Annotated in this window: 117 protein-coding genes, 1 tRNA gene and 1 pseudogene (2 of these 119 cut by a window edge); 71 read left to right on the plus strand and 48 right to left on the minus strand. The window is 62.6% G+C overall.

Annotation, left to right across the window (positions count from 1 at the left end; genetic code table 11):
* Nucleotides 1–39 carry the 3' end of a TolC family outer membrane protein gene (locus tag GV027_RS06935; RefSeq protein ID WP_159511394.1) on the plus strand. The gene continues 1,212 nt to the left of window position 1, outside the view, so 39 of the gene's 1,251 nt are visible here — the last part of the coding sequence; its start codon lies beyond the left edge, outside the window; it ends in the stop codon at nt 37–39.
* Nucleotides 40–245: 206 nt separating this feature from the next.
* Here GV027_RS06935 and GV027_RS06940 read toward each other — a convergent pair whose 3' ends face one another.
* On the minus strand, nt 246–1,676 hold the full coding sequence (locus GV027_RS06940; RefSeq protein ID WP_159511395.1) for an IS1182 family transposase: 1,431 nt from the start codon (nt 1,674–1,676) through the stop codon (nt 246–248).
* Nucleotides 1,677–1,772: 96 nt separating this feature from the next.
* Entirely contained in the window at nt 1,773–2,348 is a 576-nt protein-coding gene (locus tag GV027_RS06945) for a DUF7010 family protein (protein ID WP_159511396.1), read from the minus strand.
* Nucleotides 2,349–2,654: 306 nt separating this feature from the next.
* Between GV027_RS06945 and GV027_RS06950 the strand changes: the two genes are divergently transcribed.
* Nucleotides 2,655–2,837, plus strand: a complete 183-nt coding sequence (locus GV027_RS06950; protein ID WP_159511397.1) for a hypothetical protein — start codon at nt 2,655–2,657, stop codon at nt 2,835–2,837.
* A 56-nt stretch (nt 2,838–2,893) separates the two neighbouring features.
* Entirely contained in the window at nt 2,894–3,094 is a 201-nt protein-coding gene (locus GV027_RS06955; RefSeq protein ID WP_159511398.1) for a hypothetical protein, read from the plus strand.
* A gap of 70 nt (nt 3,095–3,164) precedes the next feature.
* Here the strand turns inward: GV027_RS06955 and GV027_RS06960 are convergent, their stop codons facing one another.
* The 4 genes from GV027_RS06960 to GV027_RS06975 all read right to left on the minus strand — a co-directional run bounded on the left by GV027_RS06960 (nt 3,165) and on the right by GV027_RS06975 (nt 11,771).
* Nucleotides 3,165–6,518 (minus strand): TonB-dependent receptor, encoded by a 3,354-nt coding sequence (locus GV027_RS06960; RefSeq protein WP_159511399.1) that lies wholly within the window; start codon nt 6,516–6,518, stop codon nt 3,165–3,167.
* Nucleotides 6,519–6,734: 216 nt separating this feature from the next.
* Nucleotides 6,735–8,879 carry an NAD-dependent DNA ligase LigA gene (gene ligA / locus GV027_RS06965; RefSeq protein WP_159511400.1) on the minus strand — a complete coding sequence of 715 codons (2,145 nt, stop codon included), beginning with the start codon at nt 8,877–8,879 and terminating at the stop codon, nt 6,735–6,737.
* Between the two features lie 41 nt (nt 8,880–8,920).
* Nucleotides 8,921–10,585, minus strand: a complete 1,665-nt coding sequence (recN, locus tag GV027_RS06970; RefSeq protein WP_159511401.1) for a DNA repair protein RecN — start codon at nt 10,583–10,585, stop codon at nt 8,921–8,923.
* A 217-nt stretch (nt 10,586–10,802) separates the two neighbouring features.
* Nucleotides 10,803–11,771, minus strand: a complete 969-nt coding sequence (locus GV027_RS06975; protein WP_107045237.1) for an outer membrane protein assembly factor BamD — start codon at nt 11,769–11,771, stop codon at nt 10,803–10,805.
* A 236-nt stretch (nt 11,772–12,007) separates the two neighbouring features.
* Here GV027_RS06975 and GV027_RS06980 point away from each other — a divergent pair, with 236 nt between their 5' ends.
* Nucleotides 12,008–12,832 carry a phosphoheptose isomerase gene (locus GV027_RS06980; protein WP_031395027.1) on the plus strand — a complete coding sequence of 275 codons (825 nt, stop codon included), beginning with the start codon at nt 12,008–12,010 and terminating at the stop codon, nt 12,830–12,832.
* Here GV027_RS06980 and GV027_RS06985 read toward each other — a convergent pair.
* The gene (locus GV027_RS06985; RefSeq protein ID WP_236559089.1) at nt 12,808–14,388 is read right to left on the minus strand and encodes a glycerol-3-phosphate dehydrogenase; all 1,581 of its coding nucleotides are present in this window, start codon (nt 14,386–14,388) and stop codon (nt 12,808–12,810) included. The genes GV027_RS06980 and GV027_RS06985 overlap by 25 nt on opposite strands.
* Before the next feature lie 92 nt (nt 14,389–14,480).
* Between GV027_RS06985 and glpK the strand changes: the two genes are divergently transcribed.
* Nucleotides 14,481–15,974 (plus strand): glycerol kinase GlpK, encoded by a 1,494-nt coding sequence (gene glpK, locus GV027_RS06990; protein ID WP_159511403.1) that lies wholly within the window; start codon nt 14,481–14,483, stop codon nt 15,972–15,974.
* A gap of 17 nt (nt 15,975–15,991) precedes the next feature.
* Here the strand turns inward: glpK and GV027_RS06995 are convergent, their stop codons facing one another.
* Complete coding sequence (locus GV027_RS06995) at nt 15,992–16,372, minus strand: hypothetical protein (RefSeq protein ID WP_159511404.1); 381 nt, start codon at nt 16,370–16,372, stop codon at nt 15,992–15,994.
* A gap of 317 nt (nt 16,373–16,689) precedes the next feature.
* The gene (locus GV027_RS07000) at nt 16,690–18,018 is read right to left on the minus strand and encodes an MFS transporter (protein ID WP_031395864.1); all 1,329 of its coding nucleotides are present in this window, start codon (nt 18,016–18,018) and stop codon (nt 16,690–16,692) included.
* 319 nt (nt 18,019–18,337) lie between these two features.
* Between GV027_RS07000 and GV027_RS07005 the strand changes: the two genes are divergently transcribed.
* The 10 genes from GV027_RS07005 to GV027_RS07050 all read left to right on the plus strand — a co-directional run bounded on the left by GV027_RS07005 (nt 18,338) and on the right by GV027_RS07050 (nt 27,815).
* Nucleotides 18,338–19,450: a ubiquinol oxidase subunit II gene (locus GV027_RS07005; protein WP_420894097.1), complete on the plus strand. Its 1,113-nt coding sequence runs from the start codon at nt 18,338–18,340 to the stop codon at nt 19,448–19,450.
* A gap of 10 nt (nt 19,451–19,460) precedes the next feature.
* Nucleotides 19,461–21,461, plus strand: a complete 2,001-nt coding sequence (gene cyoB, locus GV027_RS07010) for a cytochrome o ubiquinol oxidase subunit I (RefSeq protein WP_159511405.1) — start codon at nt 19,461–19,463, stop codon at nt 21,459–21,461.
* 4 nt (nt 21,462–21,465) lie between these two features.
* A complete protein-coding gene (gene cyoC / locus GV027_RS07015) occupies nt 21,466–22,110 on the plus strand; it encodes a cytochrome o ubiquinol oxidase subunit III (RefSeq protein ID WP_042467557.1) in 645 nt (214 codons plus the stop codon).
* Nucleotides 22,107–22,508 (plus strand): cytochrome o ubiquinol oxidase subunit IV, encoded by a 402-nt coding sequence (gene cyoD / locus GV027_RS07020; RefSeq protein WP_031395868.1) that lies wholly within the window; start codon nt 22,107–22,109, stop codon nt 22,506–22,508. The genes cyoC and cyoD overlap by 4 nt, the downstream gene beginning before the upstream one ends.
* On the plus strand, nt 22,508–23,224 hold the full coding sequence (locus GV027_RS07025) for an SURF1 family protein (RefSeq protein ID WP_159511406.1): 717 nt from the start codon (nt 22,508–22,510) through the stop codon (nt 23,222–23,224). Before cyoD ends, GV027_RS07025 begins: the two co-directional genes overlap by 1 nt.
* Nucleotides 23,225–23,299: 75 nt before the next feature.
* Nucleotides 23,300–24,610 carry an ATP-binding protein gene (locus tag GV027_RS07030; RefSeq protein ID WP_042467562.1) on the plus strand — a complete coding sequence of 437 codons (1,311 nt, stop codon included), beginning with the start codon at nt 23,300–23,302 and terminating at the stop codon, nt 24,608–24,610.
* Entirely contained in the window at nt 24,607–25,155 is a 549-nt protein-coding gene (locus GV027_RS07035) for a response regulator transcription factor (protein ID WP_197975339.1), read from the plus strand. The genes GV027_RS07030 and GV027_RS07035 overlap by 4 nt, the downstream gene beginning before the upstream one ends.
* A 66-nt stretch (nt 25,156–25,221) precedes the next feature.
* Nucleotides 25,222–26,259, plus strand: coding sequence for a radical SAM protein (locus GV027_RS07040; RefSeq protein WP_236559090.1), 1,038 nt, complete (start codon nt 25,222–25,224; stop codon nt 26,257–26,259).
* Between the two features lie 133 nt (nt 26,260–26,392).
* Nucleotides 26,393–26,959 (plus strand): NADPH-dependent FMN reductase, encoded by a 567-nt coding sequence (locus GV027_RS07045; protein ID WP_056675292.1) that lies wholly within the window; start codon nt 26,393–26,395, stop codon nt 26,957–26,959.
* Nucleotide 26,960: 1 nt separating this feature from the next.
* A complete protein-coding gene (locus tag GV027_RS07050; protein WP_056674127.1) occupies nt 26,961–27,815 on the plus strand; it encodes a pirin family protein in 855 nt (284 codons plus the stop codon).
* A 122-nt stretch (nt 27,816–27,937) separates the two neighbouring features.
* Here the strand turns inward: GV027_RS07050 and GV027_RS07055 are convergent, their stop codons facing one another.
* Nucleotides 27,938–29,881 (minus strand): CocE/NonD family hydrolase, encoded by a 1,944-nt coding sequence (locus tag GV027_RS07055; RefSeq protein WP_159511408.1) that lies wholly within the window; start codon nt 29,879–29,881, stop codon nt 27,938–27,940.
* A 143-nt stretch (nt 29,882–30,024) separates the two neighbouring features.
* Between GV027_RS07055 and GV027_RS07060 the strand changes: the two genes are divergently transcribed.
* Nucleotides 30,025–30,411 carry a potassium channel family protein gene (locus tag GV027_RS07060; RefSeq protein WP_042466673.1) on the plus strand — a complete coding sequence of 129 codons (387 nt, stop codon included), beginning with the start codon at nt 30,025–30,027 and terminating at the stop codon, nt 30,409–30,411.
* On the opposite strand, the gene GV027_RS07065 is transcribed toward GV027_RS07060, so the two are convergent.
* Nucleotides 30,408–31,292 (minus strand): LysR family transcriptional regulator, encoded by an 885-nt coding sequence (locus tag GV027_RS07065; protein ID WP_159511409.1) that lies wholly within the window; start codon nt 31,290–31,292, stop codon nt 30,408–30,410. The genes GV027_RS07060 and GV027_RS07065 overlap by 4 nt on opposite strands.
* Nucleotides 31,293–31,386: 94 nt before the next feature.
* On the opposite strand from GV027_RS07065, the gene GV027_RS07070 reads away from it, so the two are divergent.
* Complete coding sequence (locus GV027_RS07070) at nt 31,387–32,904, plus strand: CoA-acylating methylmalonate-semialdehyde dehydrogenase (RefSeq protein WP_159511410.1); 1,518 nt, start codon at nt 31,387–31,389, stop codon at nt 32,902–32,904.
* Nucleotides 32,905–32,992: 88 nt separating this feature from the next.
* Here the strand turns inward: GV027_RS07070 and GV027_RS07075 are convergent, their stop codons facing one another.
* The gene (locus GV027_RS07075) at nt 32,993–33,316 is read right to left on the minus strand and encodes a GIY-YIG nuclease family protein (protein ID WP_236559091.1); all 324 of its coding nucleotides are present in this window, start codon (nt 33,314–33,316) and stop codon (nt 32,993–32,995) included.
* A gap of 113 nt (nt 33,317–33,429) precedes the next feature.
* Between GV027_RS07075 and GV027_RS07080 the strand changes: the two genes are divergently transcribed.
* The 4 genes from GV027_RS07080 to mmsB all read left to right on the plus strand — a co-directional run bounded on the left by GV027_RS07080 (nt 33,430) and on the right by mmsB (nt 37,692).
* On the plus strand, nt 33,430–34,587 hold the full coding sequence (locus GV027_RS07080) for an acyl-CoA dehydrogenase family protein (RefSeq protein ID WP_159511412.1): 1,158 nt from the start codon (nt 33,430–33,432) through the stop codon (nt 34,585–34,587).
* A 141-nt stretch (nt 34,588–34,728) separates the two neighbouring features.
* Nucleotides 34,729–35,769: an enoyl-CoA hydratase/isomerase family protein gene (locus GV027_RS07085; RefSeq protein WP_159511413.1), complete on the plus strand. Its 1,041-nt coding sequence runs from the start codon at nt 34,729–34,731 to the stop codon at nt 35,767–35,769.
* Between the two features lie 56 nt (nt 35,770–35,825).
* Nucleotides 35,826–36,602, plus strand: a complete 777-nt coding sequence (locus tag GV027_RS07090) for an enoyl-CoA hydratase (RefSeq protein WP_159511414.1) — start codon at nt 35,826–35,828, stop codon at nt 36,600–36,602.
* Between the two features lie 208 nt (nt 36,603–36,810).
* The gene (gene mmsB / locus GV027_RS07095; RefSeq protein ID WP_159511415.1) at nt 36,811–37,692 is read left to right on the plus strand and encodes a 3-hydroxyisobutyrate dehydrogenase; all 882 of its coding nucleotides are present in this window, start codon (nt 36,811–36,813) and stop codon (nt 37,690–37,692) included.
* On the opposite strand, the gene GV027_RS07100 is transcribed toward mmsB, so the two are convergent.
* A complete protein-coding gene (locus GV027_RS07100; protein ID WP_159511416.1) occupies nt 37,689–38,549 on the minus strand; it encodes a peptidylprolyl isomerase in 861 nt (286 codons plus the stop codon). The genes mmsB and GV027_RS07100 overlap by 4 nt on opposite strands.
* Nucleotides 38,550–38,637: 88 nt before the next feature.
* Here GV027_RS07100 and GV027_RS07105 point away from each other — a divergent pair.
* The 4 genes from GV027_RS07105 (at nt 38,638) to GV027_RS07120 (ending at nt 41,581) form a co-directional block, all read left to right on the plus strand.
* Nucleotides 38,638–38,728, plus strand: a tRNA-Ser gene (locus GV027_RS07105).
* Nucleotides 38,729–38,893: 165 nt separating this feature from the next.
* Nucleotides 38,894–40,279: a tyrosine-type recombinase/integrase gene (locus GV027_RS07110; RefSeq protein ID WP_159511417.1), complete on the plus strand. Its 1,386-nt coding sequence runs from the start codon at nt 38,894–38,896 to the stop codon at nt 40,277–40,279.
* Nucleotides 40,280–40,771: 492 nt separating this feature from the next.
* Nucleotides 40,772–40,954 carry a hypothetical protein gene (locus tag GV027_RS07115; RefSeq protein WP_159511418.1) on the plus strand — a complete coding sequence of 61 codons (183 nt, stop codon included), beginning with the start codon at nt 40,772–40,774 and terminating at the stop codon, nt 40,952–40,954.
* A gap of 45 nt (nt 40,955–40,999) precedes the next feature.
* Complete coding sequence (locus GV027_RS07120) at nt 41,000–41,581, plus strand: hypothetical protein (RefSeq protein WP_159511419.1); 582 nt, start codon at nt 41,000–41,002, stop codon at nt 41,579–41,581.
* A 124-nt stretch (nt 41,582–41,705) separates the two neighbouring features.
* Here GV027_RS07120 and GV027_RS07125 read toward each other — a convergent pair whose 3' ends face one another.
* From GV027_RS07125 to GV027_RS07185, 14 genes are all read right to left on the minus strand, one after another.
* The gene (locus tag GV027_RS07125) at nt 41,706–41,921 is read right to left on the minus strand and encodes a helix-turn-helix transcriptional regulator (protein ID WP_159511420.1); all 216 of its coding nucleotides are present in this window, start codon (nt 41,919–41,921) and stop codon (nt 41,706–41,708) included.
* On the minus strand, nt 41,918–42,220 hold the full coding sequence (locus tag GV027_RS07130) for a hypothetical protein (RefSeq protein WP_159511421.1): 303 nt from the start codon (nt 42,218–42,220) through the stop codon (nt 41,918–41,920). Before GV027_RS07130 ends, GV027_RS07125 begins: the two co-directional genes overlap by 4 nt.
* Complete coding sequence (locus tag GV027_RS07135) at nt 42,217–42,399, minus strand: hypothetical protein (protein ID WP_159511422.1); 183 nt, start codon at nt 42,397–42,399, stop codon at nt 42,217–42,219. Before GV027_RS07135 ends, GV027_RS07130 begins: the two co-directional genes overlap by 4 nt.
* Nucleotides 42,396–42,836, minus strand: coding sequence for a hypothetical protein (locus GV027_RS07140; protein WP_159511423.1), 441 nt, complete (start codon nt 42,834–42,836; stop codon nt 42,396–42,398). Before GV027_RS07140 ends, GV027_RS07135 begins: the two co-directional genes overlap by 4 nt.
* Nucleotides 42,836–43,138: a hypothetical protein gene (locus GV027_RS07145; protein WP_159511424.1), complete on the minus strand. Its 303-nt coding sequence runs from the start codon at nt 43,136–43,138 to the stop codon at nt 42,836–42,838. The genes GV027_RS07140 and GV027_RS07145 overlap by 1 nt, the downstream gene beginning before the upstream one ends.
* Nucleotides 43,138–43,317, minus strand: coding sequence for a hypothetical protein (locus GV027_RS07150; RefSeq protein ID WP_159511425.1), 180 nt, complete (start codon nt 43,315–43,317; stop codon nt 43,138–43,140). Before GV027_RS07150 ends, GV027_RS07145 begins: the two co-directional genes overlap by 1 nt.
* Nucleotides 43,314–43,637: a hypothetical protein gene (locus tag GV027_RS07155; RefSeq protein WP_159511426.1), complete on the minus strand. Its 324-nt coding sequence runs from the start codon at nt 43,635–43,637 to the stop codon at nt 43,314–43,316. Before GV027_RS07155 ends, GV027_RS07150 begins: the two co-directional genes overlap by 4 nt.
* Nucleotides 43,634–43,924, minus strand: coding sequence for a LexA family protein (locus GV027_RS07160; protein WP_159511427.1), 291 nt, complete (start codon nt 43,922–43,924; stop codon nt 43,634–43,636). The genes GV027_RS07155 and GV027_RS07160 overlap by 4 nt, the downstream gene beginning before the upstream one ends.
* Nucleotides 43,921–44,139, minus strand: coding sequence for a hypothetical protein (locus GV027_RS07165; protein ID WP_159511428.1), 219 nt, complete (start codon nt 44,137–44,139; stop codon nt 43,921–43,923). Before GV027_RS07165 ends, GV027_RS07160 begins: the two co-directional genes overlap by 4 nt.
* A complete protein-coding gene (locus GV027_RS21695; RefSeq protein ID WP_268893558.1) occupies nt 44,136–44,261 on the minus strand; it encodes a hypothetical protein in 126 nt (41 codons plus the stop codon). Before GV027_RS21695 ends, GV027_RS07165 begins: the two co-directional genes overlap by 4 nt.
* A complete protein-coding gene (locus GV027_RS07170) occupies nt 44,258–45,226 on the minus strand; it encodes a hypothetical protein (protein WP_159511429.1) in 969 nt (322 codons plus the stop codon). The genes GV027_RS21695 and GV027_RS07170 overlap by 4 nt, the downstream gene beginning before the upstream one ends.
* Nucleotides 45,226–45,921, minus strand: coding sequence for a hypothetical protein (locus GV027_RS07175; RefSeq protein WP_159511430.1), 696 nt, complete (start codon nt 45,919–45,921; stop codon nt 45,226–45,228). Before GV027_RS07175 ends, GV027_RS07170 begins: the two co-directional genes overlap by 1 nt.
* Entirely contained in the window at nt 45,918–46,229 is a 312-nt protein-coding gene (locus GV027_RS07180) for a hypothetical protein (protein WP_159511431.1), read from the minus strand. Before GV027_RS07180 ends, GV027_RS07175 begins: the two co-directional genes overlap by 4 nt.
* Before the next feature lie 189 nt (nt 46,230–46,418).
* Nucleotides 46,419–47,150, minus strand: coding sequence for a hypothetical protein (locus GV027_RS07185; protein WP_159511432.1), 732 nt, complete (start codon nt 47,148–47,150; stop codon nt 46,419–46,421).
* Nucleotides 47,151–47,222: 72 nt separating this feature from the next.
* Between GV027_RS07185 and GV027_RS21885 the strand changes: the two genes are divergently transcribed.
* The 6 genes from GV027_RS21885 to GV027_RS07210 all read left to right on the plus strand — a co-directional run bounded on the left by GV027_RS21885 (nt 47,223) and on the right by GV027_RS07210 (nt 51,381).
* Nucleotides 47,223–47,453 (plus strand): carph-isopro domain-containing protein, encoded by a 231-nt coding sequence (locus GV027_RS21885; RefSeq protein WP_443029523.1) that lies wholly within the window; start codon nt 47,223–47,225, stop codon nt 47,451–47,453.
* Entirely contained in the window at nt 47,454–48,911 is a 1,458-nt protein-coding gene (locus GV027_RS07190; RefSeq protein ID WP_159511433.1) for a DnaB-like helicase C-terminal domain-containing protein, read from the plus strand. It begins immediately after the preceding gene.
* Complete coding sequence (locus GV027_RS07195; RefSeq protein WP_159511434.1) at nt 48,908–49,834, plus strand: hypothetical protein; 927 nt, start codon at nt 48,908–48,910, stop codon at nt 49,832–49,834. The genes GV027_RS07190 and GV027_RS07195 overlap by 4 nt, the downstream gene beginning before the upstream one ends.
* Entirely contained in the window at nt 49,749–50,321 is a 573-nt protein-coding gene (locus GV027_RS07200) for a hypothetical protein (RefSeq protein WP_236559092.1), read from the plus strand. Before GV027_RS07195 ends, GV027_RS07200 begins: the two co-directional genes overlap by 86 nt.
* Nucleotides 50,322–50,506: 185 nt before the next feature.
* Entirely contained in the window at nt 50,507–51,004 is a 498-nt protein-coding gene (locus tag GV027_RS07205; protein ID WP_159511436.1) for a hypothetical protein, read from the plus strand.
* Nucleotides 51,005–51,201: 197 nt separating this feature from the next.
* Complete coding sequence (locus GV027_RS07210; RefSeq protein WP_159511437.1) at nt 51,202–51,381, plus strand: hypothetical protein; 180 nt, start codon at nt 51,202–51,204, stop codon at nt 51,379–51,381.
* Nucleotides 51,382–51,407: 26 nt separating this feature from the next.
* Here the strand turns inward: GV027_RS07210 and GV027_RS07215 are convergent, their stop codons facing one another.
* Complete coding sequence (locus GV027_RS07215) at nt 51,408–51,581, minus strand: hypothetical protein (RefSeq protein WP_159511438.1); 174 nt, start codon at nt 51,579–51,581, stop codon at nt 51,408–51,410.
* A gap of 261 nt (nt 51,582–51,842) precedes the next feature.
* Between GV027_RS07215 and GV027_RS07220 the strand changes: the two genes are divergently transcribed.
* The 30 genes from GV027_RS07220 (at nt 51,843) to GV027_RS07360 (ending at nt 81,889) form a co-directional block, all read left to right on the plus strand.
* Complete coding sequence (locus GV027_RS07220; protein ID WP_159511439.1) at nt 51,843–52,268, plus strand: hypothetical protein; 426 nt, start codon at nt 51,843–51,845, stop codon at nt 52,266–52,268.
* 140 nt (nt 52,269–52,408) lie between these two features.
* The gene (locus tag GV027_RS21420; RefSeq protein ID WP_268893577.1) at nt 52,409–52,615 is read left to right on the plus strand and encodes an HNH endonuclease; all 207 of its coding nucleotides are present in this window, start codon (nt 52,409–52,411) and stop codon (nt 52,613–52,615) included.
* Nucleotides 52,616–52,737: 122 nt separating this feature from the next.
* On the plus strand, nt 52,738–53,292 hold the full coding sequence (locus GV027_RS21425) for a hypothetical protein (RefSeq protein WP_236559093.1): 555 nt from the start codon (nt 52,738–52,740) through the stop codon (nt 53,290–53,292).
* Nucleotides 53,293–53,398: 106 nt separating this feature from the next.
* Nucleotides 53,399–54,979 (plus strand): terminase large subunit, encoded by a 1,581-nt coding sequence (locus tag GV027_RS07235; RefSeq protein WP_236559094.1) that lies wholly within the window; start codon nt 53,399–53,401, stop codon nt 54,977–54,979.
* Between the two features lie 11 nt (nt 54,980–54,990).
* A complete protein-coding gene (locus GV027_RS21220) occupies nt 54,991–55,608 on the plus strand; it encodes an HK97 family phage prohead protease (RefSeq protein ID WP_201302591.1) in 618 nt (205 codons plus the stop codon).
* A gap of 1 nt (nt 55,609) precedes the next feature.
* Complete coding sequence (locus GV027_RS07240) at nt 55,610–57,004, plus strand: phage major capsid protein (protein WP_201302592.1); 1,395 nt, start codon at nt 55,610–55,612, stop codon at nt 57,002–57,004.
* A 66-nt stretch (nt 57,005–57,070) separates the two neighbouring features.
* Complete coding sequence (locus GV027_RS07245; RefSeq protein ID WP_031441169.1) at nt 57,071–57,337, plus strand: hypothetical protein; 267 nt, start codon at nt 57,071–57,073, stop codon at nt 57,335–57,337.
* Complete coding sequence (locus GV027_RS07250; protein ID WP_159511442.1) at nt 57,337–58,752, plus strand: phage portal protein; 1,416 nt, start codon at nt 57,337–57,339, stop codon at nt 58,750–58,752. Before GV027_RS07245 ends, GV027_RS07250 begins: the two co-directional genes overlap by 1 nt.
* Before the next feature lie 133 nt (nt 58,753–58,885).
* The gene (locus tag GV027_RS07255; RefSeq protein ID WP_159511443.1) at nt 58,886–59,734 is read left to right on the plus strand and encodes a phage portal protein; all 849 of its coding nucleotides are present in this window, start codon (nt 58,886–58,888) and stop codon (nt 59,732–59,734) included.
* Entirely contained in the window at nt 59,727–60,032 is a 306-nt protein-coding gene (locus GV027_RS07260; protein ID WP_159511444.1) for a head-tail connector protein, read from the plus strand. The genes GV027_RS07255 and GV027_RS07260 overlap by 8 nt, the downstream gene beginning before the upstream one ends.
* The gene (locus GV027_RS07265) at nt 60,029–60,382 is read left to right on the plus strand and encodes a head-tail adaptor protein (protein WP_159511445.1); all 354 of its coding nucleotides are present in this window, start codon (nt 60,029–60,031) and stop codon (nt 60,380–60,382) included. Before GV027_RS07260 ends, GV027_RS07265 begins: the two co-directional genes overlap by 4 nt.
* Nucleotides 60,382–60,936 carry an HK97 gp10 family phage protein gene (locus tag GV027_RS07270; protein ID WP_159511446.1) on the plus strand — a complete coding sequence of 185 codons (555 nt, stop codon included), beginning with the start codon at nt 60,382–60,384 and terminating at the stop codon, nt 60,934–60,936. Before GV027_RS07265 ends, GV027_RS07270 begins: the two co-directional genes overlap by 1 nt.
* Nucleotides 60,933–61,340 carry a hypothetical protein gene (locus GV027_RS07275; RefSeq protein ID WP_159511447.1) on the plus strand — a complete coding sequence of 136 codons (408 nt, stop codon included), beginning with the start codon at nt 60,933–60,935 and terminating at the stop codon, nt 61,338–61,340. Before GV027_RS07270 ends, GV027_RS07275 begins: the two co-directional genes overlap by 4 nt.
* Nucleotides 61,341–61,352: 12 nt before the next feature.
* Nucleotides 61,353–61,592 carry a hypothetical protein gene (locus GV027_RS07280; RefSeq protein ID WP_159511448.1) on the plus strand — a complete coding sequence of 80 codons (240 nt, stop codon included), beginning with the start codon at nt 61,353–61,355 and terminating at the stop codon, nt 61,590–61,592.
* Nucleotides 61,593–61,659: 67 nt separating this feature from the next.
* The gene (locus tag GV027_RS07285) at nt 61,660–62,109 is read left to right on the plus strand and encodes a hypothetical protein (protein WP_159511449.1); all 450 of its coding nucleotides are present in this window, start codon (nt 61,660–61,662) and stop codon (nt 62,107–62,109) included.
* Nucleotides 62,110–62,212: 103 nt separating this feature from the next.
* Nucleotides 62,213–62,626, plus strand: coding sequence for a hypothetical protein (locus tag GV027_RS07290; protein ID WP_159511450.1), 414 nt, complete (start codon nt 62,213–62,215; stop codon nt 62,624–62,626).
* 17 nt (nt 62,627–62,643) lie between these two features.
* Nucleotides 62,644–63,057: a hypothetical protein gene (locus tag GV027_RS07295; RefSeq protein ID WP_159511451.1), complete on the plus strand. Its 414-nt coding sequence runs from the start codon at nt 62,644–62,646 to the stop codon at nt 63,055–63,057.
* Between the two features lie 39 nt (nt 63,058–63,096).
* A complete protein-coding gene (locus tag GV027_RS07300; protein ID WP_159511452.1) occupies nt 63,097–68,634 on the plus strand; it encodes a phage tail length tape measure family protein in 5,538 nt (1,845 codons plus the stop codon).
* Nucleotides 68,631–73,061 (plus strand): hypothetical protein, encoded by a 4,431-nt coding sequence (locus GV027_RS07305; RefSeq protein ID WP_236559095.1) that lies wholly within the window; start codon nt 68,631–68,633, stop codon nt 73,059–73,061. Before GV027_RS07300 ends, GV027_RS07305 begins: the two co-directional genes overlap by 4 nt.
* A gap of 15 nt (nt 73,062–73,076) precedes the next feature.
* A complete protein-coding gene (locus GV027_RS07310) occupies nt 73,077–73,589 on the plus strand; it encodes a hypothetical protein (RefSeq protein WP_159511454.1) in 513 nt (170 codons plus the stop codon).
* A complete protein-coding gene (locus tag GV027_RS07315) occupies nt 73,582–73,866 on the plus strand; it encodes a hypothetical protein (protein ID WP_159511455.1) in 285 nt (94 codons plus the stop codon). The genes GV027_RS07310 and GV027_RS07315 overlap by 8 nt, the downstream gene beginning before the upstream one ends.
* 217 nt (nt 73,867–74,083) lie before the next feature.
* Nucleotides 74,084–74,365 (plus strand): hypothetical protein, encoded by a 282-nt coding sequence (locus GV027_RS07320; RefSeq protein WP_159511456.1) that lies wholly within the window; start codon nt 74,084–74,086, stop codon nt 74,363–74,365.
* Nucleotides 74,343–74,831: a hypothetical protein gene (locus GV027_RS07325; protein ID WP_159511457.1), complete on the plus strand. Its 489-nt coding sequence runs from the start codon at nt 74,343–74,345 to the stop codon at nt 74,829–74,831. The genes GV027_RS07320 and GV027_RS07325 overlap by 23 nt, the downstream gene beginning before the upstream one ends.
* Complete coding sequence (locus GV027_RS07330) at nt 74,828–75,112, plus strand: hypothetical protein (protein WP_107933537.1); 285 nt, start codon at nt 74,828–74,830, stop codon at nt 75,110–75,112. Before GV027_RS07325 ends, GV027_RS07330 begins: the two co-directional genes overlap by 4 nt.
* A 114-nt stretch (nt 75,113–75,226) precedes the next feature.
* On the plus strand, nt 75,227–75,739 hold the full coding sequence (locus tag GV027_RS07335) for a TIGR02594 family protein (RefSeq protein WP_159511458.1): 513 nt from the start codon (nt 75,227–75,229) through the stop codon (nt 75,737–75,739).
* Nucleotides 75,736–76,185 carry a hypothetical protein gene (locus tag GV027_RS07340; RefSeq protein WP_159511459.1) on the plus strand — a complete coding sequence of 150 codons (450 nt, stop codon included), beginning with the start codon at nt 75,736–75,738 and terminating at the stop codon, nt 76,183–76,185. Before GV027_RS07335 ends, GV027_RS07340 begins: the two co-directional genes overlap by 4 nt.
* A 159-nt stretch (nt 76,186–76,344) precedes the next feature.
* Nucleotides 76,345–79,734, plus strand: coding sequence for an SGNH/GDSL hydrolase family protein (locus GV027_RS07345; protein ID WP_159511460.1), 3,390 nt, complete (start codon nt 76,345–76,347; stop codon nt 79,732–79,734).
* A gap of 452 nt (nt 79,735–80,186) precedes the next feature.
* Nucleotides 80,187–81,386 (plus strand): cellulase family glycosylhydrolase, encoded by a 1,200-nt coding sequence (locus GV027_RS07350; RefSeq protein WP_159511461.1) that lies wholly within the window; start codon nt 80,187–80,189, stop codon nt 81,384–81,386.
* 28 nt (nt 81,387–81,414) lie between these two features.
* Nucleotides 81,415–81,744: a hypothetical protein gene (locus GV027_RS07355; RefSeq protein ID WP_159511462.1), complete on the plus strand. Its 330-nt coding sequence runs from the start codon at nt 81,415–81,417 to the stop codon at nt 81,742–81,744.
* Complete coding sequence (locus tag GV027_RS07360) at nt 81,737–81,889, plus strand: hypothetical protein (protein ID WP_159511463.1); 153 nt, start codon at nt 81,737–81,739, stop codon at nt 81,887–81,889. Before GV027_RS07355 ends, GV027_RS07360 begins: the two co-directional genes overlap by 8 nt.
* A gap of 217 nt (nt 81,890–82,106) precedes the next feature.
* Here GV027_RS07360 and GV027_RS07365 read toward each other — a convergent pair whose 3' ends face one another.
* Both GV027_RS07365 and GV027_RS07370 read right to left on the minus strand, forming a co-directional pair.
* Entirely contained in the window at nt 82,107–82,865 is a 759-nt protein-coding gene (locus GV027_RS07365) for a hypothetical protein (RefSeq protein ID WP_159511464.1), read from the minus strand.
* Nucleotides 82,866–83,222: 357 nt separating this feature from the next.
* Nucleotides 83,223–83,402 carry a hypothetical protein gene (locus GV027_RS07370; RefSeq protein ID WP_159511465.1) on the minus strand — a complete coding sequence of 60 codons (180 nt, stop codon included), beginning with the start codon at nt 83,400–83,402 and terminating at the stop codon, nt 83,223–83,225.
* A gap of 45 nt (nt 83,403–83,447) precedes the next feature.
* Between GV027_RS07370 and GV027_RS07375 the strand changes: the two genes are divergently transcribed.
* Both GV027_RS07375 and GV027_RS07380 read left to right on the plus strand, forming a co-directional pair.
* Entirely contained in the window at nt 83,448–83,864 is a 417-nt protein-coding gene (locus GV027_RS07375) for an HIRAN domain-containing protein (protein WP_159511466.1), read from the plus strand.
* A gap of 33 nt (nt 83,865–83,897) precedes the next feature.
* Complete coding sequence (locus GV027_RS07380) at nt 83,898–84,338, plus strand: hypothetical protein (protein ID WP_031394204.1); 441 nt, start codon at nt 83,898–83,900, stop codon at nt 84,336–84,338.
* 42 nt (nt 84,339–84,380) lie between these two features.
* On the opposite strand, the gene GV027_RS07385 is transcribed toward GV027_RS07380, so the two are convergent.
* The 4 genes from GV027_RS07385 to GV027_RS07400 form a co-directional block, all read right to left on the minus strand.
* Nucleotides 84,381–84,635, minus strand: coding sequence for a hypothetical protein (locus GV027_RS07385; protein WP_328799393.1), 255 nt, complete (start codon nt 84,633–84,635; stop codon nt 84,381–84,383).
* Between the two features lie 842 nt (nt 84,636–85,477).
* Entirely contained in the window at nt 85,478–85,624 is a 147-nt protein-coding gene (locus GV027_RS07390) for a hypothetical protein (protein ID WP_159511468.1), read from the minus strand.
* A gap of 82 nt (nt 85,625–85,706) precedes the next feature.
* The gene (locus GV027_RS07395) at nt 85,707–85,952 is read right to left on the minus strand and encodes a hypothetical protein (RefSeq protein WP_234387549.1); all 246 of its coding nucleotides are present in this window, start codon (nt 85,950–85,952) and stop codon (nt 85,707–85,709) included.
* Nucleotides 85,953–86,340: 388 nt separating this feature from the next.
* Nucleotides 86,341–86,655, minus strand: a complete 315-nt coding sequence (locus GV027_RS07400; RefSeq protein WP_159511469.1) for a hypothetical protein — start codon at nt 86,653–86,655, stop codon at nt 86,341–86,343.
* A gap of 1,001 nt (nt 86,656–87,656) precedes the next feature.
* Here GV027_RS07400 and GV027_RS07405 point away from each other — a divergent pair.
* Complete coding sequence (locus GV027_RS07405; RefSeq protein ID WP_159511470.1) at nt 87,657–88,589, plus strand: hypothetical protein; 933 nt, start codon at nt 87,657–87,659, stop codon at nt 88,587–88,589.
* A gap of 671 nt (nt 88,590–89,260) precedes the next feature.
* On the opposite strand, the gene GV027_RS07410 is transcribed toward GV027_RS07405, so the two are convergent.
* The gene (locus GV027_RS07410; RefSeq protein WP_159511471.1) at nt 89,261–89,932 is read right to left on the minus strand and encodes a recombinase family protein; all 672 of its coding nucleotides are present in this window, start codon (nt 89,930–89,932) and stop codon (nt 89,261–89,263) included.
* Between the two features lie 338 nt (nt 89,933–90,270).
* Between GV027_RS07410 and GV027_RS07415 the strand changes: the two genes are divergently transcribed.
* Nucleotides 90,271–91,347 carry a type I restriction endonuclease gene (locus GV027_RS07415; protein ID WP_159511472.1) on the plus strand — a complete coding sequence of 359 codons (1,077 nt, stop codon included), beginning with the start codon at nt 90,271–90,273 and terminating at the stop codon, nt 91,345–91,347.
* Nucleotides 91,348–91,790: 443 nt separating this feature from the next.
* Here the strand turns inward: GV027_RS07415 and GV027_RS07420 are convergent, their stop codons facing one another.
* The 9 genes and pseudogenes from GV027_RS07420 to GV027_RS07450 form a co-directional block, all read right to left on the minus strand.
* Entirely contained in the window at nt 91,791–92,612 is an 822-nt protein-coding gene (locus GV027_RS07420; protein ID WP_236559096.1) for a putative phage abortive infection protein, read from the minus strand.
* Between the two features lie 1,169 nt (nt 92,613–93,781).
* Nucleotides 93,782–93,994 carry a hypothetical protein gene (locus GV027_RS07425; RefSeq protein ID WP_159511474.1) on the minus strand — a complete coding sequence of 71 codons (213 nt, stop codon included), beginning with the start codon at nt 93,992–93,994 and terminating at the stop codon, nt 93,782–93,784.
* Nucleotides 93,994–94,203: a helix-turn-helix transcriptional regulator gene (locus GV027_RS21890; RefSeq protein WP_201302593.1), complete on the minus strand. Its 210-nt coding sequence runs from the start codon at nt 94,201–94,203 to the stop codon at nt 93,994–93,996. Before GV027_RS21890 ends, GV027_RS07425 begins: the two co-directional genes overlap by 1 nt.
* A 161-nt stretch (nt 94,204–94,364) precedes the next feature.
* Nucleotides 94,365–94,856: a tyrosine-type recombinase/integrase gene (locus GV027_RS21895; protein WP_443029551.1), complete on the minus strand. Its 492-nt coding sequence runs from the start codon at nt 94,854–94,856 to the stop codon at nt 94,365–94,367.
* A gap of 117 nt (nt 94,857–94,973) precedes the next feature.
* Nucleotides 94,974–95,180, minus strand: a pseudogene (locus tag GV027_RS21900) (phage integrase central domain-containing protein); the annotation flags it as partial.
* A gap of 15 nt (nt 95,181–95,195) precedes the next feature.
* Complete coding sequence (locus GV027_RS21905; protein WP_443029524.1) at nt 95,196–95,573, minus strand: Arm DNA-binding domain-containing protein; 378 nt, start codon at nt 95,571–95,573, stop codon at nt 95,196–95,198.
* A gap of 422 nt (nt 95,574–95,995) precedes the next feature.
* Nucleotides 95,996–98,809 carry a TrlF family AAA-like ATPase gene (locus GV027_RS07440; protein WP_236559097.1) on the minus strand — a complete coding sequence of 938 codons (2,814 nt, stop codon included), beginning with the start codon at nt 98,807–98,809 and terminating at the stop codon, nt 95,996–95,998.
* 118 nt (nt 98,810–98,927) lie between these two features.
* Nucleotides 98,928–99,158 (minus strand): hypothetical protein, encoded by a 231-nt coding sequence (locus tag GV027_RS07445; RefSeq protein WP_159511475.1) that lies wholly within the window; start codon nt 99,156–99,158, stop codon nt 98,928–98,930.
* Nucleotides 99,159–99,207: 49 nt separating this feature from the next.
* Nucleotides 99,208–99,855 (minus strand): toll/interleukin-1 receptor domain-containing protein, encoded by a 648-nt coding sequence (locus GV027_RS07450; protein WP_159511476.1) that lies wholly within the window; start codon nt 99,853–99,855, stop codon nt 99,208–99,210.
* Between the two features lie 128 nt (nt 99,856–99,983).
* Between GV027_RS07450 and GV027_RS07455 the strand changes: the two genes are divergently transcribed.
* Nucleotides 99,984–100,211 (plus strand): hypothetical protein, encoded by a 228-nt coding sequence (locus GV027_RS07455; protein WP_159511477.1) that lies wholly within the window; start codon nt 99,984–99,986, stop codon nt 100,209–100,211.
* 443 nt (nt 100,212–100,654) lie between these two features.
* Here the strand turns inward: GV027_RS07455 and GV027_RS21430 are convergent, their stop codons facing one another.
* Both GV027_RS21430 and GV027_RS07465 read right to left on the minus strand, forming a co-directional pair.
* A complete protein-coding gene (locus GV027_RS21430) occupies nt 100,655–101,131 on the minus strand; it encodes a hypothetical protein (protein ID WP_236559098.1) in 477 nt (158 codons plus the stop codon).
* A 320-nt stretch (nt 101,132–101,451) separates the two neighbouring features.
* Nucleotides 101,452–101,934, minus strand: coding sequence for a DUF4142 domain-containing protein (locus GV027_RS07465; RefSeq protein ID WP_159511478.1), 483 nt, complete (start codon nt 101,932–101,934; stop codon nt 101,452–101,454).
* A gap of 330 nt (nt 101,935–102,264) precedes the next feature.
* On the opposite strand from GV027_RS07465, the gene GV027_RS07470 reads away from it, so the two are divergent.
* Together GV027_RS07470 and GV027_RS21910 are read left to right on the plus strand one after the other, a co-directional pair.
* On the plus strand, nt 102,265–102,768 hold the full coding sequence (locus GV027_RS07470) for a GAF domain-containing protein (protein WP_159511479.1): 504 nt from the start codon (nt 102,265–102,267) through the stop codon (nt 102,766–102,768).
* A 146-nt stretch (nt 102,769–102,914) separates the two neighbouring features.
* Nucleotides 102,915–103,163 carry a DUF6894 family protein gene (locus tag GV027_RS21910; RefSeq protein WP_159511480.1) on the plus strand — a complete coding sequence of 83 codons (249 nt, stop codon included), beginning with the start codon at nt 102,915–102,917 and terminating at the stop codon, nt 103,161–103,163.
* Between the two features lie 973 nt (nt 103,164–104,136).
* On the opposite strand, the gene GV027_RS07480 is transcribed toward GV027_RS21910, so the two are convergent.
* Nucleotides 104,137–104,463: a DUF4113 domain-containing protein gene (locus GV027_RS07480; protein ID WP_236559099.1), complete on the minus strand. Its 327-nt coding sequence runs from the start codon at nt 104,461–104,463 to the stop codon at nt 104,137–104,139.
* A gap of 254 nt (nt 104,464–104,717) precedes the next feature.
* Nucleotides 104,718–105,386 carry a TetR/AcrR family transcriptional regulator gene (locus tag GV027_RS07485; RefSeq protein ID WP_159511481.1) on the minus strand — a complete coding sequence of 223 codons (669 nt, stop codon included), beginning with the start codon at nt 105,384–105,386 and terminating at the stop codon, nt 104,718–104,720.
* 142 nt (nt 105,387–105,528) lie between these two features.
* Here GV027_RS07485 and GV027_RS07490 point away from each other — a divergent pair, with 142 nt between their 5' ends.
* The 3 genes from GV027_RS07490 to GV027_RS07500 form a co-directional block, all read left to right on the plus strand.
* A complete protein-coding gene (locus GV027_RS07490) occupies nt 105,529–107,877 on the plus strand; it encodes a TonB-dependent receptor (RefSeq protein ID WP_159511482.1) in 2,349 nt (782 codons plus the stop codon).
* Nucleotides 107,878–107,928: 51 nt separating this feature from the next.
* Complete coding sequence (locus GV027_RS07495; protein WP_159511483.1) at nt 107,929–109,200, plus strand: spinster family MFS transporter; 1,272 nt, start codon at nt 107,929–107,931, stop codon at nt 109,198–109,200.
* A 703-nt stretch (nt 109,201–109,903) separates the two neighbouring features.
* A protein-coding gene (locus GV027_RS07500) for a putative bifunctional diguanylate cyclase/phosphodiesterase (protein WP_236559100.1) crosses the window boundary here: on the plus strand, nt 109,904–110,899 show its 5' portion. It continues 270 nt past the right edge of the window; only the first 996 of its 1,266 coding nucleotides appear in the window; its start codon is at nt 109,904–109,906; the stop codon falls past the right edge of the window.

The following is a 110,899-nucleotide window of genomic DNA, read 5'->3' on the forward strand; positions in this document are numbered from 1 at the left end:
CGAGCGGTCGGTGCATTCGGGCGGGATGCCTATGATTGATCGGCGTTCATTAGCAATCGAAGCGTTCCAAAAAGGGATCCAGACCGTGCGAGAACTCGCCGTCACATGGGCACGGACGTCTTTTGTTAAACGGTGGAGCTGGGCGCAAACATTTTTGAGTTACTGCCGTGGTGGCGCTCTGGTGGCGCTGTGGTGGCTTCAAGGGGAAGCCATTGAGCGCTGCGCAGCAGAATTGGCGAGGTTGATCAGGCCTGTACGGCACTGATCAACCCCGGCACGCCGATGAGGGTAATGGTTCTTCTTAGATTGTAGGCGAGCGCGGTCAGACTGAACTCGGCGCGAACCTTCTCCAGCCCGCGCATCAGGAATGCGCCCTGGTTCATCCATTGCTTGATCGAGCCGAACGGGTGTTCGACCGTCTCGCGGCGAACGGCAAGAATATCAGGGCGCGCAACCAAGCGCGCCGCCATGCGGTCCAGCACCGCCTCGTTTTCCCAACGGTTGATGCGCCGCCAGCGACTGCTGGTACAGTTCACCTTGATTGCGCAGTCCGAACAGGCGGCGGGGTTGGAATATTGGATGTTGGCGTGGCCGCGCGTCACCGCGCGATAGCTGATGTCGAGGGTCCGGCCACCCGGGCAGTGGTACGCGTCCGCCTCGGCATCGTAGCGAAAGAGATCCTTAGAGAAACGGCCATTGGCGATGGCGCTGCCCCGTCTCGGCCGGGCGACGAAGTGTGTGATACCATTCGCCTCGCATGCTTCGATGTCCTCGCCTTTGTAATAGCCCATGTCGGCAACCACATCGATCTGCTCGACGCCTAGTGCGTCTTTCGCCGCCCCAGCAGTGGGTGCCAGCAGACCCATGTCGGTGCCGGCGTTGGTAACGTGCTGCTCGACGATCAGCATGTGTTTCGCATCCACCGCTACCTGCGCGTTGTAGCCCACCGTGGTCTTTCGACCCGTGACCATCGCGCGCGCATCGGGGTCGGTTAGCGATATCTGGCTCTCGCCGCTGGCGTTCAGCTCGTGCAGCATCGCCTCCTGGGCCTGACGCCGCTCGCGCACCCTGGCGATCTTTGCGGCCAGCGCCCCGCTGCGGCCAGGCCCATGGCCATCCTCGCCGCGGTCGATGGCGTCCATCTCGGCAAGATACCCCTCAAGCCGCTCGTCGGCCGCGGCAATATACCTGGCCAGCTTGTTACGGGAGAAGTTGCGTGCCGGGTTGTTCACCGCCTTCAGCCGCGTGCCGTCCACCGCCAGCAGCTCTCGCCCGAACAGGTCGAGCTTGCGGCATAGGACGACGAAGGCGCGGAACACTGCCTTGAAGGCGCTCCGGTTGTCGCGGCGAAAGTCAGCGATGGTCTTGTAGTCTGGCCGAAGCCCACGCAGCAGCCAGATCAGCTCGAGGTTGCGTGCCGCCTCGGCTTCCAGCCGTCGGCTCGACCGCACCCGGTTGAGATAGCCGTACAGGTACAGCTTGAGCATGTCGCCCGGGTCATAGCCTGGGCGCCCCGTCGCCTTCGGCCGCGACCGATGAAAACCGGCCTCGCCCAGATCGAGGTCATCAACGAACGCGTCGATGAACCGAACCGGACTATCCGCTGCCACATAATCCTCTACCGATGCCGGCAGCAACAGCGCCTGGTCGCGCGCATGACCCTCGATATATGCCATGATTACAGCATACGCCCGTCAGCAACCTTGTGGAATCACCCAGCGAGTTTTCGCACGGTCTGGATCGTTTCCGAGAATGCCGGTCTGATGCAAAAATCAAAAGTTTTGCATCAGCGCAGAGGAAGGCTTCCGCATCGCAACGATAGCGTAAACGTACGTCAGCGCCGCAGCGCCAGCTATCGCGGCCCCGCGCCCCCCCTCGGGGACGAACAGGTAAGCCGCGTAGCAAAGGACCGCTCTCATCACGAAATGGATGAACCCAGCCGGATCATCAGCACCCCATCCGTGAGGCACCCATACCATTCCGGCTAGGATGGCGAGGCCCAGAATTAGAATATCGTGGTTATCAGCGGCTCGCGCGGCAATAATCACAAACGGTATAAGTAGCCCAACTACCGTGATAAATCGCATAAACAGCTGCGTCACAGGGTTGTGCCGACTTTCCGATTGAAGCCCGGGCGCGCCGCGCATTTTGTCGATTACCAGGGGCAACGGAAAAGGGATGGCTGCGGCAATAAATGGCGCAAAGCTCGGGAGCTGGCTGCCAAGGAGGTACGCGGCGATCGCCAATGCGCTCCAAGCGATAAAACCACCAACTGGCATCGCCGCGGTGCTGGTGGCGAGATAATCCCTCCGCGCATTGGCTAATGAGATGCTTGAATAATCCCGCATGTGTGCCCCCCTGAACGCTCAATCGGAAGCACATGTATTCCCTGTCCCAGGCTCACCTACAATGGCTGCTCAGGCTTTCATCAAACAGAAAACAGCTCTCCCGTAATCCAACGTGTTCTGCATTATGATGCAAAATTCACAGGATATGCATCGCGCCGAATGGCCAGGCCTGCGTGGTCTGCGATGAACCTCTCAAAAGTTTTGCATCAACAAGAGGCGCAAAGTGGCCGCTCGGCTTCCGCCCAATGGAGATTCTAACGATCACTGGTATAACCGCTTTCGAAAAGTAGCATGGGAGTAGGTCGTATGACGAAAAATGATTGGCTGTGCGTAAACGTCGCACTTTGGCCGGTGGCGACGTTTGTTGTCGCGCTGTTGGGGTTTATGGCTCTGCGCACCGCAAACGGGGCCAGTCCGCTTCCTGATGGCACCGGATTTTATATTCCGGTCCTGATCCTGTTCGTGACATTCGGCGCTATCATGACGTGACCCCCGTTTTTTCCTCCAGTTGGAGCTAGAGTCCGACCCCGGAAAGGGACGGACAGATGAAGCGGAAGCAGTTTTCGGAAGAGCAGATCATCGGCATCCTGAAGGAGGCCGAGGCTGGTGGCGTGCCGGGGGGCTGGGTGGAAGACGGGGCGGGAGAGCTGGCCATGGTTAGCGCCGGTCTTACACGCGGGCGGCGGCGGGCGCAAAAGTGGTTGCGGCCTCAGGAGATTTTCGTGCCGGCGGCGAAGGGCCGGTGACCGGACGCGAAAGGGCCGCCGTTTCCCATCTGGAAACGGCGGCCCGGTCGTCACGTCGAGGCGATAGGGCTCAGAAGCTGAACCGTGCGCCGACGCGGATCGAGTAGAGCGACTGACGCGAATAGATCGTGTCGCTCGGCGCCGATGCGGGCGCGCTGTACCGATATTGTGCGCAGGCCTGGCTCGAATTCGCCGTGACCGCTGCGCCCGGCGCCGTGCCGGTCGCGACCGCCGTCTGAAGGCACTGAACGCGAACCGCCGGGATCGTGTACGGGAACTGGTATTCGCGGATCTGGCCCCAGTTCTTGTTCAGGAAGTTGGTGACGTTCTCGATATCCGCGAACAGCTGAACGCGGCTGGCGCCGACGAAGGTCGGGATTTCCTGCGACAGATGAAGGTCGAAACGCGTGAACCACTTCGAGTTGAAGCCGTTGCGCGGCGTGATCTTGCCACGATACTTCTTCAGGTCGGTCGAGTTGATCAGCGCCTCGAACGTGTCGCGCGTTGCCACGCTGTCATACGACACCAGCGCATCGGTGGTCGAGGTCGGCACGTAGAGGAGGTAGCGCGATGCGCTGCCGATCGTGCCGAACACCGGCGACCGGTTCGAGGACAGATCCTGCATCGTGTAGCTGTACGGGCGACCGATACGCGTCTCGCCGAACAGCGTGAAGTTGGTCTTGTAGTCGCCGAAGAACGCGTGGTTGAAGCTGACGTTATACTTGATGTTGTGCTTCACCTGGTCGTTCGAGATGCCATAGGCGGCGCCGTTGGCATCGAGGAACGCGCCGTTGCCGTAGTTGGACGACGCGGTCGACGAGGTTGCCGGCGCCTGATCCTTGATGTCCTGATAGGTGTAGCTGACGCCCAGGTTGAGGCCGAAATCGAAGTCCTTGCTGATGCGCGCGACGCCGATGTAGCTGCGGCCACGCGTGGTGTTCGTCAGATACAGGTCCGAATTGGTGTCGGCGAACGTGGTCCGCGAGGCATAGCGTACGCGGCCATCGGGCGTCCGCAATGCCGTCGGCGCGACGCGCAGATCGGTGAAGAACACCTGGTTGCGGACGTCGGACCACAGGAAGTCGGCGCCGAAGTGCCAGCCATCGCCGAACGTGCCACCCCAATTGGGATCATAGTCGGCCGACAGCGTGCCACGCCACTGCGACGGCACCTTGAAGTTCGGATCGAGCGCGTTGGTCGGCGAAAGCGTGTTGACCGTCGCGTTGGTGAGCACGCCATTGGCCGCCGCCGGAACCGCCGTGCCGTTCACGTTGGTCAGGATCGCGCCGCCGTTGGTCTGCGCGTCCGCCGCGGACAGCCCGGCGATCGTGTAGCTGTTGTTGTTGTTCTGGCGGACGTCGATCGCGTTGGTCAGGAAGCCCGTGTTCGAGAAGCTGTTCGAGACATAGACGTCGGGCGCGCCGCCCGAGAAGATGCCGATACCGCCGCGCAGCGACACCGCCGACACCGGCTTGAAGTCGAACCCGATGCGCGGCTGGAACACGCCGCGGCCCGAGATATAGGCGGTGTTCGGGAAGTTGTAGCGCGACAGGAATGCCGAGTTCAGCTCGGGACGGCTATGGCCGCCGAACGTGTCGTAGCGTGCGCCGTAGGACAGCGTGAACAGGTCGCTCAGGCGCCACGTGTCCTGAACACCGAAGCTGTAGGACTGGTAGCGGAAGCGCGCGGCACCGTTGACCGGGTCGAGCGACGGAACGGCATTGCCATAACGGAAACGCTGCGCATTGCCGGCCTGGAAATCGGCGATCGAGTCGAAGTAGTAATCGCCCGCGGTCCGCTGGACGAACAGGTTGTTGATCTTCGAATCGGTGAACTCACCGAACACGCGGACGTCATGGTTGTCCCGCGTCAGGCGCCCCTGCACGAGGCCGCCGAAGCTGCGGCTGGTCAGTTCGTTCGACTGGCGCGAGATGTCCGGTCCGAACGAGACGTTGCCAAAGCCCGACTGGCAAGTGTTGGACAAGTCGTTGTTGGTGGCGGTGCCGGTGCCGCGATCCGAGGTCGGCGCGGTGCAGACCTGCATCTGGGCGAAGCCGCGGCCGAGGATCGGGTCCTGACCGCGCTTGTAGTCCTTGTAGAAACCGCGGATTTCAGTCGAGAATTCCTCGCTCCAGTCGCTGTTCAGCTGCGCGACGCCGGTGTGGAGGCGGTTCGACGAGATATAGCCGTTCGACTCGAGGCCGAGCCCGGGCGTGCCCGTGACGAAGGTGTTCTGACCGAGCTGGATCGAATCCTTCGTGTAGAGATAGGTCAGCGACGCGCGCTGCGTATCCGACAGGTTGGCGTCGATACGGGCGACGAGGCGATCGTCGCGATCGTTCGAATCCTGCAGCACGCCGCCGGTGTCATAGCCGTAGCGCGAGTCCGCGATCTGCTGGATCTGGGCGACCTGTGCGTCGGTGATGTTGGGGACGACCGTACCGGCGTTGGTGCCGGCGGTACCCTCGACGATCGGGGTGTTCGCACGGATACGCTCGCCCGCGATCATGAAGAACAGCTTGTCCTTGATGATCGGCCCGGAGAGCTGCGCGCCGAAATTCTCGTACTTGAAGTCGGGAATGTTGACGCGGCCGGTGGGAACGCCGGGGCCTGCCTTCGTGCGGTTGCCCGTCAGGCTGTCGTCCGAATAGGCATAGAAGCCCGTGCCGTGGAATTCGTTGGTGCCCGACTTCAGGATTGCGTTGATCGCGCCGCCCTGGAAGTTGCCCTCGCGGACGTCATAGGGCGCGACCTTGGTCTGGAACTGGCCGATCGAGTCGAACGGAACCGGCGCGCGGCGGGTCGGCAGACCGTCGGGGTTGAGGCCGAAATTGTCGGTGACGGGCACGCCGTCCACCGAGAAGCGGTTGAAGCGCGCATTCTGGCCGGCGAACGAAACGGCACGGCCGCCCGAGGGGGTGTCGTCGAGACGCGCGAACGGATCGCGGCGCATCAGGTCGCGGACGTCGCGGTTCACGGATGCGACCGAGCCGATCTGCTCGGCGTTGAGGACCGTTGCCGGGCCCTGGCTGACGTTGCGCGCGCGGGGCAGCGACGACGCGGTGATGACGATGTCCGCACCACCGGATTCGGCGGCGGCCAGCTCGATCGGCAGTTCATAGGTCTGCGCGACGGTGGTCTGGATGTCGGTGATCGACGTTTCGGGATAGCCCGCCGCGGTGACCGTGACCGTGAACGGACCACCCACGCGCAAACCGCCGGCGTTGAAGTTGCCCGAGGCGTCGGTCGTCTGCGTCGAGCGCGAGCCCGACGGCACGTTCAGAATCACCACCGACGCACCGGCTACGGGCGCGCCATTGGCTGTAACAGTGCCGCGGATCGAGGAGGTCGTCTCCTGCGCGGACGCGGCCATCGGCGCGATCAGCGCAATCGCCGCCGCACCCAGGAAAAGGTTGTTACGCATTTGAAATGTCCCCTTTGAGCTTATGCTCGAGATCCGCGACTTGATCGTTCGGTCAGCCGCGCCCCTGCGCTCCAAATATTTCGGTTCCATGACATTGGCGAGTCGCGTGTTGCGCCGGACGCACTCCGTCATATTGCGTTGCAAAAAAGCCACGGCGCGGCATCGATTGGTCCACGACGGAACCAATCTCGATCAAGTGCGTGGCACGCTGCGCGTTCAGCTCGCCGCGACGATCGCCGCCCATTCCGCCTCGGTGATCACGCGAATCCCGAGGTCGGTCGCCTTCTTCAGCTTCGAACCCGCGCCGGGGCCGGCGATGACGAGGTCGGTCTTGGCCGAGACCGACGCCGCGACGCGTGCGCCGAGCAGCTCGGCCTGCGCCTTGGCCTCGTCGCGGCTGAGTGTCTCGAGGCTGCCGGTGAAGACCAGGGTCTGGCCGCTGACGTCCGAATCGCGGGTTTCGTGGACGACGTCCGCGGGCGTCACCTCGCGCAGCAGGTCGAACACGACCGCGCGGTTGTGCGGCTCGGCGCAGAAGCCGATGAGCGCGTTGGCAACCTCGGGGCCGACGCCCGCCGTCTCGATCACGCCGACCAGCAGCTTGTCGCGGCGCAGGACATATTTGCGTTCGGGCTCGCCGAGTACCGGCGTGATGCTGTGGTACAGGAACACCGCGCGGCGCAGCATGCTGCCGAGCGCCTTTGCCGAGCGATAGCGGCGGGCGAGGTCGCGCGCGGTGATCTCGCCGACATGGCGGATGCCGAGCGAGAAGAGGAACCGGTCGAGCGCGATCTGGCGGCGCGCGTCGATCGCGGCGATCAGCTTGGCCGCCCAGACGCGACCGTCCTTCTTGCGCGCGACGAGCTGCTCCTCGGTCAGGCGGAAGATGTCCGCGGGCGATTCGATCAGGCCATCGCGAAAGAACGCCTCGACCAGGGTCTGGCCAAGCCCGCCAATGTCGAAGGCGTGGCGCGAGGTGAAGTGGATGAGCCGCTCGACGCGCTGTGCGGGGCAGATCAGCCCGCCGGTGCAGCGATAGACGACCTCGCCCTCCTCGCGCTCGGCGGCCGACCCGCAATCGGGGCAGAGCCGGTCGAAGACATAGGCCGGGTGATCCTCGGCGGCGGTCAGGCTCTCGACGATCTGCGGGATGACGTCGCCGGCACGCTGGACGAGGACGCGGTCGCCGACGCGGACGCCGAGCCGCTCGATCTCGTCGAAATTGTGGAGCGTCGCATTGGTGACGACGACGCCGCCGACGGTGACGGGGTCGAGTCGCGCGACCGGGGTCAGCGCGCCGGTGCGCCCGACCTGGATGTCGATCGCGTTGAGCGTGGTCTGCGCGCGCTCGGCGGGGAATTTGTGCGCGATCGCCCAGCGTGGTGCGCGCGCGACCTGGCCGAGTCGCGCCTGCCAGTCGAGCCGGTCGACCTTGTACACGACACCGTCGATATCGAAGGGGAGCTCGGCCCGTCCGGCCTCGATCGCACGGTAGATTCCCAAGGCGCCGCGTTCGTCCTCGACGCGCGCGAAGGCGCCGGCGACCGCGAAGCCCCAGGCGCGGAACTGGTCGACGATCGCGGACTGCGTCTCCCCGGGGACCGCGCTCGCCTCGCCCCAGCCATGCGCGAGGAAGCGCAGCGTGCGCTCGGCGGTGATGCTCGCGTCCTTCTGGCGGAGCGAGCCGGCGGCGGCGTTGCGGGGGTTGGCGAACTGGCGCGCCTCCTTGCCGGTCTGCTCGGCCTCTGCGAGCAGGCGGGCGTTGAGCGCGGCGAAGTCCGCCTTCGCCATATACACCTCGCCGCGGATTTCGAAGACGGCGGGGAAGGGGGGCTCGCCGGCGAGCGTCTGCGGGATGTCGGCGATCGTGCGGACATTGGCGGTGACGTCCTCGCCGACCTGGCCGTCGCCGCGGGTCAGCGCCTGGACCAGCCGGCCCTCCTCGTAGCGCAGCGAGCAGGACAGGCCATCGATCTTGGGCTCCGCGGTTAGCGCAACGGGGGCGTCGTCGGCGAGCTTCAGGAAGCGGCGGACGCGGCCGACGAACTCCTCGACCTCCTCGTCCGAAAACGCGTTGTCGAGGCTCATCATCGGTTTGGCGTGCGCGACCTTCGACAGATGCCCGGCGGGTGCGGCGCCGACACTGCGGCTCGGCGAATCGGCGCGGACGCTGGCGGGGAAGGCAGCCTCGATTGCGGTGTTGCGGCGGACCAGCGCGTCATAGTCCGCGTCGCTGATCTCGGGCGCGTCGTCGGTGTGATAGCGCGCATTGTGATAGGCGATACGCTCGGCGAGCGTCGCCAGCTCGGCGGCGGCCTCCGCTTCGGTGGCGGGAAGGGCGGACGTGGGCAGCGCAGTCATGATCGCGGGGTTAGGCAGCTGCCCCGCGCGCGGCAAGAGTGTCAGGCGGTTTCGAGCAGCCGTTCGGCCTGCGCGCGCGCTTCGTCGGTGATCGTCGCGCCCGAGAGCATCCGGGCGATCTCCTCGCGGCGTTCGGCCTCGTCGAGTGCGCGGACGCCGGTGCGCGTGACGGTGCCGTCGTTGCTTTTCGCGATCAGCAGATGCTTGGCGCCGCGTGCCGCGACCTGCGGGCTGTGCGTGACGACGAGCAGCTGCGTGCTCTGCGCGAGGCGTGCGAGTCGCTCGCCGATCGCGCTGGCGACAGCGCCGCCGACGCCGCGGTCGATCTCGTCGAACACCATCGTCGTTGCGCCGCCTTCTTCCGCGAGCGCGACCTTGAGCGCGAGGATGAAGCGCGACAATTCGCCGCCGCTGGCGATCTTGGTGAGGCCGGCGAAGGGCGCGCCGGGGTTGGTCGAGATTTCGAACTCGACACGGTCCTTGCCCGCGCCCGACCAGCCCTCCTCGCCGAGCGGGGCGCAGACGGTGCGGAAGCGGGCGGCGTCGAGTTTCAGCGGCGCGAGCTCGCCCGCGACCGCGGTGTCGAGTCGCAGCGCGGCCTTGGCACGCCGGGCCGAGAGCGCGTCCGCAGCCTTGTCGTAGGCTGCGCGCGCCTTGGCAAGCGCTGCCTGGAGCACCGCGATACCGCCTTCGCCCGCGTCGAGTCGTTCGAGCCGGGCGCGCATCTCATCGGTCAGCGCGGCGAGGTCATCGGGCTGGACGCGGTGCTTGCGTGCCATCGCGCGGAGTTCGAACAGCCGCGCCTCGTCGTCCTCGAGGCTGCGCGGGTCATAGGCGAGGTCGATCCGCGCATCGCGCATCCGCTCCTCGGCGACCGATCCCTCGATCACCGCGCGGTCGACCGCGGCGAGCGCGTCGGCGAGCGCGACATGATCGCCCGAAATCCGTTCGAGCACGCGCGCGGCCTGACGCAGCTTGGCGAGCCCGCCATCCGACCCTTCGAGATAGTCGTCGATCGCCGACAGGTCGTCCGCGATCTTCTCCGCGCGCTGCATCGAGCGGCGGGTATCGGCGAGTGTTTCCTCCTCGCCGGGTTCGGCGCCGAGCGCGGTGAGTTCGGCGACGGTGTGTTCGAGCCAGTCGCGATCGCGCGCCGCGCTTTCGATATCCGCGCGGGCAGTGGCAAGCGCATCCTCGGCCTCGCGAAGCGCGGTCCACGCGCGTGTCGTCGCGGCGGGTTCGGTACGGCCGAAAATGTCGAGCAGCGCGCGGTGGCCGCGCGGGTTGAGCAGGCCGCGCTCGTCATGCTGGCCATGAATCTCGACCAGCGTCGGCGCCATCTCGCGCAACAGACCAGCGGAGGCCGGCTGGTCGTTGACGAAGCCGCGGCTGCCGCCATCGGCCTTGACGATGCGGCGGATGATCAGCGGTTCGCCCGCTTCGATCGTCAGCCCGTTCTCATCGAGCAGCGCCATCAGCGGCGTGTCGGGGGCGGGCGGATCGAAGGTCGCGGTGACGACCGCCTGCGCCGCGCCATGCCGGACCAGTCCGCTGTCGCCGCGGCCGCCGAGCGCGAGCCCGAGCGCATCGAGCAGGATCGACTTGCCCGCACCGGTCTCGCCGGTCAGCACGCCGAGCCCCGGGCCGAAGCCGAGGTCGAGCGCCTCGATCAATACCACGTCGCGGATGGAGAGTTCTGTCAGCATCGGTTCGTCCCTTAGACGATCCGGATGCGAAAATGATCCCCCAATGTTCTGGTTCGTCAGCGGGGCTAGGGGCCGTCCGTTCTTTCCAAGCGCGCGACGCCAATCGTCATCCTGACGAACGTCAGGACCCAGGGTTACGCGCGTGCCGTTGATGGCTCTGGGTCCTGACTTCGTCAGGATGACGTTGCTCGAGGGAAGGGGCCGAGCCCCTATGTCCTTAGTTGCCGGGTGTCGTGCGCGTGGTGCCGGCGGGGCCGACCGGGCCCGACCCGCCTGCCGCAGCGGAACCAGAGCCGCCATTGCCGGGCGAGCCCGGGATTGCCGGGGTCTCGCCGAGGCCAGCGGCGGGGAGCGCGCCGGGGGTGCCGGCGGGGACGATCTGCGCGCCCGTCGCGATCGGCGCCAGCGGCTTGACCGGATGCTCCTGCATGAGCTTGTACGCACGCTGATACCAGGGCGTGCCCGGATAGTTGCGACCCAGCACCGCCGCGGCCTTCTCGGCCTCGACCGGGACGCCAAGCGCGAGATAGGTCTCGGTCAGACGCATCAGCGCCTCGGGGGTATGCGTGGTCTGCTGATACTGGTCGATCACGGTGCGGAACCGCCCGTTCGCCGCGAGCCACTGGCCGCGCGTCTCGTAGAAGCGACCGATCTCCATCTCCTTGCCGCCAAGGTGATCGTTGACGAGATCGATCTTCAGCCGCGCATCCGACGCATAGCGCGTGTTCGGATACCGCCGCGTCAGCTCGCCCAATGCGTCGAGCGCCTGGCGCGTGATCTTCTGGTCGCGCGTGACGTCGGTGATCTGCTCGTAATAGCCCAGCGCGATCAGGTAATAGGCATAGGGCGCGTCGCGGTTGCCCGGGTGGACCGCGATGAACCGCTGCGCCGACTGGATCGACTTGGTATAGTCGGTGTCGAGATAATAGCTGAACGCGCTCATGATCTGCGCGCGGCGGGCCCAGATCGAATAGGGATGCTGGCGCTCGACCTCGTCGAACAGCTGCGCCGATTCCTTGTAGCGCCCCTGGTCGAGCCGCTTCTTCGCCAGCGAGTAGAGCGTGCCCACGTCGCGCGCGACATACGGGATGTCGGTGGAGGTGCGCGAACTCGCGCACCCGGCCATGGGGAGCGCTATGGCGGCGAGGAGCGCGATCGAGAGCGCGCGAGACTGGGGGATACGCATGGACGTCGTCCTTAGCGTAACCGGGGGCACGCGAACAATCCCCCCTAGCGAGGGGGTTTGGAGGCGTCTGAAGCAGCAGCCTTCGGCGCGGTCTATTCAGCCACAATTCACCGGTCGACGGGCGCGATACGCCTGGCGCGATGCCGCGTCGACGACGGGACATTCCCGGCGTCTCGCCAGTTGGGCCGCGGGGCGCTATGTCGCGCCAGTCCGCCAGCCTTGAGAAGGAACGTTTGATGCCCGCCACCCTGCTTCACACCCATCGTGTCGAGAAGCCCTGGGGACGCCACACGCTGTGGCCCGGCTTTGACGATCCCGCCCCCGGTGCACCGGCGATCGGCGAGGTCTGGTTCCAGGAACCCGGCGACACGACCCCCGATCTGCTGATCAAATATCTGTTCACCAGCGAGAAGTTGTCGGTGCAGGTCCATCCCGACGACGACCAGGCGCATGCGCGCGGCCTGCCGCGGGGCAAGGACGAATGCTGGACGGTGCTGGCCGCCGAACCCGATTCGACGATCGCCGTCGGTACCAAGGCGCCGATGTCGCGCGACGACCTGCGCGCCGCCGCGATCGACGGCACGATCGAGGACAAGCTTTACTGGAAGCCGGTCAAGGCGGGCGATTTCATGTACTGCGCCTCCGACACGATCCACGCGATCGGCGGCGGCCTGACGGTGATCGAGGTCCAGCAGAACTCGGAAACCACCTATCGCCTCTACGATTATGGCAGTGACCGCGAACTACACCTCGACGATGGCATCGCGGTCTCGGATCCGGTGCCCTATCAGCCGATCACGTCGCCGGGCGTCGTTTCCGAAGGTCGGACGATCCAGGTCGAAGGCCCCAAGTTCGTGCTCGAGCGCTGGACCGGTGGCGAGCATGCGGTGACCCTGCCCGAGGGGCGGACCGCCTGGCTGATCCCGATCACCGGATCGGGCAGCGTCGCGGGCGTCGCGTTCAAGGCGGGCGAATGCGTCACCGTGACCGGGTCCGAGCGGATCGAGGCCAGCGACGACGCCGACCTGCTGTTCGCCTATGCGGGCGACACGCGGATCTGATCGGGCGCTGCGGCGGGGGGCGGTGCGCCTCCCGCCGCCCCATCGATGCGACCGGCCAGATATACGTCGATCCGTGCCGCGGCGTCGGCGGGTACGTGGAGCCCGAGCTTGCTGCGGCGATAGAGGATATCGTCGGCTGACCGCGCCCATTCCTGATCGACGAGATAGTCGATTTCCGTCGCATGAAGCCCCGCGCCGAAATCCTCGCCAAGCTCGGCGTTCGTCCGCGCCGCACCGAGGATCCGTTCCACCCGCGTACCGTAGGCGCGGGCGAGTCGGCGCAACAGTTCAGTCGGCTGGTCGGGGTACGCCCGGATCAGCGCTTCGAGATACCGATCGAAATCGCTCTCGGGCAGATCGCCACCGGGCAGCGCGACCGTCGCGGTCCAGCTTTTCGTCAGGTCCGCGCCGTGGTCGGGGAAGAAGGGGGCAAGCTGAGTCACCGCATGCTCGGCGAGCTTGCGATAGGTCGTGATCTTGCCGCCGAAGATGCTCAGCATCGCCGCGCGATCCTCCGCGGCATCGAGATCGAGCACATAGTCACGTGTCACCGCCGACGCACTGGCCGCATGATCGTCATAGAGCGGGCGGATTCCCGAATAGCTCCACACGATGTCGGCGGGGGTGATGCCACGCTGGAAATACCGGTCGATGGTGTCGCACAGATAGGCGGTCTCGGCGGCGTCGATCGTCGCGGGGCCGGGGGGGCCCTGCCATGCCTCGTCGGTGGTGCCGATCAGCGTGAAACGACCTTCATAGGGAATCGCGAAGACGACGCGCTTGTCCGGGTTCTGCAACAGCAGGGCGTGATCGCCCGCATAGAGGCGCGGCACGACGATGTGGCTGCCCTTGATCAGCCGGACGCCGCGGTCGCGGCGCGAATCGGGGACCTTGCCCAGAACATCGGCGACCCAGGGTCCCGCCGCGTTGACGAGCACGCGCGCGGTGACGGTGCGCTCGCCCTGCGCATCGGCGATCGTCGCGGACCAGCCGCCGTCCCGTCGGTTCGCCGCGACCAGCCGGGTGCGCGTCAGGATCGTCGCGCCGCGCTCTGCCGCGTCGCGCGCGTTGAGCACGACCAGCCGGCTGTCCTCCACCCAGCAATCCGAATAGACGAAGGCGCGCGTCGCGCCGGGTTTCAGCCCGTCGCCCAGCGGGTCGCGGTCGAGACGCACGGTCCGTGTCGCGGGCAGGATCTTGCGGCCGCCCAGATGGTCGTAGAGGAACAGCCCGAGCCGGACCATCCAGGCGGGACGCGGCGAATGCGTCTGCGGCAGGACGAAGCGCAGCGGCCAGATGATGTGCGGCGCGATCGCCAGCAGCCGCTCGCGTTCGATCAGCGCCTCACGCACCAGCCGGAGTTCGCCATATTCGAGATAGCGCAATCCGCCATGGATCAGCTTGGTGCTGGCTGACGAGGTATGGCTGGCGAGATCGTCCTGCTCGACCAGCAGGACCGACAGTCCGCGCCCGGCGGCATCGCGCGCGATCCCGGTGCCGTTGATGCCGCCACCGACGATCAACAGGTCGACGTCGAATTTCGCGGGCGTTTTCATCATCGTCTCCCGTTTACCACCGCGGGCCGACCGGTGGCTAGCCTCGACGCGGGGCGGTGGGGCGGCCTAGAGCGGTCGCAAAGGAGAGCCGCATGGGCCAAGCCACGCACGTCCTCGCGATCGATCAGGGTACGACATCGACGCGCAGCATCCTGTTCGATGCGACGGCCAGACCGGTCGCGACGGCGCAGCGCGAATTCGCGCAGCATTATCCGCGCCTCGGCTGGGTCGAGCATGACCCCGAGGACATCTGGCGCGACACGCTGGCGACCGCGCGCGAGGCGATCGCACGCGGCGGTGTGCCCGCGCGCGACATCGCGGCGATCGGCATCACCAACCAGCGCGAAACCGTCGTCGTCTGGGATCGCGCGACGGGCACGCCGATCTACCCCGCGATCGTCTGGCAGGACCGCCGCACCGCAGACGTGTGTCAGAGCCTGAAGGCCGAGGGCGCGGAACAGATGGTCCGCGACAAGACCGGCTTGCTGCTCGATCCCTATTTCTCCGCGACCAAGATCGCGTGGATCCTCGACACCGTGCCGGGTGCGCGGGCGCGCGCGGACAAGGGGGAGCTCGCCTTCGGCACGATCGATTGTTTCCTGCTGTGGCGGCTCACCGGCGGCGCGGTGCATGCGACCGACGTGACCAATGCCGGGCGCACGCTCCTCTATGACATTCGCCGGCAGGATTGGGACGACGCGCTGTGCCGGCTGCTGCGCGTGCCACCGGCGATGCTGCCCGAGGTGCACGACAACAGCCATGCGTTCGGCACGACCGCGCCCGGGCTGTTCGACGTCCCGATCCCCATCGCGGGAATGGCGGGGGATCAGCAGGCGGCGTTGTTTGGCCAGGCCTGTTTCGCGCGCGGGATGGTCAAGTCGACCTATGGAACGGGATGTTTCATGCTGCTCAACACCGGCGACACGGCGATCGCGTCCGACCACCGGTTGCTTACCACGCCCGCTTATCGGCTGAACGGGCAGATGACCTATGCGCTGGAGGGATCGATCTTCGTTGCCGGCGCGGCGGTCAAATGGCTGCGCGACGGGCTCGGCGTGATCACCAGCGCGCACCAGACGCACGACATGGCGACCGAGGTTCCCGACAGCCACGGCGTCTACATGGTCCCCGCTTTTGTCGGGCTGGGCGCGCCGCACTGGGATCCCGACGCGCGCGGGCTCATCACCGGGCTGACGCTGGGCGCGACGGGCGCGCATCTTGCACGCGCCGCGCTCGAGGCGGTCGGCTATCAGACGCTCGACCTGGCACAGGCGATGGTCGCGGACGGCGGCGCGGCGCCCGCGACGCTCAGGATCGACGGCGGCATGGCGGCGAACGACTGGCTCTGTCAGTTTCTCGCGGACATGCTCGAGACACCGGTCGAGCGGCCGACGCATCTCGAGACGACCGCGCTGGGCGCGGCGTTCCATGCGGGACTGGCGACCGGGGTCTGGCCCGATCTCGATGCGTTGTCGCAGACGTGGCGGCGGGGGGCGTGTTTCGAGCCGCGCATGGCAGCGGGCGACCGCGCCGCGTTGATCGCCGGCTGGCACTCCGCGTTACGCAAGGCGCTCAGTACGGACTGACGATCGGCCGGGCCGGTTCAGGATGCGACGCGCAGGCCCGTCACGCGCTGGACCAGGACTTCGATCTGGCCGCGGTGGAAGCCTGCGGCGAGGAACCGCTCGATCTCGGCAACCGGCAGCGCGAAGCCGTGGCGCCACGCATGGACCGCGAGCCGACGCAGCGATTCGAGCCGCGGGTCGGCCAGCGGCGATCGCTCGGACAGGCCGAAGATCGTCCGAAGCGCGCGGTCCAGCCGTCCCGGCACTGCCAGGCTGCGCAGGCCGTCTTGCTTGGCGAGCATGATGACGTGCCATTCGAGTTGCGTGAACCCGGCCCGGCCTTCGGTCTGCGCGGCGCTGATCGTCGGCCGGCTGGCGACGGGGGCGGCGAACAGGTTGTCGAGGTCGAGATAGGCCATGGTCGGGTCTCTTCGGATGGACAAAGGGGCACGCAGCGAAGGTGCCGCGTGGGAACAGGTCAAATTGTGGTGCAGCGCTTCGGGGCGCCAGCAAAATCATCAGTAGGTGAAGACCGGAGCAGGATCCCTGGACCCCGATCGTCTTCGATACCGCTCGGTATAGTAAGCGCGGGCGGGCGTCAATCGCCTTTTGTACCGACGGGTAGGGTTTCGACAGGGGCTGAAAACCGTAACGTCACCCGCCGCGGGGGCGGCGAGTGACGTCAGTCGGGCAGTCTTGGATTGGCGGGCAGCTTTAAGCCGGCCCCCCGGTCGGCTCAGCCCTCGTTGGCGCGCTTCGCCAGTTCCTTGTTCACGCCAAGCGCGATCAGCGTGCAGACCGCACCCGAGAACAGATAGGCGCCGCTGGCTGCGAGGCCGAGCTTGCTCGACAGCAGCAATGCGGCGAGCGGGGCGAAGCCCGCACCGAACAGCCAGGCCAGATCGGTCGTCAGCGCCGACCCGGTATAACGGTGCGTCTTGCCGAGGCTGGTCGCGAGCGAGCCCGACGACTGGCCGAACGACAGGCCGAACAGCGCGAAGCCGACGATCATGAACACCCACTCACCGGTTGCTCCGCCGTCGAGCAGCATCGGCGCGCCGATCGCGAACAGCGCGATCAGCACCGCGGTGCTGCCGAGCAGCGTACGGCGACCGATGCGATCCGCGAGCAGTCCCGACACGAGCGTCGCGCACAGGCCGATTGCCGCGCCGATCACTTCGATCGTCAGGAACCGGCCTGGCGTCTCGCGCGTGAACAGCACGATCCACGACAGCGGGAACACCGTCACCATGTGGAACAGCGCGAAGCTGGCGAGCGGGGCGAAGGCGCCGAGCACGATGGTCCGGCCTTCCGCGCGAATCGTGTCGAGCACGGGTGCCGGCTGTAGCGCACGCGATTCGAACAGCGTCGTGAACTCGGGCGTGACGACGAGGCGGAGACGGGCGAAGAGCGCGACGACGTTGATCGCGAAGGCCACGAAGAACGGATAGCGCCAGCCCCAGTCGATAAAGTCGGCGGCAGGCAGCGTCGCGACGAAAAAGGCGAACAGGCCGCTGGCCACCAGCAGGCCGAACGGCGCGCCGAGCTGTGGTAGCATCGCATACCACCCGCGGCGCCCCTCGGGCGCGTTGAGCGAGAGCAGCGAGGCGAGACCGTCCCAGGCACCTGCGAGCGCGATGCCCTGCGCGATACGCAGGATCGACAGCAGCACGACCGACCAGTTGCCGACCTGCGCATAGCCGGGGAGGAAGCCCATCGCCACGGTCGCCGTGCCGAGCAGGAACAGCGCGATCGTCAGCTTGGCGCTGCGGCCATAGAGCCGGTCGACCGCGATGAAGATCACCGACCCGAGCGGGCGCGCGATGAAGGCGAGCGCGAAGACCGCGAACGAGTAGATCGTCCCCTGCAGCCGGTCGACATAGGGGAAGACCAGCGTCGGGAAGACGATGACCGAGGCGATCGCATAGACGAAAAAGTCGAAAAATTCGGACGTGCGTCCGATGACGACGCCGATCGCGATCTCGCCCGGCGACACCTTTTTCCCGTGATCGTGAAGATCGCGGGCATCGTCTTCAAAAGACGTCGATGCGGCGTGTGCACTCATTCTCAAACTCGCTTCCGTGAGGCGGCTCGCCGCCCAATGGCCTTTTCGGACGGCGCACCGATCATACGCCTTTTCGTCGACTGCGGGCAGGGCCTTTCGGAGTCACACCGAGAGACCTATCTCTGTCGCATCATGAGCGCCATGCCTTTGCTGCAGTGCGGCGCCCATTGGACAAATTGTCCACTATGGAATGATCTAACAGCGGCGTAGGGGCGAGTACATGACCGCCGAGCTATCGAATTCCAGGCCCCGATCCTGGCTCTTACGCGCAGCAGCCCTGCTGCCCGCGCTGTTGATCAGTGGATGCAACTGGGTCGTGATGTCGCCATCTGGCGATATTGCGGTGCAGCAGCGTGACCTGGTCCTCATCTCCACCGGGCTGATGCTCATCATCATCGTCCCGGTGATCGCGCTGACGCTGTTCTTCGCCTATCACTACCGGCAGACGAACAAGAGTGCGAAGTACGAGCCGACCTGGGATCACTCGGTCGGGCTCGAGCTGCTGATCTGGGGCGTGCCGCTGCTGATCATCATCGCGCTCGGCGCATTGACCTGGACCAGCACGCATCTGCTCGATCCCTATCGTCCGCTCGGCCGCATCTCGGCGCAGAGCGGCGATATCGGCGAGAACACGCCGGTCGGGCAGCTCGCGGGCAACCAGCAGACGATCACGGGCGGCAAGCCGCTCGACGTCCAGGTGGTCGCGCTCGACTGGAAATGGCTGTTCATCTATCCCGAATACGGCATCGCCACGGTCAACGAACTGGCTGCGCCGGTCGATCGCCCGCTGCGCTTCAAGATGACCTCTTCCTCGGTGATGAACGCCTTCTACATCCCCGCGCTCGCCGGCATGATCTACACCATGCCCGGGATGGAGACGACGCTGCATGCGGTGATCAACAAGCCCGGCAATTACGAAGGCTTCTCGTCCAACTATAGCGGCGCGGGCTTTTCGGGCATGCGCTTCCGCTTCCACGGCGTGTCCGACGCAGGCTTCGATGCCTGGGTAGCGAAGGTCCGCAACGGCGGCGGCGGTCTGAACCGTGCGAATTACATGCAGCTCGAAAAGCCGAGCGAGAAGGTGCCGGTCCGCTATTTCGGCGGGGTCGAGAGCTCGCTGTTCAAGGCGATCGTCGAGCAGTGCGTGAAGCCCGGCAAGCCATGCATGTCGGACATGATGGGCAAAAACCCGCATGACGGCATGGCGATGCCCGGCGTCAATGGCGGCAGCGGGCCGCAGGATGCCGGCCCCCGACCCGAGGGCGGCTTGATGAAGGACGGTGACGAAAAGGGGAGCGGTAAACACTGGTCTGCGCCAGCCGACATAAAACGCGACGGCGCCAACGCCGCGCCCGGCTCGCCTGCCAACCGCAATCACACCATGCTGACCCCCTCAACCATGCCGGGCTCGCGCCCCGTCGCGAACGGCTAGAGAAAAGCTCATGTCAGACTCCATATTGAAGACGATCTTCGGCCGACTGACGCTGGAATCGCTGCCGCTGCATGAACCGATCGTCGTCGCGACGTTCGGCATGGTGGCGATCGGCGGTGCCGCGCTGCTGGCCGCGCTCACCTATTTCAAGGTGTGGGGCTATCTGTGGAACCAGTGGTTCACCAGCGTCGACCACAAGAAGATCGGGATCATGTACATGATCCTCGCGATCGTCATGCTGCTCCGCGGCTTCTCCGACGCGATCATGATGCGCCTGCAGCAGGCGATGGCGTTCGGGGGTAGCGAAGGCTATCTGAACGCGCATCACTATGACCAGGTCTTCACCGCGCACGGCGTGATCATGATCTTCTTCGTGGCGATGCCGATGGTCACGGGGCTGATGAACTATGTCGTCCCGCTCCAGATCGGTGCGCGCGACGTGTCCTTCCCGTTCCTGAACAATTTCAGCTTCTGGATGACCGCGGCGGGTGCCGTGATCGTCATGATGTCGCTGTTCATCGGCGAGTTCGCGCGGACCGGCTGGCTCGCGATGCCGCCGCTGTCGGGGATCGCCTATTCGCCCGATGTCGGGGTCGATTATTATATCTGGGCCTTGCAGATCGCGGGCATCGGGACACTCTTGTCCGGCGTTAATCTGGTCGCGACCATCGTCAAGATGCGTGCGCCCGGCATGGGCATGATGAAGATGCCGATCTTCACCTGGACCGCGCTGTGCACCAACATCCTGATCGTCGCCGCCTTCCCGGTGCTGACCGCGGTGCTCGCGATGCTGTCGCTCGACCGTTACATCGGTACCGCGTTCTTCACGAACGACGCGGGCGGCAACCCGATGATGTACGTCAACCTGATCTGGATCTGGGGTCACCCCGAGGTCTACATCCTGGTCCTGCCGGCGTTCGGCATCTTCTCGGAGGTCACCTCGACCTTCTCGGGCAAGCGCCTCTTCGGCTACAGCTCGATGGTCTATGCGACACTCGTCATCACGATCCTGTCGTACCTCGTCTGGCTGCACCACTTCTTCACCATGGGGTCGGGGGCGAGCGTCAACTCGTTCTTCGGCATCACCACGATGATCATCTCGATCCCGACCGGGGCCAAGATCTTCAACTGGCTGTTCACCATGTACAAGGGGCGGATCCGGTTCGAATTGCCGATGATGTGGACGATCGCCTTCATGGTGACCTTCACGATCGGCGGCATGACCGGCGTCCTGCTCGCGGTGCCGCCGGCCGACTTCGTCCTGCACAACTCGCTGTTCCTGGTCGCGCATTTCCATAACGTGATCATCGGCGGCACGCTGTTCGGCATGTTCGCAGGGATCAACTACTGGTTTCCGAAGGCGTTCGGCTTCAAGCTGGACGAGAAGTGGGGCAAGGTCTCGTTCTGGTGTTGGGTGTCGGGCTTCTACTTCGCCTTCATGCCGCTCTATGTGCTCGGCCTGATGGGCGTGACCCGCCGCATGCGCTATTTCGACGATCCGAACCTGCAGATCTGGTTCGTCATCGCCGCCTTCGGTGCAGCACTGGTCGCGGTCGGTATTGCTGCCTTCCTGATCCAGATCTTCGTCAGCATCCGCAACCGCGAGGCGCTCGCCGATTACACCGGCGATCCCTGGGGTGGCCGGACGCTCGAATGGGCAACCTCGTCGCCGCCGCCCGACTATAACTTCGCGTTCACGCCCGTCGTCCATGACCTGGACGCCTGGTACGACATGAAGGACCGCAAGCATCAGCGGCCGGTCAGCGGCTTCCGCGCGATCCACATGCCGAGCAACACCGGTACCGGCGTCGTGCTGGGCGTGCTCAGCATCGCCTTCGGCTTCGCGATGATCTGGTACATGTGGTGGCTCGCGGGTCTGACGCTGGTCGGGATCTTCGCGACGACGATCTTCCACACCTTCAACTACAAGCGCGACTTCTACATCCCGGTCGAGGACGTGATCGCTAGCGAGGACGCGCGCACCCGCATGCTCGCGACCCAGGGAGCCTGACGCGATGTCTTCGGTATCATTGAAGAAGGACGGTCTGGACGAGAAGGGTGAGCCCCTCTCGTTCTACCAGCTCGAAGAGCATCACCATCCCGAGGGCAGCAGCACGATGCTGGGCTTCTGGATGTACCTGATGAGCGATTGCCTCATCTTCGCGGTGCTGTTCGCAGCTTACGGCGTGCTCGGCACCAGCTATGCCGGCGGACCGACGCCCAAGGAGATCTTCGAGCTGCCGCTCGTCGCGGTGAACACTGCGATGCTGCTGTTCTCGTCGATCACCTACGGTTTCGCGATGCTGTCGATGGAGGAAGGGCGTCAGCGCATCATGCAGATGTGGCTGGCCTTTACCGGGCTGTTCGGCCTCGCCTTCCTGTCGATCGAAATGTACGAGTTCGCCACCCTCATCCATGAGGGCGCGGGTCCGACCCGCAGCGCGTTCCTGTCGTCCTTCTTCACGCTGGTCGGCACGCACGGCCTGCACGTGACGATGGGCTTCATCTGGCTCGTCACGCTGATGGTTCAGGTGCAGAAGCACGGCCTGATCGCCGCGAACAAGCGCCGCCTGATGTGCCTCAGCATGTTCTGGCATTTCCTCGACGTCATCTGGATCGGCGTCTTCACCTTCGTCTATCTGATGGGTTCGCTGCGATGACCGACCGCCCCGCCACCGCGCACGACGCGCATGCCGACCACGCCCATGACGATCATGGGCATGGCGACGACCACGCGTCGCACGGGACGCGCAAGAGCTACCTGAAGGGGTTCTTCCTCTCGGTCATCCTGACCGCGATCCCGTTTTGGGCCGTGATGACCGGCGCGTTCAAGGATCCGTCGACCGCCGCGCTGGTCATCATGCTGTTCGCGGTGATCCAGATCGTCGTCCACATGATCTACTTCCTGCACATGAACGGGAAGTCCGAGAATGGCTGGACGATGATGGCACTGATCTTCACGATCATCCTGGTCGTGATCACGCTCAGCGGCTCGATCTGGGTCATGTATCACCTCAACACCAACATGATGCCGATGCAGGCCGCGGTAGATATGTGATGACAGGGCATGCCCGGCCGCGGCCGGCGATCTGGGTGGCGGGCTTCATCGCGCTGCTGCTGTTCGCCGGGTTCTGCGCGCTGGGTGTATGGCAGGTCGAGCGGCGCGCATGGAAGCTCGACCTGATCCGGCAGGTGGCCGCGCGGTCACAGGCCGCACCGGTCGCGCCGCCCGGCCCGGCGTACTGGCCGACGATCACGGCGAGCAGCGATGCGTATCGCCGGATCGAAGTAAGCGGCGTCTTCGCGCATGACCGCACGACGCTGGTCCGCGCCGCGACCGCGCTCGGCAGTGGATACTGGGTGATGACGCCGCTGCGGACTGCACAGGGCTTCGATGTCCTGGTCAACCGCGGCTATGTCTCGCCCGAACAGCGCGGCGCCTATGCGCGGCCGGTCGGGACGGTGGCCGTGACGGGCTATCTCCGGATTACCGAACCCGGCGGCGGCTTCCTGCGCAAGAATGATCCCGCGACCGACAACTGGTATTCGCGCGACGTCGCTGCAATCGCGAGCACGCGTGGCCTTGGCCGCACGGCGCCCTATTTCATCGACGCGGACAAGGTCGGGGACGGCGCACCGGTCGGCGGCCAGACCGTCATCGCATTTCCGAACAATCATCTCGTATACATGCTGACATGGTTCGGCCTCGCCGCGATGACGGTGATCGGCTTCGTCGTGTTCGTGCGCCACGATCGTCGTCGTGATAAGCGCTGACCGGCGACGCCGTGCGTTGAGCGCGTCGCAGGAGAGATGGACCGCGTGACGGCGCACGACACGATGAGATTGGCGATGGACTCCTCGCGGTGGCAGGCCTGGGTCAGCCGCGCGCGCGCGGACACCGATGCGGCGGGCAATGCGAACATGCGGCAGCTGGTCACGCTGCGCTGGATTGCGGTGGCAGGACAGCTGGTCACCGTGTTGACGGTACGCTTCCTGTTGGGGATCGACCTGCCGCTGGTGCCGATGCTGATGGCGATGGCGGCGTCGGTCGCGCTGAACCTCGCGAGCATGCGGCTCTATGGCTGGCAGCGCGGGGCGAATGCGCAGCTGCTGCTCGCGATGCTGCTCGACGTCGGGTTGCTGACCGTTCAGCTCTACCTCAGTGGCGGCGCGACCAACCCGTTCATCGCGCTGTATCTGTTGCAGGTCGTGCTGGGTGCGGTGCTGCTCGATCGCTGGTCGAGCTGGGCGATCGTCGGGGTGACGGGCGGGTGTTTCGCGCTGCTGACGATCCGGTATCGCCCGCTCGCCCTGCCGACCGATTATGCGGGGGAGTATTTCGCACTCTACACGGTTGGGTCGCTGCTCAATTTTCTGCTCGTCGCGACGCTGCTTGTGCTCTTCATGACGCGGATCACGGGCAATCTGCGCGCGCGCGACGAACATCTGGCGGATCTGCGTCAGCAGGCGGCGGAGGAGGATCACATCGTCCGCATGGGGCTGCTCGCGTCGGGTGCCGCGCACGAACTTGGCACGCCGCTCGCGTCGCTCGCGGTCATCCTCAACGACTGGAAGCGGATGCCCGCGCTCGCCACTGATGCGGGGATGCTCGAGGAGATCGGCGAGATGCAGGCCGAGGTCCAGCGGTGCAAGACGATCGTCACCAACATCCTGCTCGCGGCGGGCGAGGCGCGCGGCGAGGCGCCCGAGGTCGTGCCGCTGCATGTCTTCCTCGACGCGATCGTCGAGGACTGGCGCGCGCTGCACGCCGGTGTCGAGTTCGACTATACCAGCCGGCTCGGCGACGATCCGCTGATCGTTTCGGATCCCGCGCTCAAGCAGGTGATCGCCAACGTGCTCGACAATGCCGCCGAAGCATCGCCCGCCTGGGTCGGGTTTTCGGGCGAGCGGTCGGGCGATCATCTGGCGCTGATCGTGCGCGATCATGGACCGGGGTTCACGCGCGACAAGCTGGCGAGCTTCGGCAAGCCCTATCAGTCGAGCAAGCGCGATCCCGGCCATGGCCTCGGCCTGTTCCTTGCGGTCAATGCGATGCGCAAGCTGGGGGGCAGCGTGGCGGTCGCCAACCGCGAGACGGGTGGCGCGGAAGTGACGTTGATGCTGCCGCTGGCGGCGATCGCCCTGGAGCGTGACGAATGAGCGAGCCCGATATCCCCCCGGTCAAGCGCCTCGTGATCGTCGAGGACGACGAGACGTTTGCGCGCACGCTGAAACGCTCGTTCGAGCGGCGCGGCTATGCGGTCCGGCTTGCGGCGAGCCATGAGGATCTGGTCGTGCTGCTCGCCGACGACGTGCCGCAATATGCGGTGGTCGACCTGAAGCTCGGCGGCGCGTCGGGGCTGGTCTGCGTCCAGACGCTGCACGCGCATGACCCCGATATCCTCGTCGTCGTGCTGACCGGCTTTGCGAGCATTGCGACCGCGGTCGAGGCGATCAAGCTTGGCGCCTCGCATTATCTGGTCAAGCCGTCGAACACCGACGACATCGAGGCGGCATTCGACCGGACCGAGGGCAAGGTCGACACCGCGGTGACCGAACGTCGCGCGACGATCAAGACGCTCGAATGGGAGCGGATCCACGCGACGCTCGCGGAAACCGGGTTCAACATTTCGGAGACTGCGCGGCAACTCGGGATGCACCGGCGGACGCTCGCGCGCAAACTCGAGAAGCGGCCGGTCAAATAGCCGCAACGCTTGGCATCGGGCGGGCGTTATGGTGCGATGGTGTCGCCCTCTTCCTCCCGCCTCTGGGTGCCGCGGCGCCTCCTCGCGACGCCGTCGTCGCTCCTCTGGGACCATGGCGAACAGATCGTCGCGCGCGCACAGGCGCTGGACGTGGCGGTGACGACGCTGCCGAGCGATCGTCTTCATCTCGACCTGCCCGACGATCCCCGGCAGCAATATGCGCAGGCGAAGGCGACGCTGGCGCTGGTCGTCGCCCCGCCGTCGAAACGCCGGTTGCAGCCGATCGCACCGAGTGCCGACTGGCGGATCGATCTCGCTGAGGGATGCCCCGCACATTGCGGCTATTGCTATCTCGCGGGGTCTTTGAAGGGGCCGCCGATCACGCGGGTCTATGCGAACCTGCCCGAGATCCTGGCCGAACTTCCCGCGCATCTTGGCCAGGGGACGGTCACGTCGCGCTCCGCCACGCGCGCGCATGAGGGCACGACGTTCGAGGCGTCCTGTTACACCGATCCGCTCGCGATCGATCATGTCACGGGGTCGCTGTCCGCGCTGATCGCGCATTTCGGCGCGTGGGAGGCGGACGTGCAGCTGCGCTTCACGACGAAGTTCGATGCGGTCGAGCCGCTGCTCGGGCTCGATCACGCGGGGCGGACGCGGATGCGCGCCTCGATCAACCCCGCCGGCTATGCGCGGTTCGAGGGTGGGACCAGCCCGGTCGCGGCCCGGCTGGTCGCGCTGCGCCGGATGGCGGATGCGGGGTACAAGATCGGGCTGACGATCGCGCCGATCATCGCCGCCGAGGGATGGCGCGACGCCTATGCCGAGCTGATCGCGCAGGCGGGGCAGGTGCTCGGCGATATCCCGGACCTCACGATCGAGCTGATCACGCATCGCTACACACCCGGGTCCAAGGCGGTGCTGCAGACCTGGTATCCCGGCTCCTCGCTCGATCTCGGCATGGCGAACCGCACCGAGAAGCGCACCAAGTTCGGCTCGGTCAAATATGTCTATGACGCGGACACGATGCGGGCGTTGCGCGCCTTCTTTGCCGACGAGATCGCGTCACGCCTGCCCGAGGCGCGGATCCTCTACTGGACGTGATCGCCGTTACGCCGGGCAACACAGCGTTGCCGACCCTGCGCTGGTGGGCGCCGGTGCCGTCGCCTATCTGGATACCAAGATCTTGCGCGCCGCCGTTGCCCGGCGCTCGCGCGTGACAACAGGAGATTTCTGCATGCCCGTCCTTCTTGGTATTTCCGGCAGCCTGCGCCGCCAGTCGTTCAACGCCGCGATCCTCAATTCGCTCGCCGACGCGCTGGGGGACAAGGCGACACTGCGGATCTTCCCGCTCAACGCGATCCCGATGTACGATCAGGATGCCGATACCGACACGCCACCCGAGGCGGTCGCCGCGCTGCGGGCGGCCATCGGCGAGGCGGACGGGATCGTGATCGCGTCGCCCGAATATAATCACGGGATGCCCGGCGTGCTGAAGAACGCGCTCGACTGGGCGTCGCGGCCTTATGGCAAGGCGACGCTGACGGGGAAGCCGGTGTTTACACTGACCTCGTCGCCGGGCGCGGTCGGCGGTGCGCGCGCGCAGGCGCAGCTGAACGAGACGCTGGCATCGATCGGCGCGCGTACGCTGCTGCGGCCGCAATCGGTGATCGGGGCGGTGCACGAGAAGATCGCCGACGGGCGGCTGAGCGACACGTCGACCCTCGACTTCCTGTTGAGCGGTATCGACGCCCTGCTGGCGGAGATCGAGCGGCCCGCATCGGCCGTGCGCGAGGCGAACTGAGATGCGGCGCGTGCTGCGGACCTATCCCGCCCAGCGTGACGATATCGCCGATCTCGTCACGCGGCGCCCGCTGCCGGGGCCGCAGTTGCCGCAGGTCGATCCGTTCCTGTTCCTCAACCATCATGGGCCGCAGACCTATCGGCCGGGCAATAACGGCCTGCCGTTCGGGCCTCATCCGCATCGCGGGTTCGAGACGGTCAGCTTCATCCTGAGCGGCGAAATGGCGCATCTCGACAGCGGCGGGCACGAAAGCGTGATGCGCGCGGGCGGCGTGCAGTGGATGACCGCGGGGTCGGGGCTGATCCATGCGGAGATCTCGCCCGCGTCGTTCAAGCGCGACGGCGGGCCGCTCGAGATCCTCCAGCTCTGGGTCAATCTGCCGGGGCGGCTGAAGATGACGAAGCCCGCTTATACCGGGCTCCAGCGCGAGGATATTCCGGCTGTCGCGGTCGACGGCGGTGTCGTGAATGTGATCGCGGGGACGTTTGAAGGGCAGGCGGGGCCGGTTGAGTCGCTGACGGGAGTCGCGATGATGACGGTCGAGCTGGCGGCCGGGGGCAAGGTGACACTGCCTGCGCCGCGCGGTCGCAGCGTGTTCTTCTATGTGATCGAGGGGCGGCCCGAGGTCGGCGGTACGGTCGTCGAGCCGTGGCACCTCGTCACGTTCGACGAAGACGGCGATACGATCGAGGTCGCGGCGTCAGGCCCGGTGCGGCTGGTGTTCGGCCATGCGGATCCGATCGACGAGCCGGTCGTGGCGCACGGGCCGTTCGTTATGACGACGCGCGAGGAGATCGGCGAGGCGATCCGCGATTACCAGGCGGGGCTGTTCGGGCCCGCGCCGGTTATTGCCTAGGCCCTTGCCCGTCATCCCCGCGGAGGCGGGGATCCAGACTGGCTGGCCTCGGTGACAGCGCCGGGAGGTCAGCCAGTATGGGTTCCCGCCTTCGCGGGAATGACGGTGGTGGGGTGGGGGGCTTACTTCGCCAGCACGGCCGACTGGTCGACCGCGACCACCGGCAGCCACACCGCGCTGGCCGTCGCGCCGCCGCGTTCGATCGTTACCGTCGCCTTCTTGTAGTCCGCCTTCTTCGCGAGGAAGATGTTGGGGACGAAGGTCTGCGGGTTGCGGTCGTAGAGCGGGAACAGGCTTGACTGAACCTGCACCATGATCCGGTGACCCGGCTGGAACACGTGGTTCACGGTCGGCAGGCGGAACTTGTAGCGCTGCGTCTTGCCGGCCGGGATCGCGCTCGGCTTGGCGAAACTGTCGCGGTAGCGGCCGCGGAAGATGTCGAGGCTGATCGGCAGTTCATAGCCGCCCATCTTCGGATCGCTCGCGACCTCGTCGGGATAGACGTCGATCACCTTGACCACGAAGTCGGCATCGGTCCCCGTCGTCTTGGCATAGATGTCCGCGATCGGCGCGCCCGACACGCGCACCGGCGTCGTCAGCACGTCGGTCGTGTAGGTCATCACGTCGGTGCGGCCATCCACCCCGCGCTGGTCGCTGACCAGCCAGTCGCCCCAGCGGCCGTCGCCGAAATTGACCGGCCTCGGCAGATGCGGGACGGGCTTGGCGGGGTCGGAGACATAGCTGTCGCCGCCGCTCGCCGCCTTGGTGAAGCCCAGCCCGCCCTCGGCGCCGAGGTAGATCGGCTTGAGCGGCGCGGCACAGCCGCTCTCGCAGGCGAGTGGCCAGGTCGACAGCTTGTCCCAGTGATTCTCGCCGGTGTTGTAGATCGCCGCGGCGGGCAGCGTGACCGCGGGGCCGTCCTTCAGATACTGGTCGAACATCGGCAGCACCATCTGTTCGCGGAACTGCTGCGCGGTGTCGCCGTCCCACTCGAACGGACCAAGGCTGCGGCCGTCGCGATTGACCTGGCTGTGCCGCCACGGACCCATGACAAGATGGTTGTTGCCCATCTTGCCCTTGGCCTTCAGCGCCTCCCACGCGGTGATCGCACCGTACATGTCCTCCTGATCCCACAGCCCCTGTTCCCAGAGCGTCGGCACGTTCGAGGGGTTGGCGGCGAGCAACTTGTCGAGCGCCTGGCCCTGCCAGAATTCGTCATAGGCGGGATGCGCGACCATCCGCTGCCAATAGGGCAGCTGGTCGTACCCCGACGCCTTGGCCCAGTCGCCCGCCGAGCCGATGCGGCGGAAATTCTCGTAATCGTCATAGCCGCCGGTCGGCGGCGCCTTGCCCGCGCCCTTGTAGCCGGTCTGGCCGCCGAGCCAAGCGATGTTGGCGAGGCGGAACGCGCCGTAATGGAACCAGTCGTCGCCCATCCAGCCGTCGATCATCGGGCTTTCGGGCACTGCGGCCTTGAGCGCGGGGTGCGGGTTGAGCAGCGCCATGACGACGGTGAAACCCTCGTACGACGACCCGATCATGCCGACGCGGCCGTTCGATTCGGGCAGGTTCGCCTTGTTCACCAGCCAGTCGATCGTGTCATAGGCGTCGGTGACGTGATCGACCTTGGTCGGGTTGAGCGGGCCGATTACCGGGCGCGTGACAACATACTCGCCCTCCGAGCCATATTTGCCGCGGACGTCCTGATAGACGCGGATATACCCGCCCTTGACGAACATCTCGTCGGCAAGCGGCAACGTCGAGAGGATGCTCGGGCTGTCCATCCGCGTCGCGCGCGACTTCGCGTCATACGGCGTGCGCGTCAGCACGATCGGGGCGTTGGTCAGCCCCTTGGGATAGACGATGACGGTGTAGAGCTTCGTCCCGTCACGCATCGGGACCATCACCTCGCGCTTGACGTAGTCGCGGTTGGCGGTGGCGGGGACGAACTTGGCGGGGACATCGCCGCCGGCGGGGGCAGTCCTGTCAGAAACAGTCTGGGGCACCTGCGCCGACGAAACGGTGGCGAGCGCGATCGAGGCAAGAAGGACGAGCTTGAGGGTCATGAAACGCTCCGGAAGAGGATGCGGCCAAGCTAGGCGCAATTGTCGCGCGGGGGCAATCGGGTTCGTGATCGGTCAGCCGCGTGCGTACCGCTTGAAATGTCGGCCGCTTGCTGGATGATGCGCCGAAACAACCGGGGGGTATCATGGCGCGCAGGGCAAAGGGATCGTGGCGGCCGTTCATCCAGGCCTTGCCGATCCTGATCGTCGGCTATGTCTCGACCATCCTGATCTGCGCGGCGCTGTTTGCGACGTTCGAGGGCAAGCCTGTCGATGTGGGCATCTGGTGGTCGTTCGTGACCGCGATGACGATCGGCTATGGCGACGTGTTTCCGGTGACGATGGGGGGCAAGATCGTCGCGGTCGCGCTGATGCATGCGGTGCCGCTGTTCCTCGTGCCGCTGCTGACCGCGAAGATGGCGGCCAAGATGATCGTCGACAGTGACGCCTTCACGCATGCCGAGCAGGAGGAGATCAAGCTGGCGCTCGCGCGGATCGAGGCGATCCTTTCGCGTGAGCCGCGTCAGCCCTAGTCGGCGACCAGCACCGCGCGCTCACGCCCGACGAGTGCCACCAGCCAGTCGGTAAAAGCGCGGATCGCGTCGAAACGGCCCGTGTCCTGGTGCGTGACCAGCCAGAAGGCGCGGCTGATGCGGATGTCGGGGAGGATCGCGACAAGCCCGGGATAGGCCTCGCCGATGAAGCAGGGGAGCACGCCGATGCCGGCGCCGGCGGCGATCATGTGCGCCTGCGCGTTGATGCTCGACGAGCGCAGCACGGGGTCGCGGACGCCCGGGATCTCGTCGAGATAGCGCAGCTCGGGCGCGTAGACGATGTCCGGAACATAGCCGATCATCCGCCGGTCGCGCAGGTGGGCGATGCCGTGGACCGGGCCGTGCGCCGCGAGATGCTCCGCCGACGCATAGAGCCGCAGCGTATAGTCGGTGAGCTTGCGCGTCCGCAGCGGACCGCGGCGCGGGCGGGCGAGCAGGACCGCGACGTCGGTCTCGCGCCGGGTCGGGTTGAGGAAGCCGCTGGTCGCGACGAGATCGACTGCGAGTTTGGGATGCGCCTGCGCGAGCGTGCCGAGATGTCGGCTGACGAACCAGGTGCCGAACCCCTCGGCGACGCTGACGCGGATCGTGCCGTCGACCTCGGTCCGGCCCGCGGGCGGGGTACGGATGTCCGACGCGATCGCCGCCATCGCGGTCGCGCGCGCGAGCAGGTCTTCGCCCGCGCTGGTCAGGATCTGGCCGTCGGGGCCCTGCTCGAACAGCCGCTGGCCAACCGCGGTCTCGAGCCGGCGGAGGCGGCGGCCGACCGTGGTGGCGTCCACGCCGAGGCTTGCCGCGGCGCGGCCAAGCTGCTGCGCACGGGCGACTTCGAGGAAGATCGGCAGGTCGCTCCAGTCCATGCCGGCTGCATATATGCAGCTAGCGCCTGCAAGTCTATCGCTTGTGTCGTGCGGGATGCGGTGGTGTAGAGGCCGCAAAACAAGGAGAGGCGCCATGACCGTTCGCACCATCGAGCATCTGATCGCAGGCGGCACTGCGGGCGCACCGCCCGCTGGCGGCGGGCGCAGCGGCGACGTGTTCGATCCCAATAGCGGCGAGATCCAAGCGCGCGTGACGCTCGGCACGCAGGCCGATCTCGACCGTGCCGTCGCCGCCGCGCACAAGGCGCAGCCGGGCTGGGCAGCGACCAACCCGCAGCGCCGCGCGCGCGTGATGTTCGAGTTCAAGCGGCTCGTCGAAGCGAACATGGACGAGCTCGCGCGGCTGTTGTCGTCCGAGCACGGCAAGGTGATCGCGGATTCGAAGGGCGATATCCAGCGCGGGCTCGAGGTGATCGAGTTCTGCTGCGGGATCCCGCACATTCTCAAGGGCGAATACACGCAGGGCGCGGGGCCTGGGATCGACGTCTATTCGATGCGCCAGCCGCTCGGCATCGGTGCTGGCATCACCCCGTTCAACTTCCCGGCGATGATCCCGCTATGGATGAGCGGCGTCGCGATCGCGACGGGCAACGCGTTCATCCTGAAGCCGTCCGAGCGCGATCCGTCGGTGCCGGTGCGGCTGGGCGAGCTGTTCCTCGAGGCGGGGCTGCCCGAGGGGATCTTCCAGGTCGTCCACGGCGACAAGGAGATGGTCGACGCGATCCTCGATCATCCGGCGATCTCGGCGGTCAGCTTCGTCGGCTCGTCCGACATCGCGCATTACGTCTATCGTCGCGGCGTCGAGGCTGGGAAGCGCGTCCAGGCGATGGGCGGGGCGAAGAACCACGGCATCGTCATGCCCGACGCGGACCTCGACCAGGTCGTCGCCGATCTGTCGGGTGCGGCGTTCGGGAGCGCTGGCGAGCGGTGCATGGCGTTGCCGGTGGTGGTGCCGGTCGGCGAGAAGACGGCGATTGCTTTGCGTGAGAAGCTGATCCCGGCGATCGCGGCTTTACGGGTGGGCGTCTCGACCGACAATGACGCGCATTACGGGCCGGTGGTGAACGCAGCGCATCGCAGCCGGATCGAGAACTGGATCCAGACGGGTGTCGACGAGGGTGCGGAACTGGTCGTCGATGGGCGCGGGTTCGAGCTGCAGGGGCATGAGAAGGGGTTCTTCATCGGGCCGTCGCTGTTCGATCACGTCACCACGGAGATGTCGGCGTATAAGGAGGAGATCTTCGGGCCGGTCCTCCAGATCGTCCGCGCCAAGGATTTCGAGGAGGCGGTGCGCCTGCCGAGCGAGCATCAGTACGGCAACGGCGTCGCGATCTTCACACGCAACGGCCACGCCGCGCGCGAGTTCGCGGCGCGAGTGAATGTCGGGATGGTCGGCATCAACGTGCCGATCCCGGTGCCGGTCGCGTATCACACGTTCGGCGGCTGGAAGCGTTCGGCGTTCGGCGACACCAACCAGCACGGCATGGAGGGCGTGAAGTTCTGGACCAAGGTCAAGACGATCACGCAACGCTGGCCCGACGGCGGGGTTGGCGACGCGGCGAATGCGTTCGTCATTCCGACGATGGGGTGATCGGATTGCTCTTCCCTTCTTCCGTCATCCTGACGAACGTCAGGACCCAGAGCCATAAGCGTCGGCGCGCGTGGTTCTGGGTCCCGGGTCAAGCCCGGGATGACGGCTGGGGGAGGGGCGCGAGACCCCAATCCTCCGCCAAGTCACGCCATGTCGGATTGTCCGCCTCGATGAGTTCGAGCTTCCACGCGCGGCGCCAGTTCTTCAGCTGTTTCTCGCGTCCGATGGCACCCTCCATCGTAGCTGCCATTTCGAACCACACGAGCCGCTTGACGTCGTACAGCGTAGTAAAGCCGGCGAAGGACCCCGCACGGTGCTGAATGATCCGCGCCAGCAGGTCGGACGTCACCCCAATATAGATCGTCCCGTTGCGGTAGCTTGCGAGGATGTAGACTGCCGGTTGCCGTTCCACAGCATTTCCCCCAATCGTCATCCTGACGCACGTCAGGACCCATAGCAGATGAAGCCAGTGTCAGCGGCTCTGGGCGCCAAGTTCAAGCCAGGCATGACGGAGATAGGATCACGATGAACCAGCTTGCCGCCAACCAGTTCGACCTCACCGACGACCAGCGCGAGATCCAGGAGCTCGCGCGCCGTTTCACCGCCGACCGGATCACGCCGCATGCGGCCGAGTGGGACGAGAAGCACATCTTCCCGCGCGACACGATCAAGGCGGCGGCCGAGCTCGGTTTCGCGGCGATCTATGTCAGCGAGGAGAGCGGCGGGATCGCGCTCGGGCGCCTCGAAGCCGCGCTGATCATGGAGGCGATGTCGTATGGGTGTCCGTCGACGAGCGCGTTCATCAGCATCCACAACATGGCGGCATGGATGATCGACCGGTTCGGCTCGGCTGCGGTGAAGGACAAGTATCTGCCCGATCTGGTGACGATGGACCGGTTGGCGAGCTATTGCCTGACCGAGCCGGGCTCGGGGTCGGACGCCGCAGCGCTCAAGACGCGCGCGGTGCGCGACGGTGACGACTGGATCGTGACCGGATCGAAGCAGTTCATCTCGGGCGCGGGCGAGAACGAGGTGTACGTCACCATGGTCCGCACTGGTGAGGAGGGGCCCAAGGGCATTTCCTGCCTGGTGATCGAGAAGGACATGCCCGGCGTGTCGTTCGGTGCGAACGAGAAGAAGCTCGGCTGGCATTCGCAGCCGACGCGGCAGGTGATCTTCGACGGCGTCCGCGTGCCGGCGGCCAACATGGTCGGCGGCGAGGGCGAGGGCTTCCGGACCGCGATGATGGGGCTCGACGGCGGGCGGCTGAACATCGGCGCCTGCTCGCTCGGCGGCGCGCAGCGGTGTCTCGACGAGGCGATCGCCTATACGCGCGACCGCAAGCAGTTCGGCAAGCCCATCGCGGACTTCCAGAACACGCAGTTCATGCTGGCGGACATGGCGACCGAACTCGAGGCGGCGCGCGCGCTGCTCTACATCGCGGCGGCCAAGGTCACGGCGAACGCGTCCGACAAGACCAAGTTCGCGGCGATGGCGAAGCGGCTGGCGACCGACACCGGCTCTTCGGTGGTCGACCGCGCGTTGCAGCTGCACGGCGGCTACGGGTATCTGCAGGATTACCCGATCGAACGCTTCTGGCGCGACCTGCGCGTGCATTCGATCCTCGAGGGCACCAACCAGGTGATGCGCATGATCGTCGGTCGCGAGCTGACCCGGCAATGATGACTATGGCCACCAACTGCCGAATAGCAGCCACCCCGGCGGAGGCCGGGGTCCAGGTGGGGGACGCGAATCGGCTTGGTGACATCCTCTGTTACATCGACCTTTCCAACTGGACCCCGGCCTTCGCCGGGGAGGTGATTTATGAATGACCTGATCACGACCGTCGAAGGCCCGATCGGGCGTATTCGGCTGAACCGGGCCAAGGCGTTGCACGCGCTCAATCTGGCGATGTGCGAAGGCGTGCTGGAGGCGCTCGAGGCGTGGCGTGGAGATGCATCGGTCGAGGCGATAATCGTGGATCATGCCGAGGGGCGCGGGTTCTGCGCCGGGGGCGATATCCGGATGCTCGCCGCGTCGGGCGCCGGCGACGGCGTCGCGGCGCGCGCGTTCTTCCATGCCGAGTATCGGATGAACCACCGGCTGTTCGTCTATGCCAAGCCGATCGTCGTGTTCATGGACGGGATCACGATGGGCGGCGGCGTCGGGCTCGCTTTGCCGTGCGCGTACCGGGTGGCGACCGAGAACACGAAGTTCGCGATGCCCGAGACCGGGATCGGGCTGTTCCCCGATGTCGGCGGCGGCTGGTATCTGTCGCGGCTGCCCGGGCGGATCGGGCAGTATCTCGCGCTGACCGGGCATCGGCTCGATGGCGCGGAGTGCGCAGCGCTGGGGCTGGCGACGCATTATCTGCCGAGCGAGACGCTCGACACCGCCAAGGCGCGGATCGCGGAGACGCCGCAGGATATTGCCGGCGTGCTGGACGCGCTGTCGACCGAGGCACCCGCAGCGACGATACTTGCGCGCAAGGACGATATCGACCGGCTGTTCGCGTCCGATGTGCTCGAGGAAATCTATGCCGCGCTCGACGCCGATGGTGGTGAGTGGGCCGCGAAGACGCTCTCGACGCTCAAGTCCAAGTCGCCACAGACGATGAAGGTGTCGCTCCGGCTGCTCCGCGAGGGCGCGGCGATGGCGAGTTTCGCGGACGAGATGAAACAGGAATATGCGGTCGGCGCGCATGTCGTGCAGCGACACGACTTCATCGAGGGCGTGCGCGCGGTGATCGTCGACAAGGACAATGCGCCGCGCTGGGATCCGGCGACGCCCGAGGCGGTGAGCGATCACGTGATCGACCAGATCTTCGCGCCGTTGCCCGAGGCCGAGGCGTGGACGCCGGGATAATCCGTCATCCTGACGAAAGTCGGGATTCAGGATGACGATGCTTATTGGAGACTGACATGGCCGATTACGAAACGATCCTCGTCGAGCAACGCGGCCGCGTCACGCTCGTCACGCTCAACCGGCCGCAGGCGCTCAACGCGCTCAATTCGCAGGTGCTCGCCGACCTGATCGCCGCGTTCGCCGCGTTCGATGCGGATCCGTCGCAGGGCTGTGCGGTGCTGACCGGTTCGGCCAAGGCGTTCGCGGCGGGCGCGGACATCAAGGAGATGCAGAGCCAGGGCTTTGCCGACATGTATGCGAGCAACTTCTTCGCCGGCTGGGAGCAGGTGACGCGGACGCGCAAGCCGATCATCGCCGCGGTCGCGGGCTATGCGCTGGGCGGCGGCTGCGAGGTCGCGATGATGTGCGACTTCATCCTCGCGGCGGACACCGCCAAGTTCGGCCAGCCCGAGATCAAGCTCGCGGTGTCCCCCGGCATGGGCGGATCGCAGCGCCTCACGCATGCGGTCGGCAAGGCCAAGGCGATGGAGATGGTGCTGACCGGGCGGATGATGGATGCGGTCGAGGCCGAGCGCGCCGGGCTGGTGTCGCGGATCGTGCCTGCCGACGATCTGGTCGAGGAAGCGGTGAAGACCGCCGCGACGATCGCCGCGATGGCGCCGCTGGCGGTGCTGGCGAACAAGGAGATGGTCAACGCGGCGTTCGAGACGGGGCTCGCGATGGGCGTCCAGTTCGAGCGGCGGTTGTTCCACGGGCTGTTCGGCACCGCCGACCAGAGCGAAGGCATGGCCGCGTTCGTCGAGAAGCGCGCGGGGGCCTGGACGGGCAAGTAGCGGGCGCGTCGTTGCCCGCCCGTCGTCGCCGCTGTCCGTCATCCTGACGAAAGTCAGGATCCAGTGTTACGGGCGGTGTCGTTTCTGGTTCTGGATCCTGACTTTCGTCAGGATGACGGGGTTGGGGGCGTCCGGGACATAGGCGCCGCGGATGACGCTGTTGGATCGCGAGCGGCACAGTCGCCGCGGCAGATTTTGGAGAGAGAACATGGCACGCATCGGATTCATCGGGCTCGGCAACATGGGCGGCGGGATGGCCGCCAACCTCGCGAAGAACGGCCACGACGTCCGCGCGTTCGACCTGAGCGCCGACGCGCTGGCCAAGGCAAAGGCGGCGGGCTGCCTGCCCGTGGCATCCGCCGCCGAGGCCGCCGACGGAGCAGAGGCGATCGTGACGATGTTGCCCGCCGGCAAGCATGTCGCCGAGGTCTATGACGCGCTGTTCGGCGTCGCGGCGCCGACCGCGATCCTGATCGACTGTTCGACGATCGACGTCGCGACCGCAAAACAGGTCGCCGACGCCGCGCAGGCCAAGGGGCTCGCGGCGGTCGACGCGCCCGTCTCCGGCGGGATCGGTGCTGCCAATGCGGGCACGCTCACCTTCATGGTCGGCGGCTCGGCGGCGGCGTTCGAACGCGCCGAGCCGATTCTCGCGGCGATGGGCAAGGCGGTGATCCATGCGGGTGCGAACGGCGCGGGGCAGGCGGCGAAGATCTGCAACAACATGATCCTGGGCGCGACGATGATCGCGACCTGCGAGGCGTTCGTGCTGGCCGACAAGCTCGGGCTCGACGCGCAGGCCTTTTACGACATCGCCAGCGTGTCGTCGGGGCAGAGCTGGTCGATGACGAGCTATGCGCCGCTCCCGGGGATCGGCCCCGACACGCCCGCCGACCATGATTATCAGGGCGGGTTTGCCGCTGCCTTGATGCTCAAGGACCTGCGGCTCGCGATGGCGGCGGCGCAGGATGTCGGCGCCGACACGCCGATGGGCGCGAAGGCGGCGGAGCGCTACGAGGCGTTCGCCGAGGCCGGGCAGGGCGGGCTCGACTTCTCCGCGATCATCCGCACGCTGCGCAGCGACGCCTAGCCCGGCGTGCGGCGGACCGGCGGGAGCGCGTTGCAGATATCTGCACCGCCCGCCGGCACCGTGAAGAACGGCGGGGTCCGATTCTCGCGCCCCGCGATCCAGGCGGTGAAGCGCGGGTTCGCCGTTGCGCGGTACTGGAAGTGCGGGCGGGTGGCGGCGGGAAGGTCGCTCGCCAGCCGCGCCGAGACGATCGGGCTGCGCTCGGCAGGCGTGGCGTAGAAGCCGAGCTCGCCCGTCCCGCGCGGCAGCGACGACAGCCACTCGATCCCGTCGACCACCCGCCCGACGACCGCGATGTTGCGGTCGAGCGCGCGCGGCGCATGGCCGATCACGGTGTAGAGTTCGGCGCCGCTGCCGACGCTCGGTGCCAGATCACGCGCAACGCCGACCATCCCGTAGCAATGCGGCAGCCATTGCCGCGCGCCCGATCCGGCAAGCGGCCAGCCATCCGCGCTGTAGCCCGCCCATTCGGCATAGGGATCGCGCTTGGCCAGCCGCGCGATCGCGGTCGGCCCGGGCATGTCATATTCGGCGGCGATCCCGTCCGCGACGCCGGGGACGAGCGGCTTCTTCTCGGTCGCATCGCCCCATTGCGCGACATAATTGTCCTGCACGCGGTACACGCTCGTCGCGGTATCCCACCAGCGTGCACGGGCGAGCGCGCGGATATTGGCGACATGCGCGGGGGCATAGCCAGGCGCGAGCCGGAGCGTGAAGCCGTGCCCGTTCGCCAGCGTGAAGACGAGGATCTCGTCATCGGGCACCGCCACCCAGTCCGCCGCGATCGGATCGGACGGCAGCGGCGCCGGCACCGGCGTGGCTTGGGCGAGGGCGGCGGCGAGTAGGGTGGTGATCATCGCCGCGAGACTGCCCGAGTGCCAAGCATCACGCAATCGCTTGCGCCGCAGCCAAACCCGCTCTAGCAGGCGCGTTCCAGAGCAATGCGGAGCGGTGGCCGAGTGGTCGAAGGCGCTCGCCTGGAAAGTGAGTATACGTCAAAAGCGTATCGAGGGTTCGAATCCCTCCCGCTCCGCCACCACCCCTGTTTTTACCGTTCGTTCCCGTGCACCGGGGTTGATTTACCGCGGTTTTCCGGGCCTTTCGGCGCCATCGGTTGTTCGTACCTGTGCGCTAGCGTTCATACATCGGTATGGCACAACGCATGGTATGAACTTCGCTACGTATGGTATGGTGCGCGAACATGCTCAACGACGCCAAGGTGAAGGCCGCGAAGGCCAAAGAGACCGCATACAAGCTGGGCGATTCCGGACAGCTTTATCTCTACGTCACGCCAGCCGGCGGCCGTCACTGGCGGATGAACTATGCGTACGGCGAGCCGACGAAGGCCGGCGGGCGGATGCCGCAGAAGACCTTGTCGCTCGGATCTTACCCGGCGCTGACGCTCAGCGATGCGCGCCGCAAACGCGACGAGGCCAAGGCCACGCTTGCGGAAGGTCGCGATCCGTCTGTCGAGCGAAAGATCACCGCGAAGGCTCGTGCTATCGCGGACGGCAACACGTTTGAGATCGTCGCACGGCGCTGGCACACGCTGCGCAAGCCGAACTGGTCGACCGTTCACGCGGCGGACGTCATCGAAAGCCTTCAGAACGACATCTTTCCCGCGATCGGCGACCTGCCGATCCGGCTTGTCCTCGCGCCGAAGCTTCTCGACGTGCTGAACAAGGTCGAGGAACGCGGCGCGATCGAGACCGCGCACCGCCTCCGCCAGCGAGTCTCGTCGATCTTCGTCTATGGGATCGCAGCTGGCCTATGTGACGCCGACCCGGCGGCCAGTCTCGGCAAGGCGCTGAAGAAGAAACCCCGCGCAACGAAGCAGCCTTCGATTATCGACGGCATTGAGGATCAGGACGAGCGTATCGCCGCGGTCCGCGAGGTGCTGGTCAACTGTGACAATGAGAGGTGCCGGGCGCTGACGAAGTTCGCCCTCCGGTTTCTCGCTCTGACGGCGGTGCGGCCGAACGAGGTTCACGGTGCGCGCTGGGACGAGATTGAGGGGATCGACTGGGGCAAGCCCGACGCGCCCTCCCCGGCGGCGCTCTGGCGGATCAGCGCGGCACGCATGAAGGGTGACGAAGATCGCAAGGCGGACAAGGGCGCTGACCACCTCGTGCCGCTTGGTCCGCAGGCAGTCGACCTGCTGCGCGTGGTCCGACGGCTGTCGGGCGATCTGCCAATCGTTTTCCCAGGGGAGCGGCATGCTCACAAACCCATGTCAGAGAACACTCTGAACGCGCTGCTCAAGCGGGCGGGCTATCACGCCCGCCACGTCCCGCACGGCTTCCGAGCGGCGTTCTCGACAGTGATGAATGAGCGTGCTGATCGTGAGTGGCGTGAGACTGGTCACAAGGGCGCATCGCCGGATCGTGCGATTATCGACCTGATGCTAGCGCACGTCCCAAAAGACAAAGTCGAAGGCGCGTACAACCGAGCAGCCTACATGCCGCGGCGGCGCGAGCTGGCGCAGGAGTGGGCGGACATTCTGACCGCGGATCTTACACCACCTGAAGCGCATATCGGGCAGCCAATCCGTTGGGCCGATACGTCGCCAAAAGGGCCGCGACGATAGCACGAAACGACAAGCTGACGGTAGTCGAACTGCGCATCACAACCCGAGGGGATGGCGTTTTCAGGCCGTCGTAATATCGGAAGTTAGTTTGGAAACAGTTTCGCTAACGATTGCGGACGCTGCGACGATCGCCAGGTTGATATCCGTTCAACTACTACGATATCAGCCTAAGCGACGTACGTCGCCAATTCGCATGGTGCGAAATAATTTGTCGAAACGTTTTGTCGATGATACGCGTTCGTTCGGTGTTGACAGGGCGGTCAGCGGCCGATTCAGTTTGTACTAGATATTAACCCATTCGTGAGAATGGAACGAGATGGAGTGTGTCATGCCTACGGGCCTATCAGGATTGAAGCGTCGAATCGAACCGGTCATCTATATGGTGTCGGCAGTGCGGTTCCGCGTCGTCCTGGCGGTGGCGTGATATCCGACAACAGTTTGCGGCACGCGAACCGTTGTTAACGAAAATATGATTTAAAAGTGGAGTATGTCATGAGCGAACTGAGCCTCTTAAAGCGAGAGTTGTTCGGTAACCCGGACAATTCGATTTCCGATATTAAGTTTTATCCTGGTGAGAGCAGAGAGCACTCCATTGAGGACATTGCAGGATCAATTATTGCCGCAATCGGCGATATCCGGGCCGGGAACGGTCGGGACCTTGACCTAACGTTTTGACTTTCTTAGGGCGATAAGCCCTTAGTCGAAGCGATAGGAAGTATCTTGCCGTATCAGAAGCTGTATCACAAACGGCAAGGTGAAGGTGATTATCTTCCAAGGCAATGGTATCTAGATGATGCCTTAGAATTGTCTTGGGTAAAGAAGGTCATCATCAAGGCTTCAAATAAGTTGCCTAAGGACCGTGCTCGGGGATTCGTAATCTCCCACGGTCCAAATTTTATGCATGATATGAATGCTAACTATACCATCATTGTCGCGGAAGGTATGTCCCGCGAGATGGAGCGATTTGTAGTTATCAAAGAGCTCATGCACATGTATTTTGGACCAGACGGTGGTCACGCAGCGACCGGCTCCGCTGTTGCCTTAGACAATCATTTTCGCAAATTCTTTGGTAATTCGGCGACTATTACAGCGTCAGCGCATGTACAGGCGGAGCATGAAGCGCTGTGGATGGCGCTTGCTGTTATATGTCCTGAGCACCGACGACTTGAACTGAAAGAAGCCGTTACGAATCGAGACAAGGGGTTTGAAGATGTGGCAGCACTGCTTCATATCCCGCTTCACACCGCAAAGGCGCTTCTCTCAAAGCAGTTTGAAAGCGAAATTTCTCACATAATCAAATGACGCGCGATTTGTCTTGGCTGACCGAGATTAAGATGTTGCAACTTATACGGTGACCCGCCCGGCCAGCGCCAGTACCGCAATCGGGCAGCCTGTGGTTTCAATGCCGTAAGCTGTGAATTTCTATTCATACCGCTCGCGTCGCCATAATTTTGCTGACCCATGCGCGGACCTCGGCTTCGCTCCATCGTGATCCCGCTCCGCCCGGCTTATAGGGCGGCGGGAAATCGCTTTCGCGAATCAGCTTATAGATCCGCGTCCGCTTCAGGCCGACGATGTCCTCAACGACCTTGAGCATGACCAAGCGATCGTTGCCGGTGGTTGTGGCGATCTCGCTTGTCATTGCAGCTTCCCCGAATAGGCGGGGCCTTCGCCGCGCATCTGCCCCCAGGTGTCGACGGTTTGTCGAATGAGCAGGTCGAAGGTGTCCTGCACGTCCGTGATCACTCCCGCCTGCGCGGCCGCGTGCAACACCTTCATTACTCCGGTCAGCCCGCCGGTCAGCGCCCCAACGAAAACGGCTTGCGCATTCAGCAAAGGAGAGACTGCCTGCTCAGTGATCGTGAGTATCCGATCGCCGACGTCGCGTGATGTTTCATTTGCAAGGGCGTTGAACGCCTCGAAAGTTGCCGGATCCATCATCGTTGATGCCTTTCTTTGAAAGCTTCGAGCCCGCGGTTGATCGCGGCGGGCAGTGGGTCGGTAGTGAATGACCAAGCAATCCACGCGACGACAATCACGCCAAGGAAGTCGTGCCAGTTGTCGGCATCGCCGAGGGCGACGATCAGTATCGCCGCGATGAGCGTGCGGATGAACGTCATAGCCCCTCTAGGAACGGGCCGCCGGGATTACGAAAGGCGTGAATCAGCTGGTCGAAATCGAGCGGCCAATGATCGGCCGCAACGATGCCCGCAGTCCGGCAATAGGCATTGTGCGCGGGGCCAGTGTCGCCTTCGTCCTTTTCGACGAAGCCGTTCCATTGATCGATGGCACCGCATAGTCCCTGCGCAAGTGCGTGAGGGATGATGGTGGCGATCTTGTCGCCATTTCGCGCTGTCGTCACCGGGCGCTTATCGCGATCGAAGTTCTGCGCGTGCTGCACCATTCTCTTTGCGGCCTCGGTGTCGAGGAAGGCTGCAGCCAGATCCTCAATGTCGACCCATGGAAAATCGGGCTGCGTATGCGGCGGGGAGAAGAACGAGACTTGGTGGCCGTTGACATCGGCGTTGGTAAGAAGGCGGGGGGCTTGATGCGCCATCACGCGGCCTCTGTCGTATCGGCGGCCGGTGCGAGCTTCACCCGGGCAACCTCCTGGAGGATAACGAACGTCGAGTCCGGCATGAGGTCAAGCAGCCGGCCCGCCTCGATCTCGGCGGCAGCGAACGACGGGTGGCGGAACCGCGGCGGACGGACGCGGTGCGCTTTTGCCTCAGCAATCCCACCCGCGCCGCCGCCGCGCCTGAGACTGTCGCGTGCCTTGCGAAACAGAAGGAAGTTGCCGCCGAAACGCTTCGTGTCGAGCGATCGCACGGGCTTCGGCAGGATCGTAGCGTCGGTCATCATGCTTTCCTTGTGAGTGGCACGCCGGAGCGGCTCGTTTGGAATTGTTCGCGCCGGATCTCGGCGGCGATTTTCTGCGCGACCGAGACGATCGTCTCGTCGAGCGCATTGCCGGGGTGCGGCTGGGCTTGTGCGACCAGTTGCACGAACCGACACGCCTGTTCGGCGGCGGGGCTCATTTGCGCTGGCCTTGAAGCCGAGCCGGGAACACCGGAACCCAGACGATCGCCTTCCGTCCGCTTTGGTTGGTGCGACGACCTCCACCGTCGCGAACTTTGCCCAGATGGGCGAGCTCAGTGAGGCGGGGGCGGATGGACAAGATCGATAGACCGAGGCGACCTGCAACCTCGTCTGCGGTGAGCCCGTTCGACCGTTCAACTACTGCCAAAGCTTGGGCCCGTAGTTGCGGCGCGGTTGGCGCGATCTGGTCGGCCTCCGCTTGGGAGGTGTCTCGATCCTGCGCGCCCGGCATGCTGGGGTAGCGAAACAGGTCGTTCATGACGAGGCACCGGATATGAAGCCGCGACGGATCGCCTCGGCACGAATCTCCGCATCGGGCACCGCGGCCAGATCAGCCGGCGGCCGCGTCAAGCGGATATTGCGAGCGCGGTTCGGAAACCGTGCGATCAGGCCCTGCCGCTCGAGCGCATTGAGCAGGCGAGCCGGCCCCGAAGGCGATGTCATGTCGAGATGAGATTGGATCTCGCGCACCGTTGGCGAAACGCCGTCATGCTCGGCGATGTACGTCTGCAGATAGTGAAGCAGCTGGCGCTCGCGGGGCATCATGCGGATCCCTCCGATCCATCACTTAGAAACAGCTCGCGCCATTCGTTCCAAAGACGGGCGGTTTCACCTGCAAGGCGCTGGCGGATGGCGCTATCGGCTGGCGTGTCTGTGGTGAGGTCGACATGCCGATACATGTAATGAAAGCGCAGCGCTGCGGCGTCGAATGCCGCCCAGGCGAGATCGACCGGCGACGTAGTTGCAGCGAGGCGGATCATGGCGTCACCACCAGAATGAGATCGAAGACGGCCCAGAAAGCAGGTGCAATAGCGAGGACCAGTGCGGCGCTGCCGTGGGTGAAGCCGGTGCCGAGCACCGGTTTGCGAAGGAAGGCACTCACCGTGCGAAGTCCAAAGCACGAGTGATACGGCTCGGATCATTCGCGAGGATGTATGCGGCAACCGCCGCGGTGCGGGCGTTGCCGAATCCGCCGCCGTTTCCAGTCAACAGGCGGTGGACACGGTGCTCGCGTTCGCGTTGAACGCGATGCTCGGCACCGCCCCCCATGCCGATCCACAACTGCTCGCGATTTTCCGAGCCGATGATGACAGAGACCGGCAATCCTGCGCGATCGGCGGCGACAAGCCATGCCGCAGGGTCAAAATCGACACGTCCGAGCGCGAGCAAGCAGCATCCCAGATCGGTGTCGTTCAAATCGCGATAATAGGCCTCCTGTACCTCACCATCGTGCAGGCCTAGACCTTCCGTGAGGTCCCGACGCTCGATTTCGAACAGGAAGCCGCCGGTGTCTTTATGCTGCTGCGCGCCGTTCCAATGTGTGCCGCCATGCTCGCCAAGCATGTCGACAAAGACCTTCACCATAAGGTCGCCTGGGGTGAAGCACGGTGCCGTGAGGAGCGAAAGAACAGCGGAGGACAAAGCGGCGGCGAGCTCGTCGCAGCGATCGTCTGAGCCGCCGTGGTCTTCGTCCAAAGCCCGGGTCGCTTCCCGGAACGTGTCGAAGAGGGCAGACATGCAAGGGCTGACGCATGGGCGCTGCTGCTCCATGAGGTCGCGCTCGATCTGCGCCATGTAGCGGGGATAATGATCGGTCCAGCCTTCACCGACGTCGCGCATTCGCATGACCTCAAGCTTCCGCAAGATCTCAGTTGGCGTGAAGGCGGGAGCGATCAGGAAGTCCTCAAGCGTCGAATATTCGAGGTCGGCGGCGGCATTTGATGCTTCGCTGCGATCGTCGCCGCATGGCGAATCTTCGCCTGCCGTGATGAAGACGTCGTGCTTGGCGTAGGCTTCGCGCCAGGCGGCGAGGCGTGCTGCAAACTCGGGTGTGGTGTGGAGGCGCATTATCGTGCTCCTTCGGGTGAGGCGGCGTAGAGGCGGCCGATAAGGAAGGCGGTGTCGCGGGCGAGCCAAGGCAGCGCGTGGTCAATGCCCTCGCCGTCCATGATTTCGACTTTGCGCAGGTAGGCATCGTGGTTCGGCGTGAATGTCCGGAGAAGCTCACGAAGAGCCTCGCTGCTGCGGTCGATGAAGTAGTTCTGAGCTGCCTCAGCAGCGTCATCGACTACACTCGGAAGACCTTTCATGTCGGTGGCTGCGCGAACATTCCCCGCCTCTGACAGGTTGGCCTCGGCTCGCTCGTAGGCGGCGAGCGCCTGATCCCAGTGCAGATGATAAAGTTCATGGATCGCATGAACGAGCTGCTGTTGGTCTCCATCCAGGTGGTGAATGCCGCGATAGACGGCCATGAACCCGCCCTCGCTCATCGCGCGATCGATCCAACGGTCGCACGAGCAGGTCAGCAGCGTCTGCAAACGCGCAATGACGCCGGGTAAGGTCGAAGCGTGGTTGTCGTGAATGACGCCCTCAGCGGTGATGGTCCGCTCGTCAGAAGCTGCAATGTCGGCTTCCGGCTGGCTAGGCGCGCTATCGAAAGAATAGACCCATGCTCGCTGACGGCGAAGATAGTCCTGTGCCTCAAGAATTTCTTGATCGGGGCTGTCAGAATCGAACGCAGGAATAATGAAGGGGGCGCTCACGCTTCCCGCTCCCCAATAAACTCCACTCGCGCGGCCTTGCGGGCGTTTACTCTGTCATTGGTGATCTTCGGGGGCGTGCGACCTAGCACGATTCCGAAATGCAGGCCGAGCCATTGAACTTCGAACCTGAAACCGTCTTCCCTGACGCTTTCGTCAAGAAAGTCGCGCTCGACGGTGTTGATCCGAAAGATCGTAGCGTCGCTCGACCAGTCGTACCAAGGCTCAGCTTTGGCAAAAAAGCGCCTCAGGCGCTGGGCAAAGTTCGACTGTTCGCGCACCAAGGGTGCGCGTTTCGCTTCGGCGGCCATAAGCCATCCTCCCTGCAATGGTGGAACAGGGCGGTTGGCGGAAGTCGGAGCTTAGTATCAGAGCTCGCGGCGCGCTTTCCGGTCCTGTTTTATCAGGCGGGACCGGAAGCGTCGTTCGAACGTGCGCACCAGATCGTCTGATGCATTAACCTTACGCATTAAGCGTAACTCAGTCAATCGTTTTACGCATCATGCGTCAGGCAGCAGCTCACGAGCGGCAAGAATGGGCATCACTGCGTTAATTTCTTCCGCTTCAATGACGAACCGGCTTGGTGGCGTCAGTACCTCGATTTCGACACCTGCTCGGCTCCTTCCTACAAATCTTCCAAGAATCGCCACCCGGTTCGTGTCGCTATCCTCGTAAACTGCGGATTTTAGCCAGACGACTACGTCTTCACCAATCGATGCCGGCCGATCCGTGTCAAAGAAGACTACCTCTCCCAAGCCATAGCGAGGCGCCATTGAGGTGGTGGTTACGTAAAGGGCTTCAATATGGCGTAGTGCCAAGTGTGCAGGCGCAGCAAATGCAGCCAGAGGAGCATCATTTATAACGAACTCCTCTGCCTCGCCACGGTAGCTGCCTGATGGGTATGTACCGGAACATGTGTACTCAGTCTGCACCCGCCGGCGCAGGTCAACCCTCGCCGGATGGATATACTGGCGGTCAAGCATAAAACCAATTTCGGTAAGCCTGACTATATCGTCGCGCACTATCAGTGGGTCGCCATAACCAATAAGAGCCTCTTCCAATTTCGCAGCCAGCGAGCCCGGTAGATACTCAGCGTCGTAATCAGGGCTGAAATAGCGCTGGATCGAAGAAGGGCTTCGATAGCCAGCTGCTTTCGCGATGTTTGACAGCGTTAGGCCGCTGCGTTCTTTCAAGGCGATCAGCTTATCGCCAAGCGTAGGTTTATCGGTCATGACGCATTATCCAGCAGTGGCGTTACGTTTGATACGTTGACCGAGTTACGTCATATGCGTAAATAACAGATTATGACCACACGATCAGTTATTGCCTCATTTGGGGGCATCACGAAGATGGCGCGTGCGCTCCGCCACCGTAATCCGTCCACCGTTCAAGGATGGTGGGAGCGCCAGATCATACCAGCTCGGCGACTCTCGTCGGTTCTTGCCGCTGCTGAACGCCTCAATATCAATGTCGGGCCGGCAGACCTGATTTCTGACCTGGGCGCAGCGCACGACGCTTCGTCGCAAGTCAACTAGGTGACAAACCCTATCCGGAAGGAACCGGCGTTACCGCGTAATGTCGAGGCCGAAGCCGCACTGCTCGGCGCGATGATGATCGACAATCGTCTTGCCGATGACGTGGTAGGGGCGATCGAGCCGGTTCATTTCTTCGAACCCGTTCACGGCCGTATCTTCGCCGCGATTTCGTCCATGCGGCGGCGGGACATGCTGGCGACGCCAGTGACATTGCGCCCGATGTTCGAGTCTGACGAGGGGATGGCGTCGCTTGGGGGCCCTTCGTATCTCGGCGCACTGACTGGCAGCGGCGCGGGGCTTATTGGTGCGCGCCAGTTTGCTGCGCAGATATACGATCTTGCCGCGCTGCGGGCACTTATCGAAGTTGGTAGAACGCTGATTGAGCGCGCGATGGATACCTCAAAAGAGATCAATCCGCGGGCGCAGATCGAGGCAGCGGAAACGCTACTTGCGTCAGTCGCGATCGGCGGCGCCGCCGCCGCCCCCAAGCCAGTTGGGTTTGCGCAGGCGTGGGATAGTGCGATCCGCAAGGCGAAGGCCGTCGCAAACGGTACCGCATCCCGAGGAGCGATGATCGCTCGTTTCGTTGAATGGAACGAGATCACAGGAGGCATGTCGCCGGGTCAGTTGATCCTGCTGGGCGGTCGCCCAGGCATGGGCAAGACGGCGATCGCGCTTTCCGTCGCTCGCGGCGCGGCTGAAGCTGGACACGGCGTCCTCTTCATCTCTCGCGAGATGCCCGTCGACCAGCTGATGTTCCGCATCATTGCTGACATGATGTTCGAGGCGGGATCTGCCGTTACGCTGGACGACGTCATATCCGGACGGCTCAATGAAGACGATCTGGTCCTCGCCGAACGGATTCGTGCGCGCATTGATCGCTGGCCGCTCGTGTTCGAGGAGCCGCCTCGGCTGAATGCCTCTCAAGTCGCGCCGCTTATCCGGAAGCACCAGCGTCAGCTGGAGGGCAGGGGGCAGACGCTCGCGATTACGATCGTCGATTACCTTGGGCTGCTCGAGCCCCCCGTGAAGCGTCAAAACCGAGAGCAAGAGATGGGCGACACCAGCAAGGAGCTGAAGATGGCGGCACGGGACACCGGCACTGCGGTCGTGGCGCTGGCGCAGTTGAACCGCGGTGTTGAATCGCGTGACGATAAACGCCCGATGCTCTCTGATCTGCGCGACAGTGGCAGCCTCGAGCAGGACGCCGACACGGTCGTGTTCGCCTATCGGGCCGAATACTACCTCAAGCAGACCGAGCCAGACGCCTACGATCGCAAACGTGTGGACTGGGAGGTCGATATGAACGCTGAGCGTGACCGTCTCGACGTTTACAGCGCGAAAGTCCGCCAAGGTGCGACCCAACGCCGCAAGGTCTACTTCTTCGGCGCCCGGCAGGCGGTTCGCGGTGCCGATTTCATGCGCACTGGCGGCGGCGCGGCGGAGTGCCCGGCATGAGCCGCATCCGATCAATCCATCCAGGGCAGTGGACCGACGAGGATTTCGTTGAATGCTCGCCGTTCGCGCGCCTGCTAACCCTCGGCATCCGAAACGAAGCCGACGATAACGGCGTGTTCGAGTGGCGGGCAACACGGCTTAAGATGCGCCTATTTCCGGCGGACGCCATCGACGTCGCGGAATTGCTTAGTGAGCTGGAGACACGCGGGCTTGTCATGCGCTTCGAGGCCAGCGGGCGGCATTACGGCGCGATCCGCAACTTCCGGGTCTACCAGAACCCCCGGTCTCCTAAGGCAGAGCACCCAATAACGGCGGAGGCCGATCGTTTCGTCGGCGAGCGTGCAGGTGACGAAAGCGTGTCAAAGCGTGGTCCTGGGCGCCCACGAAAACAGCAGGAAGACGAAAATAAGCCACCTGAGCTTAAATCATTTCCGCAAAATGTGGAAAATAACTCCGAGAGGGAGAAGGAGAGGAGAGTAGAGAAGAATAATAGTCCTACGGACTTGTCGATTAGCGAGCCAATCGACGAGCGAGGATCATCTCTCATTCTCGTCCAACCTCCCGCCTTTGATGAAATCCAGGAAGCGTTCGACGCCTACGACGCAGTTCGCCGTGAGTTCGTGCCGGCAGCGCGATCGATCACCTTTGACGCTGACCGAAAGAAGAAACTCAGGACGACGATGAGAGCCATCGGCGGAAGGGAGGGCTGGGCATCGGTTCTGGCTCGCATCCGGGGATCGCCGTTTCTTCGTGGCGACACCGACAGCTTCGCATTCGCCACGATCGATTGGCTTCTCAAGCCAGCAAACATGCGTAAAATTATGGAAGGAAACTACGATGACCGTCCCCGAAGTCGTGCGCTTGGCGCCGGCAGCGCCGTCGATGCTACAGCTCGCGCCGCCATTGCAGCAGGCCTTGGCTGATCGGACTTTCGCACACAGCGGACAAGCAAAATGGGACTCCGAACGGGCGCTTGATATCGCGGCACGGCACGGGCTCGAGGCTCAGGTTCCTGCTGCACATCTCGCAGCTGTAGCATCGCTGGAAGGCGCGCCAGCACCATGGTTTGGTCGACGTCTCACCGTGTTGTGGACGATGTTCATGCTCGGGCGACCTACGGATCAGGGCGCGCAAACTCTGTGGATGGCTGAGGCGGCGCGGCTACTCGGCGATTTGCCGCACGACATCCTCGCCCACTCAATCGACGAGGCGATTAAAGTGTCTCGTCACGGCTTCATGCCAAGCGTCGGCGAAATCCGCGGCATTGCCGATCCTCTGCTTGGTGAGCGCCGCACGCATATCGACCGGCTTAGCCGGATGGCGGCGGCACTCAACGACGCCGCTGCATCGCAAGGGCGTTCGGCCCGTCGGCACGATGCCCGCCTCCACGCTGACCATGGTGAACGATGAACGAGAGCACTGACCTGGCTAGCGTTGGTTCAAATCAGCGCTGGTGCATACTGCGAACGTCGGGCTCGCGCACGCTGGCTCTAGCGGACTCTCTTACAAAAGCGGGCTTCGAGGCGTGGAGCCCACGTAAGACTTTAAGGCGCGCTAAGGCGGGGGTGAAGCGGCGCGCCGACGGCACGAGGCCGATGGTCGAGATTGATGCTGCGATCCTGCCGACGTTCGTATTCGCCAGGGCAAGGGACGTTCAAACGTTGGCTCAAGTGGCATGCGCCGACATCACCCCGCACCCGCCGTTTTCTATTTTCCGGCACGGGGGACGTTACCCTGAGATAGCAGACGGCGCCGTGCGAGGCCTGCAAGAAGCCGAGCGGGAGGCGACCGCAACCATCGAGGCTATGCGCGCCGCAGAGACGAGAGAGGAAGCTGAGCGCATCCGGAAGGCGGCAATGAAGACCGAACGGGAGCGCCTGCGTGCTATGCAGATTAGCGAGGCCGAGCGGCGTAAGGCGCTGCGCAATGAGCGTGGCACGTTCGATGATGGCCAGCACGTGACGGTCGAGGATATGCCTTCGTTCATTGGTGTGACTGGCATTGTTGAAAGCAGCGACGGCAAGTCAGCTGTCGTTGTATTCGGCGGAATGCTGACCGTCACTGTTGAGGCTTGGCAACTAGCGCGCGCATGAGTATGTGTAGTGACAGTTCTCCGGTGCACCACCGGAGAACACCGCCGCCTAAGCGGTTACGGGGCTAGAAGCTTTGGGACTTCGGTCTTTGCACTCCCCACTATCACCCGCGGAAGCCTCGCTTCCGACGGAGTTAGAGACATACCTACCTATCGCCACCCCCGAGGTGAGGGTGTTCCGCATTTGAGGAACAGCGCATGGCCGAACCGCTATTGCGGCTCACCACCGCTGATCATGTCGAAGCGATTGGCATGCGCCTTCTTCGGATCTCCGAAGATATGCGCACCCCATCGCGTCATCATGGTCGCAGCGATCGGTTGATCCAGGAAGCCGAGCAGGCCGCCATTGATCTGCAGGCTGTGGTTAGAGGTCGATGATGGTACGGTCGCAGCTGGTCTTAGCGCTACCGATCGTTTGCCGGCACGAGCTTCCGCCGCTTTGGTGCAACCAGTGCAGCTGGGCCAAATACTCCAACACGGACCTTGTCGGACACAAGGGTGGCAAAGCCCAGAGCGATCGTAATCGTTATGGATAAGCCCCAGAGCACTTTGATCGCGGCGATGATAAATTCGACCATGCGCGTACCTTCGTGTTGCGCTGCAACATTGACCACTAACAGCGTCGCCAGCCAATAGAGATAAGGCAGGCTGCCTCTCTGGCACGCTAATCAGAATTAGCATTCTCGCTGGGATACTCCTGCTGTGGATCGCCGAGAAGATGGCGATTAGGCCGCGCTACCATGGGTCCAGCGAGCGCTTGATCGAGCGGCAGGGCAGGCGGCGGTCAACCCGCGGGCCGCCGTACGTGGTCGCTGAGCAGTTATTGAGCGAGAGTGCATATGTCGCTGCCTATCGATCCGCTGCTGCCGCTCGTGCTGCTTCCTCGTGAGGAATGGACGCTGCGGCCATTGAACGATGCGCAGATCGGCGTCGGCATCTTCAGCCGAGGCGGGTCCTTGTATTTGCAGAAGTGGTCAATCCACGACTTTCCGAATACGTTCTTCGGTGTCCCAGATCTCGAAGACGCCGGCCTCCTTGAGGTTTACATGCGTGCCATCGAGAAGCTGGTATACGGTGCTCCCTCGATGCCTGCTGACGCTGCCGTCCAGGGCGCGAAAAACGGTCATGTTTGCCCAAAGTATGACCGTGTACCGGCGGCCATCATCGCCCTCGGCCGTAAAGCGCTCAACTTCTTCCATCGTGGGCTCCCGAATCGTAAATTGACGGCTTCGCTATCGCATGTTTTCCGCACGAGTGGTCGCTGATGGGCAAGCTTAAATCTCTGCCGAACCGCCTCAGCTCGCTGCCCTCGCAACTATCGACGTTCCAACCTGGAGATAAGGGGCGGCAAGATGCCGCCCCGTGGCGCAAGTGGTACAACACGACCGAATGGCGTCGCCTTCGCATGGAAACGCTCAAACGCGACCGCTTCACCTGTCAGTGGCCCGGTTGCGGTCTCATGACCGGGGATACTTCGCAGTTGGTCGCAGACCATCGAGAGCCGCACCGCGGAAACGAACGGTTGTTCTGGGATCTGGCGAACCTGCAGACGCTTTGCAAGCCGTGTCACGATGGGCCCAAAGCCAAACTCGAGGCTCGGTACGGAGCCTGACAGACGGGGGGGGTGGGTCGAACTTTCTCGGTCCGCCCCGCGCCTATACCGCATCCGTCACACGCGCGGATAATTTTCCTCTCACAGTTTCAGCTGCGTACTTTCGCCGGGAGGCCTCAATCATGGCGACCCGCAAATCAACTTGCGACTGGGATCGGATCGAGCTCGAATACTTGGCGGGCGAAGCATCGGTCCGCGAAATTGCTGATCGACATGAGATTTCCGAGGGCGCTATTCGGAAGCGGGCCAAGGCCGAAAAGTGGGTACGCACGGTGCGCACCCTGCGTACCGTGCGTACCGAGCCCGTTGCGGTGGCCGCGTCCCCGGCCGAGCCGGTGCCCGTTCCCGACGCGGCGGTAATCGCCGAGCGCGGGCGCGGACTGGTAGCGCGAATGCTCGACGAGCTCGACGCGACCACGACGCACCAGGGCAAGCTTGAAGAGATGATTGAGGATGAGACGTCCGGCGACCGCGAGGCCCGGCGGCGTGACGGCATGCTGGCCGCGATCAGCCTGACTGGTCGCGCGAAAACGCTCAAGGAACTGGCGACCGCGTTCAAGACGATAAACGAAGCCTCCGCACCGCAGGGCAAGAAGGCTGGCCAGCAAGAGAAGGCCGACCAGATCGCCAACCGGTTTCGCGGCGTTGGGCCACCCACGCTGAAGTCGGTCAAGTAGCTTGCCGCAATGGTCTACCTCTTGCCCCGACTGGAAGGAGCGTATTCGAGGACGCCGCTCGCTGATCCCATTCGACCCACTCTTTCCGAATGTGGCCGAAGCGAAAATGGCGCTGTTCACGTCGCTGCGGCTGATGGACGTCACGGGGCAGCCAACGATCGGCGAGTCCTGCGACCAGTGGCTGTTGGATTTCGTCGCTGCCGTGTTCGGTGCGTACGACCCCGACCTCGGCGAGCAGATGATCAAAGAATTTCTGCTGCTCGTTAGTAAAAAAAATTCGAAGTCGACGATCGCTGCGGGCATCATGGTCACCGAATTAGCGCTCGGCTGGCGGCATGAAGACGAGAACCTGATCCTCGCGCCGACGAAGGAAGTCGCGGACAACAGCTTTAAGCCGGCAGCGGCAATGATCCGCGCGGACGAAGAGCTAAACGACCTTCTTCATATCCAAGACCATATGAAGCTGATTACGCAGCGGTCGACGAAGGCGACGATGAAAGTCGTCGCCGCGGACAGCGCCACGGTGTCGGGCAAGAAGGCCAGCCGAGTACTGATCGACGAGCTTTGGCTTTTTGGTAAGGTCGCCACGGCCGATTCGATGTTCCAGGAAGCGACGGGCGGGCAGGCGTCACGGCCGGAAGGCTACACGCTGTTCCTGACGACGCAGTCGGACCAGCCGCCCCAAGGTGTCTTCAAAAGCAAGCTCAAGGAATACCGCGCCATACGGGACGGCACGGTCAACGCACCGACGAAACTGCCGGTGTTATACGAGTATCCGCCCGAGATGATCGCGGCGGAAGACCATGTCGACCCGGCGAATTTCTACATCACCAACCCGAACCTTGGCCGGTCAGTCAGTCAGCCGTGGCTGCAAAACAAGTTCGACGAAGCGCAGCGCGCCGAAATGGCGGAGCGGCAGGTCTTCTACGCGAAGCACCTCAACATTGAGATGGGCGTCGGCCTTCTGCACGATGCCTGGGCGGGTGCGCTCTACTGGCTGAATGCGACGGCGTCCCCATTAGTGTGGGACGGCTCGCTTGATCACTTCCTCGAGATCGTCGAGGCAGCAGTCGCCGGCATCGATGGCGGCGGGCTCGACGATCTGCTCGGACTCACGTTGATCGGGCGGCACAAGGTCACGAAGCAGTGGCTGACCTGGTCGCATGCATGGGGCCAGCTGGACGTTTGGGAGCGCCGCAAGGACATTGTCAGTGCGCTCGACGGCTTCGTTGCCGAGGGTACGGTCACGAAGTGCGATAACCCAACGCAAGATCTGATCGAGCTCGCCGACATACTTGAACGGGTCAAGGAGGCCGGTCTGTTCCCCGAGGAGTATGCGATCGGCCTCGACCCGGCCGGGATTGCGGCGATCGTCGACGAGCTTTCCGGCCGCGGCTTCACCGAGAAGCAGATGCTGGCGATCAGTCAGGGCTTCCGGCTTTCCGGAGCGGTCTGGGGTTCTGAGCGGAAGCTGAAAGACGGCACCATGATTCACGCCGACCAGGCGCTGATGACCTGGTGTGTGGGCAACGCAAAGGCCGAGCAGCGCGGCAACGCGGTGATCATCACGAAGCAGATCGCCGGCAAGGCCAAGATCGACCCACTCATTGCGCTGTTCAACGCGGTGCAGCTCATGTCGCGCAACCCCGAAGCGTCCGGAAGCGGCCTCCAGGTCATGTTCCTTTGAAAGGCAGCCCCATGCAGAACCGTGCGTTTAGTGTGCTCAGTATCAAGGCGCTCGATGACGACGCGCGCACGTTCAGTGGGATTGCCACCACGCCGTCAGTCGACCGGGTCGGCGACATCATCGACCCCATGGGCGTCAAGTTCACGAACCCCATTCCGCTGCTGCATCAGCATCGTCATGACAAGGTGATCGGCAAGGTCTGGTTCGAGACGCCGACGAAGGACGGGATAAAGTTTCGCGCCGAGATCCCCAAGATTGAGGAGCCGGGCGAGCTGCAGGACCGCGTCAATACGGCGTGGGGCGAGATCAAATACGGCCTTGTGACGGCCACCTCCATCGGATTTCGCCCAATCGAGTACTCGTTCATGGAGAACGGCGGCGTTCGGTACACCGAGACCGAGGTCTTCGAGCTGTCTGCGGTCACCATTCCGGCGCAGGCCGATGCAATCATCAATCAGATTAAGTCGATCGACGCCGCCCTGCGCAAGCAAGCTGGCGTTCCCGACCCCGAAATTCCCGCCAACCCAGAACCTGCCGCGGTCGGCAAATCGGTTCGCGTGGTGAAGCTGGATGACCCCGCCCGCGACCGGGCGAAGCCATTCGTCATCAACACCATTCGAAGGATTTGAAGTGACCAAATTTGCTGAACAGATCACCGCGTATGAGGCAAAGCGTGCCTCGGTCGTCGGTGCCATGGACTCGATCATGACCAAGGCCGCCACCGATGGCGCCACCCTCGACGCTGCGCAATCGGAGGAATATGACGGCCATTCCGCCGACATCGTCGCGATCGACAAGCACCTCGATCGGCTGCGCACCGCCGAGCGCACTATCGCCAAGACGGCAAAGCCAATTGAGGACGTACGCGATCCCTCGGCCGCAGCCGCGCAGCGCGGCGGCGTGACCCAGGTCAAGGCGCAGCCCAAGCTTGCTCCCGGCATCGCCTTCGCGCGCTATGCCAAGGCCCGCGCCGTCTCGCGCCTCGATAACGAGCCGGTGATGACCATCGCCGAGCGCATGTACGGTCCGGACAGCGACGTCGTCGGCACCATCAAGGCAGCCGTCGCGGCTGGTTCGAACCAGCCCGGCAGCTGGGCAGCGGCCCTGCATAGCCCCGAGGGCGCCGCCTTCGTCGACTTCGCCGAGTTCCTCCGTCCGGCGACGATCCTCGGCAAGTTCGGCACCGGCATCATCCCGTCGCTGCGGAAGATCGGCTTCGACGAGCCCGTCATCCTTCAGACGGGCGGCGGCGAGGGCTACTGGGTCGGCGAAGGCAAGCCGAAGCCGCTGACGTCGTTCGACTTCACGCGCAGCGTGCTCGGCCGCCTCAAGGTTGCCAACATCGCCGTCCTCACCGAGGAGAACGTGCGCAGCTCGAACCCGAGTTCTGAAGCGATCGTGCGCGACGCGCTCAAGGCCGCGCTGGTCGAGACGCAGGATCTGGCGTTCATCAATCCGACCAACGCCGGTGTCGATACCGTTCGCCCGGCATCGGTCACGAACGGCGCGACCGCGGTGGCATCGTCGGGCCGTGATGCCGATGCAGTGCGGGCCGATGCGCGCGCAGCGATGGCTGCATTCATCGCGGCCAACAACTCGCTAACGACCGGCGTCTGGATCATGTCGGCAACCAATGCGCTCGGCCTGTCGATGATGAGCAATGCCCTCGGGCAGAAGGAATTTGCCGGCATGACCATGCTCGGCGGTACCTTCGAGGGCTTGCCGGTCATCGTGTCGGAATATGCCGGCCAGACCGTTGCGCTGGTCAACGCGGCCGACATCTACGAGGCCGACGAGGGCGATATCGCGGTCGACATGAGCCGCGAAGCGTCGCTCGAGATGAAAGATAGCGCCCTTCAGCAGGACGGCCTCGCCGGTACCGGCACCCAGCTGGTGTCGCTGTGGCAGAACAACCTGGTCGGCCTGCGCGCCGAGCGCACCATCAACTGGCGTCGTCGCCGCGCGACCGCGGTCGCGTACCTGACCGGCGTCCGCTGGGGCGAGCCGGTAGCGGCCGGCTCGTAATCCACCAGCGAGCCAGACGGATCGGCGGGTAGCAATCCTGCCCGCCGATCAACTGAGGAGACACCTATGCCTGACCTTATCGCCACCCGCGACATGAGGTACGCGACCCGCGCGCTTCAGGCGGGCGACCCATTCCAGGCGAGCAACCAAGACGCCCGCGTCCTAATTGCGATTAAGAAGGCGCGCCCAGCTGACGCGTCGGCAGATCCGTCCGCCACGGCGCCGACTCTCGATGAGCTGCGTGACAAGGCCGCCAAGCTCGGCATCACCGTCAGCATGCGCTGGGGCGACAAGCGCCTGCTCGAAGAGATCGCCAAGGTCGCGAGCGCCTGATGCGGATCCTCGGCCGGGAGTTCGGGCGCTCCCGGCAGATCACCACCGGGCAGGCCGAACCCGAAATTGAAGGCGGCCTGCCCATCATTCGAGAGAAGGCGGCGCGCATCGTCAGTACGCCGTCGGGCCCTTGGATGCCGATCGTCCGCGAAAGCTATAGCGGTGCGTGGCAGCAGAATGTCGAGGTCAACCAGACCGCGGTGCTGGCCTTCCACGCCGTATTTTCGTGCATGACGCTCATCGCGTCGGACATCTCGAAGCTGCGCGTCAAGCTGGTCAGCCAGGACGCGCATGGCATCTGGGCCGAAACCACCCGCCCCGCCTATTCACCGGTGCTGCGCAAGCCCAACGGCTTCCAGACCCGGATCCAGTTCTTCGAATCGTGGTTCCTGTCGAAGCTCAGCAGCGGCAACACCTATGTCCTCAAGCGCCGCGACGCGCGCAACGTCGTGATCGCGCTCTATGTTCTTGACCCTCACCGGGTGAAGCCGCTGGTCGCCGACGACGGCAGCATCTTCTACGAGCTTCAGCAGGACGATATTTCGGAGATCGCTGGCCCGATGGTCGTGCCGGCGCGTGAGCTTATCCACGACCGGTTCAACTGCCTGTTTCACCCGCTGGTCGGCGTGTCGCCAATCTATGCGAACGGCCTCGCGGCGACGCAGGGTCTGCGCATCCAAGACAACTCGGCGGTGTTCTTCGGAAACCAGTCCCGCCCGGGTGGCCTGCTGTCGGCACCGGGCAAGATCAGCCCTGAGTCCGCAGCCGAACTCAAAGCCAACTGGTACGAGTATTACGGCGGCAAAAACTCTGGCCGCGTGGCCGTGCTCGGCGATGGCTTGAAATATGAGCACATGGCCGTCACCGCCAAGGATGCGGAGCTGATCGACCAGCTCAAGTGGACCGCTGAGGTGGTCTGCTCGACCTTCCATGTGCCTCCCTACAAGCTGGGAATCGGCAACCTGCCGACAAACAGCAACGTCGAGAGTCTCAACCTCGAATATTACACCCAGGCGCTGCAATCGCTGATCGAGGCTGCGGAGCTATGCCTCGATGAGGGACTCGGCATCGGCGAAGGCATGGGCATCGGCACCGAGTTCGACCTCGACGGCCTGCTGCGCATGGACACCAAGGCGCTGATCGAAGCCGAAGCCATGGCGACCAAGTCGGGGATCAAGAAGATCAACGAGGCGCGGCGCCGGCTCGACCTGGGGCCGATCACCGGCGGCGACACGGCGTACCTGCAAGAGCAGAACTACAGCCTCGAGGCGCTGGCGAAGCGCGACGCGCGTGCCGACCCATTCGCCAAGGGCGAGACGGAAGCCCCAGCGCCCGATCCTTCCGAAGAGGCGGCGCAGGCGCGCGCGACCGTCGCGCTTTACGAAAAAGACCTGCGGGAGGCGCTCAATGCTTGATACCAAAGCCCTTGCCCAGGCCACGGCGCTGATCGTGCAGGACGCTGTCGACAAGGCCACCACGCCGCTGCTCGCGCGCCTTGCAATCGTCGAGGCACGGGACGCGTCGCCGGATGAGGCGAGCATTCGGCGCATGATCGGCGATGCGATTGCCGCCATGCCCATGCCGCGCGACGGCACGAGCGTTACCGTCACTGACGTCGAGCCCCTCGTCGCCGCGGCAGTTGCGCGCGCGGTCAGTGATCTGCCCCCGGCGAAGGATGGCGTCAGCGTCACGCTTGACGACGTGAAGCCGCTGATCGCTGCCGAGGCCGAGCGGGCCGTTGCCGCGCTACTGCCGGTCGACGTCATTACGCCCGTCGAGGCGGCAGTCGCTGCTGCGGTCGCCGCGCTGCCCGCGCCGGCCGATGGCAAGAGCGTCACGGTCGCCGACGTCGAGCCGATCATCGCGTCGGCTGTAGAGTTCGCGGTCGCAGCGCTCCCGACGCCCGCCGATGGCAAGAGCGTCACAGTCAGCGAGGTCGAGCCGATCGTCGCCGCGGTAGTCGAGCGCGCTTTCGCCGCGCTGCCGGTTCCGAAGGACGGCGTCGGCCTTGCCGGGGCGATGATCGACCGCACTGGTGCGCTGGTCGTGACGCTGAGCAACGGCAAGATGTGCTCGCTTGGTCGCGTCGATGGGAAGGACGGGGACCCCGGATTGGGCTTCGACGATATGTCGATCGAGCAGACCGGGGAGCGCCAAGCGACCCTCAAGTTCGTCCGCGGTGAGCAGGTGAAGACCTTCGACCTCACTGTGCCGGCAGTGATCGACCGCGGCGTGTTCAAGGAAGGGCAGGCCTATACGCTGGGCGACGCCGTTACCTTCGGCGGTTCACTCTGGATCGCGCAGAAAGATACCGGCGATAAGCCGGACGGCCCCGACACCGGCTGGCGGCTCGCGGTAAAGAAGGGGCGCGATGGGCGCGATCTTACCCGTGGCTGAGCTCGTCACTCTTGCGGACGTGAAGATGCACCTTCGCCTTGGCTCATCTAATCGCGAGGACGCATATCTCGTCATCCTCATCGCGGCGGCTGTTCGTGCTATCGAAAACGCCACCGAGCGGGACATCGTCTCTGACGCGTCCAACATGGCTGAGGGCGACCGTGCCGTTGCCGCGCAGGCCGCGTTGCTGCTTGTCGCCCAATGGTACGCCAACCGCGAAGCGACGGGGCAAAACTCGGCGGAGATGCCGCTGGCAATCACCTGGCTTATCGCGCCTCTGCGGAAGTTCGTTGTATGAGCCAGCTTACTGCCGGAGAGCTTTCCGACACTATCCGCATCGAGCGCCCCGTTGCTGATAAGGCCTTCGACGGTGCGGGCTCCGGCAGATGGGAGCTGGTCGACGACGAGGTTTGGGCGAGCGTCGTAGACATGCTGCCCAGCCGCGGCGAGAGGCTTGCCGAGGGCATCAATATTGCTACCCGGCCCGCCCGGGTCCGCATGCGGATTCGGGACGATATCACGAGCAATATGCGGTTCGTGATGGGCGATCGGATCATGCAGATCATCGCGGGTCCTGCGATCATCCGGCAGCGCTCCAGCGTCGAGTTCATGGTTGAGGAATACAGCGCCGGCGGCGACGGCAGCTGATGCCGACCCTCAAGGGGAGCGAGGCAGAGCAGCGCCGTCGCGATCAGATACCGGACAAGATCAAGCGCATTTTGCGAGGAGCGGCGCGGGTTGGTGCAACGGTGATCGCTAACGAAGCAAAAGCGCGAGTGGCTTCCGATGCCGTTCGCAATGGTGTCGAGATCGGTCGTTCGAAGGATCAGGACGGCACGATCAAGGTGCGGATCACCGTCCAGGAAGGCTGGCCGCGATCGCTCGGCACCTGGCTCGAATACGGCACAAGCGCGCATTTCATCAGCGTCGATCCTCGGCACAGCCAAGGGCGCACAGCGGCACGTGTAAACACCCTCGATACTGCTGCGGCGAAGGAAGGGCGATCGGGCCCGGGCGCCACGCTTGTTATCGGCGGCAAGCCTGTCGGTGCAACGGTCTGGCATCCGGGCTTCAAGCCGGCAGAGCCTTGGTTGCGGACGGCGCGGGACATCAAGCGCCGCGACGCTGTGGCAGCTGCACAGGACTTCATCAACACCCGCGTACGCGGTTCCGCGCTGGCAGCTGACGGGGATACCGAATGACCGGAAGTGAGATCATCGGAGCGCAGCTTCGGGCTGACGTGCCGCTGACTGCGGCTGTGCGCGCCGAAGCGATCAAAGGTGGCCGCCTGAGCGACGATGCGGCGTTGCCGGTTTTGCTGGTTCGCTCGATCAGCATTGTCGACCGGCAGACGCTGGCGCTTGAGGCAAAGGTGCACGTGATCGAGCGCGTGTCAGTGACCGTACGGGCTGCCAGCTACCGGTCTCGCGCAGCGATCATGACGCTACTGCGCTCTGCCGGCCGCGCCGGGATGATCATCCCGGTCATGCAAGACGCCACCAACATTTCCATCCTGACGGCCGGCGCCGGCCCCGAATTGAACGGCCCCGGCGATAGCTACGAACGCAATCAGGATTTCACCGTCAGTTACGACACCCCTGCCTGAAGGAGAATGAAGATGGATCCGAAGCCCAAGACCGACGCCAAGCCCGCTGCCAAGACCGAAGGCAAGCCGCACTATGCGACCCGCGATTTCAAGGACGCCGGCACGACCCGATACTTCGAGCGCGGTGCCGAGCTGACTGACGTGAGCGCAGGCGAGCTCGTCAATTATCGCGCCGCTGGCCTCGCTTCTTTCGAGAAGCCCAAGTCGCCCGCCGAAGCCGAGAAGGCCGCCCTCGACGAGGCCTTGGGCTAACCCTCTTTCCTGCCCGCGACAGGACTGACCCGCCGGCCCAGCCGGCTTGCTGACTGGAGAATACACGATGAGCACTACCGCGGCGGGTTCCAAGCTCGCCATTTCTGCCGGCATTCCTACCGCGCAGACCGACACCGCCTATGCGGCGCTGACCTACACCACCGTCGGCGGCGTCGAATCGATCGGTGGCTTCGGGGCGACGACCGAAGTCGTCACCTTCACGCCGCTCGATGGCGCGGTCGAGAAGTACAAGGGGCCGACCAATTACGGTCAGCTCAGCCCGACCATGAAGGTCGACGATTCCGATGCTGGGCAGGCGCTGATCCAGACGGCCTCGGCGCCGACCAACACCGATCAGTATGCCTTCCGCGTGACAAAACCTGACGGCTCGCTGCGATTTTTCCAGGCGCGTGTGTTCGGTTTCCCTGAGACGATCGGCGCCGCCAACACGGTCATCACCGCCGCTCCCGCCATCGAGATCAACACGGCCGTCGTGAAGAAGGCGGCGCCCGTCTGATCCACCCTTTCCGGCCCAGCCGGAATAACTTGCATCGGCCCGTCCCCGCTCATCGCGGGTGTCGGGGCGGGTCGGTGCTCCCCCACACCCGCGAGGTATCACCATGGACATTCTTTCCGAAGCAATCGCTGACTCGACCATTCTGCACCTAAAGGGCGCCGACGGTCAGCTTCTGTACGACGGCCCCGATCGCAAGCCCGTGCGCGTGCACCTGCACAGCCCCGGCAGCGATGCCTACGCCCAGATCGAGACGAAGCAGACCGCGCGCATTCTGAAGCGCCTGGACGACAATGACGGCAAGCGCACCGCCATGAGCGCTGAAGAGCGTCTCGAGCAGACTGCCGAGGATCTAGCCGACGCGACGATCGAGTGGGAGAACCTGACCCTCGGCGACAAGACCGGCCGGGCGCTGTCGCTCGGCGTTTACGGCAACCGCAAGCTCGGCTTCATCGCCAACCAGGTGTCGAAGCATCTGGCCGACTGGGGAAACTCCAAGGGCGCACCAGCCGCGCCCTGATCCTTTACGCGCAGCGCATGGCGTGGCTCAATGCCACGCCACGCCCGCCGGCTGAGTCTCCGCGCGCGAAGAACTTCAATGCCGCGACCGCACCATCCCGGCTCGACCAGCTGAAGAAAGACCGGGTGCCGGTTCAGATGCCGCCCGTGCCGCTGCCCCACATCATTCAATGGTGGATTGAGACCGGGGTGACCGGCTCGAATGGCATGTCGGCGACCGTGCTCCCATGGGCTGAGATCTCCGCTTGGCAGGCAAACACCTCGATCAAGTTGTCGTCATGGGAAGCCCGGCTCATTCGGGCGCTGTCACAGGCCTACGTTCAGCAGTCGCGGATCAGCGAAGATGAGGCCTGCCCGCCGCCCTGGCGCGGCGCGGTAACTGAAGCCGAGAAGGCCGCCGAAATCGCGGTGCTCGACGACGTATTGGGATAGCCCTTCGTGGCGTCCCGTTTTCAAGGGGGAGGGCTTGGTATGATAGACGACGACGACGATACCATGCTCTCCGCCGGCTTTGCGATCGACACACAAGGTGCGTTCAGCGAGCTGCAGCGGTTCTATCAGTTCTTCGACGACCGCACCGTGAAGGTGCTCGAGGGAATGCGAAAGGTCGAGGTCGCCACTGGCGGCATGATGAACCTCAGCGGTCCGACACGGGAGGTCGCTGCATTCGGCGCCGTCGCCAAGGATCAGCTGACGTCGGTCGGACAGACGGCCAAGTCAGTAGCATCTGATGTTAGTGGTCTGGCGGCATCGTTCAGCACGACCGGTTCGGCCGCGACGCGCGAGGCACGGGCCTTGGCCAACGAGAAAAGGAAGACCGCCACCGCCGGTGAGGCGCTGATCCGCACGCTCGAGCGTGAGGCGATGGCGCTTGGTCAGACCAAGGATCAGATGCGAGCCGCGAAAGTCGAGGCTATCGGGCTGGCCGCATCGAACCAAGGCAATACAGATCTCGCCGACCGCCTTCTGACGGCGGCACGACAGCGCGAGTTTGCGGCGACCGCGGTTGCCGAAGCGGAGGACGCCGCGGCTACGCGGGTGGCCGCGGCCGCGGAGCGCCAGGCGCAGGCATTGCGGTCGGCCTCGCATGCGCATGAGATGTTTGAGGCGAAGGTCCGCGAGGGCGCTACGGCGATGGCCGTTGCTGACCGTGAGGCGGCGACCTTCGAAGCAGCTGTGATGCGTGTTCAAGCCCGCGTCGATCCTGCCGCGGTAGCAATTGGCAGGCTCAAGACTGAGCTCGACGAAGCCCGGCTGGCATTTGACCGTGGCCGCATAGGCGCCGAGGCATTCGAGCAGGAGCAAGCGCGCGTCGCTGCGGCGGCGGGTAAGGTCTACGGACCGCAACGCCAACTGACAGGTGTCACGCGCGAATTGGGCGAGGTTCAGCGGTTCACCGCGGCCGAGACGCTCAACCTTTCCCGGCAGTTTCAGGACATCGGCGTCACCGCGGCTATGGGCATGAACCCGCTGATGATCCTCGTCCAGCAGGGCCCGCAAATCTACGACGTGCTTGAGCAGGCAAAGGCGCGCGGCGTTGGCGCCGGCGCCGCCTTGGCTCAGATGGGCAAAGACGTCAGTACCTACGCGGTCACCGGGTTTGCGCGGCTCGCGCCTCTCATCAATCCGGTCAATCTTTTGCTTGCTGCTACTGCCGTTGCAGTCGTCGCGACGGTGCGGGCGCTCGGTAGCTATGGCAGCGCGATCGAGCGGTTCGAAACGACGGCTTCCGGCCTCGGGCGAACCTCGGGTCAAACCGCGGAGCAGCTCGAGGCGATCGCAGAAGCCGCCTCCTCCGCCGGCGAGCGGTCGATCGGCGCGACGCGCGATAGCGTCGCTGCGTTCGCCGCGGCCGGCATTCAGGGCGAGCAGACCCTGACCTCCCTTGCGGGTATGGTGGACAAATATGCGAAGCTGACCGGGCAAGATGCCCCGGCTGCGCAGGCAGCACTTGCAGCGGCAATGAGCGACCCGGCGAAGGCTGCCGATACGTTCACGCAGTCGCTCGGCTTGCTCACGGGCGCGCAATACGAGCACATCCGGCAACTGGCGGCGCAGGGTGATCAAGAGCAGGCGACCGCCGAGCTGACCCGCATCTTGAGCAGCGACATCGCGGCCAACGCGCACCAGGTCACCGGCCTTGCTCATGTCATGGACATGCTAGGGAACGTTGTTGCTAGCGTGTCGACGATGTTCGGGCGGCTCGATCAGAAGATCCGTTCGGCCGGTGCGTCCTACGATGCCTGGCTCAAGCAGCAGGTCGGCGGCTGGGCCGTCGACCTGTTTGGCACAGGCAACAAGACCCCCTTGGGGCCGAACGCCAACGCCGGCCGCAACCAGGATCAGGTTGCAGCGCTGAACGCTTCGCAGTCGCTGAACACGACCGGCATGAAGCAGTACAACGAGCTGCTGGCACAGCAGCGCGTGTTGCAGAAGGGTTTGGCCGATACGACCGGTCTGACAGCGACGCAGGTGCGCGCGCTTCGTCATGATTATTCGGCGGTGACGGACACGATCAAGGCCAACCGTACCGCGTCGGGAGACTGGATTACCACGCAGGAGCGGTCGCATCTCGTCGCCCAGGCACAAACTCGTCTGTCTGCAGCTCGCACGAAGCAAGAGAAGGCGGCGGCGCAGCAGCAGATCACCAATTTGCGGCTCGGCACCCAGGTGCTGACGCAGCAGGAACGGCAGACGCAGGCGCAGGACACCTACAACAAGGTCGCTAATCGCTACACCAAGCCAAAGACTGATCACCACGCTGAGCAGCTAGCTAACCAGGCGAAGGCGATCGAAGCGCAGATCACCAACGTCTACAAGCTGGTGGACGCCTACGGCGAGGCCGGCGGCGCTGCGCTGATCGCCGAGGCTCGCGTCAAGGCGGAGAGCGACGCAATTAAGAAGCGCGGTGATATCGAGGCGGCTGTGAGTCGGCAGATCCGCCTGGCTATCGCGGAGCGGATCAAAGCCGGTGCGCAGAGCGCAAAGACCATGGAAGATGAGGCTCGTCTCCAGGACGAGGTTAACGCCGCGGTCGCAGCCGGCAACGTTCCCGCGGCGCTTGCTGGTGAGTTGCTACGGGACCGAATGGCTCAGCTGCCGCTCGCGGAAGCGAGAGAGGCGGCCTTGCGAAAGGCGTCGGAAGCCGGTGCCAAGGGTGATGTTGCGGGACAGGAAATGTTCACCGATGCAGCGAACAAGGCGTCGGCTGCGATCGACAAGCAGACGGCTGCCCGGCAGGCCCTCACTGATAAGCAGCGCGCTGGCGCGATGGGAGTCGCGCTGGTCGACGGCGAGCGGCAGTTGACGATGCTGGCGGAAGAAACCCGTCTGATCGGCGCGAATGAAGCTGCGCGTGTCCAGGCTTTCGCAGTCCTGAAAGCGACGCAGGACGCGGAAGCGAAGGGATGGAGCGGGGCGAAAGCAAAGCAATGGATCGACCAGCAGGCAGACATTGCCTCGGGTCAGTACCAGGTGAAGCTCTCAACCGACGCGCTGAACGGCAGCCTGACCTATCAGGGTGAATTGCTCGACGAAATCGCGACCAACGTTTCGAACGCTGCGCGCGGGATGGCCGATGCGTTCGGCGAGGTCGGCCGCGCGCTCGGCGATACCGTTTCGATCTACGCATCGTTCGCGGCGCAGCAGGAGCGGCTCGGGACGGCCCACGAGCAGCAGCTGGGCAAGCTGAAGCAGATGACGAACGTCGAGCAGCGCGATGCCGCGATCAAGCGTGAGAATGGCCTCTACGCCCAGAAGAACGCGACGGCACAGGTCGGACTCTATGGCGACATGACCCATGCGGCGAAGGGCTTTTTCAAAGAGGGCTCGGATGGTTACAAAGCTATGGCGGCCGCTGAGAAGGTGTTCCGCGCGGTCGAGTTCGCCATGTCGCTCCGGTCGATCGCCCAGGATGCCATCGAGACGATTACGTCGATCACGAACAGCGGCGCGCGCGCGGCGGCGGCTGGCGCCGAGGGCGTCGCCAACCAGTCAAAGCTTCCCTTCCCGGCCAACATCGCGGCGATGGCGGCCACGGCTGCGGCCCTGATCGGGGCAGGCGTTATGGTCGCGGGCGGCTTCGGCGGTGGCAAGAATACGCTGCCGAAGGCAAACGAGGGCACGGGAACCGTGCTAGGCGACAGCGAGGCCAAGTCCGAGAGCATCCGGCGCGCTATCGACGGCCTGAAGGAAGTCGACACGCTCATGCTGTCGTCATCGCGCGAAATGGCAGGCCTGCTCCGGTCGATCGACAACCAGATCGGTGGAGTTGCTGCGCTGGTCGTTCGGGCAGGCGACGTAAACGCATCAGGCGGTGTCGATGCCGGCTTCAAGACGAATGCCGTCGGCTCCGTACTGAAGGCGATCGTTCCCGTGTTCGGCGGTGCGTTGGCATCCTTGTTCGGGACGAAGACGACTGTCGTCGGCAGTGGCCTGTCCGGCGGGCCGCAGACCCTCGACTCGATCCTCAACGGCGGCTTCGACGCGTCCTATTACTCGGACGTTCAGAAGAAGAAGAAGCTGTTCGGCATCACGACCAGCACCAAATACTCGACCCAGTACACGGGTGCCGATGCCGGTCTCGAAAAACAGTTCACGCTGATCTTGCGTAACTTCAATAGCGCGATCGCGGCGGCGGCCGGGCCGCTTGGTGAGTCCACGACCGAAATCCAGCGCCGACTGGGCGGCTTCATCGTCGACATCGGCAAGATCGACCTGCAGGGCCTGACGGGCGAGCAGATCCAGGAGAAGCTGTCGGCCGTGTTCGGCGCGGCGGCGGACAAGATGGCTATTGCTGCATTCCCCGGCTTCGAGCGGTTCCAGAAGGTCGGCGAAGGTGCGTTCGAGACGTTGGTCCGCGTCGCGTCGACCGTCGAGTCGGTGAGCGCCTCCCTCGACATGCTGGGCGGCGCCGCGCGCGGACTTGGTCTCGATGCGAAGCTCGGTCTGGCTGACCAGTTCGACAGCGTTGGTGACTTCAACACTGCGGCCGATGCCTATTTCCAAGCCTTCTACACCAAGGAAGAGCAGGCTGCTACCAAGACTGCCCAGTTCGCTAAGGTGTTCGGAAGCCTCGGCGCGGCCATGCCCGAGACACTGGCAGGGTTCCGCCAGCTGGTCGACGCACAGGATCTGACCACGGCGGCCGGCCAGTCGACCTATGCCACGCTGCTGCAGCTGGCACCGGCGTTCGCGGATCTGAAGACGGCAATGGACGGCGCCAAGAGCTCGGCGGACATCCTTGCCGAGCGGCAGGATCTGGAACGCAAGATACTGGAGCTCAACGGCGATACGGCTGCGATCCGGGCGCTGGATCTCGCCAAGGTCGATGTCAGCAATCGCGCTCTGCAACAGCAGGTCTGGGCGATCCAGGATGCGCAGACGGCGGCAGCTGCGGCGAAGCAGCTGAGCGATGCATGGTCGAGCGTCGGCAACAGCATCGAGGAGGAGATCAAGCGCATCCGCGGTCTGTCGAACGCCGCGGGTGAGACGGGCTTTGCGGCAGCCATGGGGCAGTTCAATGCGGCGACGAACGCGGCGCGCGGCGGCGATATGGATGCCGCCAAGTCGCTGCCCGCCCTCAGCCAGGCGCTGTTGAAGATCGCTGGCGACAACGCCAGCAGTCGGCAGGAACTGGATCGGGTGCAGGCCCAGACCGCCGCCAGCCTCGCCGGGACCAACGCTGCGATTGCCGCCATCGCGAGTGGCAATCCGCTGTCCACCACTACGGCGCAGGGTTCCGGATCGACGCCGACCACCAAGGCGGCGAACGACGCAGCAACCTTGACCCTCGTCGCGGCAGTGCAGCCCACAGTCATTCCCGTCTCGCCGGAGAACGACATGGCCAACGAGCTCCGCTCACTGCGGGACGAGGTGGTGAAGCTCCGGGAGGATAACAATTCCGGGCAGGCCGCGATCGCAAGCAGCGCAAAGGCAACCGCCCGCATCCTCGATGCCGTCACTGCCGACCATAGTGGGCAAGCAATCAGCATCGGCAACGCGGCGTGAGGGTCGTCACCGATACCGGATCGATCGAATTGGGGACGATTGAATCGTCTCCGATGATCGGCATCACCGACTATAGTCGCCGGACCACCGACGAGTTCGGCGTGACCACCGTCGTCAAGCGGAGCTTCGCCCGGCAGATGTCGGTTCGGCTGGCGGTGCCGTCTGCCGGCGTAGACGCGCTACAGCGGCAGCTTGCCGATCTCCGCGCTACATCGGCTACGTGGATCGGCGATGACCCCTATGGCAACCTTACGGTCCGCGGGTTCTACAAGAACTTCGAGGTCGACCATCCGACGTCACTGATCAGCTATTGCACGCTGACGATCGAGGGTCTGACGGGCGAAGCCGAGTTCACCGACGGCGGTACTGATCCGGCGCCGGGCGGCAAACCATCAACGCTGCAGGTGTTGCAGCCGATCGCGATCACCGACGCCGTTCTGATTTCGAGCACCGTCGCCGAGGATGACGCGATCGAATGGTCGCCGGCCGGCGGCTACCCTGCCGGCACGCGCGTCGTCCGTCGCGGGACGCACCGTGTCTACGAAAGCATCATTGCCAGCAACATCGGCAACGATCCCGCCCTGACCGTTGGTGCGTGGCTCGACGTCGGTCCGACCAACCGCTGGGCGATGTTCGACCAGGCGATCGGGTCGACCACCACTGACGACAACGTCATCACCGTCGCGCTGCGGCCGGGGCCGGCGGTGTCCGGCCTGGCGATACTCGACACCAACGCCGCCAGGGTGCGCGTCCAGGCGCCGGGTTATGACCGCACCGTCGCGGTGACGGGAGGCGCAACCTCCGCCCTGTTCCTGGATCTAGCGACGACTGCCGGCGCGAGCCTGACCGTCACGTTGACGGCTGTCGGCAACACCGCGCAGCGCGTCTTATTGGACGATGCCGCCCCCTTCGACGATGCTGGCACGTTCCGCGACACCGTTGCCGGAACCGCTTCGGCCGAACCGCCCGCTTGGGATGATTCCGGGACAGTGCGCGATACGACGGCATGGCACGACACGCGCGCTGGCGATGGCGCAGTTTCGGTCGGAACGCTCATGGTCGGCATTCTGTGGCCACTTGGCCGCACGGGTTCGTCACCCACCTCAAGCATCACCGACTACAGCAAACGCGAGACGGACGACTTCGGCGAAATAGCGATCGTGCCGCGGGCCTGGGCAAAGCGGATGGCGGCGAAGGCGCTGATCCGCACCGACGCTGTCAATCAGGTCATCGGCCGGGTCGCTGCGGTGCGGGCGGTGCCGTCGCTTTGGGTGGCCGATCGCGCTACCGAAAGCCTCACCGTCTACGGGTTCTTCAAGGAGGTCAGCGTTGAGGTCGGGCAGTCGGTCAGCACGCTGTCGCTGTCGATTGAAGGGTTCAGCGAAGCGGCGACTCCTGCGCCGCTGACTATCCCGTGGGAGCATGTCTCGGATCCGGACGGAACGAAGCCCACCGATGGCGCCGACAAGACTGGTGACAACACGTCGAAGGACACTGGCGCGGTTGCTGGGGTGCCAGCGACACAGGTCATTGCTGACGCAGCATCGGTAAAGCAGCGCTCGGACATCCTCGAGAACATCACGATCCCCGCGATCAACAGCGCGGTCGCGGCGGCCAATGCCCTGATCAAGACGGCCGGGGCGAAGGCAGATGCAGCGCTGGCCGACCTCAATGCCAAGCTCCTCGCGTCCGGTATCGTCCTCGACGCGGCACTCGCCAATGCCGATAGCAAACTGGCAGCGGCGCGCGTAACGGCCGATCTGGCCGTCAGTCGGGCAAATACCCGCATCGATGCGGCGATGACCGACCTGAACGCCGAGGCGAACCGGGCGCAGGGCAAGGACGAGCTGCTCGATCGTCGCATCGACAGCCTGACCGTCGTCACCAACAAAAACGACGGTGAGGTCCGCGCGCTGATCGAGACGGAGCGGCTGGTCCGCACCGATGACGTCCGCGCGATCGCGCAGCGGATCGACACTGTCGTCACCGATTATACGAGCCGGGACAGCGTCACCAACACGCGGATCACGACCACGATCACCGCCTTGTCCGCTGCCGACGGGGCGTTGGGCGAGCGGATTGACACCGTCACCACTGAGTTCAAGGCGGCGGACTCGGCGACCAGCACGCGGATCACGGACTCGGTTGCAGCTCTCTCCGCTGCTGACGAGGCGATCGGCAAGCGTGTCGACTCCATCGTAACCGACGTCACGACCAAAGATACTGCCACCCGCGCCGAGATCAGCCGGGTTGAGCTCGCCTCGTCGACCCGCGACACTGCGCTTGGGCAGCGCATCGATACCGTCGTGACGGACTATACGGGCCGCGACAGCGCAACCAACACGCGCATCACGACCCAAGTCACCGCGCTATCGGCCGCGGACAAGGCGCTCGGCGAGCGCATCGACACCGTCACCACAGAGTTCAAGGCGGCGGACGCGGCGACCAGCGCCAGGATCACGGACTCGATCACCTCTCTTAGCGATGCTGACGCAGCCCTTGGTCGCCGAATTGACAGCATCGTTGCTGAGGGCGGGTTCGATGACACTGCCGTCCGCTCTGAGATCACGCGCGTCGAAACGGCATCAGCGAGCAGGGACAGCGCGCTTGGCAGTCGTATCGATACGATCGCGACGGACTATCAATATCTCGACAGCGCGACGAACACCCGGATCACGCAGACAGCTACGGCACTATCAAACGCCGATGCCGCAATCGGGCGGCGGATCGACACCGTCACCACGGATTATAAAGGGCTCAACACCTCTACAAATACGCGCATCTCTACGGAGGTCGCCGCACTTAGCGACGCTGATACGTCTATCGGTCAGCGAATCGACTCACTAATCGCTCAAGGCGGAGGTGGAAGCGAGGGCGTCGACACCGTAGCGCGCGCCGAAATCTCACGAGTTGAGACAGCTGGCGTCACGCGCGACAACGCTCTCGGGTCTCGGATCGATACCGTTACAGCGTCCATCGGGCCGGCAGTTAATGCCAAGGCGCAAGAATTGACGACAGCGTTCACGAACGCGGATCTCGCACTGACGAACCGGCAGACGTCGCTTGAGTCCGCCGCTCATGCTGGCCTGGCTTCAAGTCTGATCGGTAACGCAAATTTTGCCTCATGGCCCGACGGGTCGCCGTTGCCGTTCGGATGGGCCTCATGGTTTCAGCAGGTAGATATCCAGCGAATAACCAGTACCTATGCCGGGGCCGGCTATGCAGCTCGGCTGGCCACACAGGCGGGTCAGCAAAGCGGAATGGTGAAAAATCCGATTGGCGTGCAGCCGGGATGGTACGTCATGGAAGCGGATGCCGAGCTTGTCGACGGCACTTACCAAGGCGCCGGCCTTACGGTGGACGGCTACTACAGCGTCAATTTCGCTGCGGATCCTGATCTTAATGAAGTGGTCAGTTCTGGCGGCTCGACGCGGCGGCGGTGGAGCAAGCTGTTCTACAGCGACAGGCCGCTGGTGAATTTTCACGTTATGTCTGGCTGGACCGGTTTTGGCGAGATCGGCTTCCATGTCATCCGCTGGTATTATGCTTCACTCCGCCCTGCGAGTGAGGGCGAGATCAAGGCGCAGAAAGCCGCCGCCACTCTCATTCCCGCTCTATCTGCCCGCATTTCAACGACCGAAAACACTCTTACCGACCTGCCAAACCGCTATGCCACAGCACAGCGCGTCAGCATCCTAGAGGCGCAGGTGTCCGGTTCTGGCGGCGATCTGACGGCAAAGATCGACGAGCGGCTCACGGTTGTCGTCGACCCGAAGATCGGGGCAGTTGCTCAAAGCGTCAGCGATCTGCGCAGCGCGTACAACGGTACAGCAGCGACAGTTTCACAGCAGGCCGGCACCCTCGCGGACGTAAAGGGACGGACGGCCGCCTACTGGCGCACCACGGCGGTTGCCGGGAACAACCGGGCGCAGATCACGATCAGCGCTGACGCAAACGCCGGGGCTGGTGTCGACATCATCGGCGACGTGTCTATCAGCGGAAGCCTGCTGGTGACCGGGTCGGTGATAACCGACCGCATCGCTGTAAATGGTGTGACCAACACGGTCGCGATCGCCGGCATGAGCGGCGGCGTAAGCCCGGAAGACACGGGTGAAACTGGGCGGGTTTATATCACCAGCACCGGCGGCACGATGAAGGTCGACGTACAGGCCGACGGCACTCGGACCGGTGGCTCCGGCAACATGCGAGCGCAGCTATTTGCGGCATACAACGGAACCGAGCTGGCCCTCTCGCGCGAGGTGGCTTTCACGCCATCAAATACGGCGGTTCCTGTCGGCTTTTTCCAGATCATCCAATTTCCGGCGGGGACAGCCGTACAGTTTTTCCTCCGCTTCTTCGTCACCACCACAAACACGACGTGGACCTATACCAGTGCCGCAATCGCGGTGACTGAGTTCAAGCGCTAGTCCCGGAGCTTCATCATGGAACATTGGATCATCTACGACCTCGCGTCCGGCGAGGAGCTCTGGCGTGGCGGCGGGTCAGTCGGATCTGCCGCGCAGCAGCAGTTCTCTGAAGGCATGGGCATGGTCATGGTGCCGGCGCAGGTCGTGCGCGCGCCCACGCTTGATCTCGACGCCCTGCGTGCAGCAAGCGCGGTGAAGATCGATGACGAAGCCGAACTCATCCGCCAGCGCATTCTGACGCCCGGCGCCGGGCAGGCCATGACGTATCAGCGCAAGGAAGCGGAAGCGCGCGCATGGTCCGTGGACAACGACACCACCACGCCGTTCCTCACTGCAGAGGCTGGCGCGCGCGAAATGACGATCGCCGACCTTGCTGCCGAGATCATCGAGCTTGCCGATGCGTGGGTGGCCATCGGCGCCGCGATCGAGGGGCTGCGCATGGGCGCGAAGGCCGCGGTGGGCCGCGCCGCGAACCTCGGCGCGATCGTCGCTGCCGGCAAGGTCGACTGGTCAGTCCTCAATGGTTGAGCGCTTCTGGCTCGGGCTGCGCCAGTTGCTCGTTGCGGTCGACCAGCTTGCCTACATCCTAATCGCCGTGCCGATCTATGTTGTCGCGGGTGGGCCAACCCCGTCGGCTGACGAGACGATTTCCAGCCGCGTCGGCCGCGCTGCGATCAAGGGGCATCGCTGGGGGCTTATCCTCGAAGCGATCATCGACCGCCTCTTCGTCCTCATCGGCGCGGCGCCGGAACACTGCCGGCGCAATGTCGAGACCGCATTTCTCGGCTGCGCGCCGAAACCCTAGCACCAAAGGAGAATGACAATGTCCCCAGAAGTTGCCGTTTTACAGAGCCAAGTGAATGCCTTGGCTTCACAGTTAGTCAATCTGGAGAACCGGTCTGCAGTGCTGGAAGCGCAGGTTAGATGCCTTTCCGCGGCCGTGCCGCGTCCTCAATCACCAACCGCTTGATCATGCAGGACAACGGCAACACGGCCCCAGCTGCCGCAGAAAGGAAAGACGCATGACCGGACTACGGGTAGCCAACATCCTCATCTGGGGCGTTTTGCTTATCTATGCCGTGCCCGGTGCATGGGGCGCTGTGTCAGGCAACGGGACGCGCCGCGGTGACCCGATGCGTCTGGCGTGCGTTGCGACGGCCTTCGTCATGATAGGGTTCTGCGCCCGCTGGCTGCTGGCGCCTGAAAACGTGATGCTCTGGCAGGCATTGTATGTCCTGAGCGGCGCAACGGGCATGTACATCATCCGCGTAGCATGGGCGTATGGCCGTGGTCCTCGGGTTTAGTCTCGCGGCGGCAGCGGCCAAGGCCGTTCCAGTCAGCACTGGCTTCACCTGGACGACCGCTGCGGTCGGCTTGCTCAACCTGCTCGTCGGCGGCGTCCTTGTGGCAATTATCAAAAGTCGCCCGGCTCTGAAGAAGATCGCGAACGAGCGAGAGGCGAATCTTTTGAACGAGCGCGCGGAAGAGATGGAAGCGATGCGCCAGCGGATCGCCAAGCTCGAAGAAAAGGCTGAGTTTAAGGAGGCGCTGCATCAGGCAGAGCGCGCGGTCGATCGGCACCGCATCAACAATCTCGATCAGTGCCTGACCGCTTTCCTGATGATGGTAAAAAAGAACCCGGACGATGCAGCGACGGCTGCAGCTATGATCGAAGAGATGCGAGCTCAGCAGATAGCCCGTGAGAAACAAGAGGCTGGAGCAATCCATGCTGCTGCGATCGCCGCCACTAAGCCAGGAGCACCCGAATGAGCGACGTTGACCGCCACTGGCGCTATGTCATCGCCCTTACCCTGATCGTCGGATACATCGGCCTCGCCACGATATCGTTCTTCCATCAGGTCCCGGCGAACAACACTCGCTTTGTCGATGGCTTTTTCACCGGCCTAGGCCCGATTGTCGGCGCAGCGGTCGCAGCGGTGCTGAACGTTGGCAAAGGCGCGAGTGCCCAACAAGACGCCAACCTCGCGACGGCGCTCGACAAGCTGCCGCCACAGACCATCGGCACCGGCCCGGCAACGCCGGCAGAATAACGGCCCGCCCCCAGGGTCAGCCAAGGACGAGCCGGCCAGGGCACGGTGGGTGTGGACCCTAGCGCATCGCTAACGGCCACCCCGACAGATCGCCTCACATCGAAGGAAATAATCATGACGACGGCATCAGAGCCGGCGTGGCTTCGCCATGCCCGGTCGCTTCTTGGCACCCGCGAAATAGTCGGTCGCACGCATAACAACGCCCTGATCGCGTTCCTTAATTCGGCGCGCAAATGGAACGGCGTGATTTGGAAAGACGATGAGATGCCGTGGTGCGGCGGCTTTGTCGCAGCGTGCCTCGTCGCCGTTGGCGTGGAGCCGGTGAAGATCGCGGCGCGAGCGAAGAGCTGGGCGGCCTGGGGCAGCCGACTGCGGCCCGAGCGGCTCGCCCCCGGCGCGGTCCTCGTCTTCGATCGCCCAGGCGGTGGACACGTCGGCTTCTATGTCGGTGAAAACGAGACCGCATATCATGTGCTTGGCGGGAACCAGGGCAACGCTGTCACGGTCACGCGCATTGCAAAGTCGCGTCTGACCGCCTCGCGCTGGCCCTCCGGCGTGCCCGTCATCGGTGGCGCTGTGAAAATGAAGACGATCGCGGGCGTGCCCTTTTCGTCGAACGAAGCATGACCTGGGCGGCGGGCTTCGCCCTGCTGCGGCGCTTGTGGTGGTCGGTGCCGATGGCTGGCCTCCTCATCGGCCTGCTGCTGACGCGAGCACGTGCCGATGACCTTGAGGCAACGCTGAAGGCCGAGCGAACGGCGTGGAGCGCGGAGATCGCGAAGGCTGAGCAGCTGCGCACCGCGGCGGAAACGCGGTTCGCCATCCAGCAAACCACGGCGCTCACGACCTTCGCCGACCGCCTCGCAAATCGCGAACCCATCATCCTTCGATCCACTGACACCGTGAGGACCTATGCGCAAACTGCTGCTGGCCGTGCTGCCTGCCTTCCTGCTGACCGCGTGCGCGGCATCGACGCGCTCGACGCTGAGCTATTCGCCGGCGATCCCCCCAGTGCCGGCCGAGGCGAAGAAGCCCTGCACGGCGACGCCGATGCGCCGGCAGCCGGACGGTAGCGCCAACAGCGCGGACGCCGAGGGCTCGCTGCGCGACGCGCGTGCCGACCTGGCGCTCTGTGACGTGCGCCGCGGCCTCGCTGTCGACGCCTGGCCTCACTGACCCGCCGCTTCCCTGATGAGTGCTCAACCCGCTTTCCTGAATAGGAGTGTCCACGCATGGCCGTGCTGACGAATATCCCAAACAACACGTCCGCGCGTGACTGGCGCGATACGGTGAACGCACTGATCAAGCGTATCGCTGCGCTCGAGGCGGCCGGGGTGCCGGTGGAAACTCCAGCACCGGCGTTCACGACGCAGCCCAGCATCAGTCCGACCAGCGGGACTGCGGGCTCGACCGTGTACGCCGCGACGCCCGGCACCGTTAGCAACGGCTCTGTCGTGTCCCGCGCATGGCTGCTGAATGGCACCGCTATCAGCACTGGCGTGACAGCCTTCCCGGCGTCGTCTGGTACGCTCGCCTATCAAGAGACGGCGTCAGGCCCGGGCGGTACGACGACGTCTACGGTTCAGGTGGCGGCAGTAACCGCGGCGACCGTCACCCCGACCCCGGCGCCGTCCTTCACTTCGCAGCCGAGCATCAGCCCGAACACCGGCACCGCAGGCACCACGACCTTCACGGCGACCGCGGGCAACGTCAGCAATGGGTCGATCACGGCGCGGTCGTGGACCATCAATGGAACGGTAATCAGCACCGGCATCACGGCAGCCCCGGCATCGTCTGGCACCCTGACCTATCAGGAGACAGCAACCGGACCGGGTGGCACCACGCAGTCGACGGTGCAGCAGGTGACGGTTGCGACCGCAGCGGCGGCAGCGCCAGCCTTCACCTCTCAGCCGACGGTCAGTCCTTCGACTGGCACGGCGGGGACGACGACCTACACCGCGACGCCAGGCGCTGTAAGCAATGGCTCGATCACGTCTCGTGCCTGGGCGCTCAACGGCTCGACCATCAGCACGGGGCTAACCGCAGCCCCCGCTTCCGCTGGCACGCTGACGTATCAGGAGTTCGCAACCGGGAACGGAGGCGGCGCTCAATCTACGGTGCAGCAGGCTACCGTCGCAGCCGCTGCTGTTACGCCCGCCCCCTCGTTTACTACTCAGCCGACCGTCAGCCCAAGCAGCGGCGCGTCCGGCACCACTTTCACGGCAACGCCGGGCACGGTAGCGAATGGCACGATCGCCTCGCGTGTCTGGTCGCTCAATGGGACCGTCATCAGCACCGCCCTTACTGCGGCGCCCGCCTCTGCTGGCACACTGACCTACCGAGAAACTGCGACCGGTTCGAATGGCACCACGCAGTCAACGGTAGTGTCTGTCACGGTATCCGCGGCATCTACCCTCACTCTTTCCCCGACCTCTCCTTCGATTGCGTCGAACGCAGTAGCTGGCACGCTGGTATCGAACATCTCGAACGTCCCAACCGGTGTGACGCCTACGGTGACACCGAACGACGGGCGTTTGGTGATCGCAGGCAGCGCATCGGCAGGCTGGAAGGTCGTCGTCGGCATGTCGGCTCCGTCAGCCGGGCAGGTCAATTTCACCGTGGCCGCAAGCGGCGCGACCAGCGCAGCCGGCGTACTAACCGTCAGGGACCCGAACGTAACGCTGCCGCATAGGCTCAACACGTTTGGCGACTCGATCACCAACAATGTCGGCTCTCCCGGGCTGTCTCACGAGAGTCTATCGTGGGCCAACAGGTTGGGCGTGTTCATGGGCGTAACCCGTATCAACAACGGGATCAGCGGAACCGTTCTTCAAAATAGCAACGACCTTAACGGCGTGCCTCGTACGGATAACGGCGTAGATCGTCATGTGGCGGCATTGCTGACAGGATATAACCTTAGCAGCAACTACGTCATTGCTTACGGCTTAAACGATCTTCGTTATACGCATGACACGGGCACTACCGACTTTACCCTTGCGAACTTCATTGCGGATTACCGCACGGTCTTGACCAACTTGATCGCGGCCGGTGTTCAACCAGTTAACATCTGTATCGCATCGCCTTACTGGATACCGGACGCCGGATATACCACGGGTAGCACGGGCTTTACGGGCGGTAGCCGCGCTTATCATGAGCAGTATGTCGCGGCTTGCGCGGCATTGGCAACCGAGTTCGGTACCACGTATCGCGACTTGTACGCCTATATGCGAGATAACGGGGGCGCCTCGCTGGTTGGGCCGGATAACATTCACCCAAATGAAGCGGGCCATCTTGCGATCTTCGATTGCCTAAAAACCATCCCATTTGCGTCGGCGCTGACGCCCGCCGCCCCTGTCACGCTAGCTGCGCGTACAGCAGAGCTTGTCGGCCCTGATGGTTCAAATAAATGGACCAGCAACACCGGGGGGACTTCGTTCAACGGCATCGGCCAACTTAACGGCACGGCTACGGTTGGAGTCGAGGAGTTCTGGATTGAGGGTGTTTATGATAGCGACACCACCGCAGGTTTGAACTTCGCGTTTGGGCCGGATGCCGGAGCCGGGGCGACGAACACGAATATGTATCTTGCGTTCGTCCAGCCGGGAGGAAACACGTTCAGGGCTTACAACGGCGTAACGTCGACTACTGCAAACTATATTGTGACTGTAGGTGAAAAGTTCCGTCTTCGCTGTGCATTGGACGGCACTGTTTCCATGGACACGTCCACTGATGGGGTCACGTGGATCAAGCGATACGTTTTTGGGACGAAGGCGACGGGTACTCTTTACGGACGCTTCTACACCCGCGAGGATCGCATCAGCACCAATGTCAAGCAGCGTAGCTTCGTCGGCGAGGCTACAGTGGTACTCAATCCTCTTACCCTGTCGTCGACCACCGCGACGGTTGGCACTGTCTACACGGGCACCGTCTCGGGAAAGGCGGCGGGAAGCGCCCTGGTACTGTCTGGCACCGGCGCGGCGGGGCTCACGGTCAACGGCCTGAATGTCAGCGGCACTCCAACGATGGCCGGGCCGGTCAACATCATAGAGACACTATCAGGCGCTACCTTCTCACCCCGCACGTCCAGCAGTGCGCTGACTGTGTCGGCTGCTGCGTCCGCTACCCCAGTAACGCTGGCCGCGCGTACAGCGGAGCTTAGTGGTCCTGATGGTTCAAACAACTGGACTAGCACCACTGGCACCACGTTCAGCGGTATCGGGCAGCTTGTTGGCACAGCTACCGTCGGCGTTGGAGAGTTCTGGATTGAGGGTGTCTACGACAACGACACCACGGCGGGGTTGAACTTCGCAATTGGTCCGAATGCTGGAACCGGGGCAACGAACACGAATATGTATCTCGTGTTCGTCCAGCCCGGCGGAAATACCTTTCGCGCCTATAATGGTGTAACGTCAACTACCGCGAGCTATATTGTAACTGTAGGCGATAAATTCCGTCTTTATTGTGCATTGGACGGCACGGTTTCGATGGACACGTCTACTGACGGGTTCACGTGGATTAAGCGCTATACTTTCTCAACAAAGGCAACCGGCACTTTCTACGGGCGCTTCTACACCCGCGCTGATCGGGTCAGCACGAACGTGAAGCAGCGGAATTTTACGTGATCTCCAAGTATCTAGCTCTCGTAGGTGAGCTGAATAGCATGGGGTTAGCGCGCCCACTCGACATGGCAATCGTAGCACTTTCCGCAGTGCTCAGTGCGCGGCGACTCTTTGCAAAGCCAGCAAAGACCTTCAGCTTTTAACCTCGCCTCTTCGGCTTGGCGGGCTTCATGCGCCCGTCCAGGTGCAAGGAAGACGGCCGAAAGTACAGTGCTGATGCTCATAGCACATCGTGTCTTAGGCGAGTGCAGCGCGCAACCCTCTCTGTGATCCAGTCGCCGACATGACCCATCCCAACAGGACAGGAGAAGAACCTCATGCCTAATATGATCGGCCGTCTAATCTTGGTTGGCCTCGCGTTTTTTGCCCCTTCGGCCGCCGCGCAGACTGAGCACATCGTCACCGGTGCCAGTCCCTCCACGCAGATCGCCGTCTGCGCGGGGGACACTCTGATTTTGAAACGGCAGATGGGCCGCGAGTTGCTCGCTGACGGTACGCGCGCCGCTGGGTGGCCTGCCTGGAACGATCGCAGCCGGTCGAACGCGGCCGGCAATGGCTTCGAGATGATCGGCGCGACCAAACTTCGCTTTGTCGGTAACGTCCAGGGCAAGGGTTGGGTCTACGCCCCGGCCGACGCACGACCTTGCGCCGCACCGGCGGGGCCTGCGGCGGTTGTGGCCCCCGCAGCCCCGGCAGCCCCCGGGGCACCGGCGCAGCCCGCAAACCATACCGCGCGCGCCGGCCCGCTGTTCGGCGCGAACCTGTCGGGTGCAGAGGCCAGCGGCGGCGATGCGATCCGGCCATCCCTCGAAGACTGGAAGGGGTATATCGAGCGGCACGGTTTCAAGCTGATCCGCTACCCGTTCAAGGATGACCGGATGACCCCGGCACGCATCGCCGAGCTCAAGGTCAGCGTCGCCTATGCGCGCAGCAAGGGCGTGCCGGTGATCCTCGACAACCACACCTATCGCTGGGATTCGGTCGAGAGGTTCATCCAGTTCTGGACCGCGTTCGCCCGCAATTTCCCCGACGATGGCTCGGTTATAATCGACCCGGTTAACGAGCCGCGCGGTTTTAACGACTCGGTGCTGACGAACGACTGGGATCAGTGGCTGCGTGACAGCAACCTGATCATCGCCGGTCTGCGCGCGAACGGGATCCGCCATCCGATCCTGCTCGAGTATCCCCATTGGTCGGCGACGTTCCGCTTCGACAAGAAGGAAGGCCCGAAGAAGGCGTGCGAGAGCGCTGGCTGCGCGATCGACCGCGGTGGCGGCCTGAAGGACCCGCTCGGGCTCACGTTCATCAACGGGCACCGATATTTCGACAAAGGATCAAGCGGCACGAACAAAGAATGCGCTACATCGGTGAGCGGTTTTGCTGAGTTTGCCCAACAGCTGCGCCAGCGCGGCCTCAAGGGCTACATCACCGAAAGCGCGTTCGCCTCGCACTACGGGATGAAGGCCTCGTGCGTGGCAGTCGGTGCCGAGGCGATCGCGGCCCTGCGCGCGAACAGCGACGTCCTGCTCGGCATCACCTGGTGGGGTGGTGGCCGCGTCTGGCCGGAAAGCTACATCTTCAAGATCGACCCGCCCAAGGCCGCTCGCTTCTCGGCGTCGACTTCAAGCTATGTTGAGCGGCTGACGGGCCGCTGATCGTTCGACATGAAAGGAGGTGATGCCCATGACCGGGTACACCGAGTTTCGCCAGTCTGGCCCCTGCCTGATAGCATGGCAGGGGCCGACGCCCGTCGCACAGATCGCGTGGGATGCCGCTGAGAGCGGCTGGTACATCAACTTCTTATCCGTCGAGCAACCCCAGCTGCTTGCGCCGCTTCTGTCGAAATTCCGGAAGCTATGGCGCCGCAGCGGCAAGCCGACCCTCTCGTTTCACGCATCCCCCGATAATCAGGTCATCGGGAGGCTTATAGGGATCCTCGGAGCCGAGTGCTCTGCGGGCCTCTATACCATTGTCGACCTGGATCACTCTACCGAAGGAAATCACCATGGGTGACAAGGAAAACCGCGCATACAAGAAGCTCTCGGCCAAGGGTAAGACCGCGTACGGCCGCGATCGGGCGAAGGACGCTGATGCCAATGGCGGCACGTTCGACGCCACCCTGGCGAAGCTGTACGCGGGTCATTACAACGCGATGTGACCTAAGCGCCCGGTTCGAAAGAGCCGGGCGCTCTTGCTATTGGTCTGACCGACTTCGTGCTTTGACCCGGAAAACTCCAGCATCGAGCTTTCGAGGAGTTATTTGATCGCCAGCTCCGGGGTATCAACCATCCAAAAGCAGGGTATGGTCGGCACCGAAAGGCGCGGAAAACCGTCCTGGCGGCGGAGGGCATCTCCGCCGTAGTTTACCCGAGCGATTAAAATACGACCTGCTGACTTAAATCGGATTGACTAACTGGTGCTATCAGATCGTAACGACGACAGAGATCGGTAACTATCTCCTCAAACCATACTGGTGCCGCGGGGCTTACATAAACTCGATCAATCAGATCGTTTAAGATGAGAGGAAGGTCGGTGCCAAAATTGGTAAACGCAAGACCTGGATATGGGGATTGTTTCCAGATGAGAGCGCGAACTTCTGACTCGTGACGATACGAGGCGCGCTTACTAAGCATTGCTGCGAATAAGTTTGCGCTGTTGAACGCTTCGCTATCCCAATCCAGATAATTGACTTTCCCTAGATTGACGTAAGACGGTAGGGCCATAGCGAGCGCGCTGTACGTCGCTCGGACAGCAATGGCAGCGCCACTGCCGCCATAAAGCGACCACATCGCAGCAGACTCTACCTTAGATAGATGCCAACAGCTGACATACATGTCGTTGCGGAACATTTTTCGTGCTGACGAAAGTGTCGTCAGATACTTACGGGCATAGTCGGCTGGTAAGTCGTAGGCTGCAGTCAGAAGCTCCTCATTTTCGGGCCTGGACAACATCTCCGCGTCTCGAGCCATGAAGGCCGTGCTTGAACCCTCGAACGGATCGCCTAGCCGATCGGCTCGGGCAAAAAACAAGCTACGAGTTTGTAGCATTCGCACGAACTTTCCAAGGTCCATATAGCGCCAGACAGGCGTCGATTGGTCTTCCGGCGGAACAAACAAATGGTGGTTTCCGATCATCGTTGGCTCCGGTCTCGATCAGACAACACGCGCATACCGTGTATCTTCAAGCAAGGATGTATAAGCTAACTAACGATGCGGTGAAAGCCGAGCGGTAGCGCGGCCGGGCATCTGTCGAGTCATTTGATCAACGCGGCAGGTAGTTCTTTGCTACGACCGGTTCCAAGCGGAGCTGTCGAGCGGGCCTAGTTTGCGACAGCGACTAGGGACATGCCAACCGAGGCATCAACGGCACAGCCTCTGACGCCGATAACTGATTGACGTTGACCTCCTTATGCCGTCCACAGCCACAGATCAGATCTATGGTCCGGATACCCGGGGACGGCATGTTTTCGAGGTCCATAGGGGCGGGGTTGGTCATTGCGGCTGGCCTTCGTTGATCGCATCGACAGCCGCAGCAACGCGCGCCCAATCGGAGGTGTGGGGAGCATCGCCCATTAGTTCTAAGAGCGTGGCGACAACAGGCGCAGACTCCATCGCGCCATGCGTCCGGACGACGTCCCACGCCTTCAGCCATACTTCGCGGTCGCTCATCATTCGGCGAACCTATGCGCGGGCGACCGATTCGGGCAAACCATCGTCATGGACGAACTGACCACCTCCATTGTCGGCATCGACTTCCCGAACGAGGACAAGAGCAAGAGCAACCGGCGTATGGAGTGCATGCTCTGCGCGCCTGGCGACGCGGTCGAGCTGCGGCTCGAGCCGACCAACCCCTACGACGAGAACGCCGTTGCCATCTTCAGTGCGCGCGTCGCCCAGCTGGGCTATGTCAGCGCCGAGCGCGCGCCGCTGATCGGCAAGCGAATGGAGGAAGGCGAAGCGATCGCGGTCTTCCAGGCTATGCACGGAAGCGGCGCCTACATCCGGATACGGTTCGGAGGCGGGGTGCCGACCCTGCCCGACCCGGTCCCCGATGATCCGAAGCGCCCGCCTCCCCGGCAGGCCCCGCCGGCGCAGCGACTGATCTCTGATCCCCACGCGTTCTATCCTCACTAAGGGGGGGGGGGGCAGAGTTTGGAGCGTGATCAAATGTCTCAAGCAGAGGGCTTGCTTATTATGGCTTCGAGCCATCTGACCGCGGCTGAACTAATCGTAGAAACCGAGGGCGATAGGGCATTTAACGGCCGAATGTCAGCCGCCCTGTTTCTTTTACTGGGCTTCGCCATGGAGCTGTCGCTCAAGGCGGCGTATTTACATCTCGGAGGACGAAAGCACGTCGCCAAGAATGAGATCGGCCATAGCTTAAAAAAGGCGCTCGCCGCCGCGAAGTCACAAGGATACCTCGCGAGCGACGAATTGACTTGGATAGCGGAAGCGCTTGAGAGGCCTCACCGCACCAACTACTTTCGATACCTAGATGGCCCCACCAATGTCGATATCCCAGAACCGGCAGTCGTGATTAGCGCTTTGAAGCCTGTGATTAGCGACGTAGCACGATTCGTATATCCGCACGCGACTTGGAATATTTGATCGGCTTATCCTATTGAGGAAGGAGCCCAGTAGGAAGCCTGATCAGCCCAACATATCCCGCTGGACCTCGTAGTCGGAGATGTGGAATCGCCGACTGATGAACTCGATAAGCTGGTGACCTGCTTCGGTCGGCGCCACCTTGTGACCCTTACAGTTCTCACAATTGAAGCTTGCCCTCATTTGACCGGGTTGGGCTGGCGACGAATATCCCGTTCCTCCGCACGCTCTGCAGGGTTCCTCAAGCTCCGGTAGACGATCGTTCTGGATGCTCATGTCGTAAGTCCTAACTAGCGCCATTTAGCCGAGACGTTTAGCACTTCAGGTCGCAAGGCGATCAGCATGCCGGTTCTCCCACCAGCAATCAGCGACCAATGGCTGCAGATAGTTCCAGGCATTGATCCACGGCAGCACGATGCTTGGCGAACCTGACGTGCCTAATATCGAAAAGGGCGCCGTTCTCACGACGCCCTCTCCGGACCGGCTTTCAGGTCTAGCGCTTTGGCAACCCTGTTACGTGATTGCCGCGCTTCCCGGTGTTAATCTCGGACACGCGGCCCGGATTGGTACCGTAGTCAGCAGCGATGTCATGCTGGATGTCGCCTGCACGCAGGCGAGCCCAGATGTCAGCAATTGCCGCATCGGACAGAGGGAAGCGTGAGCGGCGCGGTGGCCGTTGAGGTATGTTCGCCAAGGTCATGTTCCTTATTTTGGCAAACGACCGGTCTTGACGGAGTCGTCCCACTGTGGAAGACGTTGCCGCCTTCGAGGGGGTAGTTCCCGCTCTCGCGTACCGGACTGGAAGCCCGCGAGAGTTGCTCCCGATCAGAAACCCCGGCGCTGCCAGGCGCTGGGGTTTCGTCATTTCGGAACCAATCGAATCGACAACTAGCGCAAAGGCGATGATTCGCCAAGAGCCTTTGCCTGCTCTTTATCGATTGACTGTAGTGTTCGCACTGTCACTACTTTGGACGTTGCAATCCAGTTGCGGGAATGTTGCATAATCAGAACTGTATTCAGTTTGCCAACCACCGCAACGTTCGTAACGTAACTATGGTCAAGGCAATAGCGCGCAGACGGTACGAATTTACCGCGCTCATCATCGGACTTCGATCAAGACACCGCATTTGTGGTGTCGATGATCATGCGGCGCGATCGCGAGCGAGATTGGCCGCGGGCAGGGGTGCAAGCTTGATCTTCGCTGCAGCAATCTCAGCACGAAGCCGGGCGTTCTCGTTGGCATCCCTGGCCATCTGGTCGCGCGCGCGCTGGATATCGTAGCTGCCCACCGGGATCGTCGATCGCGATCCGGTGATGGTATAATAAGAGCATCGGCACGGCCGGCGGAAACCGCGAGCCACATCGGAACCTTCAACCGAAGTCGAAATCGATAGACTGATCGTAGCGTTCGAACATGGCATCCAAAGCACAGTCCAACGCGGATCGCAGGGCAATCTTTTGTCCGCGCGGCCCAATCGGTAAGAAGATAATAGCGCCGCTTCGTTCCCATTCGCGCAGTTGGCATTGCGCAACGCCCGTGTAGGCGAGCGCCAACTCCCGCGACATGGCGGCAGGCCAGTTTGGCATGATCATGGCCTGCGCCTTCTTCACGACCATGCCAATCTATGGGAGCTCCGTTTAAGCAAGTTGGTCGGCACGCCAGTCATAGGTTCCCGCTTCGGGTGCACTTACGAGCTCAAACAGAACCCCCTCGGCAGCGTTCCGCCCATGCAGCACGCCCGCAGTCAAGTATCTATAGAAGCCTTGCGTGCTTTAAGCGCCCGCCGCTCGACGGCTTGTTTTTTCTGTTCCTCCGCTGCGGCTGACATAAGCATTTCGCCTGCACCGATCGCGTTAAGCAGATCGAGTTCGTGGTCCGCGAGACGGATACCTTTTCCCCTAACGCCTGCGCTGGCCCATCTGCGAGAGAGCGCGACTATGCTTCGCAGAAGATCTTCCGGCACGTCGCCATCGACCGGCGAAGGGGGATTTGTCACGGCAGAGATCAATCGTCGGACGTGAGCAAGTCGGCAAGCGCCGTGCTTACGTCCGGCCAGTTAGAGTCGTATCTGCTGCAGTCGCCCGTGGGGTGCAGGACGAAACTATTTGGGCTGGATGCTTCATCCCAGGGGCCGTTCATCGTGATGGGCACGGCGCATCCATATTGATCAACGCCCCACAAAACGACAGGTGCGCGCTCGAGCACCTGCTTCTTGCTCGCGTATACAATGAAGGTCCCTGGCTGTGCCGGGTGGGTTGCGATGATCAATCCCTCAGTTGGGTCGATGTCGCCAGCACCGGATATTTTATAGCTGGTCATATGGCTCCTAATCCTGTCCGACGAATATGTGCTGACCTATCAGCTTTCCAGAGGAGCCGGAAGATAAGTGCATGGCACCGTTGGTATGGCAGCCGGAGCTGGGAAGCGGGTCGCCGAACTAGTGGTCACCAACCTCTGAAGTTTGGGCCCGACGGCCTCGTGCCGTCGGGCAGCTACAACTAGAACGCGCGTTTAGGGACGGTCTGTATTGCGCAGGACCCTAAGTCCGAACTGTCTAGGAGCTTGATCGTACGCTGGATCGTGAGATCCGTGCGGCTGAGGACGTACGCCAGCCTGTTATTTTGAAACCGGACTTCTGTGGCTGTGAATGCAGCTGGGTATTTTTCCGTGTAACCGCTCGACCGTAAAACGGTGGTCACGGCGGCGTTAGGCTCGTCAACGCTGACGTCTAGAACCGCTCCGTTTTTCGGGAAGTTGCACTGGAGGTAAATTGGCTGCGCGGCTGGCGCCGCGGCCATTAGCAAACTGGCAACAAATAGCATCGATATTTCCCCTAAATACCCAAGGCAATGTATTAGAGAATCGTTGCGTCCGAAAGCTTGGAGTTTGCTTCCTGCAGCGCAGGCAGCTGTCCGTCGGACGAGCCCCCGGCCAAGGGGTGCGAGGACGTAGTGCCCGACAGTTCCGCAGTGCCCGACGGCGAGCGCATAGCTGCGCACGGCAATTCGAATGCGAGCGCGCCGCTGCCGTGACAGTCGGTTCGAGTTCGCCTTTGGCGGCCGGCGGAGCAAATTTATTTTGTATGGTATATTGCATGGTACAGACCCGCAACGAGCGATAACTTATTAAGCAATTACAGCGTGTAAGGCGAGTCAGAATGATGGCCTCCCGCTCCGCCACCCACCAGAAATCTGGTAGGCTTATCAATGACTTACTAAGCCACTGACCGTTCCGTCCCACATTTGAACCATCATTCTGCTTTGTTGCGGTTTGGCGATGAACTGCCCTATCCTGCCACGTCGCGTTGGAAAGGTCGTTGAGTGATCGTTGAAAAAAAGAAGCGTTATTTCCGGCGTTACTCGTTGCACTGGAAGGGGCTTGGCAAAGGTTCAGCACCCTTAGCGCTCTACCTCGACGCACAGCCGAATAGTATTGTCGCCGCGTTACGGAGAGCGATCAAGTTAGGCAACGCGTCCGCTATGGAGGGCAAGGACTCGATCGACCTTTTGAAGGCCAACTATTACGAAGATAGAGGTTTGGTAGTTCTACTGTTTCATAGAACAAGCCCGGATGCCTCCGATCCCGCTTATAGGAAAAGAACGGGTGGTGCTGTTGCGGTTCGACAATCCGTAAAACTTGAGGACGAGGATCAAGCGTACTCCTGCCACTTGGTAATCAAGGCCGTCGAGCGTGACGAGGGTGGCTACTTATGCGTATTGGAAGAGATACCGGGTCTTAGCGCAACCACGGTGTTTGGTATTATTAAGAGGGTATTAAATGAATTTAGGTACCCTTACACCTATAAAAAGAAAGAGTTAGAGACGACGACGCAATTGAAGGTGTTTGGTGTAAAGTCGGAGAATCTTGATTCAGCATTGAAGAAAAAGTCTTCTCTGAACTATTTGATACTGACGCGGACTCCGCCTCCAAGCGAGCTTGATAGCGGCGGAATCATCGAGCCAAAATCCGAACGCGCTAAGTATAAGATAATAGGTGACCCCACGACCCCGGAATGGAAAGCGAAATTCGCTAATTATGTCGCTGGAACGAAGGGCACTTGGGATCAGGTGGCTATCGAGGTGCAGCTTGAAGACGACCGGCAACGAACGGTGGTCATCGACCGGGATAACGCTGCCGCCGATATTCTCTTTGTTCGGTCAGAGATATTCAGCTTTAAGGCCGATCTCCCACCGTGTTCAGAGGAAGTCGTCCCGCGCATAGTCAACGCCGCAGAAAAGATATTGGCGAAGTAATATTATGCCAGTCTCCTTCTTCTATCCCTTATTTTATCTAAGATTGCGCGACGTTTCGGGTGTGCATATCGTTCGTCGAGACATAATCGCGATGTTTGTGGTTACTGCGATACTATGCACCCCCTTTATTCTATTGCCACAAGCCAACTATTTCTTGAAGGACGGTTTCCTCGATAAGGTCGCAACGTTTTCTGCTGTCCTAATCGGATTCTACGTTGCCGCGCTCATCGCTATAGCAACCTTAAGCTCGTCTTTCGCAGACCTCGACAGGATTATAACAAGTGGTGTAATTCGCAAGCCGCCCGTCGATGGCGTCAAAGGTGATAAACTAACTCGTCGAGAGTACGTGTGCTATATGTTCGGTTATATGGCTTTTGTATCCCTGCTCTTGACACTACTTATTATGACAATAACCTCTATATCTCCAATAATGAAACCATTTTACGTAACATTTTGTGGGTTTGGATACTACTCCTCGTGGAGTAGTGGCTGGCTTAGAGGCTTCGCTATTATTCTAACGATGATTCCGATCAGTAGTCTGTCGGTAACAACTGTGCGCGGACTATACTACTTGGTGGAGCGGTTGTACGACGTGGAGCCAGTGGTCAACCAAAACCGAGACCTAAACGGTTAGATAATGGCGACCTAGATTATAGCCTGCTTCGAGCGCGCTATCGTTCGATAGCCCGTTTGATCTGTGATGCACTCCATGCGCCGCCGCGAGGCGCCGTGATGCCTTCTGCTGTAAGGGCGGCGGCTATCTCTCTTAGCGAGACTGCGCCTTTGCTCTTCGCATGTTGGATCGATACAATAACGTCACGTACACGCTGATCTGCCGTCGCGGCCCGAACCCTAGCGCTAGCTGCTGCTGCCGCTTTTGATGGCAGCGTGTGGCCTCGTAAGCCGCCTAGAACTACCCCCCTAGCCTTAGCTGCCGCCAGCGCGGCCTTTGTTCGTGTAGATATCGCTTCGCGCTCCTGTTGAGCCACCAGCGCCATCACGCCGACCGTGAAGGAGTTCGCGCCCGGCATGTCTGCTGCTACGAACGACGCCCCAGAGTTTTGCAGTTGCATTAGGAACGCGGCGTCACGCGAAAGCCGATCAAGCTTCGCAACGATGAGGGTTGCCCCCATCGCCCGGCACAGACGCAAAGCTTCTTGTAGCTGCGGCCGGTTATCCAGCCGCTTACCGGATTCGATCTCCACGACCTCGCCTACGAGGTCCCACGATCCGCCGTTCAGAAACGTGCGAACGGCACGCTGCTGCGCTTCGAGGCCAAGGCCGCTGCGACCCTGCTTGGCTGTGCTAACCCTGTAATACGCTACGTGCTTGCCGGTCGCCATACGAGTCGTTCCATTTGCTACAACGTTCGTTGAAGCTAATGTAACAGGCTTTCAAACGTTGGCAATGGTAGGTGGCGACTACTGCTTGGTGAGAAAGAGCTACACGTCCGTCGGAGTGACAGCGACGCCGTCTTGTCTACAGACCATGATCGTCAAACCGAATTACGTTGGCCAGCATGGTATCTTAGGTGATTGGCAGATTACGCCGAGATTTACGTGCGAGGGCAGGCGCGCAGGACAGGGCCGGTGACAGCCAGCGGTTCCGTTGGAAGGCTCTGGACGGGACCCTATTAGCAAGGTTAAACCCGTTCACGATAATTCTTTGGGGGGTATGTTCTGTGGATTTGGGAACGCGGATACTAGAACTGCAAAAGCGGACGATCGAACATCGGGAAGTGCTGCTGACCGAGGAGGCTGCAAAAACTGCTCTGGTTATGCCGTTTCTACAATCGCTCGGCTATGATGTCTTCAATCCCAGCGAGGTCGTTCCAGAGTTTACTGCTGACGTGGGTACAAAGAAGGGCGAAAAGGTCGATTACGCGATCTGCAATACCGGAAAGGTAATGATTCTCATCGAATGTAAGCCCTCGACGGCAGAGTTGAATATAAACCATGCTGCCCAGCTATTTCGATACTTTAGTGTTACGGACGCACGCTTGGCTGTTCTGACAAATGGAGTAAATTATCAGTTTTATTCGGACGTCGAGAAGCCGAATAAAATGGATGATAAACCATTCTTCACGTTCAGCATGGACGCTATTAAACCGAACGATATCAAGACGCTAGAAAAGTTTAGCAAAGCTAGCTTTGATATAGACAAAATCGTGCAAGAGGCAGGCAACCTCAAAATCCAGTCTCTACTTCGGAAGGAAATTGAAAAGGAATTCGCTGAACCGTCCGAGGAATTCGTTCGCATAATGGCGGCGAGGGTCCATGAGGGTAGGCTTACTCCGGCGGTAAAGGAAAACTTCGGGCGCATGTTAGGTGCTACAATCGGGCTTATCATTCGCGATCTAGTTACAGACCGGCTGTCGAATGCCTTGAATGCCTCTGCGCCCCCGCAGGCCGAAGAAGTTAGCATCGACGGTACACCCGAAGCGACCGAAGAGGGCGTTGTGACGACCCTTGAAGAGATTTCGGGTTTCCATATTATCCAGGCCATTGCCTCGAAGTTAGTGGACCCGAAGCGGATCATCATCCGGGATGCTAAGTCATATTGCGCAATTCTATTAGATGACAATAATAGAAAGACGATCGCACGTATGCACTTTAATGGCATCACAACCAAGTACATAGGGACGTTTAGCGGCAAGGATGAACAACGAAATTTGATATCCGAGCTTACCCAAATCTATCAATACGCGCCGCAGATTGAAGCTCGGCTCCGTGAACTAGACGACACGATTCAAAAATAGCGGGTGCAACAGGGTGCCGCTTTGAAAACGAAGCGGTCCCGATCCGAAGGTGCAGCGACGATCGCTAAGGCCGAACGTCGGTGGCTTTGCGGCAGGCGGCAACGACCATCATGGCGGCAGGCTTACCCCGATAAGTGGATGCCAAACCGCCATCGAATAATGCCGGACGGATTGCCGGTGTCCGGCATCAGTGTGTAGCGGAGTTTGAGCGCGATTTGCTGATCGAACCGACACAGGCAGGTCTTAGCAGAGCAAAGGCCGCTGGTAAGGCTCTAGGGCGACCACATGCCCTCTCTGGTGATCAACAGGAGCCTGTACGGAAGGATCGTGCCGCCGAAGTGCCACTAGGTGTACTATCTAAGCAATACGCCGTATTGAGAGCGGCGATACAGCGCGTGGAAAAGCGCGTAAGCTAAGAAAAAGAATAAACGCGCCCGCAGCGCCTAGTCTCTTGGTTCGAACGCACTAACTGGATACCCTATCATCAGCATGTCCTTCATCCCTTTAGTTGGGAGATACTTCATCATTCTGAACTCTACGAGATATTTTGAAAAGTCGTTGGACATTGGAGCTAATCCGTTAAGTCCCAGGAGGAGAACCTCCCTTCCTTGAAGCTGGCTTCTGACTAGGTTGCCATAACGCTGCTTTTCCTCGCCTGAAAGAACTGGATCCTCCGAGATCCGACGAAGTATAGTGTAAATGATCCGGTAATAGGGCCCTAGTCTCGACTCGTAGCGTTTGTGAACGCGCGTTTCATAGATCCTGCCTAAGCGACGGCCATCTACTACGGTAGTTTTCTGTCGTTCTTTGATCCAATACTCGGCTTCTCGTGCTGCGCGTATCAATGCAGCCGCGCCCCTGGCGCCGCCCGTTTCAGTTTTGGACGTGGCCACGGCGTACTGATCGGAGTATTTGTAATAAACCTCGCTTCGCACGTCTCGCATCAGTTCCAGAAGCTGAAAGAACGATCCTTCGAATTGCTGCTTGTGCCGCTCCGATACCTGTTTCTCTGCTTCCCGCTGCTGTTCCCGTATAGCTCGGTTTTGCAGAGCTAATGTGAGAAGTACGCCCGCTAAGGCAAATGAGCTAACTAGAGCGTTAAAGGCGCCGAACGAGTCAGCCCAAGCTCCTGCGTCCGCTGGCGTCGCGTCGTTCAAGAACCAATCGCTTATCGTGATGCCACAGGTAGCCCACACGATCCAAAGAACGAAGATCGCCAAAATCACAATCCAGAGCATAACCTCGGACGTCGTCGGCTTGTTCATCATCTAGCCCCCGTTTAAATCCCGTCGAGCGCTAAGCACGCCAAAACGGTGACGTACAGCGGTCGATCACAAATTAGATGGCGCTAGTGGTAAGCTGTAACCGCGAAGCGCTAATCAACCGTCGTATAGTTGATGACTATTGCAAACGCCCCAGGGCGCGCCAGCCTGTCGATTGGACCGAGTCCTTCGCTGCGGAAGGCGATGAAAACCAATAGTGCGGGGAGTATGTCGTAGAGCTTTCAGCCGAGGTCGTAACGGGTACGTAACCACTGAACGACCCGAAAAAGGGTGATCCTCACACTAACATGCTAAAGAGCAAGAATAAGACTTCTGTTACTAGAGGTTGTATCCGTTCACGGCGTTAGCTAAACCCGGTTGGGGTAATTACGCGCAGACGCAGACGCAGACGCAGACGCAGACGCAGACGCAGACGCAGACGCAGACGCAGACGCAGACGCAGATGCCCTCGCCCGAAAATCGCTTAAGGCATATTTAGGTAATCAGTTATTTCCGAAGTTTAAGCCTGTTAAAGAATGTTTAAGCCCGTCCTGAATTTAACATCTCAAGGGGAACAAGCAATCTTGCTTGATTACCCCGACTTTGTTATAATTGACAAATAAGACGACTATTGCCAGCGGCTAGAACGTCTCTAAACAAACTAAGCTAGAGTGCCTTTCGAATGGGCCGGATCATTCGGGTATATTACATTGTTAGCAATCTTGCTTGCGAAGGCTTAACCGCCGATGCGCAGTAGACCTATTTTGTAAGATGCCTTACACCGTGTGACTTGGAAGCGGTGCCAAGTTAATTTCTTTGGGGCACTTAGAGGCCGAAAGGCAGACCTCCGACCCCCCGGCTGAACAGAGATAGTTCGATGGGACAACCTAACGTATAATGGGCTGATATTCTCCTAGTGGGTTCACTAGGCATCACACGGTGTGGCTACCGTCCCTCCCTTTCAAGGGGAAGAGGCAACAAGCAGTTAGGCTATATTAGAAATTGTAGAAAGTGTCTTGGGTGTAAGACTCCGCGTGAACGTGTCTATTAGATAATAACATAACCATCCACTGGTTTGTTTCTTTTAGTCATCACCCTAGCGGAGGTGGAGTTGCGTCTATACGTCAAAGATCGATGAGGACGTATCCTTCTGCATAACGATCCGCATTTCATCAAACACAGACGATGATTCCGTTTTTCAATACGGTTACTGGTATGAGGGCGGATAGTTTCACGGCATCGTGCCAAGAAAGGTTCTCGACGCCGAAGCCGCTGCGTCCACCGATCCAAAATGATTGAGGATAACGCTGCTTTAGCGCTCTAAGGCTTTCGAAGAGTATACTGTCGAGAGCTATAGGTTTGTAGAAGAAGACGGTGACACGCATCAGGCTATGCCTCCGTTTGACAGGGGGCGGTTTGCCACCCATTCATTGATTGCCGCCTCGCTCCACGCGACGGCTCTCTTGCCTAGCCGCAGGGGGCGCGGGAAGCGATTATCCTTCATCATCTGATATACTAGCGAACGTGATAGCCCTACCCGATCGAGGACCTCCTGACGGCGCAACAATCTGTCAATTTCCATTTCAGTCTCCATGATGCCGGAGACGGTAAAAGCAGTATGAGAATATGAAAACAACCCCTTCTTAACATGAATTACTACATTTATCTTTCTGGTGTCAGAATGATTAGTATGAGAAAAACAGGAATCTTAAGCGAGTGCCGCGACTATCTTACGAGTTCCTTTCGTAGTTCCATTTAATATGACTTCAAATAATCCGACCAATCGCCCATCAACGCCCGCCGTTTGTCAAAAAGGTCGGAGCGAGCATACGCGGCCTCCGCCTTGTCCTTTATGGCGTGAGCGAGGGCGAATTCGATTACCTCGCGGGGGTGGTGAGTCTGTTCGCCAGCCCAATCTCTAAAGGATGACCGGAAGCCATGTGGGACGGCGGCGATGCCGAGCTCCTTCATAAGCTTGGAAAGCGTCATATCCGACAGGGGCCTTTTATCCTTCGTACCGGGAAAAACGAAGTTATCGCCATCGCGCTTCAACGTCGCGGCCTCTTCTAAAATGGCAAGGCAGCGCGGCGGCAGCGGTACCCGGTGAAGCTTCTTGGCCTTCATACGCGCCGCCGGGATGGTCCAAACGGCTTTATCAAGGTCGAACTCACTCCATACGGCCTCGCGGGTCTCTCCTGACCGGGTGACGGTTAAAGCAAGGAATTCGAAGGCAAGCTTCGTTGCCACGCCAGCGTTGCTGGACCATATAGACGCTAACGCCCCGGCGACCTTATCATAGGGTAGCGCTGCGTGGTGTTTGACTAACGACCGGTCATGCTTGGGCAAAGCTTTGCCGATGGTTTCTGCCGGGTTGTCGGTTCGCCAGCCGTTCGCCATCGCCCATTTGAATACGGACCCCATCCGCTGCTTTATCCTGCGAGCGGTTTCAGGATGGGAGTTCCAGATAGGGGAAAGGGCAGCGAGTACGTCGGCGCTGGTTACGGTATCTATGCGCTTTGATCCGATGAACGGAAAGGCATAAGTCTTCAAGGTGTTCAGCCACTGGTCGCCGTGCTTTTCATTGCGCTAAGTCGGCTTTGAAAGCTCATGAACCTTCTCGGCGGCGGCCTTGAACGTAAGGGCCTCCATAGAGCGCTTCTTAGCGGCAAGGGGGTCACCACCCGACCGAGCAAGCTTTCGGTTCTCTAAAGCCTTCTCACGGGCCTCTGCGAGGCTGACAAGCGACAGGGGGCCGATCCCAAGGTCTCTCCGCTTACCTGCGATAACAATCCGCTGTATCCAGCGCTTGGCTCCCGAAGGATCGACTTTCAGATACAGGCCATTGCCATCGCCATGAAGGCCGGGGGTGCTCAAAGCCCGAACCGTTTGCGCTGATAGGCGCTTTTCCTGATGCCGCCCTATAGGCTTAATACCGCTCATAATTGACAACATACCGACCAACATAATCTTTGGGAATGGCGCGGATTACCTAGGTACATGTCGGACATCATGAACGACTAAGTCATTGCAATTAGTGCTCTTATCGGAAGTCTATGAACCACCTCGGACTATAGAATAGCGGACTCCCGCTCCGCCACCACCCTTTGAATCTAAACCCAAAGTTGCGATCAAGTCGTCGGGTTCCCATAACCGTTCCCCGAAAGTGCGCGTGCTTGAAGCCGAACGTCACCGCACGATTTCCGCGGGTATCGCTGGGCGTGGTTTATGTCGCGTTAGGCCGCGCCCCTATATTGCGTACGGCCTATGCTCAGAGCTGAACGGTAAAAACGGTGGGAAGCTGCCTGTCCGCTTTCGGGCGGCAACCGGCGGTGAGCAGCCGCTCGTTAAGATAGCAGGGCAGCGGATGCTCGACAGCTGCCGGATGGCTAGTAGCCGTACTTGCTCTTGCGATCCCGGAACGCCTTCTCGCCACCCTCCATTGTGGCGGTAATGGTAGCGCAGACGACCGCAGCGTCGATCGCGCCCGCGCAGTGAATTGCTCGTTTGCCATCCGGACCTAGGTCCATGCTGATGACGAGCTCGGACGACCCGTTGACGACGATGTTGGCATTGTGGCTGGCGAAGATGATCTGGCGGCGCTGCTTCGCGTCATGCAGCTTCTCGGTGACCACCGAAATGACCTTGTTGTCGAGATCACCCTCGGGCTGATCCACGATTAACGGGCCACCCGGCTGCTCCAGCAGCATGAACAGCAGGGCGGCTGCGCGCTGGCCTTCGGATGCCTTCTCGAAGGCAATCTTTCGTTCACCATCGCAATAGGACAAGGTGATGTCGGGCCGCGGGGTGGCGAGCGCGATCGCTTCGACCCGGGGCGGATCGATCAGCTCGAGACACTGCACGAGTGTCTTCTCGGTGCCGCAAATCGTCCGTGCCAAGGTTGCATAGGGCGGCCGTTCGCCGGCGAGCGCCGCCCCAACATATTTCCAGCGCAAAGCGGCGAGACAGTCGGCCCGCATCGCATCGAGGAACGCCCACGCCGAAGCGGCGGCAATCTGTGCGGAGACCTGATTCTGCCGGGCGGCCTCCTGTGAGCCAGTTTTCGCGCTGACCGTGTCGACGGCATCGCGGATCTCAGCCCATTCACCGTCGACATGAAGCTCCGCCTCGATCCTGCCGCCCGACAGCGTCTCTATCTGCTTCGCCCAATCCGCGGTCCTGGCGCCGCGCGCCGCTACCGCTGCCTTCAGCGCTTCGACCGACGCGGTGAGCGCGTCGAACTTCTCGTCCGGCGACGCCATCCCCACCTGCACCGTGCCCACCTGCGTGACGATCGCCCGGAGGTCGTTCTGCAGATTGTCGATCTGGACCGTCACCGCACGGTGTTCGACCAGCTTCTCCATGACGGTGTCGCGACCGGTCTTCGCCGCGTCCACTATCCCGGCGAGGGCGTTGCTCGCCTGGTCCATCTCCGTTCGGAGCTCGGCCAGCCTCTTGCCCAGCGTTTCCACCCCCTGGATGAACTCGGCATTGAAGCGCGCATAGAGATCACGGAACGCTGCCGCTTCCGGAAGATCGGAAGCAAGATCGACCGCCTGGCGGGCGTTCCGCCACATTTGCGTCAGCTCATCCATAACGGTGCCAACCTGGGTCGAGGCTTGTGACCTCTTACCGTCAAACTCCAACAGGTTGTCGAAGCGCGCGACGACCTTCTTGTCGTTATCGGATTGCGCCGGCAGCGTCCGGCGGAGCGCGATGATCCGCTGTTCGAGCGCCCCCTTGGCCGCAGTCAGTTTGTGCAGCTCGTACTGGGTCGCCCACGCCTCCACCAGCGCCTGTAAAGCGCCGCGCACGGCTAGCTTGGCGGCGTCTATATCGGCGAGCAGGCGGTCGTCCTCACGCTTAAATTCGGGCTCCACAAATTGGAGAAGGTCTGACAGCTGTGCCCTCTTGCCGGCTTGTCTGCCGATCTCTGACAACTCGCCCTGGCTGTAGACCACAGCTGGAAAAAGCGACCGCAGCTCCTTGATTGACAATTCCTGGACCGATCCGTCGGGGTAGGTGACCTGCGGCTGGTAGGCATTGCCGCCGCTGCGTGCGATCCGGAACCATGCCCCATCCTGGATAACGTCGAGTTCGATGCTCGCACCGGCGGAGATGATCGTATCCTTGATCAGCGCAGCGTTACGATCGCTGCCGGAATATTCGCCCTTACCGAAATCGAAGCAGCTGCGGCCCAGGCCGAAGGCAATATATTCGAGATAGCTGCTCTTCCCGCTACCCCTCCCGCCGATAAATGCGCATTGTTCGGGGCTGATCACCAGATGGGCATCGGCGAGAATGGTCGAGCCAGTGAGCCGAACCGCACGTAGGCTGAGGTTGGCTAGGGCCGGACGGACGATTGAGATACGCGAGCGGTCGCCGAGAAACGCCTGGCGGATGGCTTCAGCGGTCGGCGCGGCCAGCTTAATCCAGCAATTGTTGCTCCCGACATGCGCAAAGTCTGCCGAGCGCGCGTCCGACGTCGGTAGCGGGTAGATGAAGCGATCGCTCCAGACTAGGTCATCGCCAGACATACGACGCCGATTGGTGCCGCCGAGGGTGGCGATCGACTGACCGCGATCGAGGTAGCCGCCGACATAAGACATCTTGCGAAAATCGGCATGCGCGCCGTCGCGAAGGACTGTGTGTTGGCCGCCCTGTGACACGTTGGGAAGTACGATGTAGCGCCCGACCAAACCCGGCAGCGTGTCGAGGTTAGTTGCGATTTCGGGATAGCTGCAATCGAGCTGGATAACCCGCCTCGAGTGAAGCGCTTTGTCGTCCAGATCGGCGAGGACGATGCCCAGCTTGCCCTGTGCCTCGCGGCGCCACTCCTCGCTGAGATCGGCGTCAAACAGGATCAGGCACTGCACCCCGTTGCGCGCGGTTAGCTCCATCCCGGGGAAGAGCCACAGGTCGAAGTCCGGGTTTGCCACCTTGCGGTCGGCGAGCGCCTGCTGAACATAGGGGACCATGACCATCTCGTGATGATCGGTCAGCGCGATCGCCTCGAGCCCGCGCGCGACGCACGTATCAACGAAAGTCTCAGCCCAGGCACGACGCTCACGGTCGACATCTTCGGTAGCGGCTGCCCGGTCGCCCAAATCCTGGCCGATGCCGATCGGCCGCGCGCCGATCCAGTTCGGATCTCGCGGCGTATGCAGCTGAAAGTCGCACTTGCGCCAGTACGCGTAACTCATTCAATGCCCCCTTTTGACCGGCAACTATCGCAGGTCTCTTCCGGCCTGCCGAGCATTATCGCCAGTCGCTACTACCGCGCGCGCGTTGTTCCGTCGCATGATCAGGGCGATGCGCCACCTAGCCGAATAGCGTTCGCGTCGCTTCGGGCTCGGACAGGTTCAAGCGGCGCCTGACGAATTCGAGCAGCGCTCGGCCTGCGGCAGTCGGCGCGAGCTTATGCCCTTTGCACTTCGGACAATTGAAGCTGGCGCGCATCTCATAGCCGCTGCCGGGCGGTGCATCGCCGCTGCCGCCGCAGGCATCGCACGGCTCTTCCAGCGGTGGCAGTTTGGGGTCGATATCGTGCATGGCGGATCCTTGGTTGTGCGGCGTCGAGGAGGGCCACGAGAGACGCACGCTAGCATTTTCGCGGCTTGATTGGTCGCGCCCGCTTCCCGGCAAGCTTCACGCTACGCTTCGGCTGAGGTTTCGCCGCAGGCGCCGCTTTGCCGCTCGTCACTCGCCGCGGCCGCACACTAGCCGGCTTCGTCTTGGTGGGGCGCGTCGGCGCGAGAGCCTTTGGTTTCTTGGGTGCGTCGGGCGCCTGCGGCACCATGCGAAATTGCTTCACGACGGCCCTGACGCCCTCGACGACATCTTCCCAAGCATCGCCGCGGCGCGCCCATTGGTCGATCGGCTTGGCGTCCTTCGGCAGGAGCTTGTATCTGGCCATGCGCGTGTGCCGCCACTGGCACTGGCGCAGCAGGACGACGATGACAAAGAGCTTCTTGCGTGCCGCCTTGCGAAGCGCGAAGCCATATTCGGTCTCGAAGCAGTAGCGCGAAGCCAGATAGTTCGGGCTCGCCAGCGCAACGAAGATGTCCGCTTGCTTTAATGCCCGCCTGATGTTGGGATCAAGCTCTGCGCCGGGGCTTATGTCGCCATCGAACCAGGTGCGCACGCCCTCACGGTGAAGCTGCGCCATATGAGTGTCGAAGCGCTTTTTGAATTCATCATCAAGATGAGAATACGACACGAAGACCGATGCCTCGTGCGCACTAGCCATGTCGGTGACACTTGCTGTCGTTTAGCGTCAACATTGTCTCAGCCCAAAGCCCTCGGTGCTCGGTCCAGCTTGCCACCAAGGCACCAGCTTGGCTCGCGCACTTCTTCCAGCTCTGCTAGTCAGGGTCCATGGAAATCTTGCGCCTTCCCAAGCAACCCAGAAATGCGACCGTGGCACGCTTGACGCTTTTACAGGCGCAGGGCGGTCGCGTTCGCGCGAACCTGAAAATCGAAGGCTCGATGTCGGGGTCCATGGAGGACCGCGATCATGAGACGGTCGCCCAGGCGGAACACTGGGCGATCGACGGAGCCGAGCAGCGGCGCGCCAGCGTGCTCATTGTTGAAGACCGCACCTAACATATCCCGTCAAGATCGATTGGCTTTTGGTACAAGACTATTGTCATTTGCTCGGTTCAGCTCGACAGACGCGGCGGCCGGGCTCATCGGCAGACGCACCTTAACGAGTGTCCGAAGCTGAGATGGGTGACAGGATCGCTGAACGTCTGCATCTGGGTCGTCAATATGGGTCAGCCCTGCTGGGCTGCTGGCGTCGGCTCCCGACCAACATACGCCGTTCGTTGGGAGGTGCGGGAACATCGGCTTGTGCCAAGATCCGCCGTTAGGCGGACATCACACTTCCGGGCTGCAACGCACACTAATTTCAGTCGTTCGCCGCCGACATTCTCAATCCTGAGAACTGCCGATCGTTGATGTCGCCACCACGCGGACAATGGTTGTCACAGTACCGGCGAAAAACTGACCTTGCGAGCGCGGGTGTGATCACCCGCGCTCGTCTCACCTCAGACAGGCTTGGCGCCAGCCGTGCCGCATTTTGCAAACTTGCCATTCGCGCTCTTGCAACGGGCCGGCTTGGCCGGTGCTTTGGGCGGGCATTTCGTGAAGCGTCCCTTGGCGTCTTTGCACGGTGCGGCGAATGCAGGCGCCCCACCGGCAATTAACGACAAAGACGCGGCAGCGACGAGCAGGGTACGCATGTGGCCAATCTCCAAGCCCTTGATGGGCAAGGCGATGCTATGCCGACCGCGGTATCGGTCAACTGACAAAGCCTTCATCACATTCGCGGAGCTTTCTGCCGGTTGTGCGTTGGTCACCAACAACACTGAGAGGTTGCCATGACTGACGAGAGCACGCCGAAGCCTAACGAAAATGTCCGGGTAAAATCCAAGGACGCAAACCCAGCCGACGACGGTTTCGGTAAAGGTGATGGTTACTCGGGCGACGAGTACGATAGCATGGACCATGCCGCCGAGCGTCATCTTCAGAACCGGGACCGGGCGCCTGGTGCCAAGTCGATCGAAAGGGATGACGGCAGGGACATTCCTCGCGAGGCTGGTAAGCGAGCATATATAGACAACAAAACGGGTGAAGTTCACGGCAGTGGGGCCAGCGCAGGTGGCGGTAATCCGGGTGAGGACATTGACCTCGACACGTCGCGAAGCGGGCCTGAGAAATAGCTATTGGACAGTATCTTAGGGACTAGCGACGGCAGACCTCAGAGCTCAGCGCTCCGTCGCGTAATTTTGTAGTTAGGCGTCACCAAAGATCTCGACCCGCCGAAACGGGTCGAGGTTTGTCTTTACATGGACGCCAGCATCTCAAAGTGATGCTGAACGGTTGGCGCGATGGTCGACGCGACCTGCTTTAGCGCGGGAGCCGAACCGGAAGTGGCAAAACCCTGGTGAAGGGCGAGTGCCTGCTGGTGAGCAGTCTTCTGCTGCTTGATATAAAGTGCATCACGAGCTGGTCCCTTGGACGCCTTGAGCGCAGCAATATTCTTGCGGCCCATCGCGTCGAGCATCGGGGGCTTTGGCGTCAGGCCGGACTGCGTAGCTGCGGCCTTCACATCAGCAGTGCTCTTGTTGTGGTCGCTTACCATCATCGTGGCGAACTGCTTAAGCTCGGCGTTCTTCGTAGTGGCCATTACGAGATTGCTCGATTGAATCTCATATTGGTCCGACGCGCCAGCTTTCATGACATAGGTAGCAGGGGATGGCACGCTTTGTGCCGCTACCAGTGTGGGGGTAGCGATCAGCGCTGCCGTGAGAATAAGCCGCTTCATAATCTTCTCCTACGCCTTGTATTTGCGTAAGTCGATAAGGGATCAGTCGATCATAGTGTTCCCTTATCGATCGACATCCCGTCCCTCTCTTAATCTTGATTTATACGATTCGAGGGTTCACGCCGATCACGTGACCGATCAGGCCGCTGGGGGTGCCGCGGATCTGAGTAATTCTTGCGAATGATGGCATGTTAGAACTGTGGTCTATCTTCTATTTTCTAGCTCAAAACGTGAAAATTCGCCGTGGGCAGAACGGCTACGTACGCTTGCGACTAAAGAGGATTCGTCAGGCCTATCATATGTGACTACGACTGGGTTGGGGGATCACATATGATCGACGAACTGGCTGCGGATGCTGCGCGCTTTGGCGACGATGACGAAATACGTCGCATTCTCGAGGAAGTGGCGGCACTCACGAGAATGGGATTTGTCGCGGTCGCGCGCGTAACGGAGGCGCGTTGGATTGCGTGCCAGGTGCTCGACCAGATCGACTTCGGTATGTCGCCGGGAGATGAGTTGCGCATCTCGACGACGATCTGCAACGACATCCGCGAGTCCGGCAATGCGGTAGTGATCGACGACGTCTCCGCCGATCCGCGTTGGAACAGCCACCCGGCGCCCGCGCTCTATGGCTTTAAGAGCTATGTGTCGCTGCCGATCATCCTTCCGGACGGCACGTTTTTTGGAACGCTGTGCGCGATCGATCCCCATCCGCGCAAGCTGGCGCGGGCGGACATGGTACCGACGCTCAAGCAATTCGCGGACCGCGTCGCGAGCATAGTGTCGCAGTGCCCTGCAATTCATCCCCAAACGCCACGGACCATATCTACGTGAGAATGGGATCGTTGATTAACGCACCGCCGGACGCGGAGCGGGACGATGCACGATAAGCTGCATGCTGATCCACGGCAGCACATCTCACGTGAAAAGTAGCAACTTTACCTCCCTGTGCCCGTTTGCGAGCCCAGAGGAACATCACGATGGCACGATACTTCTTCAATACGGCTGACAACCGGCATGAGCCTGATAGTGAGGGGACCGAGTTGGCTGATCACGCGGCCGCGAGGAAGCATGCTATAATTTTTGCTGGCCAGATCATGCACGGCGAACCAGCTGTCTTATGGGACGGTCGAGATTTTGTCGTCGACGTGACGAACGAGCGGGGCCTGATGCTCTTCAGACTCACAGCTTATGTCACCAATGCGCCAGCCGGAGGCGATACGAAATAGCTAGTAGGCTGTGTTAGCAATTGCTGGTTTCGGGCGAAAGGTTGACCATAAGCCAGTGCGTGCTGGCCGCCTGTGACACGAACGAATTGGTGGCGCCAATACACCCGGAGGTGTGATTGGCCGGACCCGGCAGACTGCATGACAATGAGGTAGCCGGTGTTTCCAACGCGCGAAGTTGATGCCATTATTAGTAGGGTCAAATAGACCGATCACAGAATGGCATAATAGATGGTGGGGATTGTCATGAATCGGTTGAGCGTAGCTAGATTTTCAGCGGCATGCGCGATCACCCTCTCAGCTTCTTCCGTTGCCGCGCAGTCGGGAGCCGACTTGCGGCATGACAAAGCTGACATATTCGTGGCGAGGTATGCGGATTGTATTATACGAGACAGAAAGACTAGACTGGTAGCTAGCCAATTTGTCAGATCAATACCCAATACGGCAGAATATGTTGATTTGGCGTCTAAGGCGTCAAATTCTAAATGCCTTTCGGTTGACGCTAGCAGACCGGGCTCTGTTACGATGATGATAATCCAGCCGGACGTTTTTCGGGGTGCCCTGTATCCTGCACTATACCGCCTTCAATTCCGGAAGGCGCCAGATCTGGGCCTTATAAAAGACCTTCCCCCCCTCAAGTTAGCTGATGAGTTTAATGGTCCTGTTGCAGCACTGCCGGCCAGTTACCGCCCGGAACGTGCGCTCGGCGATTGCGTCGCTCGATCGTCACCTGTTGCTGCTCACGTTCTGCTAATTTCACGTCCATGGAGCTTGCAAGATACCGGTGCCACTGAGCAATTGAAGCCGGCAATTGCGTCATGTCTTGGTGAGGGCAAGACGATCAGCTTAACGCGGCGCGCGCTAAGGGCATATATTGGGGAAGCGATGTTTAAGCTCGTGTCCGCCTCCCCGAAGGGTTGAGCTTTCAGAAGCCGCAATGCCGAGCGACGCCACGCGGCAGTCTCCATCTGATCCTCTATCGCACAGAGACAATTGGCGCTTCAGCAATGTCCGTCGTCCACGCCGGCGATCGCATCTCCGACCGCATCTTCCACTCGCGCTTGAAGCCCTGCGACGCCGTCACCGCAGTCCACGTCACGAATTTGCCATTGATTGCGTCGAGTGCGCCCATCAGCCGGTCTCGCTTGGCCGTATCCTCTTCGAACAGCGTGCGCGGCCGTTCGTCCTCAGGAAGCAGATCGTCGAGCATGATGCCGGCCTTCGTGTAGGCGTAACCATCCCGCCACGCCTTTTTAGCCGCGCGCCTGGCGGCCCCGATTAGTTCGAAGCTGTCGTTCGTCATGGGATGGAGGGTAGGCGCGGACACCGATATAAGGCTGCGCATTGTCGTACCGGGCGCGGGTGTAGGCAAGGCGGCCAATCTTGCATCGTTCGGGATGACTTTCGGAAGCCATCAATTTCCAGGCAGTCATTTTGAACGACCGCTTAAACGGAAGGCAAGCGATGCCGTGGAACCCGATGAATGAACGGCGGAAGTTGGGAGGCGGGGAAGGGCACCCGAACGGCGACTTATGGGTCGTGTACCCAATCGGCCGATCAAGCCTTGACCTCGGACATGGCTCGGTCATCAGGGCTGCGTAAGATGCCATCTTTTAGCATTCTCGCGACGACCTTCGCGATATCATCCGGTGTCTCGTCTTCGCTCCAGACGCCGTAGCGAAGCCCCAGGAATACGTTCATTCCCATGATCGCCCAGCCATGGACCTCGCTGACGTCGCCCTTGACCTCGCCGCGGTCCGCCGCCTTTCGCAGGCGACGCGTGATCCGGTCCGCCGTGGTCGTATAATGGAGGCGAAAGCTCTCTGGATCGACGAATTCGGACTCGTCGATGATCCGGTAGATTTCCTTGTGGTCACGGACGAAGCTGATGAATTCGCGAAGCCCCGCCTGCTCGGCAGCGATCTGGTCGGGTGCGGACAGGATCGCCGGGGCGACATGATCGCGAACCTGGTCGGACATGTCGCGGACGAGCGCGCGGAACACCGCGTCCTTTGAGTCGAAATAGGTGTAGAAGCTGCCGAGCGCGACGCCGGCGCGGCGCGTGATGTCGCTGATCGAGGCCTGGTGGAATCCGTTGTCGCCGAACTCGATCGCGGCGGCGTCCAGGATCGCACGCATCGTCCGGCGGCCACGATCAGTACGCGGAACCTTGGCTTCGCCGATGCCCGTCAATCCTGCCGGCGTCGTCTCCTGCGCCTTCGCCATTCTGTCTGCCTCGATACACAAGTTGAATACTGGTTCAGGTTTCAGTATAGACTGGAACCAAGGCGCACAACCCGGATCATACCGGGCGCATCAAGCGGGCGCCGCAGGAGGGGATGACACCGTGGCACAGCCGAAATCCGTCATGATCTTGTTGAACGCCGGCGTTGCACTCGGCGCGCTGCTGGCGGGATCCGCGTCCGCGCAGACGCAACCCGTCACGCCGGCAGCAGACGCGGCTCAGGCCGGGCCCGTCATCGAGGAGGCCGGGATCGACGGCGATATCGTCGTCACCGCACGCCGCCGCGAGGAACGGCTGCTCGACGTGCCGATCGCGATCACCGCGTTCACGGGCGCGCAGCTCGAGGCGTCGGGGGCGCTCGACGTCACCGATCTTGCCGCTGTCACGCCGAACGTCACGCTCGAGACGTCGCGCGGCACCAATTCGACGCTGACCGCCTTCATCCGCGGCGTCGGCCAGCAGGATCCCGTCGCGGGGTTCGAGGCGGGCGTCGGCATCTATCTCGACGACGTCTATCTCAACCGACCACAGGCTGCGGTGCTCGACATTTACGACGTCGAGCGGATCGAGGTGCTGCGCGGTCCGCAGGGCACGCTCTATGGCCGCAACACGATCGGCGGCGCGGTGAAATACGTGACCCGCCGGATCGGCTCGGACCCGACGCTGAGCATCCGCGGGACCTATGGCAGCTATGACCAGGCGGACGGTGTCATCAGCGCGAGCACGCCGATCGGCGATACGGGGTTCAGGATCGGCGGCGCGGTCGCGCGACTGAGCCGCGGCGGGTTCGGCACCAACCTCACCACTGGCCACGACAATTACAACAAGGATTTCTGGGGTGCGCGCGGCACGCTGCAATATGAGGCGGGCGACAGCGCGTTCTTCCGCCTGTCGGGGGACTATACGAAGGACGACAGCAACCCGCGCGGCGGGCATCGGCTGATTCCGGGGCTGGTGTCGCGCACGCCGGTGCTGTCCGACGTGTTCGACAGCCGCGGCGGGCTGGTCGCACCGAAACAGTCGGTCGAGGCCTATGGCGGGTCGCTCTTCGCCGAACTCAAGCCCGCCGCATATCTGACCCTGCGCAGCATTACCGGCTATCGCAAGGACGACAGCGCAACGCCGATCGATTTCGACGCGCTGCCCGCCGTCGATGTCGACGTCCCCGCCTTCTACAATAACGAGCAGTTCAGCCAGGAGGTGCAGCTGCTGGTCGATGCCGGGCCGTTCAACATGCTGGCGGGGCTCTATTATCTCGATGCCAAGGCGCGCACCGTGTTCGACGTGCGGTTGCCGGGGACGGTCACTGCGCTGACCTTCGGGAATGTGCGAACCAATACGGTGGCGGTCTTCGGTGATGCCACGCTTGACGTGACGCCGATGCTCAGCGTGTCGGTCGGCGGACGCTATACGTGGGACGATCGCATGTCGCAGATCCAGCGCAACGTATATCTCGGCGCTTCCCCCTTCTTCGGCGGCACGAGCGCCCCGATCGCGCGACAAACCGACTTCCGCGGGACCGCAAGTTTTGCCAAGTTCACGCCGCGCGCGTCCGTCAGCTTCAAGCCCGATGCCAACAACACGCTGTATGCGAGCTGGTCGAAGGGGTTCAAGGGCGGCGGGTTCGACCCGCGCGGGGTCGGTACCGCGGCGCCCGACCTCAACGGCAACGGCATCACCGGTGCCGGTGGCGACCGGCAGGATATCTATAATTTCCTGTCGTTCGGGCCCGAGAGCGTCGAAAGCTATGAGGCGGGATACAAGGCGTCGCTGTTCGATCGCCGGCTGACGCTGGCGATTGCGGGGTTCCATTCGAAATATACCGATGTCCAGGTCCCCGGATCGGTCGGTGCCACCGTCGGCGGCATCCAGACCTTTATCGGCATCACGACCAATGCGGGCCGCGCCCGGATCAACGGTGTCGAAGGCGAGGCCAATCTGACGGTCGCGGAGGGCATTGCGGGCGTCGGCGACCGCATCAACCTGTCGGGAACGATCGGGTATCTCGATGCCAAATACACGCGCTTCATCGATTCCCGCGGGATCAATGTCGCTGCCAATCGCAAGTTCCAGAACACGCCCGACCTGACCGCCAGCGGGACGCTCGCCTATCATGTCCCGGTCGGATCCGCGGGCGCGATCGACGCGAGTACGACGCTGTCCTATCGCAGCGATTCACAGCAGTTCGAACTGCGCACGCCGCTGCTCGACCAGCCCGCCTATGCGCTGCTCGACGCGAACCTCGTCTATACGATCGACGCGCGCTTCTCGATCGGGGTGCACGGCAAGAACCTGACGAACAAGCGCTACGTCGTGTCGGGCTACAACTTCCTGCTGCAGAACCCCGATACCGGCGACTATCTACGCACGGCAGCGGGCGCCTTGCGGCCATCGCTCGGCAGCGACGGCGTGCTGACGGCCTATTACGGCAACCCGCGTCAGGTCTTTGCGACCCTCACCGCGAAATTCTGATGGAGCGCAACCGGGGGGCGGGTGATAGCCCTCCGTTTGCTGGAGCAATATATGGCGAGTGATATCCCGGCGACCCCGCGCGAGGGCCGCCGCTACCGCGTGACGGCGCTCGTCATGCTGTTGCTGGTCTACACGTTCAACTTCGTCGATCGGCAGATCCTTGGCATCCTCGCGCCGACGATCAAGGCGGACCTGGCATTGACCGACACGCAATTGGGCCTGCTTGGCGGGCTGGCGTTTGCGTTGCTCTATTCGACGCTTGCGATCCCGTTGGCGTGGCTGGCCGATAGAACGAGCCGCACCTGGGTTATCACGCTCTCGCTCGCTGTGTGGAGCGCGTTCACTGCCCTGTGCGGTGTGGCCAGCAATTTTGCGCAGCTCTTCGCGTTCCGGATCGGCGTGGGGGTTGGCGAGGCGGGGGGCGTCGCGCCGTCCTATGCGGTGATCGCGGACACGTTCGCGCCCGACCGCCGTGCGCGCGCGCTGGCGGTCTATTCGCTCGGCATCCCGCTCGGGTCGGCAGCCGGCGTGATGCTCGGCGGCTATATCGCGACGTCGATCGACTGGCGGACCGCGTTCATCGTGGTCGGTGTCGCGGGACTGGTGCTCGCGCCGGTGTTTCGGCTGTGCGTACGCGAGCCAGTTCGTGGGTCCGATGCGTGCGACCGCGAGCCCGTCCGCCGCGTGTTCGGCATTCTCGTGCGCAAGCCGAGCTTCTGGCTGCTCGCGTTCGGCGCTTCGGCGAGTTCGATGCTGGGCTATGGTCTGGCCTTCTGGCTGCCGTCGCTGATGCAGCGGAGCTTCGGGCTCGACCTGATCGAGACCGCGCAATTCTATGGCGGCGTGCTGTTGCTGGGGGGCGTTGCCGGCGTTCTACTCGGCGGCGTGCTCGGCGACCGGCTGGGGGCACGCGATCGGCGGATGTACGCGCGCGTGCCCGCGATCGCGTTCGTCATCGCGGTGCCGCTGTTTGCCGCAGGAATCCTGTCGTCCTCGGTGACGGCGGCGTTCGTCTTCTTCCTCGTGCCCCAAGCGCTCGCCTATGTCTGGCTCGCGCCCGTCATCACGGCGATCCAGCATCTGGTACCCGGGCATATGCGCGCCACCGCATCGGCGACGTTCCTGCTGATCAACAACCTCATCGGTCTTGGCGGCGGCAGTTTTGCGCTTGGCGCACTGTCGGACGGTCTCGCCGCGCATTATGGCGACGAAGCGTTGCGCTATGCCATGCTTATGGGGCTCGTCCTGTATCTGGTGGCCGCGTTGCTGATGTGGCTGGCGTCGACACCGCTCCGTCAGGACTGGGTCGATCAATCGACTTAAGACGCCAACACCGACAGCCGGATGGCGCCAGCCGGGACTGTCTGGGCGTGTGCTCGCGGAATGCGGATAGCGGATTGTGAAGCTTTGATAGCGTCCAGTCGCTTGGAACAGGCACGAGAACGGCGGTACCGCTCGACGCCTGCCGCGAGCTCCGCCACTTTCATGTTAGATTTATGCTCACGCGGCGCCCCGATGATGTGATCCTCGGTGAAACGGCCTTGCCGCATCGCTCCGCTCCGTCCGACGAGCTGATGTACCAATGGCGTGGCGTCCGGGGATCAGGTCTGACGCACAGGCGGGGCCATATTAACACATCCGTATGATAATGGCCGCTATTCAGGTCGTTATGGGGTTTTCAACGGCGATTCCGCCTGCGCAGCGTTGGTGCATCGGGCTACTACCAATAGCGGCGGCTATCGTCACGTGGCGGTTCGTCGATCGCAGTGTCGCCGCCATAGCGTCCGTTGCAGTCTGTCTCGTTTTCGCAGCAATGGCGTATTCGATTGCCCAGCATTGCCGGGTATCGCGATTGATCCGGCATTTGCAAATTCTCGCCGGGACGTCTCCGACGATCTCGCGTGGTGAAAGGCTGGCACAGAGCGTAGCGACCATCGCGGAGCGACTGAAGGCTGTCGAGCATCGCACCAGTCATCGCCACGCGATTACCGGCTTGCCTACCCGCGAGCCGTTGATCGAGCGAGTGATGGCGGACGGGCGCGGGGTACTCGGTGTCATCGGATTCATGGACTTCGATCGGCTGTGCGCGTTTGACCCGGCGCTGGGCGAACGCCTGCTGCTGACGATCGTCGACCGGCTGACCCGGATGTTGCCCGAAGAGCGACTGATTGCGCATGTCGATCGCGCCAGCGTCGCGATCTGGTTCGGCCCGGATGTCGTCGAGGAAGCTGCGCAGACCGAACTGGATGTGCTGCGATACGCGCTGGGCGACGTGGTGATCGACGGCGACCGGGAAATCCTGCCCGAAATTCGCGTGCGGCAGGCTAGGATGCCGGCCGACGGTGTGAACGCGCAGGCGATGTTGTCCCGCACGTTGGCGTCACTGACAGTACAGCCCAGTGCCGTGGTCGCGGTCGCCAGCCCTGTCCTCGATCTCGCAGCCCTAGCCAGCGAGCGGTATGCCCTGGAACAGGACCTTCGCCAGGCGATCGCGCGCGGCGAACTGGAAATGCGATACCAGCCGTTGATCGATGCCGGGGAAGGTCGGGTGTCGGGCGCGGAATCGCTGATCCGCTGGTTTCATCCCACCCTCGGGCAGGTTTCGCCGTCGCGGTTCGTGCCGGTGATGGAGGCGATGGGGCTGGCGCATGAAATCGGGATGTGGACCCTCAACGCCGCTGCGCGGGAGGCGCGGTCATGGCAGGCACAGGGCCTGGACGCCCTGCGCGTCGCGGTGAACGTGTCGGGGCATCAGCTCGACCGCGACGACATGGCGGCACTGGTCGCACGCACGCTTGCGCGGCATTCGCTGGGGGCGGCTGCGCTGGAGATCGAATTGACCGAGAGTGTCGCGATGAGCGACGGTACGCGCGCCACCCAGCTGTTCGACGCGTTGCGGGCGGCTGGCGTGCGGATCGCGATCGACGATTTCGGCACCGGCTATTCCAGCTTCAGCACGCTGCGCACGCTGGCGTTCGACAAGATCAAGATCGACCGCGAATTCGTGACGAACGTCGATACG

It is taken from the genome of Sphingomonas sp. T1, assembly GCF_902506585.1.
Lineage (GTDB): Bacteria > Pseudomonadota > Alphaproteobacteria > Sphingomonadales > Sphingomonadaceae > Sphingomonas > Sphingomonas aerolata.

What these genes read in the sequence shown, in the direction of transcription:
- GV027_RS07440 (WP_236559097.1), bottom strand. Translation starts at nt 98,809, where the DNA reads ATGAGTTACGCGTACTGGCGCAAGTGCGACTTTCAGCTGCATACGCCG.
- GV027_RS07055 (WP_159511408.1), bottom strand. Translation starts at nt 29,881, where the DNA reads ATGACCCTCAAGCTCGTCCTTCTTGCCTCGATCGCGCTCGCCACCGTT.
- GV027_RS07265 (WP_159511445.1), top strand. Translation starts at nt 60,029, where the DNA reads ATGAGCCAGCTTACTGCCGGAGAGCTTTCCGACACTATCCGCATCGAG.
- GV027_RS07180 (WP_159511431.1), bottom strand. Translation starts at nt 46,229, where the DNA reads ATGGCCGCCGAAGCGAAACGCGCACCCTTGGTGCGCGAACAGTCGAAC.
- GV027_RS07275 (WP_159511447.1), top strand. Translation starts at nt 60,933, where the DNA reads ATGACCGGAAGTGAGATCATCGGAGCGCAGCTTCGGGCTGACGTGCCG.
- cyoC (WP_042467557.1), top strand. Translation starts at nt 21,466, where the DNA reads ATGTCTTCGGTATCATTGAAGAAGGACGGTCTGGACGAGAAGGGTGAG.
- GV027_RS07355 (WP_159511462.1), top strand. Translation starts at nt 81,415, where the DNA reads ATGACCGGGTACACCGAGTTTCGCCAGTCTGGCCCCTGCCTGATAGCA.
- GV027_RS21425 (WP_236559093.1), top strand. Translation starts at nt 52,738, where the DNA reads ATGGCGACCCGCAAATCAACTTGCGACTGGGATCGGATCGAGCTCGAA.
- GV027_RS07385 (WP_328799393.1), bottom strand. Translation starts at nt 84,635, where the DNA reads ATGGCGCTAGTTAGGACTTACGACATGAGCATCCAGAACGATCGTCTA.
- GV027_RS07285 (WP_159511449.1), top strand. Translation starts at nt 61,660, where the DNA reads ATGAGCACTACCGCGGCGGGTTCCAAGCTCGCCATTTCTGCCGGCATT.
- GV027_RS07145 (WP_159511424.1), bottom strand. Translation starts at nt 43,138, where the DNA reads ATGACCGACGCTACGATCCTGCCGAAGCCCGTGCGATCGCTCGACACG.
- GV027_RS07410 (WP_159511471.1), bottom strand. Translation starts at nt 89,932, where the DNA reads ATGGCGACCGGCAAGCACGTAGCGTATTACAGGGTTAGCACAGCCAAG.
- GV027_RS06945 (WP_159511396.1), bottom strand. Translation starts at nt 2,348, where the DNA reads ATGCGGGATTATTCAAGCATCTCATTAGCCAATGCGCGGAGGGATTAT.
- GV027_RS07065 (WP_159511409.1), bottom strand. Translation starts at nt 31,292, where the DNA reads ATGGACTGGAGCGACCTGCCGATCTTCCTCGAAGTCGCCCGTGCGCAG.
- GV027_RS07495 (WP_159511483.1), top strand. Translation starts at nt 107,929, where the DNA reads ATGGCGAGTGATATCCCGGCGACCCCGCGCGAGGGCCGCCGCTACCGC.
- GV027_RS06985 (WP_236559089.1), bottom strand. Translation starts at nt 14,388, where the DNA reads ATGAAAACGCCCGCGAAATTCGACGTCGACCTGTTGATCGTCGGTGGC.
- GV027_RS07070 (WP_159511410.1), top strand. Translation starts at nt 31,387, where the DNA reads ATGACCGTTCGCACCATCGAGCATCTGATCGCAGGCGGCACTGCGGGC.
- GV027_RS07485 (WP_159511481.1), bottom strand. Translation starts at nt 105,386, where the DNA reads ATGGCGAAGGCGCAGGAGACGACGCCGGCAGGATTGACGGGCATCGGC.
- GV027_RS07400 (WP_159511469.1), bottom strand. Translation starts at nt 86,655, where the DNA reads ATGACCAGCTATAAAATATCCGGTGCTGGCGACATCGACCCAACTGAG.
- GV027_RS07155 (WP_159511426.1), bottom strand. Translation starts at nt 43,637, where the DNA reads ATGAACGACCTGTTTCGCTACCCCAGCATGCCGGGCGCGCAGGATCGA.
- GV027_RS07455 (WP_159511477.1), top strand. Translation starts at nt 99,984, where the DNA reads ATGGAAATCTTGCGCCTTCCCAAGCAACCCAGAAATGCGACCGTGGCA.
- GV027_RS06955 (WP_159511398.1), top strand. Translation starts at nt 2,894, where the DNA reads ATGAAGCGGAAGCAGTTTTCGGAAGAGCAGATCATCGGCATCCTGAAG.
- GV027_RS07235 (WP_236559094.1), top strand. Translation starts at nt 53,399, where the DNA reads ATGGCGCTGTTCACGTCGCTGCGGCTGATGGACGTCACGGGGCAGCCA.
- GV027_RS07445 (WP_159511475.1), bottom strand. Translation starts at nt 99,158, where the DNA reads ATGCACGATATCGACCCCAAACTGCCACCGCTGGAAGAGCCGTGCGAT.
- GV027_RS07160 (WP_159511427.1), bottom strand. Translation starts at nt 43,924, where the DNA reads ATGATGCCCCGCGAGCGCCAGCTGCTTCACTATCTGCAGACGTACATC.
- GV027_RS07465 (WP_159511478.1), bottom strand. Translation starts at nt 101,934, where the DNA reads ATGAAGCGGCTTATTCTCACGGCAGCGCTGATCGCTACCCCCACACTG.
- recN (WP_159511401.1), bottom strand. Translation starts at nt 10,585, where the DNA reads ATGCTGACAGAACTCTCCATCCGCGACGTGGTATTGATCGAGGCGCTC.
- GV027_RS07370 (WP_159511465.1), bottom strand. Translation starts at nt 83,402, where the DNA reads ATGATGAGCGACCGCGAAGTATGGCTGAAGGCGTGGGACGTCGTCCGG.
- GV027_RS07045 (WP_056675292.1), top strand. Translation starts at nt 26,393, where the DNA reads ATGCCCGTCCTTCTTGGTATTTCCGGCAGCCTGCGCCGCCAGTCGTTC.
- GV027_RS07360 (WP_159511463.1), top strand. Translation starts at nt 81,737, where the DNA reads ATGGGTGACAAGGAAAACCGCGCATACAAGAAGCTCTCGGCCAAGGGT.
- GV027_RS07480 (WP_236559099.1), bottom strand. Translation starts at nt 104,463, where the DNA reads ATGACGAACGACAGCTTCGAACTAATCGGGGCCGCCAGGCGCGCGGCT.
- GV027_RS07345 (WP_159511460.1), top strand. Translation starts at nt 76,345, where the DNA reads ATGGCCGTGCTGACGAATATCCCAAACAACACGTCCGCGCGTGACTGG.
- GV027_RS07205 (WP_159511436.1), top strand. Translation starts at nt 50,507, where the DNA reads ATGGTCGAGATTGATGCTGCGATCCTGCCGACGTTCGTATTCGCCAGG.
- GV027_RS07125 (WP_159511420.1), bottom strand. Translation starts at nt 41,921, where the DNA reads ATGACAAGCGAGATCGCCACAACCACCGGCAACGATCGCTTGGTCATG.
- GV027_RS06995 (WP_159511404.1), bottom strand. Translation starts at nt 16,372, where the DNA reads ATGGCCTATCTCGACCTCGACAACCTGTTCGCCGCCCCCGTCGCCAGC.
- GV027_RS07060 (WP_042466673.1), top strand. Translation starts at nt 30,025, where the DNA reads ATGGCGCGCAGGGCAAAGGGATCGTGGCGGCCGTTCATCCAGGCCTTG.
- GV027_RS07215 (WP_159511438.1), bottom strand. Translation starts at nt 51,581, where the DNA reads ATGGTCGAATTTATCATCGCCGCGATCAAAGTGCTCTGGGGCTTATCC.
- GV027_RS07300 (WP_159511452.1), top strand. Translation starts at nt 63,097, where the DNA reads ATGATAGACGACGACGACGATACCATGCTCTCCGCCGGCTTTGCGATC.
- GV027_RS07425 (WP_159511474.1), bottom strand. Translation starts at nt 93,994, where the DNA reads ATGCGTGTCACCGTCTTCTTCTACAAACCTATAGCTCTCGACAGTATA.
- GV027_RS07100 (WP_159511416.1), bottom strand. Translation starts at nt 38,549, where the DNA reads ATGATCACCACCCTACTCGCCGCCGCCCTCGCCCAAGCCACGCCGGTG.
- GV027_RS07200 (WP_236559092.1), top strand. Translation starts at nt 49,749, where the DNA reads ATGACCGTCCCCGAAGTCGTGCGCTTGGCGCCGGCAGCGCCGTCGATG.
- GV027_RS06975 (WP_107045237.1), bottom strand. Translation starts at nt 11,771, where the DNA reads ATGCGTATCCCCCAGTCTCGCGCGCTCTCGATCGCGCTCCTCGCCGCC.
- GV027_RS07170 (WP_159511429.1), bottom strand. Translation starts at nt 45,226, where the DNA reads ATGCGCCTCCACACCACACCCGAGTTTGCAGCACGCCTCGCCGCCTGG.
- GV027_RS07395 (WP_234387549.1), bottom strand. Translation starts at nt 85,952, where the DNA reads ATGGTCGTGAAGAAGGCGCAGGCCATGATCATGCCAAACTGGCCTGCC.
- GV027_RS07380 (WP_031394204.1), top strand. Translation starts at nt 83,898, where the DNA reads ATGTCTCAAGCAGAGGGCTTGCTTATTATGGCTTCGAGCCATCTGACC.
- GV027_RS07270 (WP_159511446.1), top strand. Translation starts at nt 60,382, where the DNA reads ATGCCGACCCTCAAGGGGAGCGAGGCAGAGCAGCGCCGTCGCGATCAG.
- GV027_RS07280 (WP_159511448.1), top strand. Translation starts at nt 61,353, where the DNA reads ATGGATCCGAAGCCCAAGACCGACGCCAAGCCCGCTGCCAAGACCGAA.
- cyoB (WP_159511405.1), top strand. Translation starts at nt 19,461, where the DNA reads ATGTCAGACTCCATATTGAAGACGATCTTCGGCCGACTGACGCTGGAA.
- GV027_RS07325 (WP_159511457.1), top strand. Translation starts at nt 74,343, where the DNA reads ATGGCCGTGGTCCTCGGGTTTAGTCTCGCGGCGGCAGCGGCCAAGGCC.
- GV027_RS06950 (WP_159511397.1), top strand. Translation starts at nt 2,655, where the DNA reads ATGACGAAAAATGATTGGCTGTGCGTAAACGTCGCACTTTGGCCGGTG.
- GV027_RS07295 (WP_159511451.1), top strand. Translation starts at nt 62,644, where the DNA reads ATGGCGTGGCTCAATGCCACGCCACGCCCGCCGGCTGAGTCTCCGCGC.
- GV027_RS07035 (WP_197975339.1), top strand. Translation starts at nt 24,607, where the DNA reads ATGAGCGAGCCCGATATCCCCCCGGTCAAGCGCCTCGTGATCGTCGAG.
- GV027_RS21890 (WP_201302593.1), bottom strand. Translation starts at nt 94,203, where the DNA reads ATGGAGACTGAAATGGAAATTGACAGATTGTTGCGCCGTCAGGAGGTC.
- GV027_RS07140 (WP_159511423.1), bottom strand. Translation starts at nt 42,836, where the DNA reads ATGGCGCATCAAGCCCCCCGCCTTCTTACCAACGCCGATGTCAACGGC.
- GV027_RS07050 (WP_056674127.1), top strand. Translation starts at nt 26,961, where the DNA reads ATGCGGCGCGTGCTGCGGACCTATCCCGCCCAGCGTGACGATATCGCC.
- GV027_RS07030 (WP_042467562.1), top strand. Translation starts at nt 23,300, where the DNA reads ATGGACTCCTCGCGGTGGCAGGCCTGGGTCAGCCGCGCGCGCGCGGAC.
- GV027_RS07450 (WP_159511476.1), bottom strand. Translation starts at nt 99,855, where the DNA reads ATGGCTAGTGCGCACGAGGCATCGGTCTTCGTGTCGTATTCTCATCTT.
- cyoD (WP_031395868.1), top strand. Translation starts at nt 22,107, where the DNA reads ATGACCGACCGCCCCGCCACCGCGCACGACGCGCATGCCGACCACGCC.
- GV027_RS21885 (WP_443029523.1), top strand. Translation starts at nt 47,223, where the DNA reads ATGACCACACGATCAGTTATTGCCTCATTTGGGGGCATCACGAAGATG.
- GV027_RS07085 (WP_159511413.1), top strand. Translation starts at nt 34,729, where the DNA reads ATGAATGACCTGATCACGACCGTCGAAGGCCCGATCGGGCGTATTCGG.
- GV027_RS07080 (WP_159511412.1), top strand. Translation starts at nt 33,430, where the DNA reads ATGAACCAGCTTGCCGCCAACCAGTTCGACCTCACCGACGACCAGCGC.
- GV027_RS07490 (WP_159511482.1), top strand. Translation starts at nt 105,529, where the DNA reads ATGATCTTGTTGAACGCCGGCGTTGCACTCGGCGCGCTGCTGGCGGGA.
- GV027_RS07135 (WP_159511422.1), bottom strand. Translation starts at nt 42,399, where the DNA reads ATGACGTTCATCCGCACGCTCATCGCGGCGATACTGATCGTCGCCCTC.
- GV027_RS07315 (WP_159511455.1), top strand. Translation starts at nt 73,582, where the DNA reads ATGGTTGAGCGCTTCTGGCTCGGGCTGCGCCAGTTGCTCGTTGCGGTC.
- GV027_RS07005 (WP_420894097.1), top strand. Translation starts at nt 18,338, where the DNA reads ATGTCGCCATCTGGCGATATTGCGGTGCAGCAGCGTGACCTGGTCCTC.
- GV027_RS07330 (WP_107933537.1), top strand. Translation starts at nt 74,828, where the DNA reads ATGAGCGACGTTGACCGCCACTGGCGCTATGTCATCGCCCTTACCCTG.
- GV027_RS21910 (WP_159511480.1), top strand. Translation starts at nt 102,915, where the DNA reads ATGGCACGATACTTCTTCAATACGGCTGACAACCGGCATGAGCCTGAT.
- GV027_RS07130 (WP_159511421.1), bottom strand. Translation starts at nt 42,220, where the DNA reads ATGATGGATCCGGCAACTTTCGAGGCGTTCAACGCCCTTGCAAATGAA.
- GV027_RS07220 (WP_159511439.1), top strand. Translation starts at nt 51,843, where the DNA reads ATGTCGCTGCCTATCGATCCGCTGCTGCCGCTCGTGCTGCTTCCTCGT.
- GV027_RS21905 (WP_443029524.1), bottom strand. Translation starts at nt 95,573, where the DNA reads ATGTTGGTCGGTATGTTGTCAATTATGAGCGGTATTAAGCCTATAGGG.
- GV027_RS06940 (WP_159511395.1), bottom strand. Translation starts at nt 1,676, where the DNA reads ATGGCATATATCGAGGGTCATGCGCGCGACCAGGCGCTGTTGCTGCCG.
- GV027_RS07110 (WP_159511417.1), top strand. Translation starts at nt 38,894, where the DNA reads ATGCTCAACGACGCCAAGGTGAAGGCCGCGAAGGCCAAAGAGACCGCA.
- GV027_RS07185 (WP_159511432.1), bottom strand. Translation starts at nt 47,150, where the DNA reads ATGACCGATAAACCTACGCTTGGCGATAAGCTGATCGCCTTGAAAGAA.
- ligA (WP_159511400.1), bottom strand. Translation starts at nt 8,879, where the DNA reads ATGACTGCGCTGCCCACGTCCGCCCTTCCCGCCACCGAAGCGGAGGCC.
- GV027_RS07165 (WP_159511428.1), bottom strand. Translation starts at nt 44,139, where the DNA reads ATGATCCGCCTCGCTGCAACTACGTCGCCGGTCGATCTCGCCTGGGCG.
- GV027_RS07290 (WP_159511450.1), top strand. Translation starts at nt 62,213, where the DNA reads ATGGACATTCTTTCCGAAGCAATCGCTGACTCGACCATTCTGCACCTA.
- GV027_RS07090 (WP_159511414.1), top strand. Translation starts at nt 35,826, where the DNA reads ATGGCCGATTACGAAACGATCCTCGTCGAGCAACGCGGCCGCGTCACG.
- GV027_RS07000 (WP_031395864.1), bottom strand. Translation starts at nt 18,018, where the DNA reads ATGAGTGCACACGCCGCATCGACGTCTTTTGAAGACGATGCCCGCGAT.
- GV027_RS07115 (WP_159511418.1), top strand. Translation starts at nt 40,772, where the DNA reads ATGAGCGAACTGAGCCTCTTAAAGCGAGAGTTGTTCGGTAACCCGGAC.
- GV027_RS07375 (WP_159511466.1), top strand. Translation starts at nt 83,448, where the DNA reads ATGGACGAACTGACCACCTCCATTGTCGGCATCGACTTCCCGAACGAG.
- GV027_RS07250 (WP_159511442.1), top strand. Translation starts at nt 57,337, where the DNA reads ATGCGGATCCTCGGCCGGGAGTTCGGGCGCTCCCGGCAGATCACCACC.
- GV027_RS07025 (WP_159511406.1), top strand. Translation starts at nt 22,508, where the DNA reads ATGACAGGGCATGCCCGGCCGCGGCCGGCGATCTGGGTGGCGGGCTTC.
- GV027_RS07210 (WP_159511437.1), top strand. Translation starts at nt 51,202, where the DNA reads ATGGCCGAACCGCTATTGCGGCTCACCACCGCTGATCATGTCGAAGCG.
- GV027_RS07335 (WP_159511458.1), top strand. Translation starts at nt 75,227, where the DNA reads ATGACGACGGCATCAGAGCCGGCGTGGCTTCGCCATGCCCGGTCGCTT.
- GV027_RS06960 (WP_159511399.1), bottom strand. Translation starts at nt 6,518, where the DNA reads ATGCGTAACAACCTTTTCCTGGGTGCGGCGGCGATTGCGCTGATCGCG.
- GV027_RS07255 (WP_159511443.1), top strand. Translation starts at nt 58,886, where the DNA reads ATGATCGGCGATGCGATTGCCGCCATGCCCATGCCGCGCGACGGCACG.
- GV027_RS07310 (WP_159511454.1), top strand. Translation starts at nt 73,077, where the DNA reads ATGGAACATTGGATCATCTACGACCTCGCGTCCGGCGAGGAGCTCTGG.
- GV027_RS21430 (WP_236559098.1), bottom strand. Translation starts at nt 101,131, where the DNA reads ATGACGCTCGGCGGCATGGTCCATGCTATCGTACTCGTCGCCCGAGTA.
- GV027_RS07365 (WP_159511464.1), bottom strand. Translation starts at nt 82,865, where the DNA reads ATGATCGGAAACCACCATTTGTTTGTTCCGCCGGAAGACCAATCGACG.
- GV027_RS06980 (WP_031395027.1), top strand. Translation starts at nt 12,008, where the DNA reads ATGCCCGCCACCCTGCTTCACACCCATCGTGTCGAGAAGCCCTGGGGA.
- GV027_RS07340 (WP_159511459.1), top strand. Translation starts at nt 75,736, where the DNA reads ATGACCTGGGCGGCGGGCTTCGCCCTGCTGCGGCGCTTGTGGTGGTCG.
- GV027_RS07320 (WP_159511456.1), top strand. Translation starts at nt 74,084, where the DNA reads ATGACCGGACTACGGGTAGCCAACATCCTCATCTGGGGCGTTTTGCTT.
- GV027_RS07195 (WP_159511434.1), top strand. Translation starts at nt 48,908, where the DNA reads ATGAGCCGCATCCGATCAATCCATCCAGGGCAGTGGACCGACGAGGAT.
- mmsB (WP_159511415.1), top strand. Translation starts at nt 36,811, where the DNA reads ATGGCACGCATCGGATTCATCGGGCTCGGCAACATGGGCGGCGGGATG.
- GV027_RS21420 (WP_268893577.1), top strand. Translation starts at nt 52,409, where the DNA reads ATGGAAACGCTCAAACGCGACCGCTTCACCTGTCAGTGGCCCGGTTGC.
- GV027_RS07245 (WP_031441169.1), top strand. Translation starts at nt 57,071, where the DNA reads ATGCCTGACCTTATCGCCACCCGCGACATGAGGTACGCGACCCGCGCG.
- GV027_RS21220 (WP_201302591.1), top strand. Translation starts at nt 54,991, where the DNA reads ATGCAGAACCGTGCGTTTAGTGTGCTCAGTATCAAGGCGCTCGATGAC.
- glpK (WP_159511403.1), top strand. Translation starts at nt 14,481, where the DNA reads ATGGGCCAAGCCACGCACGTCCTCGCGATCGATCAGGGTACGACATCG.
- GV027_RS07150 (WP_159511425.1), bottom strand. Translation starts at nt 43,317, where the DNA reads ATGAGCCCCGCCGCCGAACAGGCGTGTCGGTTCGTGCAACTGGTCGCA.
- GV027_RS07470 (WP_159511479.1), top strand. Translation starts at nt 102,265, where the DNA reads ATGATCGACGAACTGGCTGCGGATGCTGCGCGCTTTGGCGACGATGAC.
- GV027_RS07420 (WP_236559096.1), bottom strand. Translation starts at nt 92,612, where the DNA reads ATGAACAAGCCGACGACGTCCGAGGTTATGCTCTGGATTGTGATTTTG.